This is a genomic window from Paenibacillus sp. SEL3, from assembly GCF_054602585.1.
Genome location: NZ_CM137725.1, coordinates 3543015 through 3632500 on the forward strand (window position 1 = coordinate 3543015; position 89486 = coordinate 3632500).

An 89486-nucleotide genomic window follows, 5' to 3' on the forward strand; every position below is an offset into this window, starting at 1 on the left:
ACATTTCACCCAATTTTCTATTGTACACACAAGTATTAACAGATACGGCCTTTGCTTTTCTGCCAGCGTTAGTCGCATGGTCAGCCTTTAGAGTATTCGGTGGTAGTCCAGTGCTGGGTATCGTTCTCGGTCTGATGCTGGTAAATCCAGCCTTGCCCAACGCTTATAGTGTTGCGGACGGTTCAGCCCACCCGTTGACGATGTTCGGATTCATTCCTGTGGTGGGCTATCAAGGCTCGGTATTGCCAGCTTTCTTCGTGGGCTTGATCGGAGCCAAGCTGGAGCGGGCGCTGCGCAAACGGGTGCCTGAAGCGCTAGATTTGATTCTCACACCGTTTTTAACACTGTTGATCATGATCACTTTGGGATTGTTTGCCATCGGTCCGATTTTCCATTCACTCGAAGAATGGGTGCTGCACGGAACAACGTTTGTGCTGGATTTGCCTTTCGGTATTGCAGGGATTGTCATCGGTTTCTTGCATCAGATTATCGTTGTTACAGGTGTGCATCATATCTTTAATTTCTTGGAGATTCAACTGCTTGAAAAGAACGGCGCGAACGCCTTTAACGCCATCATTACCTGCGCTATGGCTGCTCAAGGTGCTGCCTGTCTGGCGGTTGGACTGAAAACGAAGAATAGCAAGCTAAAAGCGTTAGCACTTCCTTCCTCGTTGTCTGCTTTTCTGGGGATTACGGAACCGGCTATTTTCGGGGTCAACCTGAGATACATGAAGCCTTTTGTCATGGGGCTTATCGGTGGTGCGGTTGGCGGTTTTATCGCTTCACTCTTCCATTTGGCGGCTACAGGTATGGCAGTTACAGTCATTCCAGGCACGTTGCTCTACATGAACCATCAGCTTCCGCTTTACATTTTGGCGAACTTGGCTGCTATGGTTGTAGCCTTTGTCCTGACCTGGATGTTTGGCTATAACGATAAAATGCTGGAAGAGGTCAAAACAGCGGGTTCTTCAACTTAATATGATTTCGGAATAAGCACAGATTCGCATATAAATGAACTATAACGGTCGCCCTACTTTGGAGCGCTCTAGGCCCTTGTTGAAAAGGGATGCTAGAGAAGCTTCCAGGTGGGGAGACCGTTTTTTATAGACTTTATCATTACGTATCCGGATACGTAATTTGGCTTTGGCCAACAATCGGCTCATAACGCAATGGTTTCAGAGCATCTCAATGAAATGGACTTCCCACCATATTCTTCAATTGCTAATTCGAATTCATTATTGAGCGGTTTGACGCCTGAAGAATATAACGTAGTTATCAAAAATGCGAAACCCATAGAATCAATTGCTGTTGAAAAAGAGGTTTTTGCCGTTTATGGAAGATATACAGATGAAAATAGGAATTTTCAAATTAAAGCTTCAGGTTTTGGAGAATATCAGGTAATGGTACTTAACCACGATTATTATGTTTTTTATGAACTCGTTATAATACTAATATTTTCTAAAATACGTAATACATCTTTTGAGAAGGGAGGTGTGTGCGTGTGAACAAGCGATTAAGAACAAGTGTTGTTGTCTTAGGTCTAACTGTTCTTATCGGAGGGGTTATAACCGTCATTCAATACGACAAGGATACGTATAAAGAACGGCATTTAATCGAAATCTTTTTTAATCGAGTGAAACAGTATCGGCGCTGGGCAACTCGCTATGACAAGACAGCGAGCATGTTCAAGGCTTTTTTGGCGTTGATTTCGATAAGGATGTGGCTCAAATAGGTTTGCGTATAGGCTCTAATCAATCTAATTAGGTCGATATTGTGGATGATCCTGGATAACGGCCGCATTCATCATGCAGCCCAAGTGCAAGATTTCTTGAAGCAGCATCACCGATTACAATTTGTTTTTCTGCCGAAGTACTCGCCTGACCTTGACCTGATTGAAGGTTTATGGAAGTGGCTAAAGAGCGATGTCGTTCACAACGTATTTTACAAGAAGTTTTATCATATTCGAATCAATGTCGCAGCCTTCATGAAACGCGTCAATGACAAATCGTTGGAGGTCATTGATCGCTTGGGAATACGAATGTAATTCAAAAATTCAGTCTATGTAGAATTTATATAAACGATCAATTTTACAAATATCAATAAACATATTATTGTAAAAATAAAGAAATTGGAGGTGGCTTGACAATGAAAATTCTTATAGTAGGCTATTTTACACAAATTTCAAAATCAAATATTAAAAAATATTTTCCTAATGACTGGGACATTGTAATTGTGCCGCCGGGAAAAGAAATGCTGCATCATATTGGAGACAGTCAGGTAATCATACCTGAACATATCAAAGTGGATCGCGACTTACTTTCCATGGCAAAAAAATTGAAGCTGGTACAGACGGGTGCAGGGTATGATAATGTAGATATTGATGCCTGCACGCAACTAGGTATTTGGGTAGCTAATGCTGCAGGAGTGAATGCGCAGGCAGTGGCCGAGCATGTAATGGCGCTGATGTTGTCTTATTATAAAAACATACCCTACCTTGATAGATTCATGAAAACCAGAACAGATGAAAAACAGTTGGATTATACAGGAAGTGAATTAAAAGGTAAAACGATAGGAATTATCGGCTTTGGTGCTGTCGGTAAAAAAGTAGCTGAGTTTTGCAGGGTTTTTGATATGGATGTGCTGGTTAATGCTAGACATGCCGTTGTACAACCTGACAGCTTTGTAAAAATGACGGATTTCGATAATCTTGTAAGCGTATCAGATATAGTCACTGTACATACGTCACTGAATCCGCAAACCAAACAACTGATTGATAAAGGAGTATTCAAAAAGATGAAGAATACCGCACTTTTTATCAATACGGCTCGCGGTGGGATTGTCAATGAAAATGACTTAATAGCTGCTTTAAAAGATAAAGAAATTTCAGGAGCATGCTTGGATGTGTTTGAATCTGAACCGCTTTCAATTGACAGTGAACTAAGGGATCTGAGTAATGTCATACTTACTCCCCATACTGCTGGCATGCCAGATGGCGTCAAGTTGCATAAAAAAAGATATGATTTCTTTGTGAATAATATAAAGCATATAAAAAACGGTGAAGAACCCGAAAGCAAGCTTAATCAGGTGTTATAGTTCTGATAATTTTTCATTTTATTAAAAAAGCAGTTCATCAATTGGCCGCTCTTTATACGTGTCCTGGTCATACGCCCGCTTCCTCCTCCGGTCTCCTTGCTCGGAATCCATTACCGAATCATCTGCCTGTCCCGGTGTCAACTCAAAGCGGAGCAGATTCGCCAGTGCATCAACCACGAACGCCAGAAAAAGCTGTAGGCTGAAGACCAAGGGCCATTATAATCGGGTAAATAATGCCATGAAGCACCGGTACGGGCAACCCAGAGGACGGCTTCACAGTTTGCGTACACACCCTAGCTTCAAATTCAAAATTGCTTCGTATCATCTTCCCATAATCCTATTTCTGTAGTTCTAAACGATGGAGGAACGTTCATCCAGAAATTCGGACGGTGAGCAGCCTGTTAACCGTTTGAAGATTCGATGGAAATAGGACACATCACTATATCCCACATACTCCGAAATTTCACGAATCGTTAGCCGGGACTCGGTCAGCATATAGATGGCGGTTTTAATACGTTGCGTATGTACATGCTCACTGATCGTTTGGCGTGTTACCTCACGCAGCAGCGTCGCGGCATAATTGGGGGTTTTACGGATGGCGTCGCCAAGCTCCTCCTTGGTTACCTTTTCCCGGTAGTGGTTCTGGATATACTGTTTCATATGTTCCACATGTCGCTCTCGATCGCAAGAAATGGCGCCTTTGTCCCATTCCTGATTCATATATATCATGGCCTCGGTCAGCAGACAGTCAGCCATCATGGTGTAGTAGCTTGGGTGTTCAGTCCATTGATAGTACATCGATTTGATCCGTTCATGCAGCATGTCGTAGCATCCGGGCTTGATCAACAACGGCTTGTCAGTATTCAGGATGGGAAGTGTGCTGTTCGTACATGTTTTGCGGCAATGTATCACATACTTGGTATGAAAAAGCGTAGGAATGCTCTTGCCATAGTAATCCAGATGACTGGGTAAAAGCAGTGTTTCACCTTTACCGAGAATGAATTTGCAATCGTTCACCCAATATACACATTTGCCAAAGGTGACCAAAATGAACAGTAAGTCATCGTTGTCGCTATTTGCACTAGCCTTTTCATACCAGTCCACTCCGTTGTCCTGCCGTATATCTACCAATGTAATCACGAAACTCACTCCCCGATGTCTTCAACATTCATTATACTGTAGTACATTCATCATACTATAGTTCATAGTCTTGGTGCACGGGTACAGGTAGAATAGAGCCATATAAGTTTAATGTAGATAGAGAAGCAAAGTGGAATAGAAAACCATACAGTAAAGACATTCAGGAGGATGACATTACTATGCTTAAAACGAAAATTATTTGTACTATGGGACCTGCCTGTGACTCCATTCATTTGTTAAAAGAAATGATCCAGGCTGGTATGACTGTAGCCCGCTTGAATATGGCTCACGGTGAGCTGGAAGATCACGTTAAACGTATCGAAAATGTGCGTCAGGCTGCGAAGGAAATGAATACCTTTATCCCTGTCATGATGGATATTAAAGGACCGGAAATACGGATTGGCAAGCTGAGAGAGGCATCTTGTCTGCTGAAGCCAGGTAGCCAGCTCATTCTGACCACAGAAGAGATTCTAGGGGACGAGCATCGTATTTCAGTGAATTACCCGGATATGCCGAAGGACATCAAACCAGGCGACCGCATTCTCATTGACGACGGTTTGGTTGATCTGACTGTAACCTCCATCGAAGGTACGGAAATGATTTGTAATATTGTAAGCGGCGGTATTTTGAAGCCGAGAAAAGGTGTAAACTTGCCAGGGATTCATACAACCCTTCCAGGCGTGACGGAGCGAGATGTGAGACACATCCAATTTGGGGTGGAGCAGCGCGTTGAGCTTATTGCGGCTTCTTTTGTGCGTAAAGGCGACGATATCCGCGAAATCCGTGAGATTTTGAAGGGCCATCATGCGGAGCATGTCCAAATTTATTCCAAAATTGAAAATGCTGAAGGCATGGAAAACCTGGATGATATTATCGAAGCTTCCGATGGCATTATGGTAGCCCGTGGCGATCTGGGCGTCGAGGTGCCGATTCAAGATGTGCCTGTGATGCAAAAAGAAATGATCGACAAGTGTAATCTGGTCGGCAAGCCCGTTATCGTAGCTACCCACATGCTGGAATCCATGCAGGTGAACCCGCGTCCGACGAGAGCTGAAGTTAGTGACGTGTTTAATGCCGTTATGCAAGGAGCCGATGTTGTTATGCTGTCAGGTGAATCTGCTGCAGGTAAATATCCTGTCGAGTCTGTACGGACCATGGCTGCGGTAGCTGCCAGTGCAGAATCACAATTGGATTATCAGGAGCAGTTCGATAAGCGCAGAGCACGTCAGAGCACCAACATTACCGAAGTGATTAGTCAGGGTGCGGTAAGTTCGTCTCTGGAGCTGGATGCCAAAGCGATTATTACCTCAACTGCCAGTGGATTCACGGCACGTATGGTATCCAAATATCGTCCGAAGGCGCCTATTATTGCGGTTACTCCGAATAATACGGTATTCGCTAAAATTTGCCTGTTATCCGGTGTGTTCCCGATCAAAGGGGATAAAGTAGCTACAACGGATGAAATGTTCGAATCCTCCATCCGTAACGCTCTGAATGCAGGATATATCCATAAAGGTGACACTGTAGTCCTGTCGGCGGGTGTTCCAGTCGCTGAGGCGGGCACCACTAACTTGATCCGAGTATACCAAGTGTAATTTACAACAAAATATAGACAGCAAAAAGGCGCCATCCCGTCGGGGGAGCGCCTTTTTGACATGAATTAAGAAGCACCTCTGAGGGTGTCATGAACTACGGCGTATAGCTGGCCACGTACGTCACTGACTTACAGCCCGAACACACTTTTAGCAACGACCTGTGTCAATTCTGCTTTATGGGCTTGATATTGCTCAGGCGTAATGCTCTTATTAGCCAGTCGTTGATCCAACTGCTCCGTTAACTGAGCTACTTGTAAATCAACGACAGCCTGTGCATCCTGATTATTGGTGTGTGCAATATCTGCCAAGGTTTGACCGTTATACAACGCTTCATATAATTGCTCATCCGAGGATGCGCCCAATGTTTTCAACAGTTCATCATCCTTGGAAGCTTCATTATCCTGTACCTGAGGGGCTCTCTCTGGAGCCAGTGTAGCAGCATTAGCCCGACTTCCCCAAGTAGAAGATTGCCCAATAGACAACGCCAGCAACAGTGTACAGATGACCAACATTCGTTTTCGATTCATAAGTGTAAAATCTCCTTTGTGTTTCATTCAATTTCTGACAGAGTGGAGCCTTATATGGATATCCAACGGGAGTAATGTTTATGCCTTTAGCCGATCCGGCTTATGTAGTTACCAGATTCTAATATACATCATACACACCCAATCTTAGTGCCAGCTTAATACTCGTTTAAAATAAACTAAAAGAGGAGAATGTAAACAGGTAAAGCTAAAAAAATTCATGGATGTGAATAATGGAAGTAATTTACCCTTTGGATTCTGCCGGATATGAAAAAAACCTCCTTCACAAAAGTGAAAGAGGTTTTAGACATCTACAACCATTACAATTTAGGGTTTTTTCCATACTTATTATCGCTAGGCTGACTGTCTTGGCAGAAGAATACAATCAAAATAATTGACCCTACGAGAGGGATCAGACTGATTAGAATCCACCATCCGCTTCTACCTGTGTCATGCAGTCTACGGGCCATAACGGCCAAGGATGGCAACAGGACAGCAAGAGAATAAATCAAAGTCAATACCGGTGATAAGCCTACAAGACTATCGATCAGGCTGACTACAAAGCTAGCGATTGCACTAAATAGTACAAACATCCAATACTCTGTACGTCTTGCTCTACCTTGGAATCCTACATAGTTTTTTAATCCATTTAAATACCATTGCATATATTTTCACCTCCTCATAAAATGTAAATATTTGTATTGTGATCATCATAAAACAGTTGTTTTTAAATATATCGGCAGGTAACATATAGAATTTTACTTGTCAAATTATAACTTTAAACTAGGAATTAAAGCAATACATTTATTATAATTAATAATACAGTGAATAATTTATAAAAATATAAAATTACATATTGAATTTTCCATATCCATTGAATAATATAGAGGTACGGTTAACCGTCAGGTTTGAATAGGCCTTCTTAACAGAAGGTGCTTTTATTTTTCAAATCTATTGAAAGCGCTTTAACTTGGACAGGAGGGATAAGTAACTTTAAATTCGAGGGCGAAGAAGTTAATACAAACATAATCCTGACCGCTTTCCCAAAATTGTTTTATGTTATCAGGGATGTTCAAAACGAGAGGAGATTAATTTATGAAGCATTTATTTGTTCGTAAAGTAACGGCAGCTTCACTCGCAGGTGCGCTGTTGTTGCCTGCTTCTTTGGTAGGCGCCGAGCAAACACTCAATTTAGATACAGTTGAGGCTCAAAGTGTGGGTCAAACCTCCCTTCAAGCTCAAGATATGGGGAACCTTTCAATCCAAAGTAAAAAGGTCGTTTCCTTCAAGGAGACTTCCGTACATGATCCATCCATCCTGAAAGTGAAAGACACATTTTACATTTTTGGCTCCCATCTGGCGGCTGCCAAGTCCAAAGACCTCATGAATTGGGATACGATTGCTACAGGAGTGGCGAATGGTAATGCATTAATTCCCAACGTTAAAGAAGAATTAAAGGAAGCACTGGATTGGGCGCAGACAGACACGCTGTGGGCAGCTGATGTCATTCAACTGACAGATGGCAAGTTCTATATGTATTATAACGCTTGTAAAGGTGACTCCCCTCGTTCAGCAATGGGCCTAGCAGTTGCTGATAAAATTGAAGGGCCGTATAAGAATAAAGGGATTTTTCTAAAATCCGGTATGTGGGACCAACCGAGTGAGGATGGGACGATCTATGACGCAACCAAGCATCCGAACGCCGTGGACCCGGACACCTTTTACGATAAGAACGGCAAGCTGTGGATGGTATATGGCTCCTACTCAGGAGGCATCTTCATTATGCAGATGGATGAAAAAACAGGGAAGCCGCTCCCAGGTCAAGGCTACGGGAAAAAGCTGACAGGCGGCAACCATGCTCGTATGGAAGGGCCGTACATACAATACAGTCCGCAAACGGACTACTATTACTTGTTCCTATCGTATGGTGGATTGTCAGCGGATGGCGGATACAACCTGCGGGTGGCTCGGTCCAAAACACCGGATGGTCCTTTCTACGATGCTGAAGGCAACGATATGATCAAGGTCAAGGCGAATCCGGACAAACCACTTTTTGATGACGCCTCCATTGAACCATACGGTGTCAAACTGATAGGTAATTACCTGATTCCAAGAGAAATTGGTGATCCGGGTACAGGACTGGGTGCAGGCTATGTGTCGCCCGGACACAACTCGGCTTATTATGATCCCAAGACGAAAAAGCATTTTGTCATTTTTCATTCACGTTTCCCTGGGAGAGGCGAACAGTTTGAAGTGCGGGTACATGAAATGTTCATGAACGCTGACGGTTGGCCTGTGGTTGCTCCTTATCGTTATTCGGGAGATGAGGATTCACTGAAAAGGCTGTCAGAAAAGGATGTCCTCGGTCAATACTCGTATGTAAATCATGGAAAGGAAATTTCGGCAAATATTAAGCAAGCTGTTATCGTCAATCTGGATCGCGGTGGCAAACTGTCTGGTGGAGTGAACGGTACATGGAAGTTGGGGGCAGACAATCAGTTGGAAATTACAGCAGAGGGCACGAAGTACAAAGGTGTATTCCTGCGGCACCGTGATCCAGACACAGGTGCCAAGACGCTTGCTTTTACCGCGTTGTCCTCCAAGGGTGTTGCGGTATGGGGTTCGCTAAAGCCTGACCTGAAGGCCAGCAAGATTGTAACTGCTGTGCAGAAGGACCTTAGTCTGGGCGATACGAGCAATGTTCTTTATAATCTGACGCTACCTACTCAAGCAGCACAAGATACCACTATTTCATGGGAGTCCACCCACCCGGAGAATATTTCTGTGACAGGTGATGTATACCGTCCAGAAGCCGGTTCTCAGCCTGTAACAGTTACATTGACGGCGACCATTAAAAAGGACAAAGCCACCGCTAAGAAAAGCTTTACAGCCATTGTTCCCGGGCAGGCCCAAGGTCCTCAGCTCGCACGCTATTCGTGGAGTGAAGATCAAGGAACTACGGTTGTCGACAGCACATACAATCAATTTGATGGTAAGACCTATGGTGGTGGTGCATGGGATAAAGACGGGAAGCTTGGCGGTGCGCTTGTCCTAAACGGTAAGGATGGTTACGTGCAACTACCAAATACAGTAACAGATGCGAAGGATTTTACCTTTTCCGCTTGGGTGAACTGGAAGGGCGGTGCAGCTTGGCAACGGATTTTTGACTTCGGCAACGGCCAAGCCCGGCATATGTTTCTTACCCCTTCCCAAGGTAGCGGTGTACTCCAGTTTACAATCCATGAAGGTACGGATCAAAGCTTGCTTTCCAAATCATCATTACCGCTAAACCAGTGGACACATGTAGCGGTTACACTGGAAGGGAATACAGGGAAATTGTATGTAAATGGTGAGGAAGTAGCTGTTAATGACGGTATTACCTTTAATCCCAATGAGTTGCTGACGAGCGAGGCTTATCTCGGCAAAAGCCGCTTTGCCGCCGATGCTTACTTCAATGGCAGCCTGGATGAAGTTCAATTGTATAACAAAGCGCTGACAGCAGAGGAAATTAAAGCACTGGCAGAATTGTAGTTCAAAATAAGCAAATAAACGCAGGAGATGGGCTTTTATTAAGAAGTTCGTCTCCTGCGCAATGTTTTGTATATTTATTTCTTGATTGCTGGTATAATAGGTAGCAACTGCGGATATAATGTTTTAAGTAGGCGTTAATGACTCGCTCCCGCCGAATGAACACAGCTTTGAAGCAGCAATAGAGAACATAAGCACTCTGCATAAATTAAATTCACCAGTGCTTGCGTTTTCAATACACTTATGGTAATATGAGTATATTGAGATTGTGACCTGAGATTCGCATATTGTAGAGGGCTATTGTTTTAGGTTGAAATAACCTTGTGCAATATGTGAATTTTTATTTGTAAAAAATAAAGGTCATATAAATACATTTTGGAGGTAATTCCATGCAAACAGGTACAGTTAAATGGTTTAACGCAGAAAAAGGTTTCGGTTTCATCGAGGTTGAAGGTGGAAGCGACGTATTCGTACATTTCTCCGCAATCCAAGGCGAAGGTTTCAAATCTTTGGACGAAGGCCAACGCGTAGAATTCAACGTAGTTGAAGGAAACCGTGGACCACAAGCTGAGAACGTTGTAAAACTGTAATTTTAAATTACAGCCTACTTCAGATGCCCCGAACATAGCGTTTGGGGCATTTGTTTTTATCTGTTCATAAGACCGTTTTTGAACTGATTACATCTTATCGCTTTATAAATCATGAAGAAAGAGGGATGTTTATGTACAATTCACGGAAAAAGCCAATGGATGAGATTCCTGAGGAAATTACAACTGTCTGGAATTGCGCCAGCGATACATGTAACGGCTGGATGCGAGATAACTTCGCTTTTTCTGTCGAGCCGACATGCCCCATTTGCGGTTCTGCCATGGTGAAGGGCGAGAAAAAGCTGGCTGTTTTAAATAATACGAGCTTCAACCATACCAAACAATCCTAAGCGGATAAATGTTTGTAGTGAAAGATGCCCCATAGCCATTAACGGCGCTGAGGCGTCTTTTTTGTTTTTTATAAATATAAATTATACATAAGGATGAACAGGTTTTCAATTATGTGCGGAGGATGGGGCTAGTATGCTCAGTAAGATAGAGTTAAATTCGGGTAGCGCTTCGTAAAACACACCGTGGCCGCTTCGTTCGAAAGGAATAAGTCTAGATCCGGCAATTCCTTTTTGAGTTTGGACAGCCAGGGGGAAAGGACAGACCCGATCCAGCTTGCCGTGTAGAATCCAGGTGGGCACGTGTATACATGGCAAATCAGGGCGCAAATCAGAGTCACGTAGTGAGTACAAAGTACAAGCCATGCTATGAACTGTTGCCGCAAAGCCCTGGTCACGTAACCAGTCGCGTAAGCTCTGGCTGACGGGATTAGCAAACAACATTTCGCCAAAAGAAGTTACCAGTTGTGGACGATCTGTATAGGCTTGTTTGATGAGTTTATCTACCTCTGTGACAGGAGTACCATAAGGAAAGTCGCTGGTTGGGGTGAATCGAGGCGTAGCTGCTCCGATCAGGATCAACTGACTGACGCCAAATCCCCGGTGTCTGCTCATGTAGCGTGTAACCACAGCTCCCCCCATGGAAAACCCGATCAGCCGTACCTGATTTAACTGAAGTGCCTGCATCACAGCCAGCAGATCGTCTGCCAATCGATCATAATTGTATCCATGCCATGGTCGATCAGACTTGCCGAACCCCCTAAGGTCGATCTGAATACAGCGATACCCGTAAGCAGGCAGCAAGGCGGCCTGGTATTCGTACATTCGGTGATCCAGCGGCCAGCCGTGCACCATCAGAACAGGGATGCCTTCTCCAATATCCTCGACATACAGCTTCACGCCGCGTCCTACCTCAATATAATATCCCATCGTGTTCACCCCTTTAGAAATCACGGAATTTCGTTCTCTCTCACATATATGTAGCCAGGGCTTAGCTCATTCGAGAAAGGGATGGGACTGTCACGATATAAGCATATAGTATGTTAAAAAATGTATGTCATCCTGTATAGGGATAGGATATAATTATGGAATGAAACAGCATCGGGAGAGTGGAACAATGACACCATCAAAAACATTAAAATGGATTACAGGCGGATTGGAGCTATTTTTAGCTATTCCCGTTTTGGGCGGGCTGCTCGTCGTAAATTCCGCGTATACTATATTGTTCTTTATGCTGATTTTCCACATTGTTACGTTGGTACTATCGGTGACGAATAGAGAGTCTTATTATGGATCTATTTTAGGGATCGTGACCTCGGTTATTGGATGGATTCCGATTGTGGGCTGGTTGATGCATTTGCTCTCAGGCATATTTTTGATGATTACCGCAGCTCAGCAGCCGCGTGATCAGTATCGTAATCGCAATCCTTATGATGATTATCGCTACTAGGGTAAGTGATTGATACGAAGATGAAAGATCCTGTTGAACAGGGTCTTTTTTTATTTATGAAATCTCCCCATGATAATGGTGTTGTAGTATTTGCCATCTGAAAGAACCTTATCGTTTTTTAATAACCCTTCGATTTCAAAACCATGTTTTTTATAAAGCTCAATGGCTTTATCATTCGTTTCCAAAACTTGTAGAGTCATTTTCTTGATGCCATTGGATTCAGCCCAGGAAATAGATTTTTTTAAAAGATTCGTCCCGATCCCGTAACTCCAAAAATCCTTTAGTACACATACGCCGAAATCAACTTTATGAGAGAATCTGCTCAGAACATGGCCCTCACATCTTGAAAATCCGACGATTTTATCATGAACTACTGCAACTAAAAATAGGTTTCTGTTATTCTCTGTATCCGTTTCGATGAGCTGTTCAAAACCGGATGTACTTATAAATGCTTCTCCCTTCTCTCTGTCTAAATTTTCAGTTTCTCCATCAATCAGCAAACGGATTTCAGACAAATTCTTCGCATCTTGAATCATGGCTGATCTGATCGTATAGCACATTCCTTGCACATCAAATTCCTGTTGATTTATTTTCATTAGGTTCTCCTTTTTATGGATTAGAGTGAAAAATGAATTCTGGATCATGTTAGTCTACCATATTATCTTATTTACATGATAAATAAGCATGTCTCCTTCTGTTGTATCGCAGCAGGGGACAGGCTTATTGTCGTCTCTATCCGTACAGGGAAGCCGGACGGAGATTTATTATACATGAGTGGATGTGCCCAAACGGGAGCTGTAGCTATTTCTGCTTAGTAGAGGCTTTAGCTGTATTGGTTTTAGCAGGAGCCTTGGCATCTCCTTGAGCAGGAGTTTTACCTGCATCCGCTTTACCGCCATCTACTGGTGGCTTGGATGGTTTCACGCCATTCACCATATCTGTCATCATTTGTTTTAGATTAGAGACGCGTTGGTTATATTCAGTTGCCGTAATCTTGCCGTTTTGTTTTTCCGTAGCCAGTTTCGCTTTCATATTCGAAACCATCACATCAATAACAGAATTTACACTTACGCCTTGTGCTTTGGCGATTGTAGCAAGGGATTTACCTGCTTTCAGCTGTGTATCCAATTGACTGGAGGATAATTTTAATAATTTCAGGAGAGCTTTGTTCTCAGCATAGTTTCCTCCTGCGATTTTAGGGCCGTTAGCATCGCCTGGGTTACCCTTAGGTGCCTGTGCTTTGTCTGCAAGGGGAGCCTTCTCAGGTGTAGTGGAAGCAGCATGAGCTGCGCTTGTGGAGTACAGTGCTCCGCCTCCTAAAAATGCTAACGCCATCGTTCCAGCTAAAATTGCTTTTTTGGTGCTCTTCATCTTCATTTTCCACCTTTCAGTAATGGGGTGTTTGGTACGTGGTACATCATAAGGGATCAACTTGAATGCTATCTGAGTGTAAGCTGAGCATTTACTGAATGAATTTGGAGAGCGTGACTAACTGACATTTTAGCTAATAGAGTACTTGTATTATGTGTATTAAGTGATATAATACACTACAGGCACGATAGATGCAGCCGATTAGGGGGAAACACCCATGGAAGAGCAACGGGTTGGCTCGTTCCGATTTTTAATTGATTTTAGCCAGCCATTATATGAACAAATATTAAATCAAGTACGAAGCTCCATTGCTAAAGGGGAGATCGAAATGGGAAGCAAAATGCCGTCTGTTCGTGATCTGGCGCAGGAATTACGCATGAATCCGAATACTGTGATGCGAGCGTATCAGGAGCTGGAGCGGGACGGATTGACTGAGAAACGGCGTGGTCTAGGCACTTATGTTACGTCATCCAGTGAGCGGATTGCCAGCTTTCGGGAACAACTGGCTATGACGTATATAGATCAGTTTCTCGGACAAATGAGCAGCCTGGGACTATCCTGGGGAGATGTTCAGCAGTATATACGAAGCAAACAGGACGGAAATGAGAAGGAAGGAGGCGATAAGGCATGACGGAGTCTGTTGTGGTTGCGAATCATCTGGTGAAGCAATATGGCAGTAAAAAAGCGTTGGATCAATTGGATGTTGTCATTCCGGCAGGACGCATAGTAGGCGTGCTTGGACCCAATGGCTGTGGGAAGTCCAGCTTCTTTCGAGCGATCACTGGATTGATTCAGCCAGATGGGGGCGAGCTTCAGGTGTTGGGCCGACAGCCTGGTTGGGAAACCAACCGGGATATATCCTATCTTCCTGACCGGGCACGCTGGTACCCCAATCATACAGTTCAGCAGACGCTGGAATGGGGGAAGTCCTTTTTGCCTGGCTTCAATATAAAAGATGCCTATAAACTTGCTGATCATATGGACGTGGAGTTGGAGTTGAAAATGGCCGGGTTGAGTCGCGGGCAGGAGGCGCGTGTGCTACTGATTTTATGTCTGGCACGTGAGGTTCCACTCATGATTCTGGATGAACCGTTCGCAGGTATTGATGTCCTCTCCAGAGAGGCGATTGTGGCCGGGATTATTGATTATTTGGAGGGTCGGCAGCAATCTATACTCATTAGCACGCATGATATTCAGGAAGTGGAAGGCTTGTTTGACTACACGGTCATGATGGGCCGCGGACGGATCCTATGGTCTGGTGATTCGGATGATCTGCGTGCAGAGCATGGCTCGCTGAATCAGGTGTTCCGCAATTTGTACAAAAAGGAGTGGAAGGCGTGAATTCATCAGGGCTGTTCAAAGATTTAATACGCCATGAATTTCGAAATAAAGGAAGCTGGAGAAAACAGAGCCGCAATCGACTACCGAGATCGTGGAGACTTGTGTATTTCTCACTATTTCTCATTGCGGCGTTCGCTATTTCCTTGTACTTCGCGCTTCACAACCAACTGGAATTGACAAGGCTGTGGTATGTGACCCTGGGCTTGCCGTACATGATCATTTTCATGGGTGTGGGAAGTTTGAGACGAGAATGGGAAAATGACACCTACGGATGGTGGCTGACCCTTCCCTATCCGCGCATGTGGCTGATTAGCGCCAAATGGATTGCGGCAATTCTACAAACCATTGTCGTGATATTGTTCCTGTTTGTGGTGGGTTCTCTGTACGCATTGTTCATCTCATCAACGATACAGCCTTATACGCTCGCGGATGCAGCGTGCTTTATTGTAGCTGGATTGAACTGGTTTGTGATGATTATCGCTTTCACACCTTTTGTTATTGCGCTGGGCCTTCTGACTGCCAGTACCAAATACAGTACCTTGCGGCCGCTTAGCCCGATACTGTGGATTCTTTTGATGGGTGGCGGGAGTGTCTTTTATTGGTCGGGCGATCATGGGCTTTATGAGCAGTTTGATCATGCTCAGACAGGACAGTGGTTTTCTTTTACCTGGCATTTCCCGGTTGCGGTGTTGATCAGTTGGATTGCTGCGTATATATTAATCCGCTTGAACGCTTATTTGTTGGACAAAAAGCTGTCGATTTAGACTAGCGTATCTATAGGATCTATGAGGAAGGAGTTACACCATGACGACGATATTCATATATGCATTGGTAGCTGTTCTGGTGGGCCTGATGATCTGGTTAAGAACCAAGAGACGAAGGGGGCCGATAAAGGGAAACGGAACACGGATTCTCCTCCCCTTGTTTATCGTATTCCCGCTTATGATGATGTCTGTGTACCAATTAATGCATATTCCCGGTCAAACGTACGCGCCCCCCGCCTTTTGGGAACTGCTGGCTGCCGGGCTATTAGGGGCTCTGTTTGGCTATGTTATTTTGCTGCATACAGCGTATGAAAGACGGTCTGACGGTCTTATTTATCCCAAGCCGAACCCATATTTTAAATATATTATTATCGCTATTATCCTGATTCGCGTTGTTTTGACCCAGTACCTTAGTAGTTTGGGTACGTCCGAAATTAGCATGCTGGCAATTACGATGGCGTTGGTGTATATCTCGATCTGGCGAATCGGGAGCTTTATCAAGTTTCGGAGAACGTTATCCGTATAACAATAGCAATGGGGTTAACAGCGGCTTACTATTCAAAAAGCGTTCATTCGCTTGCCGATAGGAGCCGCTTTTTTGAGTTTCGGCATTAGCAAGTTATCACACATTGTTATTGCTCCCCATATCCTTTATTCTAAGGCTTGTGGCTTGCATTGTAGCAGTACAAATATAAATTTTGAAAGGGGGGGTATTGAGGTTTCAAAAGATTTAAATGGGGTTTAAAGTTAGGTATGCGGGGAAAAGTTGCTTCTTGCGATTAGGTGTAACTATATTAGTTACATAAAAGGAAAATGTTTTCCACATTTTATTTTACATGTTGAGAGGGGTTCACATTCATGAAAAAACATACGGTTACTGCCGCACTCGCTGGTTTGCTCGTGCTATCTTCTGCTGTACCGGCCTTGGCGGCCGAAGCAAAACCCGCTACAGGTATCCAGGTTTGGGTAGATGGCAAGAAAGAGGCTTACAAGATTGCTCCTATCGTGGAAAATCAGCAGGTTTTGATTCCTTTGAGACAATTGGCTTCCAGTTTGGGGATTCCACTGGATTCCAAGCATATTACGTTCAATACGGCGCGTCAAAGCACAACCATTCGTTATGATCAGGCGACGGTTGTACTGGTGTCGGGCAGCCCGGAAGCGCAAATCAACGGGATTAAGGTACCGCTGTCCACCTCACCCATCTTGACTAAACAAGGGGTAACCTATGTACCGGTCGATGTCATCAAAGAAGCATGGGGCAAGCAAGTGATTTGGGACCCGACCAGCAAAACGGTGCAAATCGGGGTGAGTAATAAGGATAAGGTTATAGAGATTCTGAAAAGCTTTGAAACCGGAAATACGAAAGCGGTCGAGACTTGGATCAGCAAGGATCAGTACATTCAGCACAATCCGAGCTTTGCTAGCGGGAGAGATGCCTTGCTGCAAGGGATTAGCCAATTGAAGGGAGCCAATGTACAGGTTGAAATCCAACGTGTTATTCAGGATGGCAATTATGTAGCGGTTCATTATAAAAAGTCCATTGCAGGGAAAACGAGCATTGTGTTTGATATTTTCCGCTTCGATAGCAACGGTAAAATTGTCGAGCATTGGGACAACATACAGGACTCGGCTCCAGCCAATCCAAGCGGACATACCATGATTGACGGAACAACACAGATCACGGATCTCAACCAAACTGAGACGAACAAAACACTGATCCGCAAGTTTGTGGATGATGTCCTGGTTGGCAAAAATCGTGCTGCATTGGAAAGCTACTATAACGGTGACCATTACATTCAGCATAATCCTCTTTTTGGTGACGGTGTATCCAATTTGAAACAAGCATTTTCCGCAGCGGGAAGCCAGGGTTCTCCCTTTGGATATGATCAGGTTCACATGGTCATTGGAGAAGGCAACTTTGTGCTGGTTGTGAGTGAATTGACATCGTCTAAGGGAACTTCAGCCGCTGTCTATGATCTGTTCCGGGTAGAGAACGGCAAGGTAGCGGAACATTGGGACGTAGTTCAGGAGGTTCCAGCTAAAACAGAGTGGAAAAATACAAACGGCAAGTTTTAAGAAAGTGCATTTGTGGTATGGCGTGATTGGCATGCTTTCCTAATCGTCCTCTTCCTGTTAAAATGATGCAAACTTATAACAGGAGGTTGGACGATGGAAGGCTTGAAGCAACGTGTGGGCTGCCTGCATGCACATCACTCGAACATAGCCTATGTGGAACGAGCTTTTGCTTCTTATGAGGTGGAGCTGATACATTTTGTGGACCCTGGGCTTATGCGCCGGATCTCGTCAGACCCGCATTTTTCTGCGGACGATGCCAGTCGCAAGGTAGAAGAGCAACTGAGATGGATTGCCCAAAGCGATATAGACGTTATTTTGATAACGTGCACGAATTATATTGTTTTGGCAGAAAAGGCTCAATTGCCCCTGTCTACACCAGTAATTGCGCTGGATGAGCCCTTTTTTCATGAGATATGCGATGATTTGCGGCCACGGACCTTGGTATTCACGAATCCGGCTACTGTAGAGGGAACGATGAAGCGTCTTTATCATACGGCTGCTCTGTTAGGCAAACCGGATATCTCTCCTTTGATAGAGGTCAAGGTGGTGGAGGACGCTTTTGAATTGATTATGCAGGGACGTGAAGACGAGTATAAGGAACTGCTGGTTCGTTCGCTGTATGAGCTAAGGGAGGCTGATCCAAGCAGAGGGCTGGCTGTAGCACAGTTGTCTATGGTTGATGCTGCGTTACAAGTGGAGCTGGAGACGGGGCAAACGATTGGTAATCCCTTACGGTCGTTGTCGAATTCAATTGAGGACTTGTTAGGTTAAAAAGTATAACCAAAAGAACTTCCAACCCGTGTACTGGGACTGTGGAAGTTCTTTTTTTGGAGGTCGGCGAGCAGGTTACTTCTGCGTTGCTCATCACAGATTCTGTTGATCTTGGGTGATGAATGCTACGCCTGCTGATTCTCTTTGGACAAGCGTAACGTATAAACGTTCATGCTCCACGTCTTCCCCGGCAATGATTTTGAGAACTTGTTCGGCAGCTACAGCGCCCCATTTACGTTTGGAGTAGTCAATCGTTGTCAGACGGGGCTGAATATATTGCGCCAGCTCGATATTATCAAAGCCGACGATATGAATATCCTTGCCAATCGTCAGCTCTGACTGAGCCATTCGATTGTAAAAGCCCACTGCCATTTCATCATTGAGACAAAATACGGCTACAGGTTCCAAACCCGGGCCAACTTGTTGCTGCAAAATGATCTCAGCCGCCTGTTCACCGCCCGATTTCTCAAAATCGCCGTCAATTTCGATCATTTCAGCCACGCCGCTACGCTCAATGGTCTGCTTGACCGCCTGCATCCGTTGCCATGAATCGTAAGAACCTTCTGGTCCGGTAACCACATATAGCTTACGGTGTCCCAATTCCAATAAATGTTCGATTGCGAGAGCGGCGCCCGCTTTGTTATCCAGCAGCACCTGGTTAATGTTAGGATGGTTCAGTTCACGGTCCAACACGACAATTTTATGTCCTCGCTCGGCGTAGTTCAGTAGCTCCTGACTATCAAACGTCTGATCCAGCACAATGGCGCCGTCGATCATGCGTTCCGGCAGCATTCGGTGAGACTGCTTACCGCTGCATACGATGAGATCATAGCCCTTGCGGTTCAAAATTTCCTTGATGCCATACAGTAAATCTCCATAAACGTCTCCACGGAAATCAGTTAGGAAAACGCCAATAATTTTGGTCTGCCTTTTCTTGAGATTACGTGCGGCGGCATTGGGCACATAGTTAAGCTCTTTGGCAATGGCTAAAATACGTGCGCAAGTTTCTTCTGTTACCTTATCGCTACCATTCAAGGCATATGAAACGGTAGATATGGAAACGCCCGCCTGTTTGGCGATATCTTTAATGCTGACCACATCGTCACCTCCTTGTCGTCCATCTTATAATTGCTATTGTATATTCATTATTAACCACATATCTATTCCAAATGTCGTAGTCCTACACCTAAGCAGCAAAGGGCGATCCCGCAAGATCGCCATCCCTTTGTTGCCTATACCAGATTTAGCATTAAAAACGCTTTATAAAATAATCTCCAGACGGTGTACACCGTCATGTTCTGCCAAGGCTTGCTCGAAAATCTCGCGTTTGATGCGCAAGGCACCGGAGCGGTAGCGATTATCATCGGCTGGCACGCTTTCCAGTGGTGTTCCGTTCAATACTGTACGGCCCTGCTCACCGCCAGTATGCTCTTGCAGCATGCGGTAGACGAAGGTAATTGGTTTTCCTGCAAAGGAAAATTCAAATTCCAATCCGTCGAGATGATCCGGCAGCACGGGGTCTAGGATCAGATCTTCGCCCGACTGACGAACACCAAGGACGTTCGATATAAGCTGATTCATATAGATTCCTGGACCACTGGAATAGATTCTCCAACCGCCTTTGACGGGTACAGCTCCCTCACGCAATTCACCAAACCGTTCCTGTGCTTCATAGCGGTTATTAAATTTACCGTCCGAGCTGCTGAAATAGGCGTTGCTTTGGCGCCATTCGGCATTCGGTACGGACGCACGGATGCCGACCGGATTGATGAGCTTCAAGCTATGCCAGGCATCATCCTTGCGTCCCAATTTGGCCATCGCTTCCGCAAAGCGGATATGGGCGTGCACATATTGCAGTCCGACCTCACGTCCAAAGTTGGCCGCTTGCTCTGCGCGCTTGAAGTGCGAGCTCACACCGCCATCATACTGTGCAGGACGGTTCATCAGACGCACACCATCCGGGCAGAGGAACTGTTCACGGATGAGTTGCTCATGAGCCAATGCTTGCTCAGGCGTGAGCAGCTGGCTGATCATGCTGCGCGTCATCGGCAGCAAGCGGTAATGGATTCCCGTCTCAGTGTCAGATGGATGGAGCATCAGCTTAGGTTGACCGGGCTCTTCCATATACACGAAGCCCGGAATAATTCCGCTCTCCAGCATGTAGCGGTTAAAGTCTTTACGGATGCCATTGGCCATCTGATGTAGATCTTGTGCAATCTTGTCGGCTTCGCTTACTACACCCGCGGGGGCCTGCTCCAAAGCTGCAGCAAAGTTACTAATAACTTGGTAGGTGAGTGCAACCGTCCAGCTGCTCGCCATGTATTGCTTCAGCTGTGCATTGGCTGGCTGGAGGGTATCGTCCCAATCGCCGTTGCCATAGGCCGACAAATACGTATCATGCAGGAAATTATCCCGAATGTATTCGATTTCCTTCAGGGCATGTTCCATGAGAGTCGCGGTCTGCTTGGTATAATCGAAAGTATGTCGATGGGTGTAAGGTGCATTTTCTTCCAGAATACTGTAATCACGGGTAGCGGTCAAATAATCGCCCAGTACCTTGAGCGGCCAGACGATAATATCCCCATGGCTTTCTTCTTGCTGCACGTGAGTATAGTTGTCAAACATAAACCATTGCGGCCAGTTTCCGCTGTCCTCGTACTGATGGCTGAAAACAGTCAGCAGAATGGAACGAACCTCATCGAACTTTTGCACAGCTGAGAAATATTCCACAGGCCCCTGACACACATCGCGTGTTCCCCAGGCTGCACCGCCGTATTGCTCCAGACCGTGAGGTACAGAATAGTGAACGAGCATATTATGGGTGTACCACCAAGCCACTGCGTTCACACGGAACAGCTCGCTTGTTTCATGTTGACCCAGCGATAGATGGAAACCGTTCATAAGCTCGGCAAAATATGCCCGATAGTGCTCGCGTACATCTTCAAAGGAAACGTGACGCTCTTTGTGCGCTGATTCTTGCCCGGCTGTAAGTCCATTCAGCCAACCCTGCACGGTGCAGGTCCATTCGCTGCTGTCACCCAGCTCTAGCACAACCAGAGATGCATCAGGGGAAGCATTACCCTGTAGCAGTGCGTGAGCGTCGCTCACATGCTGTAATGGAGCGCCTTCTATGTGCATTCGGTACAGCAGGTCGGGATAGGCTTCGGCACTCAGGGAAGCAGAGTCTGCCCGGAAGAGTAGGGCGTCGCCTTCACGTTCCATATGAAACGGAAGCTCATATTCGTTCACATGCATAGACATTTGCTGAGTGATGAGGAACGGATAGGTTTGGCCACTTGCCGCACGCATGTGAAGCCGTACTTCTGGGCTATCGGCATTCGTATAGTTTGTAATCATGAATGTATCGTCAGCCGTTTTGTAGTACCAGCGCACATAATTAAAGCCAATCTCGAACAGGGAAGGCATCGTGAGCAGGCGGTATTTCCCTTGGATTCCGACATAAATGCGCTGACCGGATGTCTTGGGAATATTGAGCGCATTACGCGCGTTGGTAATCATTTTGTTGAAATTCGTGTTGCCGATTACGAGCTGGGAATTGAACACCCCGTACATATAGGAGGTGGTTGTAATGGTTTCTTCCTTACCTCCTGAGTAATGCCCGCCCATTAAAATGTGCCCGTGGGGACGCTCTACACGAAGCTCTTTGGATTTGAGTACAACATGCTCATAGCTGTCCGTGAAAAAGGAAAGGAGTTTATTGCCATCCCGTTCTTCTTCCTGCCGTTTGGGGAAAAGTTGATTCACTTCGGCATCGGTGAAGTCCAGCGTACGCAGCGGCTCACCGATGGTTTGAGCTGGAGCCACACGCCCTGCCTGAAGATCACTTGCCGCGTGTGTCGGTATGCTGGTCTCAGAGGCGTCTGCTAGAACGGCAGTTACTTCGTCGCGTGCCTTTGTCACCAGTTCCTGATACTCCAGCTTTGTCACTGCGGCTGGATGATTGGGCTGGAAAAGACCGTAAAAAGTAAAGCGAGCTTCCCCGGCAAGTTCCACTCGCTCGGACTGCAATGCGGTATAGGCGAATTCGTATTGGTATACTTCATTGGCGAGCGAGTCGCGACGGAGTGCTTCCGGCTCATTCGTTTCCTTGTACGATAGTCCAAAGAACTGAAAACCGTCAGTCGAGTAACCAACAGTGCGGGTTAACGAGCCTTGTTGAATGTATGGGAATGTCTGACTTTGAGGCTGGTTTTGACGTGAGCAAACGGTATAGCCTCTTTGTTCATTATGGTAGACGGTGTGGTCAATATATTGAGACAAATAAGCTTCATTACTGCGTACAGCAGCGGTATCAGCAATGCCGATATCCTGACCGTACACGACATCTGCTTCCACGTCATCGCCCTGTAGGGTTACATCCCAGAACCATACTCCCAGGCGGCTTAGCGTGAAGGTCACCTGATAGCCTACACCAGCGGTGAAACCTTCCCAAATAATCTGCTGATCTGTTTGTCGAATTACTCCCGGTGAGCGAACTCCAAGCAGGGGAGTGATACTTACACCGGATGGACGGTACAATCTCAAGTACAGATTGTTCAGGGAACCATCGACTGAATTGGTCAACAGCTGGTTGATCATCGTTGAGCCATGGGCGATCTTATACACATCACCGCTGCTCAAGAAGGTAAAAGACAGGTCGCCGGCCCGCAGCAAAATATTTTGATCCAGACTTGTATTCATCAAAGGGAACGCCTCACTTTCTTGTTTATTTCACTAACCGAAAACGGCTTTCGCTGGTATCTCGGCTGTTAGGTCCTGTAAAGACGGCAAATTCACCGCTGTCACTGCTGAAGCTCAAATCTGCATGATGATAGCGCAGCTGAGGCTCGGTCAATGCAAATTCCACTTCCCGGCTTTCGCCTGGGGCAAGAAGGACTTTGCAGAAATCTTTCAGTTCTTTCATTGGGCGAACCGTATCACCGCTGATATCACGAACATAGAACTGGACGGTTTCTTCGACTGGACGTGTTCCTGTGTTCGTTACCTGCACTTTCACGGTCAGTTCCTGACCAGGTATAAGGGTATCGCCGGAAAGCTGTACGCTATCATAAGCGACATCGGTATAACTCAGTCCATAGCCAAACGGGAATAAAGGTTCGTTCGGTACGTCTAGATATTGAGACACATAACGTTCTTTTGTATTCGGATCTAACTGCGGGCGTCCTGTATTAAAATGATTGTAGTACACGGGCACCTGTCCGACCGATTGCGGGAATGACATGGTCAGGCGACCCGTAGGTTCGGCATCACCGTACAACAAGTCGGCAATCGCCACGCCGCCTTCGCCACCAGGGAACCAGGCTTCCAGTACAGCGTCTGCTTCTTCAATAACACCGTGCAGATCCAACGGACGACCATTAAATAATACGGCTACCATAGGCTTGTTCAGCGTCTTCAGGCGCTTCACCAGTTCCAACTGGGCTTGTGGCAGGCGAATATTGGAACGGCTGCCTGCTTCACCACTCATATCCGAGCGCTCTCCAAGCGCCAACACGATAACCTCTGCTTGGCTGGCAACTTGCAGAGCTTCTGCATATTGCTCCTCAGTTATATCGTCGATAGAGCAACCTGTCGCAACCGTGAGCAGCGAGGAGGATATTTTCGATTGGAACCCGTCAACAACGCGAATAGCTTCCTCTTGCGAACCGCTCCACGACCAAGAGCCCAAGATATCACCACTCTCTGCAAAAGGCCCGATCAACGCAATATGTTGATTGCGATTCAATGGAAGAACGGAATCATTTTTGAGCAACACGCAAGATTTAATAGCTAATTCTTTGGCAACCGTACGGTGAGCTTCACAGAACACAACTTCACGTTCACGCTCAGGGTCTGCGCCGCGTAGCGGATTTTCGAACAAGCCCAGCTTTTGCTTGAGCTTCAATATACGCATTACTGCTTCATCAATGAGCGCTTCATCCAGCTGTCCGCTGCGAACCAGTTCAGGCAGATGCCCGTTATAGCAGGAGGTCATCATTTCAATATCTACGCCAGCCAGCAGTGCTTTCTTCGCTGCCTCGCGCTCATCCTCGGCGATGCCGTGAGGGATAAGCTCCTTGATGGCGGCCCAATCCGAGATGAGTACACCATCAAAGCCCCATTCATCACGAAGCAAATCACGCATCAGGCGCTTATTGCCCGTTGCGGCTACGCCTTCTACGGTATTGAAGGACGTCATCACCATTTCGCAGCCTTCATCTAAGGCAGCTTTGTAGGAGGGGAGATAATACTCTCGCAGCTGCCATGCGGATACATCTACAGTGTTGTAATCCCGTCCGCCTTCACCAGCTCCATATGCGGCAAAATGCTTCACGCATGCGGCCACCCGGTCGGTATCGTTCGTCAGATCTTTACCCTGAAATCCGCGCACAAACGCACGGGCAAATTGACTGTTGAGATGAGGGTCTTCCCCAGTAGATTCCATCACACGGCCCCAGCGCGGGTCACGCACCAGATCGACCATAGGGGCGAATGTGACGTGAACACCGGATACAGCCGCCTCGCGGGCAGCAATGGTAGCGCTCTCTTCTGCCAGCTGCATATCCCATGAGCAACCAATAGCCAGCGGTATAGGGAAAATCGTTTTGAAGCCATGTACAATATCTGCCATAATTAAAAGCGGAATACCCAGACGGTTTTTACTCAAATGAGCCTGCTGAACACGAATTGCTTCCTTGGCCCCTGCGATGCCAAGCACGGAACCGACGTTATGGACATTTTTCTCTGTGATGCCAAGAGAAGCCATAGGGCCGGTAATTTGACTATCTGTTCCCGCTTCTTCAAAGAAGGCACCTACAAGCTGTAGCAGTTGATCAACTTTTTCTTCAAGCGTCATGCTTTCTAAATAGGAATTCAGGTGTTGTTCCATCATAATCCTCCATAAGCTGTATTGTTGGTGGACAGCTCTCTTTTTCAGATTCATGAGATTTTTTGGATAAAGATGATTCAAAAAAGTGCTAAAAAGGCTAATAGCTAGTATAGAAGCATAATGTTCTGTCGTATTATTAATCGAAACGTTTCTATTATTGAACTCAGTTGGATTATATACGCTTTCAAATACAGAGTCAAATCCAATTCAGGGTCTTTTCATAGGTTAAATAACGTAATAAAGATGATATATATGAAAAAGAGTCGGTATTCTGAGCAAATAAAAAATAATATTCCTATTGAATACGGTTTCAATTTGTTCTATAATGACTATCGAAACGTTTCTATTGAGGGGTATGGTCCTTGTGCTTTGAACATAAGTGTTATAGCGGTATGCTTTAATCGCTAGGTATTTACATGCATCAGGATTTTACAAAATTCGATTCTTGTCGTTTCAAAGTGCAATATATGGACGAATTAAACCATTTCGTTCTATATAATGTTCATTGGAAGATGCTTATTGAATTTTTGCAAAGTCCTCGTATTTGAATCCGTTATCATATTGCATGATCGGTAAACCGGTCATCTCGGGAGGAATTCGTATGATGAAAAGAACGTTAGGGATCATTTTGGCAAGTACCTTATTACTGGGGGGCGCGCTGGTGGGCTGCTCGTCCAAGGATGATTCGTCTGGCAAAGATGCGAATGGCAAGACGACCATCACCTTATGGGGTATGGGAGCGGAAGGAAAGCTGTTGCCTGAAATTGTGAAAGGTTTTGAAAAGGAAAATCCGGATATTCATGTTGAGGTACAGGCGTTGCCTTGGGATAACGCTCACGATAAGCTGCTGACAGCAGTTGCTTCAAAATCCGGTCCGGACGTGGTTCAGTTAGGTACATCATGGGTTCCAGAACTTGCGTCTGCGGGTGCATTGACGGATATTACCCCTTATATCAGCAAGTATCCTGAGCTGGAATCGAAGAATTTCTTCGAGGGTGCTGTAGGTACGACAAAATTTGAAGGAAAACCGGTCGGTGTGCCTTGGTACACTGAAACGAGAGTTCTGTTCTACCGTTCTGACCTGCTGAAACAAGTCGGATATAATGAAGCACCTAAAACGTGGGAAGAGCTTTCCGATGCTGCCCAAAAGCTGGCGGCTCGGGGCAAAGGCAAATATGGTATCTCCTTTAGTGCAAAGGAGCAGTCTATGGGCTTTATGTTTGCTCTCCAGAACGGTTCCAAACTGGTTGACGAGCAGGGCAATCCGCTGTTCAACCAACCACCGTTTGTAGATGCTGTGAAGTATGTAAATACCTTTTTCCAAAATGGCTCTAACGCAGTGGATATTGGAATTGACTCCGTTCAAGGTTTGCAAGGCGAGGGGATCGTTCCAATGTTTATCAGCGGCCCTTTCATGATTAAAGAAATCAAGAGCAAGGCACCAGAACTGGAAGGTAAGTGGAATATAGCGGAGCTTCCTGGAAAAGTAAACAACCTGTCCGTTTTGGGTGGTGCCAACCTTTCAATTATGAAATTCAGCAAGCATCCAGAGGAGTCAGCCAAATTCCTGGCTTACATGAGCAAACCAGAAACGCAGCTGAAATGGATGGATCTGTCCAGTAACTTGCCTGCGACTACTAAATCGTGGGAAGATGCCAAACTGAAGAGTGATCCGATGCTTCGGACGATTCGCAAACAGCTAGATCATTCCGCAGCATTGCCGCAACTGGCTGCATGGGAAGAGGTTTCTCAACAATTTATCAAGAGCTTCGAGCGTATTTACCGCGGTCATGCCGATGTACAAAAGGAAATGGATGACTTTAATCAGCAGGCTGCAAGTATTATGAAAAAATAATGATCCATATCCGCCATTGTCAAAGGGAGTGAAGGCATGAAAGGAAGCTCGCAGAAGCTTGCGCCATACTTGTTTATCGGTCCCTCCATCATCCTGTTAACGCTGTTTTCGCTGTTGCCGATACTACTGGCGCTCGTGATCAGCTTCACGGATATGGATCTGTCCGGACTCGTTAATTATGATAGTATTCGCTTTATAGGTCTCGAAAATTATACAAACGTACTATTGGACCCTTCCTTTATAAAGTCCCTTGGTAATACCCTGTTCTTCGTCATCATAGGTGTTCCGTTGGTGCTGATATTTTCGCTTAGCATCGCGATTCTGATTAACATGGGTAAATCACGTGCTTTCAAAGTATTCCGCGTCGTGTTCTATCTACCGTCCGTAACGAATGTAGTTGCGGTCGCGGTCGTTTGGAGCTACTTGTATAATCCGACGCTTGGATTATTCAACTATGTACTTGGTTTGATGAATTTAGGTCCCGTCCCATGGTTGACCGATCCAACAGTTGCGAAAGTTTCGTTAATTGTGTTAGCAGTTTGGCGGGGCATCGGCTTAAACATGATTATCTTTATTGCGGCTATTAAAGGGATTCCGGGTTCTTATTATGAAGCGGCTCAGCTTGACGGTGCCAATACATGGCAGCAAATTCGTTATATTACGCTTCCGCAGCTTCGTTACGCTATTTTCTTCGTGTCCATCACAACGATGATCGGCTGGCTGCAATTTTTCGAGGAACCGTTTGTCATGACCAAAGGGAAACCGCTCGATGGCACACTGACGGCATCCCTGTTCATTTACAATAACGGCTTCCAATTTAGTAAATTCGGGTATGCCGCGGCGGGATCGTTCATTCTGTTCTTCGCAATCATTGCGGTGACGCTGATTCAGTTCCGTTTGCAAAATAAAGCGGAGTCCTGATAGAGAGAGGTGATGAACGTGAAAACAGCTGTTCAGCAAGCCCGCGCCAATACGCGCAGTGGTGAAAAAACATTTCAATGGTTCGTGGCGACTCTCCTGACCGTGGGAGGTCTGTTGATGGTGCTGCCTTTTGCGTGGATGATTTTATCCTCCTTTAAGACTGAGGGCGAGGTAACCCAAATTCCCCCGACCATCTGGCCGCAGCATTTTACACTGGATAATTTTAAATTACTATTCGATAGCATGGCTTTTGGAACCTATCTGACGAATACGCTGATCATTGTTTTAGCTTCTTTCTTCGGATTATTCCTGAATGCCATGGCGGGTTATGGCTTTGCCAAATTCCAATTTAAAGGCAAAGGGTTTCTGTTCTATCTGGTACTAGCAACGATGATGATTCCAGGTCAAGTGACGATGATTCCCGTCTATTTGATTCTGAACCAGATGGGATTGACCAATTCCATGCTGGGGATTGTCCTGCCTGGATTGGTAGGCGCGTTCGCGATCTTCCTGTTCCGGCAGTTCATGTCCGATATCCCGGAAGAACTGCTGGAGGCGACACGTCTGGATGGAGCAGGGGAATTCCGCACTTTTTTACAAATTGTGCTGCCCATTTCGACGCCAATTATCGCAGTACAGGCCATCCTGACCTTCATCGGCGGATGGAACAGCTTCTTGTGGCCACTCATTATTGCGAACGATGAGAAGCTGTACACCTTGTCCGTCGGACTGTCACTGCTCAAGGGACAGAACGAAAGCCAATTTGCCCTTCAAATGGCAGGCTCGACCTTCATGGTCGTTCCGATCATGATTATCTTCATTGTTTTCCAAAAGTATATTATTGAGAACTATACGATTTCGGGGATTAAGTAATAGTTTAATACGTAAATTGATAAACAAAAAAACGGAGGACTTCAAAGTTTAATCCAAAGAAGCCCTCCGTTTTTTTGTGTTTTTGTTTATAGAAAAATTAGAAATTCCGGCCCGCTCACATTCATTCTTAAAAGTTGCGGCCTCCAGAATCATTAGGGTATGCATTACATTAACAACGACCGGCTTTTTTCGGCAAAGAAAACTATACTTTTATTATATCTAATTGAAAATATTTCAAAATAGTAGGTTAACAAATTTTACACAATTACCTCAAAAAAAGTATGGATTGTAACGAAAAAAATGATTATATTGGAAAAGAAATAAAAAAAATATAAAAAATGAGGTGAATCAAATTGTTCGATCCTGTTAACCAAGCAGCTGAAGGCAGTGTTTCTCCTATGACGTGTGTTTTTTGTGATACACGTGATCGTTGTGTAGGTTGTGATGCTACCGATTGGTTTTGTAGCAAAGAAAGTGGTCATTGGTGTACTAATAATGATAGCGATTAATTAAAGTAAAACTTGCAACGATAGGGCTTTCAAACACAGATAGTCAATTAGGAGGTCTGGGAACTAATCTTCTTGGACTTCCTCCTATTTTGTAACTTTGAGAGGATGATTAATAGTGATTAGTGCTCCATTTGAAAAAAATCCCGTCAAAATCATAGAACAAAATGAAAAGTTATACTTATACAATATAGAAACAAATGGGCTTTTTCAGATTGATGATGTCGTAGTAGATATATGTAATAGCGAAGGTAAGGAAATTGAAGAAATATATGAATTACTTAAGCATCGTTCTAGTAGAGAAGAGGTAGATAGGTTATTAGCTAGTCTGAAGGAAGCATCGGTTATATATAACAAAGATTTGTCTATTCAAAAGGAATGTAAAAGTTGCAATGATGAGCAAGTAAGTCTATCATCTATAATCCTTATGCTGGTTCAAGAGTGTAATCTAAGATGTTCTTACTGTTATGGAGGAGACGGAGAATATAATGATCGAGGACGGATGGACACAGAGACCGCATTAAAAGCAGTTGATTATCTGTTTAATCATTCTGGCGAAGAAGAAGAACTGAATATTTGTTTTTTTGGAGGGGAGCCACTTCTGAACATTGAAGTTATTAAAGAAGTTGTAGCCTACACTAAGCTAAAACAAGAAAAATCAAATAAACGTGTTACATATAGTATGACAACAAACGGCACCTTGATTTCCAAAGAAATTGAAAACTTCTTATTAGATCATCATATTTCTATTCAGATAAGTCTAGATGGTGATCAAATGACGCACGATTTCAATCGATATTATCAGAACAGAAAAGGTACCTATGAAATCATTTTAAATAGAACAGAAAGTTTAAGAAAAAAAGGTGCCATAACAGCAAGAGCTACGATTTCACCAGTACAATTGGATATAACACATACACTTACACATTTAATGGAGATTGGTATCCGCCATGTTGCGATGTATCCTGCAGTCGAGATGCTTAGTGAGGAAGACTTTGAGAAGTATGCACAGGAATTCACCAAATTGGTTGTTCATTTTGAATCTTTGCTTCAGGCTAAAAAGTATGGGGAAGCACGTCAAATATCGAACATTCTAAAATACTTGAAGATGATTCATTCTTCTTCTAAGCGAGATTATTTTTGTGGGGCGGTCTCGCATATGCTTGCCGTTGATGTGCATGGTAATCTTTATCCTTGTCAACGATTTGTTAATGAAAAGGATTATTCTTTAGGGAATGTAAGGGAAGGGATGGATGTAAGAAAGAAGAGTGGCTTGCTTAGTGAGATGCGTTTAGAGAAGAGAACTGTATGTGGAGAATGTTGGGCTAAGAATCTATGTGGTGGAGGTTGTCCTCAAGAAAATATGGTGCTTAGTGGTTCGATTAATGAGCCAGTGGATAGATACTGTAACTTTACTCGTAGTGCAATAATGGATTGTATGAAATTGTATTTACGATTAACTAAAGAAGACAAGAAAAACCTGTTCTCTGCTAAGCGGCAGCAAGAGCAATTATTGGAGGATGTCTCATTTGACAATTGATATTCAAGCTTTAAGTAAGTCATATGGTTCTCACCAAGTACTTAACGAGCTTCATTTCCACATTGATAATGGTATATTCGGACTACTCGGAGACAATGGGGCGGGTAAGACCACTTTAATGAAAATTCTTGCCACTTTACTTAGATTCGACCGAGGGGAAGTTGAAATATTCGGATATTCTTTGAAAAAAGAACCGGATGCTATTCGTTCTTTACTGGGTTACTTGCCGCAGCATTTTGATTTTTTTCCAAATGTAACGATTTTGGAATCTATGAACTATTTTGCGGCTTTAAAAGGTATTCAAGGTAAGCGTCATATTCAAGAGGAGACATCACAGCGATTAATTGAGGTGGGGCTTATCGATCAAGTTCATAAAAAAATAAAACAGCTGTCTGGGGGAATGAAGCAGCGCTTAGGAATTGCCCAAGCTATGTTAGGACAGCCTAAGTTGTTAATTGTTGATGAGCCTACGGTTGGACTGGACCCCAAAGAACGAATTGCTTTTCGAAACTTGCTTCAGAATTATGGAGAAGGTCGGATTATATTGTTATCTACTCATATTGTTCCTGACGTTTCAAGCACATGTGACAAACTACTCGTTTTAAAAGAAGGCCGTTGTCTGTATCAAGGGGCAATAGACGATATGATTCGAACTGTCGAGGGTAAAGTATGGTTGGTTGATGTTGGTAAGCATCAATTAGAACAATTAAGCCAACAAGCTCGAATCACCTCCATTGTGCGGAAGGAAGGAAGAATTCAGGCTCGATTATTGTGTAACCATCCTCCAGATTGTTGTACGGAAGTCACACCTGAAACGGCTAATCTTGAGGATGCGTATCTGTACATTTCCGATCCAGAGGAGAGTTAGCAGAATGGGACAAGTAATCAGAGCCCTAGTTCAATTTGAAATTTTACTTTTGAAGAAAAGTATAGTGTTTTTTATAGCACTAACGTTTTCTTGTTTTTTAATTCCTTTATTTTTATATCTAGGAGCAGGGAATAAGAATAACGAGTTATGGATATTTTTGCATCATGGACAAATGTTCTTTACCATATTACTAATGCCGTTGATGTATTCTGTTCTTTATGATGGCGAGAAGCAAAAAATGATCTCTTCTGTTATTATGCCTAAATTGCATAAAGGAGCCCAATATTTTTATTGTAAGAGTTGTGTATTATGGGGAGTGGTTTGCTTATTTCAGTTTGTCGCTTTAGCTATGATTTGTGTAGTTCAATGGACGACTCATGGTAAGGCTCCATTCTTGACGCTGCTTCATCTAACAGTAGCGGGTGTAGCAACTATGGGATATTCTGTTCAAGTTACCGTCATATTGAACTTGCTCTTACGTAAACAACTGTATGTGAACATTGTAATGCTTGTCTACCTTTTAACCAGTATTACTATCAACTTGCCCTACATTTCAATCTGGTTTAATCCAGATTGGATTATCTCCAACTTCTTTACACGGTCGTTTGCTTTCGGGCGAATATCCCTATTTTTGCTTATGTGGGTATTGATGAAAGTCAGTAATCATCTATGGATGGCGAGGGTACAAGAATGAATGGAATTATAGTTCGTTTCTGGCTGCAGCTTTTGCTCCGAAGAGAACAAGCAGTAACCTTGCTCGTTTCCTTTAGTGTGGTTATTTTATTCAATTTAATAATGAATGAAGGTATTGCAATAACTTATAGTGTTAACTTGTTATTTGTAGCTTTTTTTTCTTTACAGATTGCGAGTATACATAATCGCAATCATACAGAGCCGTATATTTATATTTCTGTCTTTCCTAATTACCGTCTAATCACTTACCAGCTTTATGTTTCTTTAATTCTTTCGTTTCCTCTCTTGCTCATGATGGTAGGACTTTTATGGAAATCATTCGCTGATGTATCATTATGGAATTTGGTTATCATTGTGTTTTTTACTAGTTTTTTTTCGTCGATGTTGGGTCTCTTGTTGGGGCAGGTAGTAAAGTATCATGGGTTGGCCTTCACTTTTCTCATTGCTTTTTACCTTCCCATAGGTTTAGTTTCCTGGTCTTTTAATGAAAAATTTCGTTACATATCTCCTGTAGTAAATATATTCAACCCCTATTTGATCAACTGGCGAAATCTCTTTGGACTCTTAGGCTGTAGTTTATTATTTTACGGATTAGGCACATTGTTATCCAGTCGGCGCGGAGGTGGCAAAAAGTCTATAATCCCTTGGATTAGTACTGTGCTTGCCTGTAGCCTACTGATTGGCGTGTGGGGATATGAGAGGCTATTTAATGAGAATGTACAGACATCGTCATTTCAAAAAATAACTGTGGGACAAACACAAGTAGAGTATAAGGGGATTAGTTCGTATCAAGCAAAGCAATTTGCCGCCCTTTTTGAAACGCTGTATCAAGTGGCTAAGAAAAAAGAGACACACCCGGTTCGCTATACCTTGCAAATCACCAGAATGCACTCCATGTCATCGTTCGAGCCGAAAATAATAGTACACCATCATAATAAACTTCAAATTAATATTTATTCAAATAAGCTCTTAGAATTCAATCGTGGGATGGATTGGGCGAGTAAGTGGATTGATTACATTTTGCCGCAAACGCCCCACTTGTCCAATGAGCAAGTTAACGCTTTTAAACGACTAAAAAATGACATTATTATGGAGGTTAGAGAAAAAAATCCTGGAAATGTCTATACACTTCAGGAGAGTGAGAGCTAAATAGCGAGATTTCGTGAAGAACCGATAATAATAGATATAAAAGAAAGGGATGGAATGCATGGAACGTGAGGCAGACCATGTGAATATAAGAGCTATATTTCATTCATTCCAATATTGGCCGAAGTTAACTAAGTTATTATGGAGTACAGAACCTATCTACTTTATTATCATTATTTTTGGCTATCTACTAAAAGGAATACTCCCGATTGCTAATCTTCTTTCCATACAGTATTTGGTTTCTGAATTAGAGACTAGCACGGTATGGCATAAGCTTCAAATAAGCGCAGTTTTCCCTGTAATTATCGTGATGTTTTCTAGTTTGCTTATTTCAAGTTTAATTGAATACTCTGATAAATTGTTCCAAATTTCACTGATAAATAAATTACAAACCTTAATAGTATCACAAACATCGACATTTAATCTTGCGGATTTTGAAAGTCCGCAAGTACATAATCAACTCAAAAGAGTACAAAACGACTCAATAGATAGACCTATTCAGATCTATAAAGAACTCATTAATTTGTTAAGTTCCATGGTTACGTTATGCTCTAGTATCGCCATTTTAATAGCATTCAGATGGTGGGTCTTACTCATTCTTGTTGTTTCCCCACTAGCATCTTTTTATTCTTTATTAAGGTTCACACAAATTCAATATGTGGCCAAGAAAAAACGGGCTCCTTTACAACGTAAATCCAGGTATATTAATTACTTATTGACTAATGAGAAGTCTTTTAAAGAAATCGTATTGTATCAACTTAGTGACTACTTTACAGCAAAATATAAGGGCATTTTTGATATTTTCTACAAAGAGGATAAGTATTTAGCCAAAAAACGTATTGCGTTATATTTGTCTTTTCAAGTAATAAGTACAATATTTATAGCCATTGCTTTGATTATGATTATACAAATGGCATGGAAAGAAGAATTTCTCGTTGGCAGTATTTATGCATTAGTTCAAGCAGTATTATTAGCTAATCAAAATATTAACACAGTATCTCAAGGATTGATTTCATTATGTGATCATAATCTGTATTTAGATGAATTATTCGCTTTTTTTAACATAAAACATAAACAAGACAGTTCTAGTATGTTGCTAAGAGAATCAGGTATACAAGCTGATTCAACGATAGAAAGCATAGAATTTAAAAATGTTTCATTTGCCTACCCAGATCAAAAAGAATGGGCTCTCAAAGATATAAGTTTTAAAATGAGGCGTGGTGAATCTCTTGCTCTAGTGGGCAGGAATGGATCAGGGAAAACAACTGTGATAAAACTTTTAACGGGATTATATGATGACTTTAAAGGAGATATTTTAATCAATTCAATCTCGATTCGAAATTATAATAAAGAAATGCTTTACAAGAAAGTAGGCGTTATATTTCAGGATTTTATTCAATTCGACTTTTCAGTAAGAGAAAATATAGGTTTTGGCAGCATAGAACATCTTGAATTTGATACTAGGATATGGGAATCGGCACAATATACAGGAGTAGATAAGGTAATACGACATTTTCCTAATCAATTAGAACAACAGCTAGGAAGAAACTTTGAAGGGGGTATACAGCTTTCAGGAGGGCAGTGGCAAAAGATAGCTATATCCAGAGCGCTCTTCAAAGATGCTGACGTTTACGTATTAGATGAGCCTAGTTCATTTCTTGATCCAGAGTCAGAAAAACAAGTATTTCGCCAATTTCAAAATTTTGTTATTGATAGGCTTTGCCTCTACATTTCTCATCGTTATACCTCTGTTCTATATGCAGGCAAAATTTTAGTTTTGGATAAGGGTCAGATTATAGAAGAAGGAACTCACCAAGAACTAATTGAAAGTCGAGGGCTTTACTATGATTTATTTTTTGATGAAATTAATACATTCCAGAAAGCGTTAGTTACTAATGATACACGCTAACTGTGTATAGGGATTCTGGCATATATTTGGGCTGGGAACAGTATTATTTTTTACCTAGAGAAGTAGACTATGTAGTATATACAAGTCATAGTCACATACGAACAGCGGAGCGTCTTTTAGGAAGAGGGGCTCCGCTTTTTTGCCTTCATGGATAATTTATATATGAGTTAGACAATATTGATGAGACAATGTACGAAGTTTTCTTTTCAGTCTATAGATTCGAGTCGTTGTAGCCGTAACCGAAATATTATATTTGACAGCAAGGAAGGGCACAGCCAGTTGTCGACAAAAGTAGTCTTCATAGAGCGTATATTCATTGTTGGAAAGCTGCATTAGTATATTAACGATAACCGTATCCACATCTCCCAATCTACGATTTTCCCACTCCTCCTCTACCGAATTTGAATAAATACAGATCTTCTCACATTCAAGCGTAGTTTCATGCTTTTTTTGTGTATAGTAGCACCTAAATGATTTATATATAAGATTTTTAGCCGTGAGGTACAGCCAACCTTTTACATTGGGGTGTTGTTTGAGCTTGACCAGTTGCTGTCTTGCCGCTACAAAAGTATCTTGTGTACATTCTTCTGCCATAAATGTAAAGCAAGACTGATTCTTGACTAAATGCATACAGAAACGGTATACCTCGCTCAGATAAAGTTCACAAATTTTTCTGTAAAAGCATCTGGAACTACCTCTGCACTGATCCTCTTTGCAACAGTCGATAACCATCGTGGTCGGCATTTGTTCAAGCCCCCTTTGGACGGATAAAAAAATAAGTGATTTTTGTATGTGCCAATCATATACATTAATTCCAATTTTCAAGAATGACATAAATCATATTTAATCTCGTAAATATGGAATTACTAGAACAGTTAAAAGATGTTTTAAGGTGATTTTGATTCTGATACGGAATTAGTTAATAGGGGGAGAAGGTGCATCTGATGAAAGGGGGAAAAGGATGAAAGAATCCATAGTATATAAACGTCTGGCGGCAACATTTAGGCCTTATCTGAAGACGGTCACTATCATTTTGATATGTCTCATCCTATCAGCGGGCTTGAATATATTATTGCCTTTAACAAGCAAGGTTATTGTGGATCAAGGTCTTCTAAAAGGGAATATGCAGGCTGTAATCCTGTACACTTCTGCTGCGTTTTTAATCGTTTGCTTGGACAAGCTGCTGAATGTGTGTAAAGAAACCTTTCGGGCAGGTTTAAGCGCACAGGTTACCTTTTCTTTATTTGAAAAAGCGTATTTACATCTGACAAGAGTACGAATGAGCTATTTTAACCGAACTAATGAAGCGGAGTTGCTGAACCAAATTGGCACGGATGTAGGCAATGTATCAAGGATCACAGATAGTGGAGTATTTTTTGTTATTATGCAGGCGTTCAGCATGATTGGTGGTTTATGTGGTTTGCTGCTCATTAACTGGAAAATGACTGTAATCGTGCTGCTCTTTTTACCCATCAAATATGTTGTGGTGAAGTATTTTGTGAAGCGTAGAAAAAAACTGGTAGGGGATTTAATTGAAGGCAGTAGTGATTTTGCCCAGTGGTTTGGGGAATCTGTCGGGGGCATGAAGGAGCAGCGAATGTTTGGTCTTATTCCACATAAGCATCAGCAGTTCTCAACCAAGCAGCGTCGAATTGTAGATTCAGAACGGAAATTATCACTTCTAGACGCCTGGAATATCGCCTCGGAATCTATTTTAATTCAGCTTCTAATGATGCTTGTGTACGTTGTGGGTGCTAATCTTATCTTTCGTTTACAGCTCACTGTAGGGGGTATTTTTGCCTTTGTTTCTTACAGTGCTTATGTTACCACTCCTGTTTTCGCTATTTTAAACATTGGCTACATGCTGGCTGAAGTCGTTCCCTCCGCCATTCGATATTATCAGTTTTTGGATTGGGCTGAGGAGGAGACAGCTAATTCAGTCCCTCCAGTGTCTGTTCTCACTGAGCCGCCATTTGAGGATCACATTGCATTTCATCATGTTTCTTTTTCCTATACCAAGGATGAACCCGTACTGCCCCACGCGAGCTTTAGGATTGCCCGAGGGGAAAAGGTAGCTATCATTGGGGCAAATGGGGCAGGGAAGTCTACGCTGCTGGATCTGATTATGAGATTCAGCCAGCCTGATCAGGGGATAATCACCTATGACGGCATTGATATCCAAAGCTATGAAATAGATGAGTATCGAAGTCAAATAGCTTTAGTCAGTCAGCAGGTATATTTATTTGATACTACTATTTTTGGCAATATCCGCTTAGATACAGAAGTTAATAATGATGCAATAGAGGCAATGATCGCGGAGGTTGGTCTGGAAGAATTGGTTCAGAGCTCGGCAGATGACTTCCCCATAGGCTCGAATGGCTCCAGGTTGTCGGGTGGGCAAAGACAGAAAATCGCCATGGCCCGGGCATTGATCAGGGAAGCACCATTGTTTATTTTTGATGAGGTGACTTCCAATCTGGATGCAGCAGCCAGGCTAAATGTCCAGCAATTGTTGAAGACCCGGCTGCGTGACAAGACCGTAATCATCGTTACGCATCGCAGCGAGATATTAGCGCATGTCGATAGAGTTATTTTGTTGGAGAACGGCGAACCGGCCCAAATAGGATCACACTCCCATTTTATGACCTGTCATGCGGAATACAGAGAATGGGTATTAGAGAAAGAAGAGGTCCCAATAAAATGATGAAAAAAACAAACGCTTTCATCGTGTGATTTAACACCATGTACGGAATTAGTATAGGTGAACACCCTTTTAAATCATATTATGAATGGGAGGAGTAGTTTAACATGCGTAAGCTTGTGAAAAGAAGCACGAATGTAGGCGACACGATTGAGGCATTTGGCTGTGGTTGTTCCTGTTATTGTCCTTGCTCCTGTTATTGCGCAGGCAGTCGGACTCGAAGCTCCAATACTCAGCGTGAAAGCGACGGCTCTTATCGCAGAGATAATGGAACTGGAATTGGTAATTATTAAGCTTGTATCTGTATGGAGGAGCCTGGACATTCCAGGCTTCTGTCCACATCAAAACAGAGTAGGTGTGAATCATGAACATGTGCCAACCTTTTATATACACATTTCAGACGAGACTCCACCATTATGTATATGATGTAAATACCAACTTGATTTTGCGGATTAAAGAGGAGGCTTATCATTTTCTGAATTCGCATTCCAGCTTCGACCTGGATCAGATAGAGGCTACACCGGAATTGCAGCAGTATATCCGTGATTTGCTGGATAACGGATTTTTATCTTCACAGCGTCCGCAGATTATGAATCATCCCAAGACAAAGCACCTGGAGCATATGCTTCAGCATCAGCTGAAGACCCTCACCTTACAGGTAACTCAAAATTGCAATCTTAGATGCTCTTACTGCGTTTATTCAGGAGGATATGACAATCGAGGTCATACGAATCTGATGATGGATTTTGAGACAGCGCGCAAGTGTATCGATTTTGTGATTGATAGGTCAGTAGACAGTGACCGTTTGGATTTTGGTTTTTATGGGGGAGAGCCGCTCATTAATTTTCCGTTGGTCAAGAAATGTGTGGAATATATTAAGGAGCAGGTAGCGTATAGAGATGTAGGCTTTCATTTGACGACCAATGGTACGCTGCTTAATGACGATATTTTGGCCTTTCTCGATGAACATCGTTTTGTGCTTACCATCAGTCTGGACGGAGATCAGGAGAATCATGACAGAAACAGACGGTTTGCTGTTAACGGGCGAGGCTCCTTTGATACGATCATTGCCAATGTGGACAAAATTAAGAGGAATTACCCGGGCCTCTTTGAATGGATTAATTTTAATGTGGTGCTGGATACCCGCAATGATTTTGGTTGCGTCAATGATTTTTATACGAATTATGAAACCTTCGAAAGTCTGTACAGTGTAAAGTCGTCCTACATTAACGATGCTTATGTGAAGGATGAAATTTTGTACAGAAATGAATTTATTGAGCAGAGAGGCTATGAGGTAGTTAAAATGATGCTTTCCAAATTTGGGAGAGTAGATGAAAGCCATGTCTCCAAGCTAATTAAGGACTATTATATTCAGATGTATTTCCGAATGTTCCATTATAGAAAGCCTTCTGCAGGGATGCCGATCGAAGCGCATCATGGCGGACCCTGTGTGCCTGGTGTACAGCGATTGTTTGCGGATGTGCATGGAAACCTGTATCCATGTGAACGGGTCAGTGAACAGTCGGAGGTGGTGCAGATTGGAAAGGTAGACACAGGTTTTGAAGTGGATAAAATCAGCCAGATTTTGAATGTAGGGACCATCACGGAGGATGCATGTAAAAACTGTTGGAATTTCCGTTTTTGTACGCTGTGTGTTGCTGTAGCAGATGATTTGCATACCTTGTCCAAAGCAAAGAAGCTGAGTCACTGTTCGGTAGTCAAAAATGATATTAGGCACACCTTACTTGATTATTGCATGATGAATGAGCTGGGCTATGATTTCTCCGAGGATACGATTCTCGATTTTGAAAAAGCATGAGGGGTGTCTCCATGACCAATAAATTAATCATTTTCCCGTTTGATTATGAAACGATAGCCCTGGTTAGGAACTTGAATCTATTAGGAAGTTATGAGGAAGTTGTACTTATTTCTTTTCAAGGGTCGGGTATGATCGGGAAAGATGCCTGTGTAACGGACAAGGGGGAAGTGACAGGCTTCATAGTGAAGCCAGAGTCTTGTTTGGAGCAAGAAATAGAGCGTTGTGATGCTATATTACTGGTGAAATCCAATTTCAAGCTGGATGTAGCTGAGGTGTATCTTCCCGTGATCCAGAAGGCTGGACAACTTGGCAAAAAAGTCATGTGTAATTTCACTTTGCCAGACCCATGTATGGAATTCATCGAACCCTGTGAGGAGCAAGATGACAAGCTGATTTTAAAAAATACATTTGATGTACGCACGAAGGATATTTTACCGCCTGACCCGGGCTCTGTTATTCATGATTTTTTTACACCGGTTCTGTTTGTATTAGGGTTGAACGAGCGAACGCATAAGCTTAATTTACAGTTTAACCTTCGGCAGAAGCTTGAAGCACAAGGATATCGGGTGTCGCAAATCACATCTAATGGATGCGGGGAGCTGATTGGTGCACATTCTTTTCCACAGTTTATGTTTGAGAGCGGTATGACGGAAACCCAGAAGATTATCATGTTTAATCGATATTTGAAAAAAATAGAGCAGAGCGAAAAGCCTGATCTAATACTCGTGGGCATTCCGGGTGGGATTGTTCCCTTTAACAATACATTCACGAATTATTTTGGAGTAACCTCATTTTTGGTATCTCGTGCCGTCAGACCGGATGGCCTGATCTGTTGTCTACACTATGATGAATACAATATAAAATATTTGGAGCATGTGAAACAGTACATGGAAAACCGTTTTTCCTCTTCATTATTGGGATACGCCATATGTAACAATGTATTCGACAGTTATTCTTCTTCCACGGTCAATATGCAATACGCATCTGTTGATCATCGTTTCGTGGAGGAGAAAAAACAGGAGTTTTCCAATTATTCCGTGCCTGTACTCCATCTGTCCAACGATGAAGATATAAATAGGCTGATGAAGGATATTTTACATTATTTTTCGGTTGATCATCATGTAGCTCAGTTGTAATGGAGGGAAGAACATGAACTTTACTCAGGATGTAACGGGAACAGGAATGAAACTGGAAAATATATTTTGGAAGCTTTTTAAAATAAAAGCGGATGAGATAAATAAAGAGGCTACATTACTGGGTCCTGATATGGGGCTGTTCCCCAGAGATCTGGTATATCTATTATTTGAAGTGGAAAAAAGCTTTGCTATCCTAATTCCGGAAGAGCGTATAGTGGGAGGGGGGTTGCTTACATATAACAGCTTGTATGAGACGATAAAGGACTGCTTAACTGTGGAAAAGGATTGAAGGATTTGTGAAAATGATAATAAAACATACAAAAACATACAAAAAAATCCGATATACTTCTAGAATCACTTATTTCAGGATTTTGCAAAATTCGATTTCAGTCGCTTATTGGATTTTTGCAAAATCCTCATTTAGAAGAGAATTGGAGGTTTTAGGATGAATGTATCATTTACATCATCTCACCAATCGCCGTTCCGCACCGCAGATAACAACCGACTTGAACTACGGCATCCCACATCCGCTCAGGCTGAAAGGAAGAGTATAGGCAAGCCACAAAACAAGGTTATACAACAATTGACAGAGCAAAAGCAAAATTTGATGGAGAGGCGTTCGGACTATTTAAGTAATGCTCTTAAGCGTGGTCTCGGTCCGGAAGCTGTAAAAGCTGAAATGGAAGAGATAGATAAGCAAATTCAGCAAATTGACGAGAACATTCAAAAGCAGTCACTGGAAGAACAAAAAAAAGCTTTGGGCATGGATGAGGAAAGTAAAAAAGAAGCTGAGAAAGGCAAACAGGAACAATATACGCCCAAGACTGCTGAGGAGCAGCAGCAAAGACTGATCACCTATACAATGCATGGTGTTGTATCTGCAAACAATGAGTTGAAGAATGCCAAAATAACCAAAATGGCACAAATTACATTGGAAAGCGAAGCTAAGGGGTGGGAAAACACTAACCCTGCAAGATCAGCGGCTTTGCGTCAGAAGGCAGAAGGACTTAATGGAAAGATCATGGACATCGCAGCGAATATTAATGAGCGTATCAGTGAAGCAGTGAATAACGAACCGGCGATTACAGATCGAGATGAACCAAAGGATGAGAAGGAAGCAAGTACGGAGGCTGACAGGGTGTGGACTGAACAAGAGCTCAATGCCTATCTGGACTCGGCCAAAGACGGGGCGAAGACTGCAGGCACGATGGTAAATATTGCAGTCTGATCCGGCTATCATGTACATGGTCAGCTAAATGAGGAGGGTGCTTTCAGACGAACGCTATCGTTCGCAGAGGCACCCTCCGCTTACTCTAATGGAACGGAACAGAGCCGTGAGATTCATTCCACAATCCGAAGAGACAGGGGGAGAAAACATGAATGGCAAGATTCATGTAGCCATTATTGACGACGGGGTTAATGCTGGCTTTTTAAACACCCAATTATTATATAACGTCGAAATAGCTCATGGAGACGTAGAAGATGGACGTACCTTAAATCACGGTACGCTATGTGCAGCTATTGTACAAACGTATTTTCCAGATGCGATCATTAGCAGTGTAAAAATAATGAACCATAGAAAAGGAAATGCAACTCAGCTTTGTGCTGCGCTGGATTGGTGTGTAAAACATGGTGTACAGGTAGCAAATATCAGCCTGGGGAGTATAAATTATCGAGATCGAAGCATGCTACGGGAGGCTGTAAATGATGCAGCTATGGCGGGATTAATTATAGTATGTGCTGCACAAAACGGAGGACTTCTTACTTATCCGGCCTCCTTTGCCAATGTGATTGGTGTGCGCTGCGATCATAGCGGTATACTCACAGCAGGACAATATACATATGATGCTGAGTTAGCATTCTCAAGCGGTATCGATTTTATCGCTTTTGCCAAGCATGAACTAGTAGGTGCAGCTGGAGAGGCTGTACAATGTCCCAACAGCAATAGCTATGCCACTCCATTGATTACAGCACACATATGTAAAGTTTTGCAGCAGTCCAAAGCTGTTCCTTCCATAGAACAGCTAAAACATATGTTACATAAGTATAGCTATCTTCCGATACAGGATACTAAATTACCCGTAATGCGTTACGGACATCCGGATTGGATACGGCGCGCCTATGTGTTTATAGAGGAGTGTGCAATTAGTTCGAAAGCACCCTATTATTTTCAGACCCAATGTGAAGCTCAACCCTCTGGCGACAAAGTTGCCGCGATCATCGAACAAGCCATCCTGCGGGAGCGAGAACAACAGGATACAGCGCTCGAAGGTGGACAACGGGTATGCGACCTGACAGATACGATTGTCTTGCTAGGGGAAATGGAGCCAGTGAGCTTGCAGGAAGTGGAACAATTGGCTTCACGGTATGGAAAACATGTCGTCTATATCTCTAAAAATCAACGACACACCCCATCACTGAATTTTTCGTCTTGCTATTTGCGCTGGTGGCAGCAAGAGGAGGGGCTCTTTATGGCGCAGGAGGAGACTAGCTCAATAGAGGATTCACGCATTCCGCATATTTGTATTTATTATGACAAGGGCATTGACATTATTTATTTTTTGCATGAGTTGAGAGGGGCCTTTGCCCGGGATGAATACCAAAGCTGGATCGCGGTGGACCAGTCCGCGGCAGTGTTGCATGATATGGAGTATACGCTCCCTTTGGATGCAAGCAATGGATTACAGGAACTGTTATATAATGCGGGTAAAATGGCATATAACGCTTATACGGATATTGCTATTTTGTGTGTAAAGGCTGCGAATACTGAGGATTGCACCAAAGAACGAGTTTTATTAGGCGTAGATATTGAGCTTTCTTTGCTGGTGAAAGTGGAAACTGAAGGTATTTACATATCTATACGGACAGAGCAGGGATATTTGAAAGAATGGGTCCTCTCAAACTTAAACGCGGGCGATATAGGTGGTATTTATACATATTTAGAACAACTGTTGGTAGACTGATATTCACTATTTAAAACAGACTGCAAGATACGGCAGTAGCACTATTTTGAACGCACCTATAATCCGTTATTATTATTATTTGGTAAAGTGGTTATTCACTCAATAAGTTTGTTTATAAAACAAAATATTTAGAAATACGTAACCAATTGCTTATCGTTTATTACAAATATTAATAAATATATTAAGTATTTAATGATAATATTGACTATGATAAATAGGGTGTGTTATATTAAAACCGTAAATAAAACGGCTTCTTAATCTTGGTGGTAGAACGGATTTTATTTTCGCATTCAGAGAGGATGGTTTAGGTGGCAGCAGCTGTAAAAGCAAAGATGATTGTAGACAAATCTTTTCGTATTGCTGAAGTCGATAAACGCATTTATGGCTCTTTTGTAGAGCATCTCGGGCGTGCCGTATATGGCGGTATTTACGAGCCTACTCATTCAACTAGTGATGAAAGCGGTTTCCGTAATGATGTTAAAGAGTTGGTAAAACAGCTTGATGTTCCTATTATACGCTATCCGGGCGGTAATTTTGTATCCGGTTACAATTGGGAAGACGGTGTCGGCCCTGTCGCGTCCAGACCTAGACAGTTGGAGCTGGCGTGGAGAACGGTCGAGCCAAATGAAGTAGGCACGAATGAATTTTTCAAATGGGCCAAGGATGTAGGTTCCGAAGTCATGATGGCGGTTAATCTGGGTACACGCGGAATTGATGCTGCGCGTAATCTGGTGGAATATTGCAACCACACAGGCGGCTCCTATTGGAGTGATCTACGTCGTAGTCACGGGGTTGAGCAACCACATAAGATTAAAACTTGGTGTCTTGGTAACGAGATGGATGGCCCATGGCAGATTGGTCACAAGACAGCAGAAGAATATGGCCGTCTGGCTGTTGAATCTGCAAAAGCTATGAAGCTGATTGATCCTGACATTGAGCTTGTATCCTGTGGAAGCTCCAGTTCCACGATGCCAACGTTCCCGGAATGGGAAGCAACCACACTGGATCATACCTATGAGGTAGCCGACTATATTTCCTTGCACCAATACTACGGCAATCATGACAATGATACGGCTAATTATCTGGCACGCTCTATGGATATGGATCATTTTATCCATACGGTCATTTCGACTTGTGACTATATCAAAGCAAAGAAACGCAGCAAGAAAAAAATGATGCTCAGCTTTGACGAATGGAACGTATGGTACCACTCCAATGATGCGGACAAAAAAATTGATCCGTGGTCTGTGGCACCACCGCAGCTTGAGGATATCTATAACTTTGAGGATGCATTGTTGGTAGGCAGCATGTTGATTACGTTCCTGCGCCACGCGGATCGTGTGAAAATGGCTTGTCTCGCCCAACTGGTCAACGTTATTGCGCCAATCATGACCGAGAATAGTGGAAAGGCGTGGAAACAAACGATCTTCTATCCGTATCTGCATGCCTCCCGTTATGGTCGTGGGATATCGCTGATGCCTGTCGTGGATTCGGAAAAATACGACTCCAAGGACTTCACAGACATCCCTTATCTGGACAGCGCTGTAGTTTATGATGAAGAGGGAGACGCGCTGACTGTCTTTGCAGTGAACCGTCATTTGTCTGAATCGCTGGAGCTGACAGTAGATGTACGCAGTTTTGAAGGCTACCGCATTGTCGAGCATACTGTATTGGAGCATGATGATCTTAAAGCGACCAACAGTCCAGCTGGTGAAAAAGTTACGCCTCACAACGGCGGTAACGCCAAGCTTGATGACGGAATTGTAAAAGCTCATTTGGGCAAAGCATCGTGGAACGTTATCCGTCTCGCTAAGTCTCATTAATTCTCTTCTGTAAAAGGGTACAGCTTCGACTGTACCTAAATAAGCTCGCATTCTCTCTTGTAAGAGTATTACAAGAGCGGCAATGCGAGCTTTTTGCGTAAAATGAGCCATTTGTCCCTCCATAGATATAGGGTTCTGAGAGAAGGGTGGATTTTAAATAAATATTATGTTTATTACTAAATTTAACTAGACAAAGATGACCTTTATTCACTAAGTGCTCGTACTCCGTACATTTTTATGAAGTTAATTAGACCCAGTGCCAGACTTCCCAGGTGAAAAAAGACCCTATTATGTCGTTGTCAACGTACTGATATCTGAAATGCAGGGTGTGCAATCCGACTTAAATCCACGTTATACTTTAAAAGACAGTCTATTTAAATCAGATGATGGCAGTAGCATTTCGAGAAAGGAATGATCTCTATGAGTCAAACAGACCAATATCGTTTTCAAGTGAACTTGGGCGGTATGATTGATATTTTGGCCAATCATTTATATAGCAGTCCACGAGTGTTTATACGTGAGGTTCTGCAAAATGCAACAGATGCGATCACGGCTCGCAAGGAGCTGCGGAAGGTTGCTGCTGAAAGTAAAGTATTGAAAGAAGACAAGACCCTTGAAGCTACAGCTTCTGAGAGTAACAACTATGAAGGCAAAGTCATCGTAGAGTTATCTGGTGCCGGGGAGCAACAGGTATTGATGATTCAGGATAACGGCATTGGGTTGTCAGAAGAAGACATTCACCGTTTTTTATCGATTATCGGTCAGTCTTCCAAGAAGGGAGCCGATTTGCTGGCTTCTGAGACTTCGTTTATCGGACGATTTGGGATTGGGTTGCTATCCTGCTTTATGGTGAGCGATGAAATTGTGGTGCTGACCCGCTCGGTGAAGGAAGGCGTCTCCATGGAATGGAGAGGGAAGCCGGATGGGACGTATACGATTCGTCGATTGGAGACCGAACTGCCTGTAGGAACGCAAATTTATTTGCGCTGCAAGCCGGGAAGTGAGTTTTATTATGAGCCGGCGCATGTAGAGGAGTCTTTATTCTATTATGGTGCGTTGCTGCCGTATCCGGTCATACTGTCTGTAGACGGGGAGACCAAGCGCGTCAATCTTCCATCGACGAGCTGGATGCAGGACCCAGAACAATTACGGAGCCGCCGTAGTGAGGTGCTAGATTTAGGCTATCGCCTGATGGGCGAGCGCTTCAGTGATTTTATACCGTTGCGGACGGCATCGGGCAGAACAGGCGGGATTGCATTCATTTTGCCTCGTAGTGTTAATCTGAACAGCAAGCGGCTGCACCGGGTGTACTTGAAGCATATGTTGGTGTCCGATAAGGCGGAAAATGTATTGCCAGAATGGGCATTCTTCATTAAAAGCCTGATTTGGACAGATGAATTGCAACCAACGGCATCACGTGAATATTTTTATGAAAATGAGCAGCTTGATGCGGTTCGTTCTGAATTGGGGACCTGTATTCGGGAAGAACTGCTACGCATGGCGGAATATGAACCAGACCGTTTGCAACACTGGATTCGTTTGCACGAGCTGTCCATGAAGGCGCTCGCGGTCGAGGATGATGAATTTCTGCGGATTATGCATCGCTGGTTTTCCTTCGAAAGTACATTTGGGCGGCGTGAACTGAGTGAACTGATCCGAGAGGCGGGCGGACGTCCGTTGCATTACACATCGACAGTAGATGAGTATCGTCAGATTACGCATGTGGCGGCGGCGCAATCCATGTTGGTGATCAATGGCGGCTATATTTATGATTCAGACATTTTGGAAAAGCTGCATTGGATTGACCCTAACCTGCAAACAGAGCGTCTTAGCCCTGAGGAAGTATCTCTATCATTTACCGGGCTAACACAGGAAGAGCGCGAGAATTATTACGGTGTACTACGTGTCATGGATGCTGCTTTGCAGCCAATGCGTTGTCGCGCTGAGTTGAAGCGTTTTGAGCCTGCGAGTTTGCCAGTATTGTATACCATTTCTCAGGATGCACTGACCTTGCGCTCCATGGAAAACACGGTTGAGGAGACAACCTCACTTTTTTCCAATGTGCTTGATAGTCTGAAAGCAGGAGTCCAGCAAAATTCGGGCTACTCCACTTTATACTTTAATCTGAACAACCCGGTGGTGGCCCGAATTCTTGAAGCTACCGATACGCAGATGGTTACGGCTGCTACAGAAATGATGTATGTGAATGCGCTTATGATGGGTCACTATCCGATGAACCGCAGTGAGCTAGGGCTGATGAACCGGAGTGTACTGCATTTTATCAATTGGGGATTAGGGAACGGACAGAATACGTAATTGCGTAATTAAGGGAGGATTCAAATGGAAGAGACAATATATGAATTGATGGAGCAGGCGCAGGATATGCCCGGAGGGGCGGCAAAGCTGGCGATTCTGGAAGAGGCTGTTCGCTTGGCAGACACTTCCGGATTGAAGGAACTCGCTTATGAAATTCGGGGAGAGATTGTAGACTGCGCTATTTTTAACGGATACCCATTGAAGTCGCTGATTGCTTTTTCGTGGCAGTTGGGCCAATTTGATCAAAATCCAGAGGAATACGACGCAGATGAGCTGTTGTGGAATTACAAATGGATACTTGGGAAGGTGTGCAGCTTTTCCAATATATCGAAGACTCAAATAGAAGATCTGGCGGAGGATATGCGCAGACGTTATGCCGAATACGGGTATAATGAGCGTCCATATTACTATTATAAGTTCCGCATCGCGATGGACATGGGAAATCTGGAAGAAGCACGGCGATATCTGGATACCTTCCGCTTGATCGAACGGGACAGTATGAGTGATTGTGAAGCCTGCGAGCAGAGCCAGATGGTGCGGTTCTACTACTTGGCCGGAGAGGATGAGCAGGCGCTTGCCGTGGCAAAACCGATTTTGTCGGGTCGTATGAGATGTGCAGAAGTGCCGCATGTGACGCTCTCGCAGGTGCTATTGCCGCTTTATCGTCAAGGCGAGGTTGATCAGGCAAAGGAGCAGCATCGTAAAGGCTATCGCCTAGTCCGGGATGACCGTGACTTTCTGAAAACGATAGCAGAGCATATCGAATATTTGACGATTGCTGATCCGGTTCAAGGGATCGAAGTGGTAGAGCGTCATCTACATATGGCGCTAGACTATGAGAGCGGGCTGGAGCAGATGTATTTTTACGCGACGATGGTGAGTCTGCTGCAAAAGTTGGATACTTCGGGAGAAAAACGGTTGATCCGGTTGCCGGCTTCCTTGGAATGGGGGAAAGAGGAGCGCACATTGACGGAAATCATTGCGTATTTTAGGCCACTGGCAGAGTCAGCGGCGGCTGATTTTGATCGACGGAACGGGAATACGTTTTATTCCGAGTGGATCGGGAAAATTGTTCAAACGGCATAGAAGAAGTGTAGCTGTGACGAATATTTTATACTGCCCAAACAATGAGCAGGTATAATGTTCCTGTGAAATGACAGGAGGGGTTATGTGGTGACTGTAACCGGAAAGGTGATTAATTTCGCACACCGCGGAGCTTCAGGTGTATGTCCTGAGAATACGATGGCGGCATTCCGCCACGCCTTGGAACTGGGAGCAACAGGTATAGAAACGGATGTGCAGCGTACCCAAGATGGGCATCTGGTGCTGATTCACGATGAGTCGCTGAAGCGTACGACAGGTTGCTCACTGGATGTAAGGGATATTACGCTGGAAGAATTAAATAAATTGGATGCGGGCGGCTGGTTTGGTGAGAAATTCCGAGGTGAGCGGGTCCCAATGCTGGATGAGCTACTGGAACTAGCCCAGTCCTCCTCGAATACAATAATTAATTTAGAGTTGAAAAATAGCATTTATCTCTATCCGGGAATGGAGGAAGAGGTCATTGCTACCGTGAAGCGTTTTGGATTAGAACAGCGGGTAATCATATCCAGCTTTAATCACGAATCGCTGGCGCTCTGTGCGCAGCTTGCTCCTGAAATCAAGACGGGGGCGCTGTATATCGAAATTATGGTCCGCCCATCCGAGTATGCCACCCAATTCGGGGTTACCGCACTTCATGCCTACAAACAAGTGGTTACACCAGAAGCTGTATCAAAGGCTTTGGCATTAGGCGTCGTCTACCACCCATGGACGGTGAATGAGCCAGAAGAAATGAAGCGTCTGCTAGAGGCCGGGGTAAACGGCATTATCACGGACTATCCTGATCGGTTGGCGCACTTATTGGCTGTCCGCTCTTCCTAGGTTGAAGACACAGTGGAACTGCAACTAAGGTTTGCAGGGATATGAGCGTGGCTATTTATTGAAGAAAAAGACTCTCCTGTACGCACTCGTTTTTACGAGGCGAGGGAGAGTCTTTTTTGCCCTAAGCCGAAGAGCGTATCATCCACGATGGCCTTGATTCCTTTCTACTTGATGCCGAGCCGCATACGATAGCTGAACAGGATGTCTAGTGTTCTGCCCTGAAAATGATTCTCTACCTGCTTCACGAAGTGGGCTATATCTTCGTCAAGCGCTCGATTGCCAAGTTTTAAGAGACTTTGAATACCCCCTTGGCTGAGAGCGAGCCCTGTATAACGAGCTGCGTCACACTGCTCACGGTTGTGGAAAACAATCTCCCGGGTATATCGGAATTGCCCGCTACGGTGCAGATTAGCTAAATGCTGATCCTTGCTCCATTTATGAGCTTGCTGCTCTACTGGGGCTTCCTGTTCCAAAAGGGTATCCGCTTTGGTGATAAGCTCTGTATAAGCTTGCTCTATCTGCCATTGCAGCACCGGAGGCCAGTCACAGTCAAAGGCTGCGAACACGCCGCCCTGAGCCAAGATCCTGCCCGCTTCCTGAAGCGTGCTCTCGGGGTCCATCCAGTGAAAGGATTGAGAGCAGGTGATGACGTCTACAGTTCCGTCCTCAAAGGGCAGGTTGTTGGAGAACCCGCTTTTGAAGGAAATGGTTCCTGCCTTTGTCGTTCCTGCTGTCTCCAGCTTGTGCTGCGCTTTTCCTCTCATGTCCGAGTTAGGCTCGATACCGACGACTTGCCGAGCAACGTTTTCCCATATGAAAGTTGAAAGTCCTGTACCGCAGCCAATATCGGCAACGAGCTCTACGTTTCGCTCCAGATAGCGGCTGACGATTTCCACGACGAGTGACGGTGCTTCCGGGCGGTGCTGATCGTAGTTGTCGGCAAAACCGCTAAAACGATCTACGTTGCTTTGCAGATTTCCCTCAGGTATTATAGGTCCTCTTCCTCCTTAGTTTCGACCGGGCGGCCGAGCAGATTCAAATGCTGCTGTACTCCTACATTGTACAGGTTTACATGTTCATCCATCTACTCTCGTGATTTCACAGCACCCGTCGGATTTCGGAGGGGAAATTCCCTATTTTATCATTGAAGCAAGCGCCCACTCGCGCATCATGGAGTCAAGCATTGGACGCAAATCTTCGCGTTGCATACCCATGTGGAGCACGGCTTCCAGATATCCAGCTTTATCTCCAATATCATAACGTGTGCCTTCCAGTTCCAATGCGAGCAGTTGGTTCTGCAATGCTACCTGATGGAGTGCGTCTGTCAATTGATATTCACCGCCTGCCCCAGTGGACAGGTTTTCCAATATAGAGAAAATGGAAGGCTCCAATACATACCGACCAATGACTGCCTGCCGCGAAGGGGCATCTGCCGGAGAAGGTTTTTCAACAAGCCCGCCGACTTCGTGGATGAGACCGTTCTGGTGAGTAGAGTCAATAATGCCGTATTTACTCACATCTTGTTCTTCCACCGTGCGCACGCCGACCACTTGCTTGCCAGTCGCCTCGTAGACATCCATCATTTGACGGATCGCCGGGGTGGAGGAATTCATAATATCATCGCCCAGCAACACGGCAAATGGTTCATCGCCGATGAACTGACGAGCGCAGCTTACCGCGTGTCCCAAGCCGAGAGGTTCTTTTTGACGGATATAGTGAATGACTGCTTTACCCCCGATGCTTTGAACTTCACGCAGAAGATCGTATTTACCTTTGCTCTCCAGTACCTGCTCCAACTCCACAGACTTGTCAAAATGATCCTCGATGGCTTTTTTATTACGCCCCGTTACGATAATGATGCTCTCAATTCCGGACTTGATAGCTTCTTCTACGATATATTGAATAGCCGGCTTGTCTACGATGGGAAGCATCTCTTTCGGTAAAGCTTTCGTAGCTGGTAGAAAACGGGTTCCTAATCCGGCGGCTGGAATAACAGCTTTTGTAATTTTTCTCATAGAAACTCACTTTCCTTTCGGGATGGGGAACCAAATACCCAGTATCGGCTCCCGATATAATTGATGATCATTCCGGCTGCGGTGGCGATCAGCTTGTCTAAAGCAAGTGGCAACTCGGTTCCCGTGTGGAGCACTTGCAGTAATAGGGAGGTTATCCCTAATACGACCAGGTTGATGACGATAAATTTGGGTAATTGACGCTTGTTTGTGTCGTTTGATAGTTGTTTGTTGAATGTCCATTTGCTGTTCAAAATATAACTGTTGGCTGTGCCGCAGCTGTACGAAATGATCTGCGCTACAATGACCGGCACTCCGCCCCAAGCTAGCAGCATAAAAATAATATAATCTACGCCTGTATTCACCAGACCTACAATGCCAAATCGAATCATAGGAAGCAGCTGGGCCATGCGACTTTTCATAGTTTAGGCTCCATGACCGGATTTGGGTCCGGTATATACCGCACTGTTGCCGCGCACTGTGCGTCCTGCCGAAATCAGGCTTTCACGGGCTCCTTGCATGTACAGGGACTCGCGTGGTTCAGGGGCCTTCATAGCATGTGTCGGACCGTTTTCGTATTGTCCACCCAGATGCTCACGGACAATGTATAGCGGACGTGCTTTGGTTTCGTCATAAATCCGTCCAACATATTCACCCATAATACCGAGAATGATTAGCATCACCCCGTCGAAAATCAGGCTGATGCTAATCATAGACGACCAGCCCTTCATCACGTAGGAGTCGGTGAAAAAGTTGAGAAACAGTACGTACATCAGATACAGGAAGCCGGACATGGAGAGAAGTGCACCGATATACCCTGCCAGCTTGAGCGGCTTAATCGAAAAGGATGTGATCCCGTCCAGACTGAGCTTGATCATTCGTTTCAACGGATACTTGGTCTCGCCCGCGAGCCGCTCGTCGCGCTCATATTCTACAGCAGTTTGTTTGAATCCGATCCAGCTGACCAGTCCACGAACGAATCGGTTATTTTCCGGCAGCCGTTTCAATTCTTCTATGACCTTACGATCCATTAGGCGGAAGTCCCCGGTGTCGACCGGGATATTAATGTCCGTTGATGCTTTAAGTACACGGTAGAAGAGGCTGGCAGACCATTTCTTGAAGCGAGTTTCGCCATTGCGTTTGAGCCGTTTGGCGTAGACCACTTCATAGCCTTCCTTCCACTTGTTAGCCATCTCAACAATCAGTTCCGGCGGGTCTTGGAGGTCGGCGTCAATGACGACGACCGCCTCCCCCACCGCATAATCCATCCCGGCGGTAATCGCTAGCTGATGACCAAAATTGCGAGAGAAATCAATCAATACAATGGTGTCATCTCTGAGACTGAATTCCTTGATCAATTGGACGCTGCGGTCCGAACTTCCATCATTTACGAAGATCAGCTCGTAGGGCTCACCCATTGAGCCCATGACTTGTTTCAGCCTCCGGTAGGTTTCCGTAATAACAGCTTCCTCGTTGTACATCGGAATAACTATGGAATAACGGATGGGTTCACTCATTCGTAGTTCCTCCTCATTTATAATGTGATTTCGTATAAAGTACCGCTTCCGCCACGATCGTCTCCGCCAGGGCCACCTTGACCATCCTGGGCGTTCGCATTGCTGTTCGTCGTGTCGCTTCCGCTCTCGGTGGCTTTAACGTCTGTACTTGTTTCGTCTGCTGTTGTTTTCCATTCATCTGTAGGGATCAACTTGCCGTGTTCTTTGATCCATGCAGTGACTTCAGAGTTACCGCCGTCCGGTCCGCCGCCTCCACCAGAAATCATGAAGTACTTCACTTGTCCGCTTTCGACCAGCGCCTTGATTTTATCGACGGTATAGACTGGATCGGAGGATACAAAACCGTTCATAATAATTACTTTTTGTCCGGCCTCGACCAGGTAAGGAGCAGCCGTTGAATAATTACTTGCTGCGAAAAGGTAGGTTTCACCTGTGTTATTTTTTTGCAAATAGCTCAACGTTTTTTGATCTAAACTTTGGCTACCGTTGGGTCCTCCCATTCCTCTGGAACGGGTAGAAGATTTTTGCTCCGTGTCTGTACTTGTTTGTGTGCTTGAAGTATTTCCATCAGGACTGGAATTCTCTGCATTATTGGTCTGGTTATTCGTTTGAGTTCCTTCGGCTTGTTGTCCATTGGCGCTCTGACCTCTATTGCGATCATTGCCGCCCGGCATTCCGCCACCGCCACCGCCGCCAAATTGAGTGGGTCCGGCTTGTGGAATCATGCTGTTCCCTCCGTAGATGATCGGTGTCAATGCCCAATATGCAGGACCGATAAACATAGCGAGTACACTTGCAATGATGGCGAACCTTGTGAACTTCTCAGATTTCATTCGTGCCACTACCTGCAGCACCGTGCCGATGATCCCTAAGATCAATACCGTGATGGACCAGCCGCTGCCAATGGTATCGTTGTAATTTTGCAAAACAAACCAGCTAAATACCGAGGTTGCCAATACTGCTGCGGGTAACAGCCAGGAGAGCCAGTTGGAACGCTCACGATACTGCTTCCACAATTCTACGAATCCTGCTCCAAAGAGCGCTGCAATTGGTGGCGCGAGCATAATCAGGTAATAATGATGAAAGAATCCTGCTACGCTGAAAAATGCAGCTACGGGAATCAACCAGGTCAGCCAGAAGATGACCTCTTTGTGTTTTTGTGTGATATTACGACGTCGAGTGCTTGCAAGCAGGCCGATGGAAGCAATTAATGCAAATGGAAGCAGCCAGCTGGCTTGACCTGACAGGGAGGATTGGAACAACCGTAAAGGTCCTTTTTCGCCAGTACCGAACATGCCTCCACCAGAATTCCCTCCCGGTCCACCGCCTGGACCGCCCTGACCACCTTGCCCGTCTCCAGGACCACCTTGTCCGTTGCCGCCAAATCCACCCGGTGGCATTTGACCACCTGCACCCATGTTGTTGGCACCTGAGTCATCCGTAGAAGTAGTGCTGTCCAATGATGTGGTCGTCTGAGCCTGATCCGTGTTTGTGTTGCTGCTATTCGTTGCAGCGTTATTGTTCCGATCCGTACGTTCTCCGCCACGATTGCCACCTGTACCCTGATCTCCTGTCAGACGGGACAGGCCGTTATAACCAAAGGCCAAATTCAGCACAGAGTTCGTACCGCTACTCCCCATATAAGGGCGTTCATCTGCCGGAGTAGAGTCCACTACGACTGCCCAAGAGAGTGATACGATCAGGAGGACAACTGCTGATCCTACCAGTGTTGCTGCTTTTCGCTTCCAGTTAAACTTGGAAGCCAGCAGATAGAACAGACCCAGTGCGGGAACGATCATATAGGCTTGTAACATTTTTTCGTTAAAGGCGATGCCTACGACTGCGAAAGCAGCAAGGATCAGCCCGGTTTTGCTATTTCTAAGGCCTCTGAACAATAGCCATGTTGCGAGCAACAGTGTGAAAACCAACATAGCGTCGATGTTATTCGTACGGCTAACCGCTACGGCTATCGGTGTCGTTGCCATGGCGAAGGCGGCCAAACGTGCGGCCATCGTACCGAAGCTCGGTTTGACGAGCAAGTAAACGAGCAAGACCGATCCGACTTGAGCCAGCGCCTGTGGCAAGATAACGCTCCATCCGTGAAGCCCGAATATATAGGCGCTCAGTGTCTGAATCCAGAACACCACAGGGGGTTTGTCTACCGTTACCGATCCGGCAGAATCAAGTGAGGCGAAAAAGAAGTTGTGAAAGCTTTGTAGCATGCTTGCTACGGCCGTCGTGTAGTAGGTGTTTACATATTTGTCTTGCCAGATGTTGTATCCGTTCAAAAATGCGGATATCAGCATAATGATGATCAGGGGGATGTCCGCCCTGGTCTTAAACCATTTCTTAATCATGTTCATTCCACTCCCTGTGAAAGTTTCTTTGTATTTATTCCGATCTTGGCCCGGTGAACTACCGGCTTGCTATTATCATGCCAGACGTACCTTAATGCGTTCTGAGCGCTCCCTGAACGTTAGCTGAAAGCTGAGCAGGGGTGCTTTTTTTGCGACAGGATTCAGGTATATTAGATACAGGTGAAAATGAATCGACTTTTATATGAGAAAAATGCAGCAACATGAAAGGGAAGATGAATAATGAATCCAATACACGGAGTTAAAATTATGCTGGCAGATGATGAGCCTCATATTTTGCAATTTTTAGAGCTTGGACTGATTAATGAAGGATATGAAGTCAGAACCGCCGAGAACGGGAGTCAAGCGCTCGATTTGGCAAAAGAGTTTCGCCCGCATGTAGCGGTGCTGGATGTGATGATGCCGGAAATGAACGGTTTTGAGGTGTGCCAAAGTCTCAAGGAGACGGAGGATAACATCGCGGTCATTATGCTGACTGCCAAGGATGATGTCGACGATCGGGTAAAGGGATTAAAACTCGGCGCGGATGATTATGTTGTAAAACCCTTCAGTTTTAATGAGCTGCTGGCTCGCATTGAAGCGCGCTTGCGCAATCAGTTCCCCGATCTGCTGGGAGAAGTGGTTCACGGCCCCTTTCAAGTGGATGATCGACGGAAGGAAATCCGTTATCAGAGTCAGGTGCTGGAACTGTCGCCTACCGAATATGAACTATTGAAGTTTTTGGTGTTGAATCACGGGATTGTGTTAAGTAAAAGTCGTATTCTGGACCGGGTATGGGGGTACGATTTTGGAGGCGAGGATAATATTGTTGAGGTGTACATTCGCTCCTTGCGTGAAAAACTCAAAGACAAGGAGCACCGGGTCATTCGTACGCTGCGCGGTGTGGGATACCGGGTGGATCTGCTATGAAGGCGGGCGGGAAAAGTCGGAGAAAATATGCACTCCGTTCTCTCCGATCCCAGCTTTTGGCCAGAACGTTACTTATTTTGGCTTTGCTGCTCGTATTGATTGGTTTTCTACAATATTTTCTGATGAAAGATTTTCTGTATCGCAGTCGGGCAGAAGCTATGAATACGCAGCTGAATTCAATTCCTGCCGATTTATTGATTAAGGATTCGCAGGAAAAGAGCGGGGCTGGGGTAACCGTTCCTCAAGATGAGTCCAATCGAAGGAGTAATCGACCGGGACCGTTTCTGTTTTGGCCGGATATGTCGCTTGCTTCTATAGGTATAGACGGCACCTTCCAGAGCTTGTCCAATGAAAATGGACTTAAACCGCCGCGTCTCACCACTCAGCAGTATCAAGCAATGCAGCAGAGTAAGCGCATGCGTCACGGCTATCAATTAATCACGGATGCCCAGGGGAAAGAGCAACTGGTTGTATTCCGTCCGCTTGGTCCACCTGACCGTTCTTCCGGTTTACTTCAAATGGGCGTATCCACGACTTCTATGCAAGAGCAGTTGATTAACCAGCTCCGCACCTTTATTTTATTGTCTCTGATTGCACTTGCGATTGGGTTGGCGCTTATGCTTCCGGTGCTGCGCCGCACGTTGGTACCCCTTTCCAGGATGGTTGAGGCTGTCAAACGTATTGATGCGGGCAATCTGGCCGAGCGCTTTGACGCAGAGCAAGGGCAGTATGAGGTGGATCGTTTGGCGGTTTCATTTAACGGAATGCTGGAACGGCTGGAGCATTCTTTTGCAGCCGAACGGGAATTGCAGATGCAGATGAGACGATTTATTGCGGACGCCTCCCATGAACTGCGCACCCCGCTCACGTCTATTCACGGCTTCTTGGAAGTGTTGCTTCGTGGAGCTGCATCCAATCCGAAGCAGCTCCAATCAGCATTAGAAAGTATGTATGGTGAATCCAAGCGGATGAATAAGCTTGTCTCTGACTTGCTATTGTTGGCTAAGCTGGATCGAACACCGGAGTTAAAGCTGGAAGACATACCATTAGATGCGTTGCTGCTGGAAATGAAACCGCAGCTTCTTATGCTAGCAGGTACACGTAAAGTGGTTTTTGATATGACGGCAGGTATACGGGTATTGGCAGAAGGGGATAAAATCAAGCAGGTCGTGCTCAATCTGTTTCACAATGCGGTTCAGCATACCGATATGGAAAGAGGTGTAATCCAGGTAAACCTGTCTGCAGGTAAGAAGTTGGTGGATATCCAAATTCGTGATAACGGGCCAGGCATGAGTAAAGAACAGCTGGAGCGGATATTTGAGCGTTTTTATCGTGGAGATGAATCGCGTACACGTAGCTCAGGCGGGGCGGGTCTTGGTCTGGCCATTACACAGTCTATCGTGGAAGCACACGGCGGGAACATTACAGCCGAAAGCACCCTGGGAACGGGAAGTGTATTCAAAGTAACGCTACCTTTAGCGGGAACAGTATAGTATTGCAGATTATGGCGTAACATAGAAATAGCCCCCCGAACCGCAGCTTTGGTTATAACACGGCTCGGGAGGCTTTTTAATTGTTAGTTAATCAGCGCAGCTTTTTGTAAGAGCACATGCAGCACCTTGGCAGATGCCTCACGGGTTGTAGGTGCATTCGGCTGGAAGTAGGAGGAGCCTTTAATCGCTTCTCCGTTAATGATGCCTGCTGCACTTACTTTTTCAATACTGTCCTTGGCATAGCCTGCAAAGGATGAAGCATCATGGTACGGTGTACGTGCAGGGCCATCGGCTGCTGCTTTGATTTGAAGCAGGTCTATAGCTTTACCCAGCACGACAGCAATTTCTTGACGACTGATATTAGCATTCGGATCGAACTTGTCGCTGCTGCGGCCCGTAATCAATCCAGCTTCATAAGCGGCTGCCACATCGCCGGAGTACCAGCTACCTGCCGGGATATCACTGAATGGTCCAGCAGTACCTGGTGTCAGGCCGAGTGCCCGGGTTACCAGGGCTGCAAATTCTGCACGTGTCACGTTCTTCTTCGGTGAGAAAGTCGTGTCGGTCGTACCGTTGATCAGCAACTTGTTCGCCAGCGATTGAATTTCGGATTGGGCATACGACGATGAAATATCTTCAAAGCTAACGGGACGTGTCGCCGCTGCATACGTCGAGAAGCCCAGACGGCTTACCTTGACGACGGTAGATCCATCAGCCTGCTTGGTGAAGACGGATGGAACGGGATAGACATTTCCGTTTGCCGTATAGAGTACACCGGCTGTATTGGAATCAATTTGACCAGGTACTGTAAAAGATCTGCTAATAAACTGTCCTGGAGCAACTTTGAGCGATTGACTCTTGCCACCAGTGACAACGTTAGCTTCAAACCCTACCGGGGTGCCGATCACATTGGAGCCTTTCAGCTTGCCTGTAAATGTACCGCTCGCCTCTGCTTGGCTGCTGATGATCACTTCAATGCCTGCACCAGCAGGAACATTTTTCAGAGCGGATACTGGCAAAGCCAGAGAGGAGCCTGTATTGCTTACAATCAAGCTGCTTCCTGCTGCAGCCTTGCCCAGCGTTACCAGTTGTGTGGAAGTGAGCGATGCTTTCGTCGTTTGGCCTGCTTGGCTAGTAGCCGACAGTACAATAGCTGTCGGGCTGGAACCTGCTGCTGTCACGGCAGCCTGCAAATCTGCATCGGTTACTGTCAGCGACTGTACATTATTGTTCAATGCAACGGCTGTAGTGACAGTTTTAACAGCCTGTCCTTGCTTCACTACGCTTTGAAGTGAAGGAGCAGATGTAGGAACAGGGGTGGATGTGTTCGTTGCAGCAGAAGGTGTAGTATTGCTTCTGCCGCCACCTCCACCACCTCCGCCTCCACCACTACCGCTGGATGCGGCGCTATTATCCACACGAATAGCTTTAGTGGCGGTGAACAGTTTAGGGCCATCGGTATTGCGTTCAACTTCGCCCTTTTCATTCAGTTCAGGAGAACTGACTTCCAGCTTGTACACGCCATCTTTCAAGTGTTGAATAACGGGTTGACCATTAGCATCCAGCACAGGCTTGCCATTGTCATCTAATTCCACGTAACTTCCGTCAATACCCTTAAAGGAATATACGCCTTGTTTGAGGCGAGCGTTAGCTCCTTGTTCTTTGGAAGTCGTTATTCCATCAATCAGACCGATCAATTTATCATCTACGCCGTATACATAAAGCGCGATCTGGTTGGTTTTATCTGTGGTCAGGCGGAAAGCCAAATCTGTTGAGCGCTGAGCACCTGTCCGACTTGGGTAAATAATCGGGTTGGTAACACTCAGGTCCTGCAAGCCAAAGCCTGTCGTTGGATTTTCTTTGCCCACATGAACGACGAACGGCAAATGTAGTGTTGGCAGTCCGGCGCTTTTCAGAATAACTTCCCCTTCATATACACCTGTGGCTGCACCCGAATTTGGTTGCACAGACAGGAAGAACGGTTGCGATTTACCCGGTTCTGCCGAAATTGCTCCATTCGCGCCAACACCTTGCAACTGAACGGCAATGTTGCTCACGTCAGGTGTAGCAATCGGCTTAGTTGGATCAGAGGTTACATTATCATGTAACACGGTGCTGGCTTCATATTGCACAGTGTTAGCCGACAAGTTTTTGAGTTGAAGCTGAATCTGCTTCGCATCACTACCAGGTCGTAACACCCCGAAGCTGGCGGAAGGATTGTAATTCACAACCTCCTGCCGATTAAAGTTTTTGTCGAGAATCGTAATCTTTTCGACGGTTTCCAGCAGGGCTGGCGTCTGAATCGCATTAGCGATGTTTACAAGGCCTGCACCTTGGGAATACACATCATATTGGATTTTATCCTCATCAAAGAGTGTAACCGAAGTGTTTGCCAGAGCAGCGCGGATATCAAACGGTGTCCAGTTCGGATGTTGCTGCTTCAGCAACACGGCAAGTCCAGCCACATGCGGAGATGCCATACTCGTTCCGTTGCTGCGTTTGTAAGCTTGCTCATAGGATGCATCCGGATAGAACTTGGCGAAGGCAGGGTAGGTTGACATGATGCTAACCCCTGGTGCGCTCACGTCCGGCTTGATGCTCAGCAGTTCATCGCCATTGGGTCCGCGGGAGCTAAATCCGGCCATGGTATTACCAGGATTGTCAGTACGATGATACTCTTCTCCAAAAGCAATAAAGAATTTTTGTTTGTGGTTTTGGCTTTCAATGATTTGTCTTGCCAGTGCTCTACCTTCTTTTCCTGTCATGTCAAAGGTAGGGATATAATCTACATTGTCTCCTTGATTCGAATTAATGTAGCCATCGTAACCAGGGATAGCTTCACTCAGATTGGCTCGTGTGCTGTCGCCAGATTTCGCTTGACCATTAAAAATAATAATAGCCTTTGCACCATTTTGTTGTGCGTTTGCGATCTTGTCTACGAAGCCCAAGACGCCACGCGATACGATCACAACCTTATCTTTTACATCTTTAGAAGTGAAATCATCTGGATATCCCAAATTGGCATAAACCAATTCCAATGGTTCTGTCCCCATAATAGAAGAAAAATCCTCATGAAAAGTTTGCCAAGCCATCATATTAAAATTGTAATAGGTATCTGATGTAACTGTTAAAGGCTTTTCATCATTACCATAGGTTACAAGATTAACGGATGCTTTATTTGAATAGCTATGGCTCGGGGAAGTGGCTGCACCGACGGAAATCGCCAGCTGGGATGTTGCGGGAGAACCCATGGAATAAAAGTAGGGTCCTTGTTGGGCCGCATTACCATTCGCTATGACCGCGACTACGCCGGAAAGTACAGCATTATTAATAGCAATGGAATCCGGGGAGTTCGGGTCCTTTTCGGAATCCGAGCCCAGCGACAGGTTAATGACGTTCATACCATCTTTGACAGCACGTTCAATACCATCAATGACCTGTGCGGAGGAACCGGAGGAGCGACCCGTCTTGGTATTGCGTCCAAGCACTTTATACACGTATAAGTCCGATTTATAGGCAATACCCTTTTGCACAATATCCGAGGATTTATTGGCGGCTTTACCAGCAATTGTGCCAGAGACGTGAGTACCATGTGTCGTTCCGCTAAAACCTGTGCCGAATGGATCATTCTCCTTTTCGAGGAACGGTTCCTCGTAAGGGTCGTTGTCCTGTTCAAAAGAGTCATATCCGCCTTTGTAGGCTTCTTTCAAGTCCGGATGCTCATAATCGATACCGGTATCAATAACCCCGACCTTGATTCCCGCGCCATTCAATCCTTTGGCCCAGGCTTCAGGAACACCAATCTGGTCCAGCGGTGCGTTATCATAAGTGGCTTCACTGGCTGTAAGTGTTGGCGGGTCCTGTACGGGGATGGAATAATACGTTTTGTTTTCATGAATGGATTTTACGCCTGGCAGTTTAGCCAGTTCTGGAATCTTATTGGCTGGCAGTGTGACCTCCAAGCCGTTAAGCACCGTGTTGTACTGGTAATTCACCTGAAGAGAAATACCATGCTCAGCGGCTTGGTCTACGAACGTAGTTTGCTCAGTGGCAATCGCGGATTCCGCTTTTTGCTCAGATTGAGCTGTAAAAGCTTGGACGCCTGAACGTGCTGCATATTTGTCCACGGCTAAGGGCTCACCATCAAGCTGTACGATGACTCTGACCTGACGGGAAGAATCTGTGCTGAGCTCTGGCGAAATGAAGGCCGGAGCCGCCTCAATAGTCAATGCTTGCTGAGCTTCCAGAAATGAGTTGATTTGCAGATCTGCGCTAGCAGCAGAACTGACAGACGGCAGAGACAAGCTTACCGTCAAGGCAAGAGCGAGTGATACGACAGGTATTTTTTGCAAAATGATCGGCTTTTTCAAAGATTTCCCTCTTTTCAATCAAAATATGATATCTCTACATACTAGGATTTGAAGCCACTGCCGTTATTCTCACGCCTCCCTTAATATCTAAAATAATAGAATTGACCACTGGTGACTAACTTGCCAGTTTTGAGGCATATCTTACCATATTGGTGGGATATATTACTATATGTTTTTTATATTTTTAGAAAAAATAAGGTTAACATTACATGTAGATTCCATGGAAATGTTATGAATTTACTAGATTATTTTTGTAAACAATCGAAGAGGAATGGGAGAATGCGAGATTTAATGATATAATCTGCATTGGAATTGTTGAGGTTTCACAATCATGTAAAATGCCTAAGGCAAAGGAGTCGATTATGTTGGCAAAAACATTGATTTTCGGGCATAAAAATCCGGATACGGATACCATTTGCTCAGCTATTGCTTATGCAGACTTAAAAACCAAACTGGGCGCGGACGTAGAGCCGGTTCGTCTGGGCGAGGTGAACGGGGAAACGCAGTATGCACTGGATTATTTCAAAGTGAGCGCGCCACGTCTGGTTGAGCAGGTTGCTGCTGAAACGGACAACGTCATTCTGGTCGATCATAATGAACGCCAGCAAAGCGCCGCTGATATTGACAAGGTACGTGTAACTGAAGTCATCGACCATCACCGGATCGCTAACTTTGAAACAAGCCAGCCGTTATACTTCCGCGCTGAGCCAGTGGGTTGCACAGCCACCATTTTGAACAAGCTCTACAAGGAAAATGGTGTAGCAATTCCGAAAGATATCGCAGGTCTAATGTTGTCCGCGATTATTTCCGATTCTCTGTTGTTTAAATCCCCAACCTGCACGGATCAAGACGTAGCTGCTGCTCGTGAACTGGCTGAAATTGCTGGTGTGGATGCAGATCGTTACGGATTTGACTTGCTTAAAGCGGGAGCTGACTTGAGTGGTCATACCATTGAACAGTTAGTAAGTCTGGATGCCAAAGAATTTCAGATGAATGGTCGCAAAGTGGAAATTGCTCAAGTGAACGCAGTAGACGTAAACGATGTGTTGTCCCGTCAAGCTGATCTGGAAGCTGCATTGGCCCAAACCATTGAAGCTAAAAATCTTGATCTGTTCTTGTTCGTCGTAACAGACATTGTGAACAGTGATTCCATTGGTATTGCGCTGGGAAGCCAAGCCCAGGCAGTTGAAAAAGCCTATAATGTTCAGTTGGACGACAATAAGGCTGTTCTGAAAGGCGTCGTATCGCGCAAATCGCAAATTGTACCTGTATTGACTGACGCTTTTAACAGTTTGTAATGATAAATAATAAGCCTCCTGAACCCGACTGCATAATGGCAGTGGCAGCAGGAGGCTTATTTTTATTTCTTCAGTTCTGCCAGACGTCTCCGATGCGGAACTCAAATGCCAATTTCAACTTCAGCGCTGCCCATCATGAAACCGCTACCATGAAAAATGAAGAATACAGGGAGTGGATGATCCTTTCTTTCCGATGTACTTTGGGAGAATACGAAGGTTTGAAATCGGACGCAGCACCCATTCTGCCAGCAGATATGCGGGCAAGTTTGACGAACAGTTTTTGCCTCAGTCTTCGCACCATTTTTCTCTCTTCTCTCTGGAGTCGGTTAGACGCGAACCTTTGACATCTTCAAACGCAGAACGTACGCGTGACAAATAGGTTTGGAACTGACAGATTTCCGACTCACTAAAGTCTGACATCAGACGTGAAGCCAGCCCTACGAAAAAGGGATCCATCTGTTGAATTTTACTTTTTCCTTTATCGTTCAGGGACACGAACACTCCCCGCTTGTCATTGGGATCGTCATATTTATTAATGAATCCCTCTTGTTCGAGAGAAATAACCATGGAACTGATTGCTGCCCGGCTTACACCCATCTTTTCAGCCAAAGCAGAAGGAGAAGACATTTCATCTCTTTGTGCTGAAAGTACACAAAGCGCGATATATTGCCCGTAGGAGAGACCAAATTCACGTGAACGCTTCTCCATGTTTTTACGTATTTCATAAGTTATGGAAAATAAATCTACCAAAACACCAATTGGTTTATTGCCACCTGGAAAGAGATTATAGGCCAGTTGACGAATTTCGGAGTCCAAAAAAAAGAACATGCGATCCACCTCGATGTAGTTAATTAGTTAACTGTAATTTAATTAACCACTGGTTGCAATGATTTATACAAACTTTGTTCCGCATTTTTTGAAAATATATCTGTAAAACGTCACATCCAGGGGCCGATACACTGATCGAGGTCCTGATTCACAAAGGCTTGTATGGAGGGCTGACGCAGGGTACGTCCTTCTTGCCACCGCCACTCACTATATTGAACCTTGGCGGTATACATGGGTTGCACCCAAAACGCATCTTGATGCCGATCCGGTTTATTGCTAAAGGGTCGTTCCGATATGGTATGTGGTAGCAGGCGCTCGGTAAGCTGACGCCAATCTTCCCGAGTCAGCTTGCCCGTACCCACATGCCCGATATAGCGCAGCATTCCTTGTTTATCATATTGGCCCAGCAACACAGCGTTGATAATGCCTCCGTTCAGGGTATAGCCACCGATAACGGCAATGATATCGCCATAATTTTTGACCTTGAGCCATCGTCCGTCCTTTCCGCCCAATGTGTACGGACTATCCAGCTTTTTACACACAATACCTTCCATTCCTTGGCTGCACATAACCTGAAATAGAGCTTGTCCATCAGGATGAGCGGGAGCCAGTTGAATCCGTTCATTCGGTATGATGATCTGATGCAGCAGTTCAAGCCTTTCCTGTAACGGTTTAAGATGAACCCACTCCCCGTTCAGATAAATAATATCAAACAACATGTAAGTAGCAGGCACAGCTTCATAGGCTGACTGAATTCGATCCGTCCGACGAATCAGATCCCGTCGCATAATTTCATGGAACGATGGTTTACCGTCGGCACCGAGTGCGATCATTTCCCCGTCCAATATGACCGAATCAGCCTTGCAGTAGGAGGGGAAGAGAGCAAGCTCCGGGTATAAAAGCGTTCGTTCGTGCTGTTTGCGGTTGAACAGGCGTGTGCTGCCCTGGTTGTGATACGTCAAAATTCTCGTACCGTCCCATTTTATTTCGTAACGCCAAAGGCCTGTTGCATCTACAGGTACTTTTTCGCTCAGTTCCGGTTCAAACGGGATGACGGGTTTTATTTCTGTACGCAACGCAGCACCTCCCTTGCCTTTATATGAATAAATATAGTGTCGACGATAGATCTTATTTTATGTATCAGGATTTTGCAAAATTTGATTCCAGTCGCTCCGAAGTGCAAGATATAGACGAACTAAACCATTTCGATGTATATCTTGTTCATTGGAAGTCGCTTATGGGATTTTTGCAAAATCCTCGTATGTGATGTTTCTCTGATCCCTAAATAGGGGAATGATAAGAATATCTAGCGTCGGCATGAAGTGATTGCATTAATTCGTTAGCATGAGTTTTACGGGATTTTCTTCAGTCAGAAAGGGGATTGGTCTCATGAGACAAATTCGCGAGGAGGACCATGCAGTAGTCATGGTGGATGATGGACAGGTAGTTGCAGAAGTAGGTTATAAATCCGTAGATGACCACTCATTGGTCATTGACCATACATTTGTATCCGAGCAGTTACGGGGTCAAAAAATTGGCAAGGAGCTCATCGACAGAGTGGTTGAGATGGCAAGAAATCAGCATAAAAAGGTTATCCCTGCTTGCTCGTACGCACTTGCTCTGTTCAAGCGCCATAAAGAATACAGTGACGTGTGGCAGCAATGAATATGGATCATCAAGGCTGCTTAACTGCATAACCGACACAACACCGGAGCGGGTAATCAGACTCTTCCGGTGTTTTTTTTGTGTGCATAAAGCTTTTAAAAAGAATGCATTCTACCGTTGATATAGGGAAACAAAGGGCTATCCTCAAATGTTGAAGCACATTTCTTGCCGGATGGCTGTGAAATTGTTCATACTGTTGTCACTTCACAGGCTAACTATGAGTTCTATATAATATATTATGGTTATGACCGCAAAAATAATGAAAACCTGAATTTAAACGAAGGAGACGCTCATGATGAATAAAGCGAGTGAGGACAAGCAGTACGTTCCAACGAGCAATCGTAATTTTACAACCTTGATTATCACCGTTTCCATTATAGCCAACGTGATTATTTTGCTGCTATTCTTTTCGCCGATCGGATACCAGGGGAGTGTCAGTTTTGATCTCACTATTTTCCCAAGGTTGAATGCGATTTTTAACAGCTTCACGTTTATTTTCCTGGTGGCTGCATTGGTTGCTATTTTCAAGAAGAACATCAAGGTGCATAAAACCTTTATTCTGCTGGCCTTTGCCAGTACCGTTTTATTTTTATTTTCCTACCTGACCTTTCACTACATTTCGCCGGAAACTGCAAAATATGGCGGTGTGGGTATCCTTCGTCCGATTTACTTTACATTGTTGATTTCGCATAGCATACTGGCTGCAATTATTGTACCGCTGGCACTGTTCACGGTTGTATGGGGATGGACGATGCAGGTAGCAAAACATCGTAAGATTGCGCGCTGGACGATGCCAATTTGGCTATATGTGAGCTTGACCGGGGTACTGGTGTACGTTTTCATGGCCCCATACTATTAATAGATGTGAACCCTTTGATGGGTTGATTTAGGGAAATGGCGTCTCTGCTGAAGAGGCGTCTTTTTTGTATCCAATAAAAGAAAAATTATTCCTTCTAAATTTATTTTATTAAAAAAACGTTCCTTCTATAACGGTATTTCTGCTATAATTTGCCTTAATCAACTAAGAACAAGGGGGTCACCATGTGACAAAGAAAGCGAAAGGCAGGTTACGGTTGCTTGTATCTATGCTGGCGCTGGTTGTACTGCTGAGCAGCTGCGGTGGTGGAGGATCAAAGTCGGAAAAGGTTGACGGAGGGAAAGTAACACTGCAATTTTGGACCATTGCACTACAACCTACATTTACCCCGTATTTCAATCGGGTGATTGCCGATTATGAGCAGAAGAACCCCAATGTCAAAATTGACTGGAAGGATTACCCTTATGACGCAGTAACCAACAAACTGTTGACAAGTATCGCTAGCAACAGCAGTCCGGATGTAGTTAATCTCAATACAGAATTTGCTAGCCAAATGGGCTCCAAGGGTGCTGTTGTTGATATGAATGAGCATTTGTCGCCCGAGGAAAAGGCTGCTTATTTCGAGGGTATTTATAATTCCACAGTCATTAACGGTAAAGCTTATGCGCTGCCCTGGTATACCGGTACAGAAGTACTTTACATGAATACAAAGCTGGTCAAAGCCGCCGGATTGGACCCTGCTCATCCGCCTAAAACCCGGGAGGAATTGTCTGAATGGGGCCGTCAGATCAATAGAAAAATTGGCAAGGCAGGCTATGCTCAGCAGCTTGTATCCAAGCTTTTCGCTGTGGACGGCATTCCTATCCTAAATAAAGAAAAGACAGCGGCGGCGTTCAATACACCAGAAGCAGTCACCATGATTGATAATCTAAAAAAACAGATGGAAGATGGCGTTGTACTCAAGGAAGACGCTGACTTCTCACAACAAGTGAAATATTATGCCGGCGAGCAGGTTGCTTTCGAGCTGGCAGGCCCCACGTTCATCAATTTTATCAAAACGGCAGCGCCAGACGTTTATAAGAACACAATTGCTGTCCCTGTCCCAACTGGCAAAGCCGATGTGCGGCTCTCCAACTCTATGGACTTGGTCGTACCTGCTAAGTCTGTACATGTGGACGAAGCAGTGAAATTTGCTGTTTTCTTGACAAACGCAGAGAGTCAAACTGCTTTTTCTAAAGCGGCGAATACACTACCTTCCACGAAAGACTCCATTAAGGATCCATATTTTACTCAGTCTGACAAATCATTAGAAGCACAAGCCAAGGTAGTATCCGCGCAAAGTTTGGATAAGGCGACAGATTATATGGTTGGTGTGCCCAATGCCAAAGATGTGAATAGTGCCATCGCGCGAGCCTTGCAAAATATTTTATTGAACGGAAGAGATACGAAGGAGACGCTAACTGCTCTGGAGCAGGAAGTAAACGATATTTTAAAGCAATAGGTTTGACAGGGGGGAGTGAATACTCCCCTCAGGCTGTCGAGAAACCCCCTGTTTTTTAATCAGGTTTAAAATGGCCACTTTGATCAAATAAAAATGGGTCCTCAGATCGTTTTAAATCGATTTTTGTTTTAAAAGTTGAGTTTCCCCAAATAAAAAATAAAGTGCCGGAAAGTCCGTTGGACTTTCTCGACACTCTGGGGGGAGTGAATACTCCCCTGTTCATTTATCGAAATCAGGTGGTGATGCAGCATGATCAAATGGTTGAGGTCGGAGTCTTTTACGGCCTGGGCTTTTATGACGCCGGGACTGTTATTGCTTGCCGTCTTTGTATTTTGGCCTATTATTTACAGCATTCCGCTGGCATTGACAGACTACTCTGTCATATCAGATACCCATTTTGTCGGTTTGAATAATTTTGAAGCGGCGTTTAAGGACCGTAACTTTCTTATTTCGATTTGGAACTCATTGTTGTACGTGCTCATTGTCCCCTTTCTCCAAATTTTCTCCATCCTGATGGCCGTGCTTGTGAACAGCCGTATTCCGGGAATCAAAATATTCCGCACGACCTACTACATCCCTGTTGTGACTTCAATGGTAGCTGTAGCCTTAATTTGGAGCTGGCTGTTGGGCAATAACAGCGTAGTGAACTACTTGCTCATACAGATCGGCCTGATTAGCAAAGACATACACTGGTTATCGGACAGCAACTTGGCCTTGTATGTACTGATGTTCATCACAATGTGGAAGGGACTCGGGTATTATATGATGCTCTATCTGGCTGGATTACAAAACATTCCTCAAGATCTGTACGAAGCCGCTAGAGTCGACGGTGCAAGCCGATGGCGTCTGATTGTTCATATTACTCTTCCACTGCTAAGACCTTACGTTCTGTTCTGTACCCTTATATCACTCATGTCAGCTATCCGCGTATTTGATGAAGTATATGTACTAACCAAGGGTGGACCGGGAACGGCCACGTTGACATCGAGCTTGTATATTTTTCAAAAGGGGATGGAGCAGTTTAATTTTGGGTATGCTTCGGCGCTTGGCTTAATTGTCGGTGCAATGATTGCCGTACTTAGTATTATCGTATTCCGATTCAATAGGAAAGGTGGTGTCAATCCCTATTGATGAATCTAAAGGATGACAAATTGCTACGCTCATCTCTTCCTAAAAAGGAAAGCAGCCGCATCATGCGCAGTCTCGCCCGAATGCTGAGAATGACGGTCACCTACGTGCTTCTAATGCTACTTGCCCTCTTTTTAATGGGACCGTTCCTCTGGCTGCTCAGCGTATCCCTCATGCCAGGCCGTAACATTTTTTCAACGCCGCCCGCTATTTTTCCGACCTTTATTAATTTCGATAATTATGTTCAGGTGTGGCAGTTCATGAATTTTCCAAAATATATGCTGAATACGGTCATCATTACGGTGTTGGGCGTTGTGCTCAATGTGGTACTCGCCAGTCTGACAGGATATCCCTTGGCTGTGTTTCGTTTTAAGGGTAAAAATCTGGTGTTTACGCTGCTGATTGCCACGATGATTATTCCTTCCTACACCGCATTTATTGTGCATTATCTGACCATTCAAGGGCTTCATCTGGGCAATACATATTTGGGTGTAGTGTTGCCTGGGGCAGTCTCCGTGTTCAACATTTTTCTGATGCGACAGACGTTTATTCATATTCCCACCGATGTACGTGATTCCGGTAAAATGGACGGCGCTTCGGAGTTTCGAATTTGGTGGCAGCTGGTGCTTCCGCTGGTCAAGCCAGCGCTTGCTGTAATTTCTCTGTTGGAGGCGATGTCGTTCTGGAACAGCTTTCTGTGGCCTATCGTTATTTTGAACGATTCGGAGCTATATCCGCTAGCAGCTGCGCTCACGTATCTCAACGGTCAATTTGCCTATAACTTCGGCTGGATTGCTGCCGGCACAATGATTTCGGTACTGCCGATCATTATATTGTTCCTGTTTACACAGCGCTACTATATGGAAGGTTTGGCGGGAGCGGTAAAAGGATAGCCAGTAGTCACGGCTACGAAGAGCCTGTGAATGGAAGGAGACGATTGCGATGGAACTGTCCGAAGGAACGGGGCCTTATTCGAGTGTAGGGCTAGCACCGCAGGAGATTCAATATTATTTTCGTGATGTGTATGACAGCGGGGAAAGGCTGGTTATCTCCGAACCGCGACTGATCTGTGAACTGTCCTCTCGCTTTGCAATGAATCAGGAGTATGAAGGTGTGCTGGACCCTGAGGGACCGATCAAGCTTATTGTGCCTCCAGGGCCGGGTGTACCGACTGAAACACGGGGAAGCGTGCAGTTGGTGCTCGAATATGACGGAATGCTTGCTGCAGACGGATATCGGTTGGACATTCAGAAGGACGGGCGGATTGAAATTCATGCTTCCAATAAAAGAGGGCTCAAATACGGTATGGATGCCCTGCATCTCCTGCTTCAAGTGGAACAGGAGCGATGTACTCTGCCGGTGATGTCTATTCGGGATGAGCCTTCCTTCCCGGTCAGAGGAATTATTGAGGGCTTCTATGGGAAACCGTGGAGTTTTGCGGATCGGCTGGATGCCGTCCGTTTTATGGCTACGCATCGGATGAACACATTCATGTATGCCCCCAAGGATGATCCATATCATCGTGAGCTATGGAGAGAGCCGTACCCTGAGGATACGTTTGCCCAGATTTGCGAATTAAAGGAAGCCTGCGAACGGCATGAGGTTGATTTCCATTATTGTATCAGCCCAGGGAACGACCTGAGCTTTGGCAGTGATGAAGACTTCCTTAAATTGACTGAAAAGCTGGCGGCCGTGATTGCGATTGGCGTACGTCATTTTTCTGTGTTAATGGATGACATTGACTACGTACTCAAAGGGGGAAATCGACATTTGCTGGGCCGCTCGGGTCACGCTCATGTCTTTTTGACGAACAAGGTGCATGCATGGCTAGCTGAACGACTGCCTGAATTTACGCTGACGGTCTGTCCTTCGGAATATTGGTCATATTGGGATACCGAATACAAAAAGGATTTCCGTGAGCGGCTGCATCCGGAGATTAAGGTGTTCTGGACCGGGTACTTTGTTTTTGCTCCACAGATTAGTCGCGAGCACGCCGCTGATAATCATGCATTCTTCGGGCATGAGCTGTGGCTGTGGGATAACATCCCGGTGAATGATTGTGACCATGATCGGTTATTCCTTGATCCGCTGCGCGGACGATATTCCGGGCTACCAGACTGTGGACATACCGGTATGGTGGCCAACCCGATGAATCAGTGGGAATGCTCCAAAGTGACGCTCATTACGATGTCCCACTATATGTGGAACAGTGAACGGTATATGCCTGAGCGATCTTGGGAATGGGCTGCGCAGGAGTTAGTGGGAGAGCGTGCGGATGAATTGATGTTTTTTTGTCGTCAAAACAGGAACAGCCGACTAGGCGGCAACGCGTATGAGGACGTGGACCTTGCTTTGCAAATGCGCGATATCCCTGCACTGGATATGTACTTTGAGCGGCTGCTTCAGGCCGTGAACGTCCTACGGAGCGTGCCTGCCGGTGATCCAGCGGCAGGATTCGTGTCCCAGGCCGCACCGTGGCTGGAACGTGCCGAGCTGGATGCGGGCCTGTGGCAGGTGTTGCGTCAAGCTGCGCTCAGCAGCGAGCGACAGGACGATGCACAGTCGGGGGAGAGCGGCACGCCGAGGAAAGCTGTTGACGAGCAAGAGCCGTCACCTCTGACAGACGAAATCGTAGGAGAACTGCGAAGCGGTATCACTGCTTGCTTAGAAGCGGAGGCTCGGCTGGGTAGCAATCCGGCGATCCGTGCTGCTGCGCAGTGGGGTTATGTCGATCAGGACGAACAAGGAAAATATCGGCTGATTTTGTGAGTATTTGCGCTGGATTAAGCAACCAAGGCAGCATAGCTGCCCTGAAAATAATCATTTGCCGTTAGGATAACGGTAATTTTCAGGAGAGGTGGAACGTATGGTGAAGCCCAAAACCCGATTACTTTTTATACCGCTGGATGAGCGGCCCTGTAATTATCAATTTCCTTATTTACTGGCACAGGGCACAGACTTTGAGATGGAGCGGCCCCCATTAGAATGGATGGGACAAAAGAAAACCCCTGGCGATACGACCAGACTATGGGCATGGCTCGAAGAACGCGCAGCGGCGGCTGATGGAGCCATTGTTGCGATGGATACGTTGCTGTACGGAGGAATCGTACCTTCTCGACTACACAGTATGTCGAGCGAGCAGGTCAAAGATAGAGTGAATCGGCTTCGCAGGCTAAAACAGCTATATCCGCAACTGACCCTGTATGCATTTCAACTGATTATGCGCTGTCCGCAATATTCTTTGGCTGATGAAGAACCGGATTACTATGCCGATTGGGGTCGTGAGATATTCAGAAAGGGCTTCATTGAGCATCGTCAGGAGCTGGGGATTGCTACCGCAGAAGAGTTACTCGAATTAGCTGATATCAACGAGCGTCTGCCAATGGCAATATTGGATGATTACCTGGGGCGTCGCCATGTGAATTTGGAGGCCAATGAAGTTGCGCTGGATCTCGTAGCAGAAGGTATCATTGATTTTATGATCATCCCACAGGATGATTCGGCTCCCTACGGCTATACCGCCAAGGATCAGCAGCGGCTAAGAAGTCGTATTTCTGAGCTTGGGCTGGATTTGAATGTATACATGTACCCGGGGGCAGATGAAGTGGGTTGTACGTTGCTGGCTCGTTGGGTTAACAAGATGAATAATGTAGTCCCACGGGTGTATCCCCGATTGTCTGCTTTGCAGGGGGCATTCGTAGTACCGCTTTTTGAAGATCGCTATTTTTACGAAACCTTAAAATATCAGATTATGGCGGCAGGTGGGCTGATAGCTTCCTCAGCAACGGAGGCTGATTTGATTTTGTTGGCTAACACACCTGGTGACACGATGGCAGAGGCTTCATCCCAGCAGCGTGCAATGACCGGATATGATGTACATCGAAATGTAGTAGAGCTGGTTGAGTACGGTTCTTATATGCTGCAATATGCAGGTCAAAATGTTGCAGTTGCTGATGTGGGCTACGCCAACGGCGCAGATCTCAAGCTACTTAGACTATTGAAGCAAAAAGGACTGCTTTTTAAGCTGGCGGGTTATGCAGGCTGGAATACCAGTTCTAACACGCTGGGCACCGTCATTGCCCAGTCCATACTGTATACCCACTATGGCTGTACGGAGGAACATTTGGATTTTCTGTCGCTGCGCTACGCCGAGGATGCCTGTTATTGCGCTGTGGTACGTACGGCTATGAATAACGGAATTGTAGAGCAGATGGGTTTTACCAAGTTTATGCTCGATGGACCGAGAGGCTCGGTAGCTGCGGTTATTCGCGGACGGCTGGAGCAGGCGCTCAATGAATATGTGAACGGGCCGGAAGGCCGCGTGGAAATTATAGATTGCTACATGCCGTGGAACCGCACCTTTGAAGTCGCATTAACCGTACGGCATCATGCTGAGAAGAGAGGGTGATTCCTATGGGAATGGAAGGTGTATTATCCAAAGTTCAGCACGGACTGATCGTGTCCTGTCAGGCGCTACCAGGCGAACCGTTACATGGAGCAGATTCTATGGTCAAAATGGCGCTTGCCGCACAGCAGGGTGGAGCTGTGGCGATACGCGCCAATGGCGCATCGGATGTACGTGCGATTAAACAGGCAATTTCTCTACCAGTGATTGGCTTGGTTAAGCGGGATTATGATGATTCTGATATTTACATTACGCCTACCCTTCGTGAAATGGAGGAACTGGTGGAGGCAGGCGCGGATATCATTGCGCTGGATGCCACATTACGACCGCGCCCAGCGGGATGCAAGCTGAAGAGGCTCATAGATTATGCCCATGAGCAGGGAGTCACTTCCATGGCAGATATATCGACACTGGAGGAGGCACTTCATGCGGCCTCCCTTGGCGCAGACTGCGTATCCACCACGTTATCCGGGTATACGCCGTACTCTGCTCAGATTGAGGGTCCTGATCTGGAGCTGGTTCGGAGAGCGTCGGAACTGGTTCCCGTTCCTTTAATTGCAGAGGGCAAAATCTATGATCCAGCGCAGGTTGAGGAAGCATTCCGAATGGGAGCACATGCAGTGGTTGTAGGCTCGGCGATTACCAGACCCCAATTGATTACGCAGCGGTTTGCCGATGCCGCAAGGAAGGCAGTGAAATGCATCTATGGAGATGAACGACCGAATTAAAACGTATTATCCTTCATTAACGAAATCGGAGCAGAAAGTTGCCTTGTGCGTACTGGAGCATCCCGCAGACATCATATATTTCTCTGTGACGGAGCTGGCGGATTTTGCAGGTACAGGCGAAACGACCGTCATGCGCTTTTGTCGGAAGATTGGTTTTAAAGGTTATCAGGATTTCCGACTGTCCCTAGCGCAAAACCAGACTTATCGTAAAACTGATATGGGCGAGGAGAACATCGACCCAGATGACGAACAAGATATTACGCGTACGGTGTATCACAACATGCTCGATATTTTGCACTCCAGTATGGGGCTGCTGGACCATTCAGAGCTTGGTCGTGCGATTGCGTGTCTCGATCAAGCGGGCTATGTTCAATTTTTCGGCGTAGGTGCTTCGGGGATTTCCGCGCAGGATGCTAAAAACCGTTTCTTACGGATCGGGCGTCGCGCCGAGGCTGTGGCAGACGGACATATTCAGTCGATGATGGCGGTATCCATGAACCCGGGTGATGTGGCTATCGGCATTAGTGTATCAGGAAGTACGCTGGATACGAACGATATGCTGCATAAAGCCAAGCAAAACGGTGCAACTGTTATCGCAATTACAAATTATGCGAAATCACCCATTACCTCCATTGCAGATATCGTGTTGCTAACCGCGGGCAAAGAAGCGCCGATAGAAGGTGGTTCAATCGGCGCTAAAATCTCACAACTATTCGTGATTGACCTCATTTGCGAAGGGCTTGCTCGCAAGCACGCGAGTCACACCAAACAGATGAAGGAAAAAACAGCGAGGGCCGTTATTGAACGAAGCTATTGAGATTTTTCAGTTGTGAATTGAAAACTGTGCGTTTCGACAGGTTCAATGACTTGTGTTTGTGGTGCTTATGAATGGCTATTTCATGTATTGCTATTAATAGAAGGTTTGTACAAAGAGCTAGTAAGCTTTTATGTAGGGTAACAAGGAGGTTGGTGTGGTGGCAGCTGCTGTGAACAGAGTCATTGGAATCGACATTGGGGGCACATCGGTGAAGGCCGCCATAGTGGCACGGGACGGATCGGTGCTTGATGAAATCCGGCTGGATACGGACGCTTCCCGGGGACGTGAATGGGTGTTGTCGCAGGTGTCAGAATCTGTGCTCGGGCTGTTGCGTTCTTTTGGAGATACCAGCCTCGGTGCCCATATAGATGTAGGCGCTCTTGGCATTGCTACTGCTGGCAGAGTAAATGTGGAGAGCGGCGAAGTTGTGTATGCCACAGATAACCTACCTGGCTGGCAAGGTACATCCTTAGTAACATGGGCTAGGGAAAAACTGGCTTTACGAGCGGTTGCTGATAATGATGCGAACGCCGCTTTACTTGGAGAAGCGTGGCAGGGAGCGGGGAAGGGCAAGCGACGCTTGGTGATGCTCACGTTGGGAACAGGTGTCGGAGGTGCATATATGGAAAATGGCCTCTTGTGCAGAGGGGCTCATTGGAGCGGCGGTGATTGGGGGCACAGTATTCTATTCCCCGGAGGACACCCCTGTAATTGCGGAAGAAAAGGGTGCGCCGAGCAATATGTATCGGGGAGCGCCCTCTTACGTCGAGGTAGGGAACACGTCGGTAAATTGTACCGCTCGGGAAACGAGATTGTGAAAGAGGCCGTTCACGGTAACCAGGAGGCAATTCAGGTGCTGGATGATTACACCGCAGATTTAGCTGTACTTCTAGCTAACATCTCAGTGACTCTTGATCCTGAGAGGATCATTGTAGGCGGAGGAGTATCGGACACGGGAGAGGTCTGGTGGCCCATGCTGGAAAAGCATCTGCACCAATTTGGAGTTCAAACGGAAGTAAGTCGGGCATTGTTGGGCAATCGCGCTGGAATTATCGGTGCTGCACGGCTTGCCTTCGAAATGACCGAGTCCTAGTACAAGAATGAAAGGGGAACGAACCATGACGCAAAAACGGCTTGATACCGACATTGTTGTGATTGGCGGAGGCCTGGGGGGGACATCGGCAGCTCTCGCGGCGGCGAAGGCTGGCATGAGAGTCATCGTGACAGAGGAGACGGACTGGTTAGGGGGGCAGTTAACTTCACAGGCGGTTCCCCCAGATGAGCATCGATGGATCGAACAATTTGGTTGCACAGCAACATACCGTGAGTTCCGTAATCGTGTACGTGACTATTACCGTCAGAACTATCCGTTAACCGAAGAAGCTCGAAATAATCCCATTCTCAACCCTGGGAACGGTTGGGTAAGCCGTCTGGCCCATGAACCACGGGTAGCTCTGCGGGTGCTTGAAGATATGCTCGCTCCCTATTTGAATACGGGGCGCGTTCATGTATACTATCACACCGTGCCTATTGCCGTTCAGACGGATGGGGACTGTATTACTTCTGTAACTGTCCGTACCTCGAATAGCGCTGATCATAAGTGTGGATTTAGAGTGCTGCACGGAGCGTTTTATCTGGATGCGACAGAGTGTGGTGATCTCCTTCCAATGGCAGGAGTGGAGCATACGAGTGGAGCGGAGTCGCGGGCTGCTACGGGTGAGCCTCATGCACTGGAGTGTGCTAACCCTTTTGATATGCAATCTATCACACATGTGGCTGCCGTAGACTATATTCCCCAGGAAAGCTTCATTATAGAGCGGCCGCAACAATATGATTTCTGGAGAAATTATATTCCTTCCTTTTCCCGTTTTCCGATTTTGAGCTGGTTTGCTACTGACGCGGATGATACCAGTAAACTAAAACAGTTCACATTGTTTCCTAACGATCAGGGCATTGTATCCTTATGGGATTATCGTCGTATTGTAGATCCCTCGATATGGAGCAAACCGCTAAATGATGGTGAGGTAACTCTTTTAAACTGGGCGCAAAATGATTATTACCTTGGGCCATTGATCGGTGTCACTGCTCAGGAGCAGGCAAAACATCGAGAAGGAGCGCGTGAGTTGACTCGTTCATTAATATATTGGCTTCAAACCGAAGCGCCCCGGTTAGATGGAGGGTTCGGCTATCCGGGAATTCGACTACGGGGTGATGTTCTCGGCACATCTGACGGTCTGGCTAAAACGGCTTATATTCGCGAGTCACGCCGAATTCAGGCCAAGTATATGATATCTGAGTTTGATGTAAGTCGTGAGCTTCGGGGAGAAGAGGTTCCTAAGCGATATACAGACAGTGTAGGTGTAGGTAGCTATCATTTGGATCTTCATCCAACTACGGTATCTCAGCGAACATTCTACATCCCTAACTATCCTTATGAAATTCCATTGGGCTCACTTATTCCGGTGAGGGTGCTCAATTTACTTCCTGCCTGCAAAAATATAGGGATGACCCAAATAGCCAATGGCTGCTATCGATTGCATCCTACAGAATGGAATATAGGAGAATCATCAGGAAGTCTAGCAGCTTACTGTGTCTCCAACGAAGTATATCCCATTGAAGTGAGCCGATCAGCAGAGCATCTTGGATGTTTTCAAAATGTTCTTCTTCGCCAAGGTGTGGAACTGCACTGGCCTGCAGAGGTATTTGAGCCAGAGGAAGTCATCAGCTAATGAAGGGGCAACTAGCCCCTCGACTGATTTTAAATGAGCTGAAAGATGAGTGGATTTATTCTAAAATAAAAAAAAACAAAAAAAGTGCTTGCTAAGTTGCTGGGGTTTATGATATATTATTTGAGCTGACAACAAAACAGCAGTTTCAAAAGCGAAAAGCTTGGGTGAAATGATTTTTAAAAAAAAGAAAAAAATAACCCTTGCATTTTTGAAACGAACATGATATGATCTTATAGCTGCTGAAAAACGCAGCGAAAGAGAAATGTTTGATCTTTGAAAACTGAACAACGAGTGAGTAAAACGATTTTGTTCGCAAAATCAAAACAAGAGATATTTTATCTCGTCAGTTTCAAAATGAGCTTATCGCTCTTTCTATAAACCAGCTTCGGTTGGTCTTTAATGGAGAGTTTGATCCTGGCTCAGGACGAACGCTGGCGGCGTGCCTAATACATGCAAGTCGAGCGGGGTTATTTAGAAGCTTGCTTCTACATAACCTAGCGGCGGACGGGTGAGTAACACGTAGGCAACCTGCCCACAAGACAGGGATAACTACCGGAAACGGTAGCTAATACCCGATATATCCTTTTCCTGCATGGGAGAGGGAGGAAAGACGGAGCAATCTGTCACTTGTGGATGGGCCTGCGGCGCATTAGCTAGTTGGTGGGGTAAAGGCCTACCAAGGCGACGATGCGTAGCCGACCTGAGAGGGTGATCGGCCACACTGGGACTGAGACACGGCCCAGACTCCTACGGGAGGCAGCAGTAGGGAATCTTCCGCAATGGGCGAAAGCCTGACGGAGCAACGCCGCGTGAGTGATGAAGGTTTTCGGATCGTAAAGCTCTGTTGCCAGGGAAGAACGTCTTGTAGAGTAACTGCTACAAGAGTGACGGTACCTGAGAAGAAAGCCCCGGCTAACTACGTGCCAGCAGCCGCGGTAATACGTAGGGGGCAAGCGTTGTCCGGAATTATTGGGCGTAAAGCGCGCGCAGGCGGCTCTTTAAGTCTGGTGTTTAATCCCGAGGCTCAACTTCGGGTCGCACTGGAAACTGGGGAGCTTGAGTGCAGAAGAGGAGAGTGGAATTCCACGTGTAGCGGTGAAATGCGTAGAGATGTGGAGGAACACCAGTGGCGAAGGCGACTCTCTGGGCTGTAACTGACGCTGAGGCGCGAAAGCGTGGGGAGCAAACAGGATTAGATACCCTGGTAGTCCACGCCGTAAACGATGAATGCTAGGTGTTAGGGGTTTCGATACCCTTGGTGCCGAAGTTAACACATTAAGCATTCCGCCTGGGGAGTACGGTCGCAAGACTGAAACTCAAAGGAATTGACGGGGACCCGCACAAGCAGTGGAGTATGTGGTTTAATTCGAAGCAACGCGAAGAACCTTACCAGGTCTTGACATCCCTCTGACCGCTGTAGAGATATGGCTTTCCTTCGGGACAGAGGAGACAGGTGGTGCATGGTTGTCGTCAGCTCGTGTCGTGAGATGTTGGGTTAAGTCCCGCAACGAGCGCAACCCTTATGCTTAGTTGCCAGCAGGTCAAGCTGGGCACTCTAAGCAGACTGCCGGTGACAAACCGGAGGAAGGTGGGGATGACGTCAAATCATCATGCCCCTTATGACCTGGGCTACACACGTACTACAATGGCCGGTACAACGGGAAGCGAAATCGCGAGGTGGAGCCAATCCTAGAAAAGCCGGTCTCAGTTCGGATTGTAGGCTGCAACTCGCCTACATGAAGTCGGAATTGCTAGTAATCGCGGATCAGCATGCCGCGGTGAATACGTTCCCGGGTCTTGTACACACCGCCCGTCACACCACGAGAGTTTACAACACCCGAAGTCGGTGGGGTAACCCGCAAGGGAGCCAGCCGCCGAAGGTGGGGTAGATGATTGGGGTGAAGTCGTAACAAGGTAGCCGTATCGGAAGGTGCGGCTGGATCACCTCCTTTCTATGGAGAATCGTTTCCTGCGATGGAAACATTCAAATTAGCAGGTATAACGTACCTGCGACCGGATATTCAATTCGGTTCATCACGTTCGTGTGAATGAAATGAATATCCTGAACTTACTCACTCGTTGCTCAGTTTTGAGAGCTCAAACTCTCAAGCTTCGACGAATACTTCATTCACACATTCGTGTGGAACCGAAATATTCATCGGGTTTCGCTTCGATGAAGCGAATTGCACCTTGAAAACTGGATACCGAAACGAAATTGCGTTTTAGAATATTCCTTTAAGCTGATCTTGTGCAAACAAGTGAAATAAAGGTAGCAGGTAAGGAAAGATCTTTTGCCTTTGGCAAAAAAAACATTCTTTATCGAACATCGACATTTTCTTTTATCAAAGAAAAGTCTAGGTTAAGCTACAAAGAGCACACGGAGGATGCCTAGGCGCCAGGAGCCGACGAAGGACGTGGCGAACAACGATAAAGCCTCGGGGAGCTGTAAGCAAGCTTTGATCCGGGGATGTCCGAATGGGGAAACCCGGCTGTCTTCATCGACAGTCACTTTCTGCTGAATACATAGGCAGAATAGAGGCAGACCAGGGGAACTGAAACATCTAAGTACCCTGAGGAAGAGAAAACAATAGTGATTCCGTCAGTAGCGGCGAGCGAACGCGGATTAGCCCAAACCAAGGAGCTTGCTCCTTGGGGTTGTGGGACGTCTCACGTGGAGTTACAAAGGAACCGGTTAGATGAAGAGGTCTGGAAAGGCCCGCCAGAGAAGGTAAAAGCCCTGTAGTTCAAAACTTGTTCTCTCCGAGACGGATCCCGAGTAGTGCGGGGCACGTGAAACCCCGTATGAATCCGGCAGGACCATCTGCCAAGGCTAAATACTCCCTGGCGACCGATAGTGAAGCAGTACCGTGAGGGAAAGGTGAAAAGCACCCCGGAAGGGGAGTGAAATAGATCCTGAAACCGTGTGCTTACAAGAAGTCAGAGCCCGATCTAGGGGTGATGGCGTGCCTTTTGTAGAATGAACCGGCGAGTTACGTTCCCGTGCAAGGTTAAGGTGAAGAGCTGAAGCCGCAGCGAAAGCGAGTCTGAATAGGGCGATCTTTAGTACGTGGACGTAGACCCGAAACCGGGTGATCTACCCCTGTCCAGGGTGAAGGTGCGGTAACACGCACTGGAGGCCCGAACCCACGCATGTTGAAAAATGCGGGGATGAGGTGGGGGTAGCGGAGAAATTCCAATCGAACCCGGAGATAGCTGGTTCTCCCCGAAATAGCTTTAGGGCTAGCCTCGGAAAGAAGAATCGTGGAGGTAGAGCACTGATTGGGTGCGGGGCCCGCAAGGGTTACCAAGCTCAGTCAAACTCCGAATGCCATAGATTTAGTTCCGGGAGTCAGACAGTGAGTGCTAAGATCCATTGTCGAAAGGGAAACAGCCCAGACCATCAGCTAAGGTCCCCAAGTGTGTGTTAAGTGGGAAAGGATGTGGAGTTGCACAGACAACCAGGATGTTGGCTTAGAAGCAGCCACCATTGAAAGAGTGCGTAATAGCTCACTGGTCGAGTGACTCTGCGCCGAAAATGTAACGGGGCTAAACACACCACCGAAGCTATGGCTTGATGCTTGCATCAGGGGTAGGGGAGCGTTGAATGCGGGTTGAAGGTGTACCGTAAGGAGCGCTGGACTGCATTCAAGTGAGAATGCCGGTATGAGTAACGAAAAGATCTGTGAGAATCAGATCCGCCGAAAGCCTAAGGGTTCCTGAGGAAGGTTCGTCCGCTCAGGGTAAGTCGGGACCTAAGGCGAGGCCGATAGGCGTAGTCGAAGGACAACAGGTCGAAATTCCTGTACCACCGTAATCCGCTATGAGCGATGGGGTGACGCAGTAGGGTAGTGACGCGGACGGATGGATGTCCGTCTAAGCAGTGAGGCTGATGTGTAGGCAAATCCGCACATCGTAAGGCTGGGCTGTGATGGGGAGCGAAAATTATAGTAGCGAAGGTCATGATCTCAGACTGCCAAGAAAAGCCTCTAGCCAGGAGAAGGTGCCCGTACCGCAAACCGACACAGGTAGGCGAGAAGAGAATTCTAAGGCGCGCGGAAGAACTCTCGTTAAGGAACTCGGCAAAATGACCCCGTAACTTCGGGAGAAGGGGTGCCTCGGTAGGGTGAATAGCCCGAGGGGGCCGCAGTGAAAAGGCCCAAGCGACTGTTTAGCAAAAACACAGGTCTGTGCGAAGCCGCAAGGCGAAGTATACGGGCTGACGCCTGCCCGGTGCTGGAAGGTTAAGGGGAGTGGTAAGCCCTTCGGGGCGAAGCTATGAACCGAAGCCCCAGTAAACGGCGGCCGTAACTATAACGGTCCTAAGGTAGCGAAATTCCTTGTCAGGTAAATTCTGACCCGCACGAATGGCGTAACGACTTGGGCGCTGTCTCAACGAGAGATCCGGTGAAATTTTAATACCTGTGAAGATGCAGGTTACCCGCGACAAGACGGAAAGACCCCATGGAGCTTTACTGCAGCTTGATATTGAATTTGGGTACGATCTGTACAGGATAGGTGGGAGCCGTCGAACTTTGAGCGCCAGCTTGAAGGGAGGCATCCTTGGGATACCACCCTGATCGTATCTAGGTTCTAACTTGGTACCGTAATCCGGTGCGAGGACAGTGTCAGGTGGGCAGTTTGACTGGGGCGGTCGCCTCCTAAAGAGTAACGGAGGCGCCCCAAGGTTCCCTCAGAATGGTTGGAAATCATTCGAAGAGTGCAAAGGCAGAAGGGAGCTTGACTGCGAGACCTACAAGTCGAGCAGGGACGAAAGTCGGGCTTAGTGATCCGGTGGTACCGCATGGAAGGGCCATCGCTCAACGGATAAAAGCTACCCTGGGGATAACAGGCTTATCTCCCCCAAGAGTCCACATCGACGGGGAGGTTTGGCACCTCGATGTCGGCTCATCGCATCCTGGGGCTGAAGTAGGTCCCAAGGGTTGGGCTGTTCGCCCATTAAAGCGGTACGCGAGCTGGGTTCAGAACGTCGTGAGACAGTTCGGTCCCTATCTGTCGTGGGCGTAGGAAATTTGAGAGGAGCTGTCCTTAGTACGAGAGGACCGGGATGGACGTACCGCTGGTGTACCAGTTGTTCCGCCAGGAGCACCGCTGGGTAGCTATGTACGGAAGGGATAAGCGCTGAAAGCATCTAAGCGTGAAGCCCCCCTCAAGATGAGATTTCCCAATTAGTAAGACCCCTTGAAGACGACGAGGTAGATAGGTTGGGGGTGGAAGTGCAGTAATGCATGGAGCTGACCAATACTAATCGGTCGAGGGCTTATCCTAAGATAAAGCGCAATAAGTTTCGGATCCAGTTTTCAGGGTGTAACCTTGAAGGTATGTAGAAATACATACAACAAGCGCATGGCTATTCATTCACAGGATAAGTGGTGAACTGAATAACCGTACGGAAGAATTTGCGTAGCAAATTCATGTTTGGTGGCGATAGCGGAGGGGTTCCACACGTACCCATCCCGAACACGACCGTTAAGCCCTCCAGCGCCGATGGTACTTGGACCGCAGGGTCCTGGGAGAGTAGGACGTCGCCAAGCGATATCCTTTAGAGGATGATAAATTTTTACATGTTAGGGCCTTTAGCTCAGCTGGTTAGAGCGCACCCCTGATAAGGGTGAGGTCGGTGGTTCGAGTCCACTAAGGCCCACCACTTCTAGAATAACAAAAAGATTGGGGCCATAGCTCAGCTGGGAGAGCGCCTGCCTTGCACGCAGGAGGTCAGCGGTTCGATCCCGCTTGGCTCCACCAATATTCCCTGATAGCTCAGTTGGTAGAGCACTCGACTGTTAATCGAGTTGTCACAGGTTCGAGTCCTGTTCGGGGAGCCATATTTTGAATATTTCTGACTTTTATATATTAAGGTGGCGGCGTAGCTCAGCTGGCTAGAGCGTACGGTTCATACCCGTGAGGTCGGGGGTTCGATCCCCTCTGCCGCTACTCGGAGAGATACCCAAGTGGCTATAAGGGGACCCTCTGCTAAGGGGTTAGACTGCGAAAGTGGTGCGAGGGTTCGAATCCCTCTCTCTCCGCCATAAATTTATTGAGACCAGAACTTATTTTGCAAGGCCCGTTGGTCAAGGGGTTAAGACACCTCCCTTTCACGGAGGTAACAGGGGTTCGAATCCCCTACGGGTCATAATATGGAGGCTTAGCTCAGCTGGGAGAGCATCTGCCTTACAAGCAGAGGGTCGGGGGTTCGATCCCCTCAGCCTCCACCATAAGAAAATTTGAGAAATGCTTATTAATGTCGCGGGGTGGAGCAGTTCGGTAGCTCGTCGGGCTCATAACCCGAAGGTCGTAGGTTCAAATCCTGCCCCCGCAATTAATTTCCTATTGGAAATGCCTCTGGAACTGTGGTGTAGAGGCCTAACATGCCTGCCTGTCACGCAGGAGATCGCGGGTTCGAATCCCGTCAGTTCCGCCATTTTAGCTTCATATATAATTGGCATATATAGTGCGGATTATATGATGTAGTAATAAAATTTAATGTGGCTCGGTAGCTCAGTCGGTAGAGCAGAGGACTGAAAATCCTCGTGTCGGCGGTTCGATTCCGTCCCGAGCCACCTTTCAAGTGGGAAATGAGTAATGTGCCGGTGTAGCTCAACTGGTAGAGCAACTGACTTGTAATCAGTAGGTTGGGGGTTCAAGTCCTCTCGCCGGCACCATTTTGGAGGATTAGCGAAGTGGCCAAACGCATCAGACTGTAAATCTGCTCCCTTACGGGTTCGGTGGTTCGAATCCATCATCCTCCACCAGTCTTTTCATAATCATATGGCGGTCGTGGCGAAGTGGTTAACGCACCGGACTGTGACTCCGGCATTCGTGGGTTCAAGCCCCATCGGCCGCCCTTTATTCTTAATTTGTTGGGGATTAGCCAAGCGGTAAGGCAACGGACTTTGACTCCGTCATGCATAGGTTCAAATCCTATATCCCCAGCCATTAAGAGCCATTAGCTCAGTTGGTAGAGCACCTGACTTTTAATCAGGGTGTCGAAGGTTCGAGTCCTTCATGGCTCACCATTTATAATTATTTTGCGGTCGTGGCGGAATTGGCAGACGCGCACGGTTCAGGTCCGTGTGGGCTAACCCCCCGTGGAGGTTCGAGTCCTCTCGACCGCACCATATTTTGCGGACGTGGCTCAGCGGTAGAGCATCGCCTTGCCAAGGCGAGGGTCGCGGGTTCGATTCCCGTCGTCCGCTCCATTATCCATACGGCGCCATAGCCAAGTGGTAAGGCAAAGCTCTGCAAAAGCTTCATCCCCAGTTCAAATCTGGGTGGCGCCTTGACTACTCATTATGGAATTTAATATGCGCCCTTAGCTCAGCTGGATAGAGCGTTTGACTACGAATCAAAAGGCCGGGAGTTCGAATCTCTCAGGGCGCGTCATTTCTTAAAAAAATGTATAATGTCGGGATGTAGCTCAGCTTGGTAGAGCACCTGGTTTGGGACCAGGGGGTCGCATGTTCAAATCGTGTCATCCCGATACTGTTTTGCGGGTGTAGTTCAATGGTAGAACTCCAGCCTTCCAAGCTGGTAGCGTGGGTTCGATTCCCATCACCCGCTTTTTGCTATAGCGGATTCTTGTTGCCTCAGTGGTGACACCTTATAAATAAAGAGAGCCTGTCTGGGGACAGAGCTCTCTCTTTTTTTGTATTTATCCTCATGTAATCCACAATGTGTTGATTATCCATAATCTTCGGTATCGGTGTATATCGTTCTGATCATGCAACTGGTATACACCGATAACCGATCTAGTGGACAGTTTTTACACGGGAATGGTCAGCTGGATGGAGGTTCCCTCCTCTGGAGCAGAGGTTATGCTCATAAATCCCCCTACCCCTCTAGCTCGTTCTTCCATACTGAACAATCCAACTCCCTCTCCTTGGGACTTTCCAGAGAATCCAATGCCTTTATCCCGAATGGTCACTTGTATCATTTCATTTTGATCCTCAACGTCGACATATGCCTCTGCTACATCTGCGTATTTGGCTACATTCGTTAATGCCTCTTGTACAATCCGATAAATTGCAATTTCCTTGCGAATATCAACCCGTTTACGTAGATTGCATTGAAAATGCACCTCAATCCCGTAATGAGAACAGAAGTTTTCAATATAGGTTCTTATGGCTGGGACGACACCCAGATCATCCAGAACTGAGGGACGAAGTTCCCACGCTAGACCACGAACATCTTTGATGATGTCGGTCACCTGCGAACGGAGATTCTCCAGAGTAGCACTAGGTTGTTCGGCAAGTTGGCTATCCAATTGGATAATAAGTGAAAATAAGCTTTGCCCTATCCCATCATGCAGCTCTCTTGAAAAGCGTTTACGTTCTTCTTCCTGTATTTGCATGACTTGTGTCATCATAGACTGAAGTTCAGCTTCTACTCTCTTCAGTTTAGTGACCTCATTGCGGATCGCTAAGTACTGATAGGGTTTACCTTCCTCGTCCATAAACGGAACGATCGTAGTATTCACCCAGTAGTAGCTGTTATCTTTAGCACGATTACGTATTTCTCCTTGCCATACCTCACCTGAACGGATCGTAGTCCACAGGTTTTTCATGAAGGCGGGGGTATGATAGCCTGAATTAATGAGACGATGATCCTGACCGATCAGCTCTTCACGACTGTATTGCGAAATCTCACAGAACTTGTCGTTTACGTACTGAATAATACCTCGATGATCGGTCAAAGCAACGATGGAAGACGTATCTAGGGCAAATTTCAGATTGGATAATTGGTGGAGTGAGTTACGCAGCGCATGAAGAAAAGGGGATTCTGGTATATAAATTTCCAGATCATTCAGCAGTTTATCGGTTGATTCACCAAAGGCATGCTGCAGTAAAGGGTTAGAAGGTTCATTCATAATGGAGCAGCCCCTTTTTTAGTGCGAATTTGACTAGCTCAGGTCGTGTTTTCAAGTTAAGCTTCTCCATAAGATTGCTTTTATGGGACTCTACGGTTTTGACACTAATCACCAGGTGCTCGGCAATTTCCTTGTTGGCATATCCTTTGGCTACCCAGGATAGAATCTCTTTTTCCCGCTCAGACAAGGATTCATAGGGTCCGGCTATGCCTTCCTGTTTGATTTTGTCCAGATATTCACTCATCAGTCGTTTGGTTGCATTCGGGTACAAATAGGCACTACCTTCGGCCACAGACTGGATGGCAGCGAGTAACTCCTCGTGAGGTGCGCTTTTTAAAATATATCCGGATGCTCCAGCTTGAATGGCTCGGAACAGATATTCTTCATCGTCATGCATCGTTAAAATAAGGACTTCTGTATCGGGCAGCTGTTTTTTTAATTCAGTGGTTGCTGTGAGACCATCTTTTCCAGGTGGCATGCTAAAATCCATGAGCACAACATGAGGTTGTAGCTCCACTGCCTTGCGGATTGCCTCATCCCCGTCTGCTGCATCTCCTACTACCTTAATACCGTTTTTGCCGTCCAATAGGGCCATGAGGCCAGAACGTACGACAACGTGATCATCCACTACTAGTATACGAATCAATTTGTCATCCCCTCGAACGGTAAAAAACCGTACGTTTTGTCATAATCATAGCAAATTTTAGGGATTTCAATCAACAAAGATAGTTAGGGACAGCTATATCAAGTATCTGATGAGGATCATTATCTATAGAAACATTGTTGAGCTATGGAGTGAGAGGGTAAGCACATAGTTGGCTAAGGCGTTGAGCTACTTGAGTAGCCTCGGCTATATCAGACTCTGTGAACATCCTCACATCACGATTACCAAGAAGCAGCACACCGTTGGGCAGATCTCCTGTGCTGGAAAAGGGAATGGCAACAGCAGAGTGAAGCTGCTCGGCCAGCATTAGTGCACATTCCTGACGCAGACGTATACTACCTGATAGCAAAGCACTTACAGTTACGGTACGCCCCAAGCGAACAGCCATACCGGCAATACCATGGCCAATCTTAAAAGAAATAAGGCGATAGCGATTGCTTCGGCTACCAGAGGCGTAATACCAATGCAACTTACCACCTGACTTGGACATAAATGCAAGGGCAGTGAGATCACCATAAATAGTATCTCTCAACTGGTTCAGTTCTTTTCGCATTTCATCCGTTATTTGTAGCATAGAAGACACATCCTTTTTCATAACCAAACTATATCTCTAGTTCATTGTAGTTTCGACAGTTGCAAAAGTAGATCGGGGAACCCCCTGATCTATAGGCGCAGGAAACACTGACTTTTCATCTGGTCGGATAAGGAGTAGGGAAATGGTCGATAAATGGGGCGTTAGCTTACTTCAGAAGTGATATTTATCACAGCAAATCAGGGAGTAGGAAGGTATAAAATCAGGTGTTCTCCCGATAACAACCCAGGCGTTAAAACATTATGATATAGATATCAGGTAAACACGAGGAGGACGCTAACAT

71 protein-coding genes, 21 tRNA genes, 3 rRNA genes and 1 pseudogene (2 of these 96 cut by a window edge) are annotated in these 89486 nt (G+C 45.7%); 74 read left to right on the plus strand and 22 right to left on the minus strand.

The window, feature by feature from the left end:
• The 5 genes and pseudogenes from ACYCS5_RS16320 to ACYCS5_RS16340 all read left to right on the plus strand — a co-directional run.
• Window positions 1–977, plus strand: partial view of a sucrose-specific PTS transporter subunit IIBC gene (locus tag ACYCS5_RS16320; protein ID WP_029516869.1) — the 3' portion only. The gene continues 442 nt to the left of window position 1, outside the view; the window shows 977 of its 1419 coding nt (coding positions 443–1419); the start codon falls outside the window, past its left edge; it ends in the stop codon at window positions 975–977.
• Between the two features lie 192 nt (window positions 978–1169).
• Complete coding sequence (locus ACYCS5_RS16325) at window positions 1170–1505, plus strand: hypothetical protein (RefSeq protein WP_165149226.1); 336 nt, start codon at window positions 1170–1172, stop codon at window positions 1503–1505.
• Window positions 1502–1732, plus strand: coding sequence for a transposase (locus ACYCS5_RS16330; RefSeq protein ID WP_029516867.1), 231 nt, complete (start codon window positions 1502–1504; stop codon window positions 1730–1732). The genes ACYCS5_RS16325 and ACYCS5_RS16330 overlap by 4 nt, the downstream gene beginning before the upstream one ends.
• A 45-nt stretch (window positions 1733–1777) precedes the next feature.
• Window positions 1778–2044, plus strand: a pseudogene (locus ACYCS5_RS16335) (transposase); the annotation flags it as partial.
• A 101-nt stretch (window positions 2045–2145) separates the two neighbouring features.
• On the plus strand, window positions 2146–3093 hold the full coding sequence (locus tag ACYCS5_RS16340; protein WP_165149222.1) for an NAD(P)-dependent oxidoreductase: 948 nt from the start codon (window positions 2146–2148) through the stop codon (window positions 3091–3093).
• Between the two features lie 21 nt (window positions 3094–3114).
• Here the strand turns inward: ACYCS5_RS16340 and ACYCS5_RS16345 are convergent, their stop codons facing one another.
• Together ACYCS5_RS16345 and ACYCS5_RS16350 are read right to left on the minus strand one after the other, a co-directional pair.
• Complete coding sequence (locus ACYCS5_RS16345; protein ID WP_318628182.1) at window positions 3115–3303, minus strand: hypothetical protein; 189 nt, start codon at window positions 3301–3303, stop codon at window positions 3115–3117.
• Window positions 3304–3444: 141 nt separating this feature from the next.
• Complete coding sequence (locus ACYCS5_RS16350) at window positions 3445–4233, minus strand: helix-turn-helix domain-containing protein (RefSeq protein ID WP_029516864.1); 789 nt, start codon at window positions 4231–4233, stop codon at window positions 3445–3447.
• 179 nt (window positions 4234–4412) lie between these two features.
• On the opposite strand from ACYCS5_RS16350, the gene pyk reads away from it, so the two are divergent.
• Window positions 4413–5828, plus strand: coding sequence for a pyruvate kinase (gene pyk / locus ACYCS5_RS16355; protein ID WP_029516863.1), 1416 nt, complete (start codon window positions 4413–4415; stop codon window positions 5826–5828).
• A gap of 128 nt (window positions 5829–5956) precedes the next feature.
• On the opposite strand, the gene ACYCS5_RS16360 is transcribed toward pyk, so the two are convergent.
• Complete coding sequence (locus ACYCS5_RS16360; protein ID WP_029516862.1) at window positions 5957–6355, minus strand: hypothetical protein; 399 nt, start codon at window positions 6353–6355, stop codon at window positions 5957–5959.
• Between the two features lie 317 nt (window positions 6356–6672).
• Window positions 6673–7017, minus strand: coding sequence for a DUF805 domain-containing protein (locus ACYCS5_RS16365; protein ID WP_029516861.1), 345 nt, complete (start codon window positions 7015–7017; stop codon window positions 6673–6675).
• Window positions 7018–7447: 430 nt separating this feature from the next.
• Here ACYCS5_RS16365 and ACYCS5_RS16370 point away from each other — a divergent pair, with 430 nt between their 5' ends.
• From ACYCS5_RS16370 to ACYCS5_RS16380, 3 genes are all read left to right on the plus strand, one after another.
• On the plus strand, window positions 7448–9883 hold the full coding sequence (locus ACYCS5_RS16370) for a LamG-like jellyroll fold domain-containing protein (RefSeq protein WP_459759794.1): 2436 nt from the start codon (window positions 7448–7450) through the stop codon (window positions 9881–9883).
• A 386-nt stretch (window positions 9884–10269) separates the two neighbouring features.
• On the plus strand, window positions 10270–10470 hold the full coding sequence (locus tag ACYCS5_RS16375) for a cold-shock protein (protein WP_007428290.1): 201 nt from the start codon (window positions 10270–10272) through the stop codon (window positions 10468–10470).
• A 131-nt stretch (window positions 10471–10601) separates the two neighbouring features.
• Window positions 10602–10817: a cold-shock protein gene (locus ACYCS5_RS16380; protein ID WP_013308357.1), complete on the plus strand. Its 216-nt coding sequence runs from the start codon at window positions 10602–10604 to the stop codon at window positions 10815–10817.
• A 105-nt stretch (window positions 10818–10922) separates the two neighbouring features.
• Here the strand turns inward: ACYCS5_RS16380 and ACYCS5_RS16385 are convergent, their stop codons facing one another.
• Window positions 10923–11744, minus strand: a complete 822-nt coding sequence (locus ACYCS5_RS16385) for an alpha/beta fold hydrolase (RefSeq protein ID WP_459759795.1) — start codon at window positions 11742–11744, stop codon at window positions 10923–10925.
• A 187-nt stretch (window positions 11745–11931) separates the two neighbouring features.
• Between ACYCS5_RS16385 and ACYCS5_RS16390 the strand changes: the two genes are divergently transcribed.
• A complete protein-coding gene (locus ACYCS5_RS16390) occupies window positions 11932–12264 on the plus strand; it encodes a hypothetical protein (RefSeq protein ID WP_029516858.1) in 333 nt (110 codons plus the stop codon).
• 50 nt (window positions 12265–12314) lie between these two features.
• Here ACYCS5_RS16390 and ACYCS5_RS16395 read toward each other — a convergent pair whose 3' ends face one another.
• Both ACYCS5_RS16395 and ACYCS5_RS16400 read right to left on the minus strand, forming a co-directional pair.
• On the minus strand, window positions 12315–12860 hold the full coding sequence (locus tag ACYCS5_RS16395) for a GNAT family N-acetyltransferase (protein ID WP_340884096.1): 546 nt from the start codon (window positions 12858–12860) through the stop codon (window positions 12315–12317).
• A gap of 205 nt (window positions 12861–13065) precedes the next feature.
• Window positions 13066–13635: a hypothetical protein gene (locus ACYCS5_RS16400; protein WP_318628188.1), complete on the minus strand. Its 570-nt coding sequence runs from the start codon at window positions 13633–13635 to the stop codon at window positions 13066–13068.
• 217 nt (window positions 13636–13852) lie between these two features.
• On the opposite strand from ACYCS5_RS16400, the gene ACYCS5_RS16405 reads away from it, so the two are divergent.
• From ACYCS5_RS16405 to ACYCS5_RS16430, 6 genes are all read left to right on the plus strand, one after another.
• Entirely contained in the window at window positions 13853–14266 is a 414-nt protein-coding gene (locus tag ACYCS5_RS16405) for a GntR family transcriptional regulator (RefSeq protein ID WP_029516855.1), read from the plus strand.
• On the plus strand, window positions 14263–14976 hold the full coding sequence (locus ACYCS5_RS16410; protein ID WP_069010117.1) for an ABC transporter ATP-binding protein: 714 nt from the start codon (window positions 14263–14265) through the stop codon (window positions 14974–14976). Before ACYCS5_RS16405 ends, ACYCS5_RS16410 begins: the two co-directional genes overlap by 4 nt.
• On the plus strand, window positions 14973–15740 hold the full coding sequence (locus ACYCS5_RS16415) for an ABC-2 transporter permease (protein WP_029516853.1): 768 nt from the start codon (window positions 14973–14975) through the stop codon (window positions 15738–15740). The genes ACYCS5_RS16410 and ACYCS5_RS16415 overlap by 4 nt, the downstream gene beginning before the upstream one ends.
• Window positions 15741–15780: 40 nt before the next feature.
• Complete coding sequence (locus ACYCS5_RS16420; RefSeq protein ID WP_165149212.1) at window positions 15781–16266, plus strand: CcdC protein domain-containing protein; 486 nt, start codon at window positions 15781–15783, stop codon at window positions 16264–16266.
• A 332-nt stretch (window positions 16267–16598) separates the two neighbouring features.
• Complete coding sequence (locus tag ACYCS5_RS16425) at window positions 16599–17819, plus strand: stalk domain-containing protein (protein WP_165149210.1); 1221 nt, start codon at window positions 16599–16601, stop codon at window positions 17817–17819.
• Window positions 17820–17912: 93 nt separating this feature from the next.
• Entirely contained in the window at window positions 17913–18590 is a 678-nt protein-coding gene (locus ACYCS5_RS16430; protein WP_340884099.1) for a hypothetical protein, read from the plus strand.
• A gap of 93 nt (window positions 18591–18683) precedes the next feature.
• On the opposite strand, the gene ACYCS5_RS16435 is transcribed toward ACYCS5_RS16430, so the two are convergent.
• The 3 genes from ACYCS5_RS16435 to ACYCS5_RS16445 all read right to left on the minus strand — a co-directional run bounded on the left by ACYCS5_RS16435 (window position 18684) and on the right by ACYCS5_RS16445 (window position 25479).
• Window positions 18684–19688 carry a LacI family DNA-binding transcriptional regulator gene (locus ACYCS5_RS16435; protein WP_165149206.1) on the minus strand — a complete coding sequence of 335 codons (1005 nt, stop codon included), beginning with the start codon at window positions 19686–19688 and terminating at the stop codon, window positions 18684–18686.
• A 162-nt stretch (window positions 19689–19850) separates the two neighbouring features.
• Window positions 19851–23291 (minus strand): GH36-type glycosyl hydrolase domain-containing protein, encoded by a 3441-nt coding sequence (locus ACYCS5_RS16440; RefSeq protein WP_459759796.1) that lies wholly within the window; start codon window positions 23289–23291, stop codon window positions 19851–19853.
• A gap of 25 nt (window positions 23292–23316) precedes the next feature.
• A complete protein-coding gene (locus tag ACYCS5_RS16445; RefSeq protein ID WP_459761319.1) occupies window positions 23317–25479 on the minus strand; it encodes a glycoside hydrolase family 3 N-terminal domain-containing protein in 2163 nt (720 codons plus the stop codon).
• Between the two features lie 601 nt (window positions 25480–26080).
• Here ACYCS5_RS16445 and ACYCS5_RS16450 point away from each other — a divergent pair.
• The 8 genes from ACYCS5_RS16450 to ACYCS5_RS16485 all read left to right on the plus strand — a co-directional run bounded on the left by ACYCS5_RS16450 (window position 26081) and on the right by ACYCS5_RS16485 (window position 35790).
• Complete coding sequence (locus tag ACYCS5_RS16450; RefSeq protein ID WP_250242125.1) at window positions 26081–27334, plus strand: sugar ABC transporter substrate-binding protein; 1254 nt, start codon at window positions 26081–26083, stop codon at window positions 27332–27334.
• A 36-nt stretch (window positions 27335–27370) separates the two neighbouring features.
• Entirely contained in the window at window positions 27371–28255 is an 885-nt protein-coding gene (locus tag ACYCS5_RS16455; protein ID WP_013308374.1) for a carbohydrate ABC transporter permease, read from the plus strand.
• 12 nt (window positions 28256–28267) lie between these two features.
• A complete protein-coding gene (locus tag ACYCS5_RS16460; protein ID WP_370682672.1) occupies window positions 28268–29128 on the plus strand; it encodes a carbohydrate ABC transporter permease in 861 nt (286 codons plus the stop codon).
• 624 nt (window positions 29129–29752) lie between these two features.
• A complete protein-coding gene (papB, locus tag ACYCS5_RS16465; RefSeq protein ID WP_165149200.1) occupies window positions 29753–31174 on the plus strand; it encodes a PapB family radical SAM/SPASM ranthipeptide maturase in 1422 nt (473 codons plus the stop codon).
• Window positions 31155–32042 (plus strand): ABC transporter ATP-binding protein, encoded by an 888-nt coding sequence (locus ACYCS5_RS16470; RefSeq protein ID WP_340843192.1) that lies wholly within the window; start codon window positions 31155–31157, stop codon window positions 32040–32042. Before papB ends, ACYCS5_RS16470 begins: the two co-directional genes overlap by 20 nt.
• Before the next feature lie 4 nt (window positions 32043–32046).
• Window positions 32047–32736, plus strand: a complete 690-nt coding sequence (locus ACYCS5_RS16475) for a hypothetical protein (protein WP_029516841.1) — start codon at window positions 32047–32049, stop codon at window positions 32734–32736.
• Window positions 32712–33884, plus strand: a complete 1173-nt coding sequence (locus ACYCS5_RS16480; RefSeq protein WP_459759797.1) for a hypothetical protein — start codon at window positions 32712–32714, stop codon at window positions 33882–33884. Before ACYCS5_RS16475 ends, ACYCS5_RS16480 begins: the two co-directional genes overlap by 25 nt.
• A 58-nt stretch (window positions 33885–33942) precedes the next feature.
• Window positions 33943–35790, plus strand: coding sequence for an ABC transporter ATP-binding protein (locus ACYCS5_RS16485; protein ID WP_238437949.1), 1848 nt, complete (start codon window positions 33943–33945; stop codon window positions 35788–35790).
• A 156-nt stretch (window positions 35791–35946) separates the two neighbouring features.
• Here ACYCS5_RS16485 and ACYCS5_RS16490 read toward each other — a convergent pair whose 3' ends face one another.
• Window positions 35947–36534, minus strand: coding sequence for an RNA polymerase sigma factor (locus tag ACYCS5_RS16490; protein ID WP_165149194.1), 588 nt, complete (start codon window positions 36532–36534; stop codon window positions 35947–35949).
• Window positions 36535–36751: 217 nt separating this feature from the next.
• Here ACYCS5_RS16490 and ACYCS5_RS16495 point away from each other — a divergent pair, with 217 nt between their 5' ends.
• The 11 genes from ACYCS5_RS16495 to ACYCS5_RS16545 all read left to right on the plus strand — a co-directional run bounded on the left by ACYCS5_RS16495 (window position 36752) and on the right by ACYCS5_RS16545 (window position 50471).
• On the plus strand, window positions 36752–38494 hold the full coding sequence (locus ACYCS5_RS16495) for an ABC transporter ATP-binding protein (protein WP_165149192.1): 1743 nt from the start codon (window positions 36752–36754) through the stop codon (window positions 38492–38494).
• A gap of 104 nt (window positions 38495–38598) precedes the next feature.
• A complete protein-coding gene (locus tag ACYCS5_RS16500; RefSeq protein ID WP_165149190.1) occupies window positions 38599–38784 on the plus strand; it encodes a CLI_3235 family bacteriocin precursor in 186 nt (61 codons plus the stop codon).
• A gap of 71 nt (window positions 38785–38855) precedes the next feature.
• On the plus strand, window positions 38856–40310 hold the full coding sequence (gene ccpM, locus ACYCS5_RS16505; RefSeq protein ID WP_238437948.1) for a Cys-rich peptide radical SAM maturase CcpM: 1455 nt from the start codon (window positions 38856–38858) through the stop codon (window positions 40308–40310).
• Between the two features lie 11 nt (window positions 40311–40321).
• Complete coding sequence (locus ACYCS5_RS16510) at window positions 40322–41446, plus strand: TIGR04066 family peptide maturation system protein (protein ID WP_459759798.1); 1125 nt, start codon at window positions 40322–40324, stop codon at window positions 41444–41446.
• 13 nt (window positions 41447–41459) lie between these two features.
• Window positions 41460–41735 (plus strand): peptide maturation system acyl carrier-related protein, encoded by a 276-nt coding sequence (locus tag ACYCS5_RS16515; protein WP_165149186.1) that lies wholly within the window; start codon window positions 41460–41462, stop codon window positions 41733–41735.
• A 156-nt stretch (window positions 41736–41891) separates the two neighbouring features.
• Window positions 41892–42674, plus strand: coding sequence for a muscle M-line assembly protein unc-89 Uncoordinated protein 89 (locus tag ACYCS5_RS16520; RefSeq protein WP_165149184.1), 783 nt, complete (start codon window positions 41892–41894; stop codon window positions 42672–42674).
• 148 nt (window positions 42675–42822) lie between these two features.
• Window positions 42823–44409, plus strand: coding sequence for a S8 family serine peptidase (locus ACYCS5_RS16525; protein WP_165149182.1), 1587 nt, complete (start codon window positions 42823–42825; stop codon window positions 44407–44409).
• Window positions 44410–44717: 308 nt separating this feature from the next.
• Window positions 44718–46232 (plus strand): arabinosylfuranosidase ArfA, encoded by a 1515-nt coding sequence (gene arfA, locus ACYCS5_RS16530; protein WP_029516837.1) that lies wholly within the window; start codon window positions 44718–44720, stop codon window positions 46230–46232.
• 420 nt (window positions 46233–46652) lie between these two features.
• Window positions 46653–48548: an HSP90 family protein gene (locus ACYCS5_RS16535; RefSeq protein ID WP_029516836.1), complete on the plus strand. Its 1896-nt coding sequence runs from the start codon at window positions 46653–46655 to the stop codon at window positions 48546–48548.
• A 24-nt stretch (window positions 48549–48572) separates the two neighbouring features.
• On the plus strand, window positions 48573–49634 hold the full coding sequence (locus tag ACYCS5_RS16540) for a hypothetical protein (protein ID WP_029516835.1): 1062 nt from the start codon (window positions 48573–48575) through the stop codon (window positions 49632–49634).
• An 87-nt stretch (window positions 49635–49721) separates the two neighbouring features.
• Entirely contained in the window at window positions 49722–50471 is a 750-nt protein-coding gene (locus ACYCS5_RS16545) for a glycerophosphodiester phosphodiesterase (RefSeq protein ID WP_029516834.1), read from the plus strand.
• A 164-nt stretch (window positions 50472–50635) separates the two neighbouring features.
• Here the strand turns inward: ACYCS5_RS16545 and ACYCS5_RS16550 are convergent, their stop codons facing one another.
• The 5 genes from ACYCS5_RS16550 to ACYCS5_RS16570 all read right to left on the minus strand — a co-directional run bounded on the left by ACYCS5_RS16550 (window position 50636) and on the right by ACYCS5_RS16570 (window position 56357).
• Window positions 50636–51463: a class I SAM-dependent methyltransferase gene (locus ACYCS5_RS16550; RefSeq protein WP_459761320.1), complete on the minus strand. Its 828-nt coding sequence runs from the start codon at window positions 51461–51463 to the stop codon at window positions 50636–50638.
• Window positions 51464–51604: 141 nt separating this feature from the next.
• Window positions 51605–52486, minus strand: coding sequence for a UTP--glucose-1-phosphate uridylyltransferase GalU (galU, locus tag ACYCS5_RS16555; RefSeq protein ID WP_023986636.1), 882 nt, complete (start codon window positions 52484–52486; stop codon window positions 51605–51607).
• Window positions 52483–52905 carry a GtrA family protein gene (locus tag ACYCS5_RS16560; RefSeq protein ID WP_029516832.1) on the minus strand — a complete coding sequence of 141 codons (423 nt, stop codon included), beginning with the start codon at window positions 52903–52905 and terminating at the stop codon, window positions 52483–52485. The genes galU and ACYCS5_RS16560 overlap by 4 nt, the downstream gene beginning before the upstream one ends.
• 3 nt (window positions 52906–52908) lie before the next feature.
• Entirely contained in the window at window positions 52909–54000 is a 1092-nt protein-coding gene (locus tag ACYCS5_RS16565; RefSeq protein WP_459759799.1) for a glycosyltransferase family 2 protein, read from the minus strand.
• Window positions 54001–54017: 17 nt separating this feature from the next.
• Window positions 54018–56357: a glycosyltransferase family 39 protein gene (locus tag ACYCS5_RS16570; RefSeq protein WP_459759800.1), complete on the minus strand. Its 2340-nt coding sequence runs from the start codon at window positions 56355–56357 to the stop codon at window positions 54018–54020.
• 240 nt (window positions 56358–56597) lie between these two features.
• Between ACYCS5_RS16570 and ACYCS5_RS16575 the strand changes: the two genes are divergently transcribed.
• Both ACYCS5_RS16575 and ACYCS5_RS16580 read left to right on the plus strand, forming a co-directional pair.
• The gene (locus ACYCS5_RS16575) at window positions 56598–57284 is read left to right on the plus strand and encodes a response regulator transcription factor (RefSeq protein WP_029516829.1); all 687 of its coding nucleotides are present in this window, start codon (window positions 56598–56600) and stop codon (window positions 57282–57284) included.
• Window positions 57281–58777, plus strand: coding sequence for a sensor histidine kinase (locus tag ACYCS5_RS16580; protein ID WP_209949955.1), 1497 nt, complete (start codon window positions 57281–57283; stop codon window positions 58775–58777). Before ACYCS5_RS16575 ends, ACYCS5_RS16580 begins: the two co-directional genes overlap by 4 nt.
• A gap of 83 nt (window positions 58778–58860) precedes the next feature.
• Here the strand turns inward: ACYCS5_RS16580 and ACYCS5_RS16585 are convergent, their stop codons facing one another.
• Complete coding sequence (locus tag ACYCS5_RS16585) at window positions 58861–63147, minus strand: S8 family serine peptidase (RefSeq protein WP_318628200.1); 4287 nt, start codon at window positions 63145–63147, stop codon at window positions 58861–58863.
• Window positions 63148–63509: 362 nt separating this feature from the next.
• Between ACYCS5_RS16585 and ACYCS5_RS16590 the strand changes: the two genes are divergently transcribed.
• Complete coding sequence (locus tag ACYCS5_RS16590) at window positions 63510–64445, plus strand: manganese-dependent inorganic pyrophosphatase (RefSeq protein WP_274386410.1); 936 nt, start codon at window positions 63510–63512, stop codon at window positions 64443–64445.
• Window positions 64446–64730: 285 nt separating this feature from the next.
• Here the strand turns inward: ACYCS5_RS16590 and ACYCS5_RS16595 are convergent, their stop codons facing one another.
• Window positions 64731–65273, minus strand: coding sequence for a MarR family winged helix-turn-helix transcriptional regulator (locus tag ACYCS5_RS16595; RefSeq protein ID WP_029516824.1), 543 nt, complete (start codon window positions 65271–65273; stop codon window positions 64731–64733).
• A 110-nt stretch (window positions 65274–65383) separates the two neighbouring features.
• Window positions 65384–66349: an ATP-dependent DNA ligase gene (locus tag ACYCS5_RS16600; RefSeq protein ID WP_029516823.1), complete on the minus strand. Its 966-nt coding sequence runs from the start codon at window positions 66347–66349 to the stop codon at window positions 65384–65386.
• A gap of 313 nt (window positions 66350–66662) precedes the next feature.
• Here ACYCS5_RS16600 and ACYCS5_RS16605 point away from each other — a divergent pair, with 313 nt between their 5' ends.
• The 35 genes from ACYCS5_RS16605 (at window position 66663) to ACYCS5_RS16775 (ending at window position 86641) form a co-directional block, all read left to right on the plus strand.
• Window positions 66663–66938, plus strand: a complete 276-nt coding sequence (locus ACYCS5_RS16605) for a GNAT family N-acetyltransferase (protein ID WP_029516822.1) — start codon at window positions 66663–66665, stop codon at window positions 66936–66938.
• A 295-nt stretch (window positions 66939–67233) separates the two neighbouring features.
• Window positions 67234–67797: a DUF420 domain-containing protein gene (locus tag ACYCS5_RS16610; RefSeq protein ID WP_029516821.1), complete on the plus strand. Its 564-nt coding sequence runs from the start codon at window positions 67234–67236 to the stop codon at window positions 67795–67797.
• A gap of 184 nt (window positions 67798–67981) precedes the next feature.
• Complete coding sequence (locus ACYCS5_RS16615; protein ID WP_029516820.1) at window positions 67982–69256, plus strand: ABC transporter substrate-binding protein; 1275 nt, start codon at window positions 67982–67984, stop codon at window positions 69254–69256.
• Window positions 69257–69505: 249 nt separating this feature from the next.
• Window positions 69506–70387 (plus strand): carbohydrate ABC transporter permease, encoded by an 882-nt coding sequence (locus tag ACYCS5_RS16620; RefSeq protein ID WP_029516819.1) that lies wholly within the window; start codon window positions 69506–69508, stop codon window positions 70385–70387.
• Entirely contained in the window at window positions 70387–71277 is an 891-nt protein-coding gene (locus tag ACYCS5_RS16625; RefSeq protein ID WP_459759801.1) for a carbohydrate ABC transporter permease, read from the plus strand. The genes ACYCS5_RS16620 and ACYCS5_RS16625 overlap by 1 nt, the downstream gene beginning before the upstream one ends.
• Before the next feature lie 49 nt (window positions 71278–71326).
• Entirely contained in the window at window positions 71327–73153 is a 1827-nt protein-coding gene (locus ACYCS5_RS16630; protein ID WP_459759802.1) for a protein O-GlcNAcase, read from the plus strand.
• Window positions 73154–73250: 97 nt separating this feature from the next.
• Window positions 73251–74792, plus strand: a complete 1542-nt coding sequence (locus tag ACYCS5_RS16635; protein WP_459759803.1) for a DUF4127 family protein — start codon at window positions 73251–73253, stop codon at window positions 74790–74792.
• A 5-nt stretch (window positions 74793–74797) separates the two neighbouring features.
• The gene (locus tag ACYCS5_RS16640; protein ID WP_029516815.1) at window positions 74798–75517 is read left to right on the plus strand and encodes an N-acetylmannosamine-6-phosphate 2-epimerase; all 720 of its coding nucleotides are present in this window, start codon (window positions 74798–74800) and stop codon (window positions 75515–75517) included.
• On the plus strand, window positions 75495–76334 hold the full coding sequence (locus ACYCS5_RS16645) for a MurR/RpiR family transcriptional regulator (RefSeq protein WP_342425557.1): 840 nt from the start codon (window positions 75495–75497) through the stop codon (window positions 76332–76334). The genes ACYCS5_RS16640 and ACYCS5_RS16645 overlap by 23 nt, the downstream gene beginning before the upstream one ends.
• Before the next feature lie 157 nt (window positions 76335–76491).
• Window positions 76492–77427 (plus strand): ROK family protein, encoded by a 936-nt coding sequence (locus ACYCS5_RS16650; protein ID WP_152526700.1) that lies wholly within the window; start codon window positions 76492–76494, stop codon window positions 77425–77427.
• Between the two features lie 25 nt (window positions 77428–77452).
• Window positions 77453–79063 (plus strand): FAD-dependent oxidoreductase, encoded by a 1611-nt coding sequence (locus ACYCS5_RS16655; RefSeq protein ID WP_459759804.1) that lies wholly within the window; start codon window positions 77453–77455, stop codon window positions 79061–79063.
• A 396-nt stretch (window positions 79064–79459) separates the two neighbouring features.
• Window positions 79460–81015: ribosomal RNA gene (locus tag ACYCS5_RS16660) — 16S ribosomal RNA — on the plus strand.
• Window positions 81016–81420: 405 nt separating this feature from the next.
• A 23S ribosomal RNA gene (locus ACYCS5_RS16665) occupies window positions 81421–84349 on the plus strand.
• A gap of 149 nt (window positions 84350–84498) precedes the next feature.
• Window positions 84499–84615 (plus strand): 5S ribosomal RNA (gene rrf, locus ACYCS5_RS16670).
• The 16S, 23S and 5S rRNA genes sit together here with 21 tRNA genes alongside, the layout of an rRNA operon.
• Window positions 84616–84651: 36 nt before the next feature.
• Window positions 84652–84728, plus strand: a tRNA-Ile gene (locus ACYCS5_RS16675).
• A 22-nt stretch (window positions 84729–84750) separates the two neighbouring features.
• Window positions 84751–84826, plus strand: a tRNA-Ala gene (locus ACYCS5_RS16680).
• A 4-nt stretch (window positions 84827–84830) separates the two neighbouring features.
• Window positions 84831–84906, plus strand: a tRNA-Asn gene (locus ACYCS5_RS16685).
• Window positions 84907–84941: 35 nt separating this feature from the next.
• Window positions 84942–85015: transfer RNA gene (locus ACYCS5_RS16690), tRNA-Met, on the plus strand.
• A gap of 3 nt (window positions 85016–85018) precedes the next feature.
• Window positions 85019–85110, plus strand: a tRNA-Ser gene (locus ACYCS5_RS16695).
• Window positions 85111–85142: 32 nt separating this feature from the next.
• A tRNA-Glu gene (locus tag ACYCS5_RS16700) sits at window positions 85143–85214 on the plus strand.
• 6 nt (window positions 85215–85220) lie between these two features.
• Window positions 85221–85296: transfer RNA gene (locus ACYCS5_RS16705), tRNA-Val, on the plus strand.
• Between the two features lie 30 nt (window positions 85297–85326).
• Window positions 85327–85400 (plus strand) — tRNA-Met (locus ACYCS5_RS16710).
• A 25-nt stretch (window positions 85401–85425) separates the two neighbouring features.
• Window positions 85426–85502 (plus strand) — tRNA-Asp (locus ACYCS5_RS16715).
• Window positions 85503–85568: 66 nt separating this feature from the next.
• Window positions 85569–85641, plus strand: a tRNA-Phe gene (locus ACYCS5_RS16720).
• A 26-nt stretch (window positions 85642–85667) separates the two neighbouring features.
• A tRNA-Thr gene (locus tag ACYCS5_RS16725) sits at window positions 85668–85743 on the plus strand.
• Window positions 85744–85747: 4 nt separating this feature from the next.
• A tRNA-Tyr gene (locus ACYCS5_RS16730) sits at window positions 85748–85833 on the plus strand.
• 19 nt (window positions 85834–85852) lie between these two features.
• Window positions 85853–85925 (plus strand) — tRNA-His (locus ACYCS5_RS16735).
• A 17-nt stretch (window positions 85926–85942) separates the two neighbouring features.
• Window positions 85943–86017 (plus strand) — tRNA-Gln (locus ACYCS5_RS16740).
• A 4-nt stretch (window positions 86018–86021) separates the two neighbouring features.
• Window positions 86022–86097, plus strand: a tRNA-Lys gene (locus tag ACYCS5_RS16745).
• A gap of 14 nt (window positions 86098–86111) precedes the next feature.
• A tRNA-Leu gene (locus tag ACYCS5_RS16750) sits at window positions 86112–86199 on the plus strand.
• A gap of 6 nt (window positions 86200–86205) precedes the next feature.
• Window positions 86206–86280: transfer RNA gene (locus ACYCS5_RS16755), tRNA-Gly, on the plus strand.
• Window positions 86281–86290: 10 nt separating this feature from the next.
• Window positions 86291–86361: transfer RNA gene (locus ACYCS5_RS16760), tRNA-Cys, on the plus strand.
• 26 nt (window positions 86362–86387) lie between these two features.
• Window positions 86388–86461, plus strand: a tRNA-Arg gene (locus ACYCS5_RS16765).
• A gap of 26 nt (window positions 86462–86487) precedes the next feature.
• A tRNA-Pro gene (locus tag ACYCS5_RS16770) sits at window positions 86488–86561 on the plus strand.
• Window positions 86562–86570: 9 nt separating this feature from the next.
• Window positions 86571–86641: transfer RNA gene (locus tag ACYCS5_RS16775), tRNA-Gly, on the plus strand.
• A gap of 202 nt (window positions 86642–86843) precedes the next feature.
• On the opposite strand, the gene ACYCS5_RS16780 is transcribed toward ACYCS5_RS16775, so the two are convergent.
• From ACYCS5_RS16780 to ACYCS5_RS16790, 3 genes are all read right to left on the minus strand, one after another.
• A complete protein-coding gene (locus ACYCS5_RS16780) occupies window positions 86844–87947 on the minus strand; it encodes a PAS domain-containing sensor histidine kinase (protein ID WP_459759805.1) in 1104 nt (367 codons plus the stop codon).
• On the minus strand, window positions 87940–88593 hold the full coding sequence (locus ACYCS5_RS16785; protein ID WP_029516026.1) for a response regulator: 654 nt from the start codon (window positions 88591–88593) through the stop codon (window positions 87940–87942). Before ACYCS5_RS16785 ends, ACYCS5_RS16780 begins: the two co-directional genes overlap by 8 nt.
• Before the next feature lie 142 nt (window positions 88594–88735).
• Window positions 88736–89185, minus strand: coding sequence for a GAF domain-containing protein (locus ACYCS5_RS16790; RefSeq protein WP_029516025.1), 450 nt, complete (start codon window positions 89183–89185; stop codon window positions 88736–88738).
• 299 nt (window positions 89186–89484) lie between these two features.
• On the opposite strand from ACYCS5_RS16790, the gene ACYCS5_RS16795 reads away from it, so the two are divergent.
• On the plus strand, window positions 89485–89486 hold a 2-nt sliver of the coding sequence (locus ACYCS5_RS16795; RefSeq protein ID WP_029516024.1) for a Crp/Fnr family transcriptional regulator. Its footprint extends 739 nt past the window's final position; only 2 of the gene's 741 nt are visible here; the start codon is cut by the window's right edge — 2 of its three bases fall inside, at window positions 89485–89486; its stop codon lies beyond the right edge, outside the window.

What these genes read in the sequence shown, in the direction of transcription:
- ACYCS5_RS16325 (WP_165149226.1), top strand. Translation starts at nt 1,170, where the DNA reads ATGGTTTCAGAGCATCTCAATGAAATGGACTTCCCACCATATTCTTCA.
- ACYCS5_RS16340 (WP_165149222.1), top strand. Translation starts at nt 2,146, where the DNA reads ATGAAAATTCTTATAGTAGGCTATTTTACACAAATTTCAAAATCAAAT.
- pyk (WP_029516863.1), top strand. Translation starts at nt 4,413, where the DNA reads ATGCTTAAAACGAAAATTATTTGTACTATGGGACCTGCCTGTGACTCC.
- ACYCS5_RS16360 (WP_029516862.1), bottom strand. Translation starts at nt 6,355, where the DNA reads ATGAATCGAAAACGAATGTTGGTCATCTGTACACTGTTGCTGGCGTTG.
- ACYCS5_RS16365 (WP_029516861.1), bottom strand. Translation starts at nt 7,017, where the DNA reads ATGCAATGGTATTTAAATGGATTAAAAAACTATGTAGGATTCCAAGGT.
- ACYCS5_RS16370 (WP_459759794.1), top strand. Translation starts at nt 7,448, where the DNA reads ATGAAGCATTTATTTGTTCGTAAAGTAACGGCAGCTTCACTCGCAGGT.
- ACYCS5_RS16375 (WP_007428290.1), top strand. Translation starts at nt 10,270, where the DNA reads ATGCAAACAGGTACAGTTAAATGGTTTAACGCAGAAAAAGGTTTCGGT.
- ACYCS5_RS16380 (WP_013308357.1), top strand. Translation starts at nt 10,602, where the DNA reads ATGTACAATTCACGGAAAAAGCCAATGGATGAGATTCCTGAGGAAATT.
- ACYCS5_RS16385 (WP_459759795.1), bottom strand. Translation starts at nt 11,744, where the DNA reads ATGGGATATTATATTGAGGTAGGACGCGGCGTGAAGCTGTATGTCGAG.
- ACYCS5_RS16390 (WP_029516858.1), top strand. Translation starts at nt 11,932, where the DNA reads ATGACACCATCAAAAACATTAAAATGGATTACAGGCGGATTGGAGCTA.
- ACYCS5_RS16395 (WP_340884096.1), bottom strand. Translation starts at nt 12,860, where the DNA reads ATGAAAATAAATCAACAGGAATTTGATGTGCAAGGAATGTGCTATACG.
- ACYCS5_RS16400 (WP_318628188.1), bottom strand. Translation starts at nt 13,635, where the DNA reads ATGAAGAGCACCAAAAAAGCAATTTTAGCTGGAACGATGGCGTTAGCA.
- ACYCS5_RS16405 (WP_029516855.1), top strand. Translation starts at nt 13,853, where the DNA reads ATGGAAGAGCAACGGGTTGGCTCGTTCCGATTTTTAATTGATTTTAGC.
- ACYCS5_RS16410 (WP_069010117.1), top strand. Translation starts at nt 14,263, where the DNA reads ATGACGGAGTCTGTTGTGGTTGCGAATCATCTGGTGAAGCAATATGGC.
- ACYCS5_RS16420 (WP_165149212.1), top strand. Translation starts at nt 15,781, where the DNA reads ATGACGACGATATTCATATATGCATTGGTAGCTGTTCTGGTGGGCCTG.
- ACYCS5_RS16425 (WP_165149210.1), top strand. Translation starts at nt 16,599, where the DNA reads ATGAAAAAACATACGGTTACTGCCGCACTCGCTGGTTTGCTCGTGCTA.
- ACYCS5_RS16430 (WP_340884099.1), top strand. Translation starts at nt 17,913, where the DNA reads ATGGAAGGCTTGAAGCAACGTGTGGGCTGCCTGCATGCACATCACTCG.
- ACYCS5_RS16440 (WP_459759796.1), bottom strand. Translation starts at nt 23,291, where the DNA reads ATGAATACAAGTCTGGATCAAAATATTTTGCTGCGGGCCGGCGACCTG.
- ACYCS5_RS16445 (WP_459761319.1), bottom strand. Translation starts at nt 25,479, where the DNA reads ATGGAACAACACCTGAATTCCTATTTAGAAAGCATGACGCTTGAAGAA.
- ACYCS5_RS16450 (WP_250242125.1), top strand. Translation starts at nt 26,081, where the DNA reads ATGATGAAAAGAACGTTAGGGATCATTTTGGCAAGTACCTTATTACTG.
- ACYCS5_RS16455 (WP_013308374.1), top strand. Translation starts at nt 27,371, where the DNA reads ATGAAAGGAAGCTCGCAGAAGCTTGCGCCATACTTGTTTATCGGTCCC.
- ACYCS5_RS16460 (WP_370682672.1), top strand. Translation starts at nt 28,268, where the DNA reads ATGAACGTGAAAACAGCTGTTCAGCAAGCCCGCGCCAATACGCGCAGT.
- ACYCS5_RS16470 (WP_340843192.1), top strand. Translation starts at nt 31,155, where the DNA reads ATGTCTCATTTGACAATTGATATTCAAGCTTTAAGTAAGTCATATGGT.
- ACYCS5_RS16475 (WP_029516841.1), top strand. Translation starts at nt 32,047, where the DNA reads ATGGGACAAGTAATCAGAGCCCTAGTTCAATTTGAAATTTTACTTTTG.
- ACYCS5_RS16480 (WP_459759797.1), top strand. Translation starts at nt 32,712, where the DNA reads ATGGATGGCGAGGGTACAAGAATGAATGGAATTATAGTTCGTTTCTGG.
- ACYCS5_RS16485 (WP_238437949.1), top strand. Translation starts at nt 33,943, where the DNA reads ATGGAACGTGAGGCAGACCATGTGAATATAAGAGCTATATTTCATTCA.
- ACYCS5_RS16490 (WP_165149194.1), bottom strand. Translation starts at nt 36,534, where the DNA reads ATGCCGACCACGATGGTTATCGACTGTTGCAAAGAGGATCAGTGCAGA.
- ACYCS5_RS16495 (WP_165149192.1), top strand. Translation starts at nt 36,752, where the DNA reads ATGAAAGAATCCATAGTATATAAACGTCTGGCGGCAACATTTAGGCCT.
- ACYCS5_RS16500 (WP_165149190.1), top strand. Translation starts at nt 38,599, where the DNA reads ATGCGTAAGCTTGTGAAAAGAAGCACGAATGTAGGCGACACGATTGAG.
- ccpM (WP_238437948.1), top strand. Translation starts at nt 38,856, where the DNA reads ATGAACATGTGCCAACCTTTTATATACACATTTCAGACGAGACTCCAC.
- ACYCS5_RS16510 (WP_459759798.1), top strand. Translation starts at nt 40,322, where the DNA reads ATGACCAATAAATTAATCATTTTCCCGTTTGATTATGAAACGATAGCC.
- ACYCS5_RS16515 (WP_165149186.1), top strand. Translation starts at nt 41,460, where the DNA reads ATGAACTTTACTCAGGATGTAACGGGAACAGGAATGAAACTGGAAAAT.
- ACYCS5_RS16520 (WP_165149184.1), top strand. Translation starts at nt 41,892, where the DNA reads ATGAATGTATCATTTACATCATCTCACCAATCGCCGTTCCGCACCGCA.
- ACYCS5_RS16525 (WP_165149182.1), top strand. Translation starts at nt 42,823, where the DNA reads ATGAATGGCAAGATTCATGTAGCCATTATTGACGACGGGGTTAATGCT.
- ACYCS5_RS16535 (WP_029516836.1), top strand. Translation starts at nt 46,653, where the DNA reads ATGAGTCAAACAGACCAATATCGTTTTCAAGTGAACTTGGGCGGTATG.
- ACYCS5_RS16540 (WP_029516835.1), top strand. Translation starts at nt 48,573, where the DNA reads ATGGAAGAGACAATATATGAATTGATGGAGCAGGCGCAGGATATGCCC.
- galU (WP_023986636.1), bottom strand. Translation starts at nt 52,486, where the DNA reads ATGAGAAAAATTACAAAAGCTGTTATTCCAGCCGCCGGATTAGGAACC.
- ACYCS5_RS16560 (WP_029516832.1), bottom strand. Translation starts at nt 52,905, where the DNA reads ATGAAAAGTCGCATGGCCCAGCTGCTTCCTATGATTCGATTTGGCATT.
- ACYCS5_RS16565 (WP_459759799.1), bottom strand. Translation starts at nt 54,000, where the DNA reads ATGAGTGAACCCATCCGTTATTCCATAGTTATTCCGATGTACAACGAG.
- ACYCS5_RS16570 (WP_459759800.1), bottom strand. Translation starts at nt 56,357, where the DNA reads ATGATTAAGAAATGGTTTAAGACCAGGGCGGACATCCCCCTGATCATC.
- ACYCS5_RS16575 (WP_029516829.1), top strand. Translation starts at nt 56,598, where the DNA reads ATGAATCCAATACACGGAGTTAAAATTATGCTGGCAGATGATGAGCCT.
- ACYCS5_RS16580 (WP_209949955.1), top strand. Translation starts at nt 57,281, where the DNA reads ATGAAGGCGGGCGGGAAAAGTCGGAGAAAATATGCACTCCGTTCTCTC.
- ACYCS5_RS16590 (WP_274386410.1), top strand. Translation starts at nt 63,510, where the DNA reads ATGTTGGCAAAAACATTGATTTTCGGGCATAAAAATCCGGATACGGAT.
- ACYCS5_RS16595 (WP_029516824.1), bottom strand. Translation starts at nt 65,273, where the DNA reads ATGTTCTTTTTTTTGGACTCCGAAATTCGTCAACTGGCCTATAATCTC.
- ACYCS5_RS16605 (WP_029516822.1), top strand. Translation starts at nt 66,663, where the DNA reads ATGAGACAAATTCGCGAGGAGGACCATGCAGTAGTCATGGTGGATGAT.
- ACYCS5_RS16610 (WP_029516821.1), top strand. Translation starts at nt 67,234, where the DNA reads ATGAATAAAGCGAGTGAGGACAAGCAGTACGTTCCAACGAGCAATCGT.
- ACYCS5_RS16620 (WP_029516819.1), top strand. Translation starts at nt 69,506, where the DNA reads ATGATCAAATGGTTGAGGTCGGAGTCTTTTACGGCCTGGGCTTTTATG.
- ACYCS5_RS16625 (WP_459759801.1), top strand. Translation starts at nt 70,387, where the DNA reads ATGAATCTAAAGGATGACAAATTGCTACGCTCATCTCTTCCTAAAAAG.
- ACYCS5_RS16630 (WP_459759802.1), top strand. Translation starts at nt 71,327, where the DNA reads ATGGAACTGTCCGAAGGAACGGGGCCTTATTCGAGTGTAGGGCTAGCA.
- ACYCS5_RS16635 (WP_459759803.1), top strand. Translation starts at nt 73,251, where the DNA reads ATGGTGAAGCCCAAAACCCGATTACTTTTTATACCGCTGGATGAGCGG.
- ACYCS5_RS16640 (WP_029516815.1), top strand. Translation starts at nt 74,798, where the DNA reads ATGGGAATGGAAGGTGTATTATCCAAAGTTCAGCACGGACTGATCGTG.
- ACYCS5_RS16645 (WP_342425557.1), top strand. Translation starts at nt 75,495, where the DNA reads ATGGAGATGAACGACCGAATTAAAACGTATTATCCTTCATTAACGAAA.
- ACYCS5_RS16655 (WP_459759804.1), top strand. Translation starts at nt 77,453, where the DNA reads ATGACGCAAAAACGGCTTGATACCGACATTGTTGTGATTGGCGGAGGC.
- ACYCS5_RS16780 (WP_459759805.1), bottom strand. Translation starts at nt 87,947, where the DNA reads ATGAATGAACCTTCTAACCCTTTACTGCAGCATGCCTTTGGTGAATCA.
- ACYCS5_RS16790 (WP_029516025.1), bottom strand. Translation starts at nt 89,185, where the DNA reads ATGCTACAAATAACGGATGAAATGCGAAAAGAACTGAACCAGTTGAGA.